The sequence below is a fragment of the Aureimonas sp. SK2 genome (genome assembly GCF_029813115.1).
GTDB lineage: Bacteria > Pseudomonadota > Alphaproteobacteria > Rhizobiales > Rhizobiaceae > Aureimonas.
Genome location: NZ_JAPZDS010000006.1, coordinates 111744 through 220724 on the forward strand (window position 1 = coordinate 111744; position 108981 = coordinate 220724).

General features: G+C 68.6%; 114 protein-coding genes, 1 other RNA gene and 2 pseudogenes (2 of these 117 running past the window's edge). 61 read left to right on the plus strand and 56 right to left on the minus strand.

Features of this window, described 5'->3' with window-relative positions; all coding sequences use genetic code 11:
- Together O5O54_RS09425 and O5O54_RS09430 are read right to left on the minus strand one after the other, a co-directional pair.
- On the minus strand, nt 1-169 hold the 5' portion of the coding sequence (locus O5O54_RS09425; RefSeq protein ID WP_279481007.1) for a DUF3297 family protein. It extends 80 nt beyond the left edge of the window; the window shows 169 of its 249 coding nt (coding positions 1-169); its start codon is at nt 167-169; its stop codon lies off the left edge, out of view.
- Nucleotides 170-280: 111 nt separating this feature from the next.
- A complete protein-coding gene (locus tag O5O54_RS09430; protein ID WP_279481009.1) occupies nt 281-880 on the minus strand; it encodes a GcrA family cell cycle regulator in 600 nt (199 codons plus the stop codon).
- 411 nt (nt 881-1291) lie between these two features.
- Here O5O54_RS09430 and O5O54_RS09435 point away from each other — a divergent pair, with 411 nt between their 5' ends.
- Genes O5O54_RS09435 through O5O54_RS09445 form a run of 3 tightly spaced genes read left to right on the plus strand, consistent with a single transcriptional unit; the run spans nt 1292 to nt 4420 of the window.
- Nucleotides 1292-2497 (plus strand): aspartate aminotransferase family protein, encoded by a 1206-nt coding sequence (locus tag O5O54_RS09435; RefSeq protein ID WP_279481011.1) that lies wholly within the window; start codon nt 1292-1294, stop codon nt 2495-2497.
- Nucleotides 2494-3429 (plus strand): ornithine carbamoyltransferase, encoded by a 936-nt coding sequence (gene argF / locus O5O54_RS09440; RefSeq protein WP_279481013.1) that lies wholly within the window; start codon nt 2494-2496, stop codon nt 3427-3429. The genes O5O54_RS09435 and argF overlap by 4 nt, the downstream gene beginning before the upstream one ends.
- Entirely contained in the window at nt 3422-4420 is a 999-nt protein-coding gene (locus O5O54_RS09445) for an Hsp33 family molecular chaperone (protein ID WP_279481015.1), read from the plus strand. Before argF ends, O5O54_RS09445 begins: the two co-directional genes overlap by 8 nt.
- Before the next feature lie 13 nt (nt 4421-4433).
- Here O5O54_RS09445 and O5O54_RS09450 read toward each other — a convergent pair whose 3' ends face one another.
- Nucleotides 4434-4583, minus strand: a complete 150-nt coding sequence (locus O5O54_RS09450; RefSeq protein WP_279481017.1) for a hypothetical protein — start codon at nt 4581-4583, stop codon at nt 4434-4436.
- A gap of 207 nt (nt 4584-4790) precedes the next feature.
- Between O5O54_RS09450 and O5O54_RS09455 the strand changes: the two genes are divergently transcribed.
- Nucleotides 4791-6209: an FAD-binding oxidoreductase gene (locus tag O5O54_RS09455; protein WP_279481018.1), complete on the plus strand. Its 1419-nt coding sequence runs from the start codon at nt 4791-4793 to the stop codon at nt 6207-6209.
- Between the two features lie 162 nt (nt 6210-6371).
- Here the strand turns inward: O5O54_RS09455 and O5O54_RS09460 are convergent, their stop codons facing one another.
- From O5O54_RS09460 to O5O54_RS09490, 7 genes are all read right to left on the minus strand, one after another.
- Nucleotides 6372-7598: a serine hydrolase gene (locus O5O54_RS09460; RefSeq protein WP_279481019.1), complete on the minus strand. Its 1227-nt coding sequence runs from the start codon at nt 7596-7598 to the stop codon at nt 6372-6374.
- Nucleotides 7599-7666: 68 nt separating this feature from the next.
- Nucleotides 7667-8197, minus strand: a complete 531-nt coding sequence (locus O5O54_RS09465) for a TIGR02281 family clan AA aspartic protease (RefSeq protein ID WP_279481021.1) — start codon at nt 8195-8197, stop codon at nt 7667-7669.
- Between the two features lie 139 nt (nt 8198-8336).
- Nucleotides 8337-8537, minus strand: a complete 201-nt coding sequence (locus O5O54_RS09470; RefSeq protein WP_279481022.1) for a hypothetical protein — start codon at nt 8535-8537, stop codon at nt 8337-8339.
- A gap of 5 nt (nt 8538-8542) precedes the next feature.
- Nucleotides 8543-8725, minus strand: a complete 183-nt coding sequence (locus tag O5O54_RS09475; protein WP_279481024.1) for a hypothetical protein — start codon at nt 8723-8725, stop codon at nt 8543-8545.
- Between the two features lie 85 nt (nt 8726-8810).
- A complete protein-coding gene (gene upp / locus O5O54_RS09480; protein ID WP_279481026.1) occupies nt 8811-9440 on the minus strand; it encodes a uracil phosphoribosyltransferase in 630 nt (209 codons plus the stop codon).
- Nucleotides 9441-9512: 72 nt separating this feature from the next.
- Nucleotides 9513-10715: a phosphopentomutase gene (locus tag O5O54_RS09485; RefSeq protein ID WP_279481029.1), complete on the minus strand. Its 1203-nt coding sequence runs from the start codon at nt 10713-10715 to the stop codon at nt 9513-9515.
- Between the two features lie 67 nt (nt 10716-10782).
- Nucleotides 10783-11229 (minus strand): pilus assembly protein N-terminal domain-containing protein, encoded by a 447-nt coding sequence (locus tag O5O54_RS09490; RefSeq protein WP_279481031.1) that lies wholly within the window; start codon nt 11227-11229, stop codon nt 10783-10785.
- A 242-nt stretch (nt 11230-11471) separates the two neighbouring features.
- On the opposite strand from O5O54_RS09490, the gene O5O54_RS09495 reads away from it, so the two are divergent.
- The 9 genes from O5O54_RS09495 (at nt 11472) to O5O54_RS09535 (ending at nt 20321) form a co-directional block, all read left to right on the plus strand.
- Entirely contained in the window at nt 11472-11648 is a 177-nt protein-coding gene (locus O5O54_RS09495; protein ID WP_279481032.1) for a Flp family type IVb pilin, read from the plus strand.
- 55 nt (nt 11649-11703) lie between these two features.
- Complete coding sequence (locus tag O5O54_RS09500) at nt 11704-12195, plus strand: prepilin peptidase (RefSeq protein WP_279481034.1); 492 nt, start codon at nt 11704-11706, stop codon at nt 12193-12195.
- 130 nt (nt 12196-12325) lie between these two features.
- Complete coding sequence (cpaB, locus tag O5O54_RS09505) at nt 12326-13147, plus strand: Flp pilus assembly protein CpaB (RefSeq protein WP_279481035.1); 822 nt, start codon at nt 12326-12328, stop codon at nt 13145-13147.
- A 3-nt stretch (nt 13148-13150) separates the two neighbouring features.
- Nucleotides 13151-14746 carry a type II and III secretion system protein family protein gene (locus tag O5O54_RS09510; protein WP_279481037.1) on the plus strand — a complete coding sequence of 532 codons (1596 nt, stop codon included), beginning with the start codon at nt 13151-13153 and terminating at the stop codon, nt 14744-14746.
- Complete coding sequence (locus tag O5O54_RS09515) at nt 14743-15450, plus strand: CpaD family pilus assembly lipoprotein (protein WP_279481038.1); 708 nt, start codon at nt 14743-14745, stop codon at nt 15448-15450. Before O5O54_RS09510 ends, O5O54_RS09515 begins: the two co-directional genes overlap by 4 nt.
- A gap of 13 nt (nt 15451-15463) precedes the next feature.
- Nucleotides 15464-16738 carry a CpaE family protein gene (locus tag O5O54_RS09520; protein WP_279481040.1) on the plus strand — a complete coding sequence of 425 codons (1275 nt, stop codon included), beginning with the start codon at nt 15464-15466 and terminating at the stop codon, nt 16736-16738.
- A 66-nt stretch (nt 16739-16804) separates the two neighbouring features.
- Nucleotides 16805-18271 (plus strand): CpaF family protein, encoded by a 1467-nt coding sequence (locus tag O5O54_RS09525; RefSeq protein ID WP_279481041.1) that lies wholly within the window; start codon nt 16805-16807, stop codon nt 18269-18271.
- Entirely contained in the window at nt 18268-19266 is a 999-nt protein-coding gene (locus tag O5O54_RS09530; RefSeq protein ID WP_279481042.1) for a type II secretion system F family protein, read from the plus strand. Before O5O54_RS09525 ends, O5O54_RS09530 begins: the two co-directional genes overlap by 4 nt.
- Before the next feature lie 65 nt (nt 19267-19331).
- Nucleotides 19332-20321, plus strand: coding sequence for a type II secretion system F family protein (locus tag O5O54_RS09535; RefSeq protein WP_279481044.1), 990 nt, complete (start codon nt 19332-19334; stop codon nt 20319-20321).
- A 92-nt stretch (nt 20322-20413) separates the two neighbouring features.
- Here O5O54_RS09535 and O5O54_RS09540 read toward each other — a convergent pair whose 3' ends face one another.
- Nucleotides 20414-21295: a tetratricopeptide repeat protein gene (locus O5O54_RS09540; RefSeq protein WP_279481046.1), complete on the minus strand. Its 882-nt coding sequence runs from the start codon at nt 21293-21295 to the stop codon at nt 20414-20416.
- 99 nt (nt 21296-21394) lie between these two features.
- On the opposite strand from O5O54_RS09540, the gene O5O54_RS09545 reads away from it, so the two are divergent.
- From O5O54_RS09545 to O5O54_RS09555, 3 genes are all read left to right on the plus strand, one after another.
- Entirely contained in the window at nt 21395-22777 is a 1383-nt protein-coding gene (locus O5O54_RS09545) for a leucyl aminopeptidase family protein (RefSeq protein WP_279481048.1), read from the plus strand.
- A 71-nt stretch (nt 22778-22848) separates the two neighbouring features.
- The gene (locus O5O54_RS09550; RefSeq protein ID WP_279481050.1) at nt 22849-23199 is read left to right on the plus strand and encodes a MarR family transcriptional regulator; all 351 of its coding nucleotides are present in this window, start codon (nt 22849-22851) and stop codon (nt 23197-23199) included.
- Nucleotides 23196-24059 carry a C40 family peptidase gene (locus O5O54_RS09555; protein WP_279481052.1) on the plus strand — a complete coding sequence of 288 codons (864 nt, stop codon included), beginning with the start codon at nt 23196-23198 and terminating at the stop codon, nt 24057-24059. Before O5O54_RS09550 ends, O5O54_RS09555 begins: the two co-directional genes overlap by 4 nt.
- Here the strand turns inward: O5O54_RS09555 and O5O54_RS09560 are convergent, their stop codons facing one another.
- From O5O54_RS09560 to O5O54_RS09600, 9 genes are all read right to left on the minus strand, one after another.
- Nucleotides 24060-24956, minus strand: coding sequence for a glyoxylate/hydroxypyruvate reductase A (locus O5O54_RS09560; RefSeq protein WP_279481365.1), 897 nt, complete (start codon nt 24954-24956; stop codon nt 24060-24062).
- A 41-nt stretch (nt 24957-24997) separates the two neighbouring features.
- On the minus strand, nt 24998-25654 hold the full coding sequence (locus tag O5O54_RS09565; RefSeq protein WP_279481054.1) for an NUDIX domain-containing protein: 657 nt from the start codon (nt 25652-25654) through the stop codon (nt 24998-25000).
- On the minus strand, nt 25651-27306 hold the full coding sequence (locus O5O54_RS09570; protein WP_279481056.1) for an ABC transporter ATP-binding protein: 1656 nt from the start codon (nt 27304-27306) through the stop codon (nt 25651-25653). Before O5O54_RS09570 ends, O5O54_RS09565 begins: the two co-directional genes overlap by 4 nt.
- Before the next feature lie 15 nt (nt 27307-27321).
- Nucleotides 27322-28395, minus strand: a complete 1074-nt coding sequence (locus O5O54_RS09575; RefSeq protein WP_279481059.1) for a cation diffusion facilitator family transporter — start codon at nt 28393-28395, stop codon at nt 27322-27324.
- A 7-nt stretch (nt 28396-28402) separates the two neighbouring features.
- Nucleotides 28403-29509, minus strand: a complete 1107-nt coding sequence (locus O5O54_RS09580) for an ABC transporter permease (RefSeq protein WP_279481367.1) — start codon at nt 29507-29509, stop codon at nt 28403-28405.
- A 180-nt stretch (nt 29510-29689) separates the two neighbouring features.
- Entirely contained in the window at nt 29690-30775 is a 1086-nt protein-coding gene (locus O5O54_RS09585) for a microcin C ABC transporter permease YejB (RefSeq protein ID WP_279481061.1), read from the minus strand.
- A gap of 41 nt (nt 30776-30816) precedes the next feature.
- A complete protein-coding gene (locus O5O54_RS09590; RefSeq protein ID WP_279481063.1) occupies nt 30817-32697 on the minus strand; it encodes an extracellular solute-binding protein in 1881 nt (626 codons plus the stop codon).
- 7 nt (nt 32698-32704) lie between these two features.
- Nucleotides 32705-34678 (minus strand): extracellular solute-binding protein, encoded by a 1974-nt coding sequence (locus tag O5O54_RS09595; protein WP_407061682.1) that lies wholly within the window; start codon nt 34676-34678, stop codon nt 32705-32707.
- A 202-nt stretch (nt 34679-34880) separates the two neighbouring features.
- Nucleotides 34881-35927 carry a c-type cytochrome gene (locus O5O54_RS09600; RefSeq protein WP_347814879.1) on the minus strand — a complete coding sequence of 349 codons (1047 nt, stop codon included), beginning with the start codon at nt 35925-35927 and terminating at the stop codon, nt 34881-34883.
- Between the two features lie 210 nt (nt 35928-36137).
- Between O5O54_RS09600 and O5O54_RS09605 the strand changes: the two are divergent.
- Both O5O54_RS09605 and O5O54_RS09610 read left to right on the plus strand, forming a co-directional pair.
- Nucleotides 36138-36851: pseudogene (locus O5O54_RS09605) on the plus strand (3-deoxy-manno-octulosonate cytidylyltransferase); the annotation flags it as partial.
- A gap of 30 nt (nt 36852-36881) precedes the next feature.
- Complete coding sequence (locus tag O5O54_RS09610; RefSeq protein WP_279481368.1) at nt 36882-37736, plus strand: prephenate dehydratase; 855 nt, start codon at nt 36882-36884, stop codon at nt 37734-37736.
- An 80-nt stretch (nt 37737-37816) separates the two neighbouring features.
- Here the strand turns inward: O5O54_RS09610 and O5O54_RS09615 are convergent, their stop codons facing one another.
- The 3 genes from O5O54_RS09615 to O5O54_RS09625 all read right to left on the minus strand — a co-directional run bounded on the left by O5O54_RS09615 (nt 37817) and on the right by O5O54_RS09625 (nt 39444).
- The gene (locus O5O54_RS09615; protein ID WP_279481068.1) at nt 37817-37963 is read right to left on the minus strand and encodes a DUF1127 domain-containing protein; all 147 of its coding nucleotides are present in this window, start codon (nt 37961-37963) and stop codon (nt 37817-37819) included.
- 147 nt (nt 37964-38110) lie between these two features.
- Nucleotides 38111-39028, minus strand: a complete 918-nt coding sequence (gene nudC / locus O5O54_RS09620) for an NAD(+) diphosphatase (protein WP_279481069.1) — start codon at nt 39026-39028, stop codon at nt 38111-38113.
- Nucleotides 39025-39444, minus strand: a complete 420-nt coding sequence (locus tag O5O54_RS09625; protein WP_279481071.1) for an HIT family protein — start codon at nt 39442-39444, stop codon at nt 39025-39027. The genes nudC and O5O54_RS09625 overlap by 4 nt, the downstream gene beginning before the upstream one ends.
- 30 nt (nt 39445-39474) lie before the next feature.
- Here O5O54_RS09625 and ffs point away from each other — a divergent pair.
- From ffs to O5O54_RS09650, 5 genes are all read left to right on the plus strand, one after another.
- Nucleotides 39475-39571, plus strand: an RNA gene (gene ffs / locus O5O54_RS09630) — signal recognition particle sRNA small type.
- Between the two features lie 205 nt (nt 39572-39776).
- Nucleotides 39777-41714 (plus strand): DNA polymerase III subunit gamma/tau, encoded by a 1938-nt coding sequence (locus O5O54_RS09635; protein WP_279481073.1) that lies wholly within the window; start codon nt 39777-39779, stop codon nt 41712-41714.
- A gap of 25 nt (nt 41715-41739) precedes the next feature.
- Nucleotides 41740-42063 carry a YbaB/EbfC family nucleoid-associated protein gene (locus tag O5O54_RS09640; protein ID WP_279481075.1) on the plus strand — a complete coding sequence of 108 codons (324 nt, stop codon included), beginning with the start codon at nt 41740-41742 and terminating at the stop codon, nt 42061-42063.
- Nucleotides 42064-42130: 67 nt separating this feature from the next.
- Nucleotides 42131-42736 carry a recombination mediator RecR gene (gene recR / locus O5O54_RS09645; RefSeq protein ID WP_279481077.1) on the plus strand — a complete coding sequence of 202 codons (606 nt, stop codon included), beginning with the start codon at nt 42131-42133 and terminating at the stop codon, nt 42734-42736.
- A gap of 78 nt (nt 42737-42814) precedes the next feature.
- Nucleotides 42815-44038, plus strand: coding sequence for a lytic murein transglycosylase (locus tag O5O54_RS09650; protein ID WP_279481079.1), 1224 nt, complete (start codon nt 42815-42817; stop codon nt 44036-44038).
- Between the two features lie 61 nt (nt 44039-44099).
- Here the strand turns inward: O5O54_RS09650 and ppa are convergent, their stop codons facing one another.
- From ppa to O5O54_RS09670, 4 genes are all read right to left on the minus strand, one after another.
- Complete coding sequence (gene ppa / locus O5O54_RS09655; protein WP_279481080.1) at nt 44100-44675, minus strand: inorganic diphosphatase; 576 nt, start codon at nt 44673-44675, stop codon at nt 44100-44102.
- Nucleotides 44676-44772: 97 nt separating this feature from the next.
- Nucleotides 44773-45279: a GNAT family N-acetyltransferase gene (locus tag O5O54_RS09660; RefSeq protein WP_279481082.1), complete on the minus strand. Its 507-nt coding sequence runs from the start codon at nt 45277-45279 to the stop codon at nt 44773-44775.
- A gap of 154 nt (nt 45280-45433) precedes the next feature.
- The gene (locus O5O54_RS09665) at nt 45434-45817 is read right to left on the minus strand and encodes a PH domain-containing protein (protein WP_279481084.1); all 384 of its coding nucleotides are present in this window, start codon (nt 45815-45817) and stop codon (nt 45434-45436) included.
- A gap of 3 nt (nt 45818-45820) precedes the next feature.
- Entirely contained in the window at nt 45821-46846 is a 1026-nt protein-coding gene (locus tag O5O54_RS09670; protein WP_279481086.1) for a zinc-binding alcohol dehydrogenase family protein, read from the minus strand.
- A gap of 171 nt (nt 46847-47017) precedes the next feature.
- Here O5O54_RS09670 and O5O54_RS09675 point away from each other — a divergent pair, with 171 nt between their 5' ends.
- Nucleotides 47018-48457 carry an Nramp family divalent metal transporter gene (locus O5O54_RS09675; RefSeq protein WP_279481088.1) on the plus strand — a complete coding sequence of 480 codons (1440 nt, stop codon included), beginning with the start codon at nt 47018-47020 and terminating at the stop codon, nt 48455-48457.
- 100 nt (nt 48458-48557) lie between these two features.
- A complete protein-coding gene (locus O5O54_RS09680) occupies nt 48558-49586 on the plus strand; it encodes a patatin-like phospholipase family protein (protein WP_279481090.1) in 1029 nt (342 codons plus the stop codon).
- A gap of 33 nt (nt 49587-49619) precedes the next feature.
- Here the strand turns inward: O5O54_RS09680 and O5O54_RS09685 are convergent, their stop codons facing one another.
- The 3 genes from O5O54_RS09685 to O5O54_RS09695 all read right to left on the minus strand — a co-directional run bounded on the left by O5O54_RS09685 (nt 49620) and on the right by O5O54_RS09695 (nt 53960).
- On the minus strand, nt 49620-49799 hold the full coding sequence (locus O5O54_RS09685) for a hypothetical protein (RefSeq protein WP_279481092.1): 180 nt from the start codon (nt 49797-49799) through the stop codon (nt 49620-49622).
- Between the two features lie 155 nt (nt 49800-49954).
- Entirely contained in the window at nt 49955-51784 is a 1830-nt protein-coding gene (typA, locus tag O5O54_RS09690; protein WP_279481094.1) for a translational GTPase TypA, read from the minus strand.
- Between the two features lie 127 nt (nt 51785-51911).
- Nucleotides 51912-53960, minus strand: coding sequence for a M3 family metallopeptidase (locus O5O54_RS09695; RefSeq protein ID WP_279481096.1), 2049 nt, complete (start codon nt 53958-53960; stop codon nt 51912-51914).
- Nucleotides 53961-54107: 147 nt separating this feature from the next.
- Between O5O54_RS09695 and O5O54_RS09700 the strand changes: the two genes are divergently transcribed.
- Nucleotides 54108-54602 (plus strand): MarR family winged helix-turn-helix transcriptional regulator, encoded by a 495-nt coding sequence (locus tag O5O54_RS09700; RefSeq protein ID WP_279481098.1) that lies wholly within the window; start codon nt 54108-54110, stop codon nt 54600-54602.
- 4 nt (nt 54603-54606) lie between these two features.
- On the opposite strand, the gene O5O54_RS09705 is transcribed toward O5O54_RS09700, so the two are convergent.
- Nucleotides 54607-55620, minus strand: coding sequence for an LLM class flavin-dependent oxidoreductase (locus O5O54_RS09705; RefSeq protein WP_279481100.1), 1014 nt, complete (start codon nt 55618-55620; stop codon nt 54607-54609).
- Nucleotides 55621-55802: 182 nt separating this feature from the next.
- On the opposite strand from O5O54_RS09705, the gene O5O54_RS09710 reads away from it, so the two are divergent.
- On the plus strand, nt 55803-57581 hold the full coding sequence (locus O5O54_RS09710) for an L-lactate permease (protein WP_279481101.1): 1779 nt from the start codon (nt 55803-55805) through the stop codon (nt 57579-57581).
- A 72-nt stretch (nt 57582-57653) separates the two neighbouring features.
- On the opposite strand, the gene O5O54_RS09715 is transcribed toward O5O54_RS09710, so the two are convergent.
- Nucleotides 57654-58874, minus strand: a complete 1221-nt coding sequence (locus O5O54_RS09715) for an argininosuccinate synthase (RefSeq protein WP_279481103.1) — start codon at nt 58872-58874, stop codon at nt 57654-57656.
- Entirely contained in the window at nt 58802-59647 is an 846-nt protein-coding gene (locus tag O5O54_RS22420) for a phosphatase PAP2 family protein (protein WP_407061683.1), read from the minus strand. The genes O5O54_RS09715 and O5O54_RS22420 overlap by 73 nt, the downstream gene beginning before the upstream one ends.
- A 360-nt stretch (nt 59648-60007) precedes the next feature.
- Between O5O54_RS22420 and O5O54_RS09725 the strand changes: the two genes are divergently transcribed.
- Nucleotides 60008-60646, plus strand: coding sequence for a LysE family translocator (locus tag O5O54_RS09725; RefSeq protein ID WP_279481108.1), 639 nt, complete (start codon nt 60008-60010; stop codon nt 60644-60646).
- Between the two features lie 3 nt (nt 60647-60649).
- Here the strand turns inward: O5O54_RS09725 and O5O54_RS09730 are convergent, their stop codons facing one another.
- From O5O54_RS09730 to O5O54_RS09765, 8 genes and pseudogenes are all read right to left on the minus strand, one after another.
- Nucleotides 60650-61309: a glutathione S-transferase gene (locus O5O54_RS09730; RefSeq protein ID WP_279481111.1), complete on the minus strand. Its 660-nt coding sequence runs from the start codon at nt 61307-61309 to the stop codon at nt 60650-60652.
- A gap of 151 nt (nt 61310-61460) precedes the next feature.
- Nucleotides 61461-61577: pseudogene (locus tag O5O54_RS22425) on the minus strand (hypothetical protein); the annotation flags it as partial.
- Nucleotides 61578-61588: 11 nt separating this feature from the next.
- Nucleotides 61589-62026: a hypothetical protein gene (locus tag O5O54_RS09740; RefSeq protein WP_279481114.1), complete on the minus strand. Its 438-nt coding sequence runs from the start codon at nt 62024-62026 to the stop codon at nt 61589-61591.
- A gap of 22 nt (nt 62027-62048) precedes the next feature.
- The gene (gene rlmN, locus O5O54_RS09745) at nt 62049-63278 is read right to left on the minus strand and encodes a 23S rRNA (adenine(2503)-C(2))-methyltransferase RlmN (protein ID WP_279481116.1); all 1230 of its coding nucleotides are present in this window, start codon (nt 63276-63278) and stop codon (nt 62049-62051) included.
- A gap of 199 nt (nt 63279-63477) precedes the next feature.
- Nucleotides 63478-63978: an invasion associated locus B family protein gene (locus O5O54_RS09750; protein ID WP_279481120.1), complete on the minus strand. Its 501-nt coding sequence runs from the start codon at nt 63976-63978 to the stop codon at nt 63478-63480.
- Between the two features lie 250 nt (nt 63979-64228).
- Nucleotides 64229-64690: a YkvA family protein gene (locus O5O54_RS09755; protein ID WP_279481122.1), complete on the minus strand. Its 462-nt coding sequence runs from the start codon at nt 64688-64690 to the stop codon at nt 64229-64231.
- 76 nt (nt 64691-64766) lie between these two features.
- Nucleotides 64767-65348 carry an RNA 2',3'-cyclic phosphodiesterase gene (gene thpR, locus O5O54_RS09760; protein WP_279481125.1) on the minus strand — a complete coding sequence of 194 codons (582 nt, stop codon included), beginning with the start codon at nt 65346-65348 and terminating at the stop codon, nt 64767-64769.
- Nucleotides 65349-65537: 189 nt separating this feature from the next.
- Entirely contained in the window at nt 65538-66188 is a 651-nt protein-coding gene (locus O5O54_RS09765; protein ID WP_279481127.1) for an arylesterase, read from the minus strand.
- Nucleotides 66189-66274: 86 nt separating this feature from the next.
- On the opposite strand from O5O54_RS09765, the gene O5O54_RS09770 reads away from it, so the two are divergent.
- The 5 genes from O5O54_RS09770 to O5O54_RS09790 all read left to right on the plus strand — a co-directional run bounded on the left by O5O54_RS09770 (nt 66275) and on the right by O5O54_RS09790 (nt 71796).
- Nucleotides 66275-66982, plus strand: coding sequence for an ABC transporter ATP-binding protein (locus O5O54_RS09770; protein ID WP_279481128.1), 708 nt, complete (start codon nt 66275-66277; stop codon nt 66980-66982).
- Nucleotides 66983-67050: 68 nt separating this feature from the next.
- A complete protein-coding gene (locus O5O54_RS09775; protein ID WP_279481371.1) occupies nt 67051-69543 on the plus strand; it encodes an ABC transporter permease in 2493 nt (830 codons plus the stop codon).
- 212 nt (nt 69544-69755) lie between these two features.
- On the plus strand, nt 69756-70535 hold the full coding sequence (locus O5O54_RS09780) for a Bax inhibitor-1/YccA family protein (RefSeq protein ID WP_279481130.1): 780 nt from the start codon (nt 69756-69758) through the stop codon (nt 70533-70535).
- Between the two features lie 137 nt (nt 70536-70672).
- Complete coding sequence (locus tag O5O54_RS09785) at nt 70673-71230, plus strand: GNAT family N-acetyltransferase (protein WP_279481132.1); 558 nt, start codon at nt 70673-70675, stop codon at nt 71228-71230.
- The gene (locus O5O54_RS09790; RefSeq protein WP_279481134.1) at nt 71227-71796 is read left to right on the plus strand and encodes a cysteine hydrolase family protein; all 570 of its coding nucleotides are present in this window, start codon (nt 71227-71229) and stop codon (nt 71794-71796) included. The genes O5O54_RS09785 and O5O54_RS09790 overlap by 4 nt, the downstream gene beginning before the upstream one ends.
- On the opposite strand, the gene O5O54_RS09795 is transcribed toward O5O54_RS09790, so the two are convergent.
- From O5O54_RS09795 to acnA, 3 genes are all read right to left on the minus strand, one after another.
- Nucleotides 71777-72181 (minus strand): DUF2794 domain-containing protein, encoded by a 405-nt coding sequence (locus O5O54_RS09795; RefSeq protein ID WP_279481136.1) that lies wholly within the window; start codon nt 72179-72181, stop codon nt 71777-71779. The genes O5O54_RS09790 and O5O54_RS09795 overlap by 20 nt on opposite strands.
- Before the next feature lie 122 nt (nt 72182-72303).
- Nucleotides 72304-73014, minus strand: coding sequence for a DUF1223 domain-containing protein (locus tag O5O54_RS09800; protein ID WP_279481138.1), 711 nt, complete (start codon nt 73012-73014; stop codon nt 72304-72306).
- Between the two features lie 248 nt (nt 73015-73262).
- The gene (gene acnA, locus O5O54_RS09805; protein ID WP_279481139.1) at nt 73263-76016 is read right to left on the minus strand and encodes an aconitate hydratase AcnA; all 2754 of its coding nucleotides are present in this window, start codon (nt 76014-76016) and stop codon (nt 73263-73265) included.
- Between the two features lie 378 nt (nt 76017-76394).
- Here acnA and ccmA point away from each other — a divergent pair, with 378 nt between their 5' ends.
- The 6 genes from ccmA to O5O54_RS09835 are packed head-to-tail and all read left to right on the plus strand — an operon-like array spanning nt 76395 to nt 79704.
- On the plus strand, nt 76395-77066 hold the full coding sequence (gene ccmA / locus O5O54_RS09810) for a heme ABC exporter ATP-binding protein CcmA (RefSeq protein ID WP_279481141.1): 672 nt from the start codon (nt 76395-76397) through the stop codon (nt 77064-77066).
- Nucleotides 77066-77725, plus strand: a complete 660-nt coding sequence (gene ccmB, locus O5O54_RS09815) for a heme exporter protein CcmB (protein ID WP_279481143.1) — start codon at nt 77066-77068, stop codon at nt 77723-77725. The genes ccmA and ccmB overlap by 1 nt, the downstream gene beginning before the upstream one ends.
- A gap of 15 nt (nt 77726-77740) precedes the next feature.
- Entirely contained in the window at nt 77741-78169 is a 429-nt protein-coding gene (locus O5O54_RS09820) for a GNAT family N-acetyltransferase (RefSeq protein ID WP_279481144.1), read from the plus strand.
- A gap of 41 nt (nt 78170-78210) precedes the next feature.
- Nucleotides 78211-78963, plus strand: coding sequence for a heme ABC transporter permease (locus tag O5O54_RS09825; RefSeq protein WP_279481147.1), 753 nt, complete (start codon nt 78211-78213; stop codon nt 78961-78963).
- Nucleotides 78964-78967: 4 nt separating this feature from the next.
- Entirely contained in the window at nt 78968-79123 is a 156-nt protein-coding gene (ccmD, locus tag O5O54_RS09830) for a heme exporter protein CcmD (RefSeq protein ID WP_279481149.1), read from the plus strand.
- Nucleotides 79120-79704, plus strand: coding sequence for a DsbE family thiol:disulfide interchange protein (locus O5O54_RS09835; RefSeq protein WP_279481150.1), 585 nt, complete (start codon nt 79120-79122; stop codon nt 79702-79704). The genes ccmD and O5O54_RS09835 overlap by 4 nt, the downstream gene beginning before the upstream one ends.
- Here the strand turns inward: O5O54_RS09835 and O5O54_RS09840 are convergent.
- Both O5O54_RS09840 and O5O54_RS09845 read right to left on the minus strand, forming a co-directional pair.
- Nucleotides 79701-79826, minus strand: coding sequence for a hypothetical protein (locus tag O5O54_RS09840; protein ID WP_279481153.1), 126 nt, complete (start codon nt 79824-79826; stop codon nt 79701-79703). The two genes, O5O54_RS09835 and O5O54_RS09840, sit on opposite strands and share 4 nt — an antisense overlap.
- A complete protein-coding gene (locus O5O54_RS09845; RefSeq protein WP_279481155.1) occupies nt 79823-81037 on the minus strand; it encodes an MFS transporter in 1215 nt (404 codons plus the stop codon). Before O5O54_RS09845 ends, O5O54_RS09840 begins: the two co-directional genes overlap by 4 nt.
- A 116-nt stretch (nt 81038-81153) precedes the next feature.
- On the opposite strand from O5O54_RS09845, the gene O5O54_RS09850 reads away from it, so the two are divergent.
- Nucleotides 81154-81723 carry an NUDIX hydrolase gene (locus tag O5O54_RS09850; RefSeq protein WP_279481157.1) on the plus strand — a complete coding sequence of 190 codons (570 nt, stop codon included), beginning with the start codon at nt 81154-81156 and terminating at the stop codon, nt 81721-81723.
- 24 nt (nt 81724-81747) lie between these two features.
- On the opposite strand, the gene O5O54_RS09855 is transcribed toward O5O54_RS09850, so the two are convergent.
- From O5O54_RS09855 to O5O54_RS09890, 8 genes are all read right to left on the minus strand, one after another.
- Nucleotides 81748-82341, minus strand: a complete 594-nt coding sequence (locus O5O54_RS09855; RefSeq protein ID WP_279481158.1) for an IMPACT family protein — start codon at nt 82339-82341, stop codon at nt 81748-81750.
- A gap of 34 nt (nt 82342-82375) precedes the next feature.
- On the minus strand, nt 82376-83176 hold the full coding sequence (locus tag O5O54_RS09860) for a tellurite resistance TerB family protein (protein WP_279481160.1): 801 nt from the start codon (nt 83174-83176) through the stop codon (nt 82376-82378).
- An 86-nt stretch (nt 83177-83262) separates the two neighbouring features.
- Entirely contained in the window at nt 83263-83916 is a 654-nt protein-coding gene (locus O5O54_RS09865) for a septation protein A (protein ID WP_279481162.1), read from the minus strand.
- A 50-nt stretch (nt 83917-83966) separates the two neighbouring features.
- Nucleotides 83967-85406, minus strand: a complete 1440-nt coding sequence (gene ftsY / locus O5O54_RS09870; protein ID WP_407061689.1) for a signal recognition particle-docking protein FtsY — start codon at nt 85404-85406, stop codon at nt 83967-83969.
- Between the two features lie 20 nt (nt 85407-85426).
- The gene (locus tag O5O54_RS09875; RefSeq protein ID WP_279481163.1) at nt 85427-85708 is read right to left on the minus strand and encodes a hypothetical protein; all 282 of its coding nucleotides are present in this window, start codon (nt 85706-85708) and stop codon (nt 85427-85429) included.
- A gap of 23 nt (nt 85709-85731) precedes the next feature.
- On the minus strand, nt 85732-87024 hold the full coding sequence (gene mtaB, locus O5O54_RS09880) for a tRNA (N(6)-L-threonylcarbamoyladenosine(37)-C(2))-methylthiotransferase MtaB (RefSeq protein ID WP_279481165.1): 1293 nt from the start codon (nt 87022-87024) through the stop codon (nt 85732-85734).
- Nucleotides 87021-87914: a diaminopimelate epimerase gene (gene dapF / locus O5O54_RS09885; protein ID WP_279481167.1), complete on the minus strand. Its 894-nt coding sequence runs from the start codon at nt 87912-87914 to the stop codon at nt 87021-87023. The genes mtaB and dapF overlap by 4 nt, the downstream gene beginning before the upstream one ends.
- A gap of 61 nt (nt 87915-87975) precedes the next feature.
- A complete protein-coding gene (locus tag O5O54_RS09890; protein WP_279481169.1) occupies nt 87976-88740 on the minus strand; it encodes a sulfite exporter TauE/SafE family protein in 765 nt (254 codons plus the stop codon).
- Nucleotides 88741-88937: 197 nt separating this feature from the next.
- Here O5O54_RS09890 and rplS point away from each other — a divergent pair, with 197 nt between their 5' ends.
- The 7 genes from rplS (at nt 88938) to leuC (ending at nt 94828) form a co-directional block, all read left to right on the plus strand.
- On the plus strand, nt 88938-89396 hold the full coding sequence (rplS, locus tag O5O54_RS09895) for a 50S ribosomal protein L19 (protein ID WP_090961515.1): 459 nt from the start codon (nt 88938-88940) through the stop codon (nt 89394-89396).
- Between the two features lie 71 nt (nt 89397-89467).
- Nucleotides 89468-90286 (plus strand): class I SAM-dependent methyltransferase, encoded by an 819-nt coding sequence (locus O5O54_RS09900; protein WP_279481171.1) that lies wholly within the window; start codon nt 89468-89470, stop codon nt 90284-90286.
- A 64-nt stretch (nt 90287-90350) separates the two neighbouring features.
- A complete protein-coding gene (locus tag O5O54_RS09905; protein WP_279481173.1) occupies nt 90351-91403 on the plus strand; it encodes a bile acid:sodium symporter in 1053 nt (350 codons plus the stop codon).
- 108 nt (nt 91404-91511) lie between these two features.
- Complete coding sequence (locus O5O54_RS09910) at nt 91512-92315, plus strand: transporter substrate-binding domain-containing protein (protein WP_279481175.1); 804 nt, start codon at nt 91512-91514, stop codon at nt 92313-92315.
- Nucleotides 92312-93145, plus strand: a complete 834-nt coding sequence (locus O5O54_RS09915; protein WP_279481176.1) for an amino acid ABC transporter permease — start codon at nt 92312-92314, stop codon at nt 93143-93145. The genes O5O54_RS09910 and O5O54_RS09915 overlap by 4 nt, the downstream gene beginning before the upstream one ends.
- 40 nt (nt 93146-93185) lie before the next feature.
- Nucleotides 93186-93314, plus strand: coding sequence for a hypothetical protein (locus tag O5O54_RS09920; RefSeq protein ID WP_279481178.1), 129 nt, complete (start codon nt 93186-93188; stop codon nt 93312-93314).
- Between the two features lie 98 nt (nt 93315-93412).
- Nucleotides 93413-94828, plus strand: a complete 1416-nt coding sequence (gene leuC / locus O5O54_RS09925) for a 3-isopropylmalate dehydratase large subunit (RefSeq protein ID WP_279481182.1) — start codon at nt 93413-93415, stop codon at nt 94826-94828.
- Between the two features lie 16 nt (nt 94829-94844).
- Here the strand turns inward: leuC and O5O54_RS09930 are convergent, their stop codons facing one another.
- Nucleotides 94845-96047 carry a GGDEF domain-containing protein gene (locus tag O5O54_RS09930; RefSeq protein WP_279481183.1) on the minus strand — a complete coding sequence of 401 codons (1203 nt, stop codon included), beginning with the start codon at nt 96045-96047 and terminating at the stop codon, nt 94845-94847.
- A gap of 202 nt (nt 96048-96249) precedes the next feature.
- On the opposite strand from O5O54_RS09930, the gene O5O54_RS09935 reads away from it, so the two are divergent.
- The 9 genes from O5O54_RS09935 (at nt 96250) to dps (ending at nt 103797) form a co-directional block, all read left to right on the plus strand.
- Nucleotides 96250-96720: a GNAT family N-acetyltransferase gene (locus O5O54_RS09935; protein ID WP_279481184.1), complete on the plus strand. Its 471-nt coding sequence runs from the start codon at nt 96250-96252 to the stop codon at nt 96718-96720.
- A 163-nt stretch (nt 96721-96883) separates the two neighbouring features.
- Nucleotides 96884-97273: a succinate dehydrogenase, cytochrome b556 subunit gene (gene sdhC / locus O5O54_RS09940; RefSeq protein ID WP_279481189.1), complete on the plus strand. Its 390-nt coding sequence runs from the start codon at nt 96884-96886 to the stop codon at nt 97271-97273.
- A gap of 14 nt (nt 97274-97287) precedes the next feature.
- The gene (sdhD, locus tag O5O54_RS09945; protein WP_279481192.1) at nt 97288-97665 is read left to right on the plus strand and encodes a succinate dehydrogenase, hydrophobic membrane anchor protein; all 378 of its coding nucleotides are present in this window, start codon (nt 97288-97290) and stop codon (nt 97663-97665) included.
- Nucleotides 97666-97667: 2 nt separating this feature from the next.
- Nucleotides 97668-99503 carry a succinate dehydrogenase flavoprotein subunit gene (gene sdhA / locus O5O54_RS09950; protein ID WP_279481193.1) on the plus strand — a complete coding sequence of 612 codons (1836 nt, stop codon included), beginning with the start codon at nt 97668-97670 and terminating at the stop codon, nt 99501-99503.
- Between the two features lie 100 nt (nt 99504-99603).
- Nucleotides 99604-100326, plus strand: a complete 723-nt coding sequence (locus O5O54_RS09955; protein ID WP_279481196.1) for a hypothetical protein — start codon at nt 99604-99606, stop codon at nt 100324-100326.
- An 87-nt stretch (nt 100327-100413) separates the two neighbouring features.
- Entirely contained in the window at nt 100414-101580 is a 1167-nt protein-coding gene (locus tag O5O54_RS09960; protein ID WP_279481197.1) for an App1 family protein, read from the plus strand.
- 144 nt (nt 101581-101724) lie between these two features.
- Nucleotides 101725-102504, plus strand: a complete 780-nt coding sequence (locus tag O5O54_RS09965) for a succinate dehydrogenase iron-sulfur subunit (protein ID WP_279481199.1) — start codon at nt 101725-101727, stop codon at nt 102502-102504.
- 70 nt (nt 102505-102574) lie between these two features.
- The gene (gene msrA / locus O5O54_RS09970) at nt 102575-103198 is read left to right on the plus strand and encodes a peptide-methionine (S)-S-oxide reductase MsrA (RefSeq protein WP_279481201.1); all 624 of its coding nucleotides are present in this window, start codon (nt 102575-102577) and stop codon (nt 103196-103198) included.
- Between the two features lie 95 nt (nt 103199-103293).
- Entirely contained in the window at nt 103294-103797 is a 504-nt protein-coding gene (gene dps, locus O5O54_RS09975) for a DNA starvation/stationary phase protection protein Dps (RefSeq protein WP_279481203.1), read from the plus strand.
- A 103-nt stretch (nt 103798-103900) separates the two neighbouring features.
- Here the strand turns inward: dps and fsa are convergent, their stop codons facing one another.
- Nucleotides 103901-104554 carry a fructose-6-phosphate aldolase gene (gene fsa, locus O5O54_RS09980; RefSeq protein ID WP_279481205.1) on the minus strand — a complete coding sequence of 218 codons (654 nt, stop codon included), beginning with the start codon at nt 104552-104554 and terminating at the stop codon, nt 103901-103903.
- A 171-nt stretch (nt 104555-104725) separates the two neighbouring features.
- Here fsa and O5O54_RS09985 point away from each other — a divergent pair, with 171 nt between their 5' ends.
- The 5 genes from O5O54_RS09985 to atpA all read left to right on the plus strand — a co-directional run.
- Nucleotides 104726-107011, plus strand: a complete 2286-nt coding sequence (locus tag O5O54_RS09985) for a primosomal protein N' (RefSeq protein WP_407061684.1) — start codon at nt 104726-104728, stop codon at nt 107009-107011.
- 40 nt (nt 107012-107051) lie between these two features.
- Complete coding sequence (locus O5O54_RS09990; RefSeq protein WP_279481208.1) at nt 107052-107573, plus strand: hypothetical protein; 522 nt, start codon at nt 107052-107054, stop codon at nt 107571-107573.
- A gap of 79 nt (nt 107574-107652) precedes the next feature.
- Entirely contained in the window at nt 107653-108045 is a 393-nt protein-coding gene (locus O5O54_RS09995; RefSeq protein ID WP_279481210.1) for a DUF4345 family protein, read from the plus strand.
- Between the two features lie 212 nt (nt 108046-108257).
- The gene (locus tag O5O54_RS10000; RefSeq protein WP_279481211.1) at nt 108258-108818 is read left to right on the plus strand and encodes a F0F1 ATP synthase subunit delta; all 561 of its coding nucleotides are present in this window, start codon (nt 108258-108260) and stop codon (nt 108816-108818) included.
- Nucleotides 108818-108981, plus strand: the 5' end (the start) of a protein-coding gene (gene atpA, locus O5O54_RS10005; protein ID WP_279481213.1) for a F0F1 ATP synthase subunit alpha. It continues 1366 nt past the right edge of the window; only the first 164 of its 1530 coding nucleotides appear in the window; it begins with the start codon at nt 108818-108820; the stop codon falls past the right edge of the window. Before O5O54_RS10000 ends, atpA begins: the two co-directional genes overlap by 1 nt.

The window sequence follows — 108981 nt, forward strand, 5'->3', positions numbered from 1 at the left end:
CCGTTCCGGCCGCGACTTTGATCCAGCCTTCGCTGACGCAATACTCCTCGACATTGGTCTTCTCCGCGCCGTTGAAGCGGATGCCGATCCCCTTGGCGAGGAGTGCCTCGTCGTGGAACGGGCTGTCGGGGTCGATGGCGAGGCGGTCGGGGAGTGAGTTCTGGCTCATGGGCGCCCCCATAGCGCAAGCCGCCGTCGCAGGCCAGCGCCTTCGAGGCGGCGTCTCCAACGAAAAAGGCCCCGGTCGCTGCCGGGGCCTTTTTCGTTGGGATCGGGGGCTTCAGCGCACGCGGCGCCGCTCGGAGACGGGCTGGAAGGCGATGCGGGCGTGATACTGGCAATAGGGCGAGGCGTCGGGCGCGTGATTGCCGCAGAAGCGGAACTCGGCCGAGAGCGGGTCGCCGAGCGGCCACTTGCAGGTGCGGTCCGAGAGCTGGGTCAGCGTGAGGTTGCGCGAGATCGGCACGACCTCGCCCGGACCGTGCGGCACCTCGACACGGCCGACCAGCGCCTCCTCCTGCTCCTCTGCCTCGATCTCGATCTTCAGCGCGGTGGCGCCAAGCGTCGCAGGGCGGGCGGTGCGCTGGGGCGGAACGGCGACGGGCGCGACCGCGACGACGGGCGGCGCGGCCGGCAGCGCGCGGGGCGGCGGTGCCGCCTCGGGCATCGCCTCGACCAGGACGGGACGCGCCGCGCGCGGTGCCGCGACCGTTTCTAGGGCGGCGGGCGCCTTGAGCCGGCTGTCGAGCTTGAGGCGATGAACCTTGCCGATCACGGCGTTGCGGGTGACGCCGCCCAGTTGCGAAGCGATCTGGCTGGCGCTCAGTCCTTCACCCCAAAGCTGTTTCAGAAGATCGATCCGCTCGTCGGTCCAACTCATGAACTGACTCCTACTCTTTGGCACATGCGACGCGCCACCGATCCATGCAGCAGGACCCGGGCGGAGCCCGGACCACCAGATCTGGTGGACAGCCGATATCGCCGCACGAAATATGGTGTCCAGGGGCAACTTAACGCGCCGGAGGGCGCTGTGGCAAGGTGCGCACAGTGTTGCACGAATCGCTTTTGCGGTTTTCAACAGGTTGCTGCGGCAGGCTGCGGTGCGCGAAAGGCCGCAAAACCGGGGTTTCGATTGACAATCGGGCTCGGCCACATGGTATAGCAGGGCCGCCGACAGTATTCCCGCGCGTGGCGGCGCGACACGAGCGCCGCGCGGCGGCGGCAGGCCCCGGCAGGCCGCCTTCCGAGCCTCCGTCTCCCAAACCCGTTCTTCAACCCAAGAAGTCAGCCCATGTCCGAGCATGACAATCCGCTTTTCGCCACCTTTGCCCGCGCGGACCTTCGCGTCGAGCGAGGTGAGGGCGTGTGGCTCGTCACGGAGGATGGCCGGCGTTTCCTGGATTTCACGGGCGGCATCGCCGTCAACTCGCTCGGCCACGCGCACCCGCATCTCGTCGCGGCCCTGACCGAGCAGGCGCAGCGCCTCTGGCACGTGTCCAACCTGTTCCACATTCCGGGGCAGGAGCGGCTCGCCGCGCGTCTCGTCGAGGCCTCCTTCGCCGACAAGGTGTTCTTCACCAATTCGGGCGCCGAGGCGCTGGAATGCGCGATCAAGACCGCGCGTCGCTACCAGTACGTCTCGGGGCACCCGGACAAGTTCCGCATTCTGACCTTCGAGGGCGCCTTCCACGGCCGCACGCTCGCCACCATCGCGGCCGGCGGCCAGAAGAAGTATCTCGAAGGCTTCGGCCCCAAGGTCGAGGGCTTCGATCAGGTGGCCTTCGGCGACATCGCGGCGGCGCGGGCCGCCGTCGGCCCGGAAACGGCGGCGATCCTGATCGAACCGATCCAGGGCGAGGGCGGCGTTCGCGCCGCGCCGACGGAATTCCTGCGTCAGCTTCGGTCCCTGTGCGACGAGCACGGGCTGCTTCTGATCTACGACGAGGTGCAGACCGGGATCGGGCGCACCGGACGCCTGTTCGCCTACGAGAATTCCGGCGTCGAGCCCGACATCCTCGCCTCCGCCAAGGGCATCGGCGGCGGCTTCCCGCTCGGCGCCTGCCTCGCCACCGCCGACGCGGCCAAGGGCATGACGGCGGGCACCCACGGCACGACCTTCGGCGGCAACCCGCTCGGCATGGCCGTCGGCAACGCGGTGCTCGACGTGGTCCTGTCCGACGGCTTCCTGGAGGAGGTGCGGCGCACGGCGCTCCTGTTCAAGCAGAGCCTCGCCTCGTTGAAGGACCGCTATCCCGACGTCGTCGACGAGGTGCGCGGGGAGGGGCTTCTGATCGGCCTCAAGCCGCGCGTGCCCAACGGCCAGTTCGTCGAGACGCTGCGCAAGCATCTCCTGCTGGCGGCGCCGGCCGGTGACAACGTGGTGCGCTTCCTGCCGCCGCTGGTCGTCTCGGCCGACGAGGTGCGCGAGGCGATGGACCGCATCGAGGCCGCGGCCGCCGAACTGTCGGTCGGCGCCAGCGAAAGCTCGGCGGCATGAGCGCGGTGGCGGCCGGCCCCCGGCACTTCCTCGACCTGTCCGACGTCTCGCCCAAGGACCTTCGCGCCATCCTGAACGACGCCGGCGAGCGCAAGCGCAAGGGCCGCGCCGGCCCGCGCCCGCTCGAAGGGCGCATGCTGGCGATGATCTTCGAGAAGCCCTCGACCCGCACGCGCGTCTCGTTCGACGTGGCCATGCGCCAGCTCGGCGGCGAGACGCTGTTCCTTTCGGGCTCGGAAATGCAGCTCGGCCGCGCCGAGACGATCGCCGACACGGCCCGCGTCCTGTCGCGCTATGTCGACGCGATCATGATCCGCACGACCGAGCACTCGCGCCTCCTGGAACTGGCCGAGGCCGCGACGGTGCCGGTCATCAACGCGCTAACCGACGACACCCATCCCTGCCAGATTATGGCCGACCTTCTCACCTTCGAGGAGCATCGTGGGCCGGTGAAGGGCAAGACCTTCGCCTGGACGGGCGACGGCAACAACGTCCTCAACTCGCTGATCGAGGCGGCGGGCGCCTTCGACTTCTCGCTGCGGATCGCGACGCCCGAGGGCTCGGACCCCGATCCGCGCTATGTCGAGCGGGCGCGGGCGAACGGTGTCCGCCTCCATCTGACGCGCGAAGCGGAGGAGGCGGTGTCCGGCGCCGACTGCGTGGTGACCGACACTTGGGTCTCGATGGGCCGGGAGGCTTCCGCGCGCGGCCACAACGTCTTCATGCCCTACCAGGTCAACGCGGCGCTGATGGCGCGGGCCAACCCTGAGGCGCTCTTCATGCACTGCCTGCCGGCCCATCGCGGCGAGGAGGTGACGGACGAGGTGATCGACGGGCCGCAGTCGGTCGTGTTCGACGAGGCGGAGAACCGCCTCCACGCGCAGAAGTCGATCCTCGCCTGGGCCTTCGGCGAAGTCGCCGCGCATGGCTGAGCACGAGGTGGAACTCGGCGAGTTCGGTTTCGCTGGCGACGACGCGGTCGTGCCCTTCGCCGTGGAGGCGCTGGATGCGCGCGGCTGCGCGGTGCAGCTCGGCTCCATGGTGGACGCCATCCTTGCGCGCCACGACTATCCCGAGCCGGTCGCCCGCCTCCTGGCGGAGATGATCGTCCTCACCGTCCTTCTCGGCACGTCGCTGAAGTTCGACGGCAAGTTCATCGCCCAGACCCAGACCGACGGCCCTGTCGATCTCCTGGTGGTGGACTTCACCATGCCGTCGAGCGTTCGCGCCTATGCGCGCTTCGACGCCGATCGGCTGGCGGAGGCCGTCGCGGCCAAGAGGACCGATCCGTCCGAGCTCCTGGGCAACGGCATCCTGGCGCTGACCATCGACCAGGGGCCGCTGATGCAGCGGTACCAGGGCATCGTGGAACTGTCGGGCGCGTCGCTGGAGGCGGTGGCCGAAACCTATTTCCGCCAGTCCGAGCAGATTCCGACCACGGTACGCCTCGCCGTCGCGCGCATGTCGCGTCGGCAGGAGGGCGGCGGCTTCGCCGAGAGCTGGCGGGCCGGCGGGCTGATCGCGCAGTTCCTGCCGGAGGCGCCCGAGCGAATGCGCATGGGGGATCTGCCAGGCGGCGACGCGCCGGAAGGGACGGAAGTCGCGTCCTTTGCCGAGGACGATGCCTGGACCGAGGTGCAGGCGCTGGTCGGCACGGTGGAGCCGTCGGAACTCGCCGATCCGGACGTCGGCGTCGAACGTCTCCTGTTCCGACTGTTCCACGAACGCGGCGTGCGCGTCTTCCCGGCGACGCCGGTGCGCGACGACTGCTCGTGCAACCGCGAGAAGATCCGCGGCGTGCTCCAGGGGTTCTCGGCGGAGGATCTGGCGGACAGCACCGAGAATGGCCGCATCCACGTGACCTGCGAGTTCTGCGGCGAAGCCTACGACTTCTCCCCGGACGAGTTCACGCCGGAATCCTGACCATCGTCCGGGATCAGCCGTATCGCTGCAGCAGATCCCAGGCGCCGATCGCCAGGGCGATCGTCGCAAATCCCCCTCCGACCACGACGGCCGTCAGCAGCAACAAGGTCGTGCGTCGGTCGCGCGGGCTCTCGGTCGGCTGGTTTTGCTGTTGATCGGTCATGGCGATGATACGGTTTGGAGGCCTTGCCGGTTCCTCGCCGAGCTTCCGGACCGCCGAAAAACTTGCCCTGACCGAAGCCCGCGATCGCACGGCCTCAACCGAGATATCGATCGTCGGCCGGTTGTGCCCGTCCCTCAATACCCCCTAGAGAAGAGCGAAGAGGGCTCGCTTCGGACAAGCGTTTCCGGGCGGGAGAGGGGACGTCTCATGGAACTGGCCGAGCAGCTTTCGCAGATCCTGGGTCCGAAGGGCTGGGTCGCCCCCGCGGACGCGGGGCCATTGACGCGCGACTGGCTGAACCGCTTCGGCGCGCCGCCACTCGGCATCGCACGTCCCGCATCGACGGTGGAGGTCTCCGCGGTTCTCGAGGCCGCCTATGCAGCCGGCGTGCCGGTGGTGCCCCAAGGCGGCAACACCGGCCTGTGCGGCGGCTCCGTTCTGGGCGCTCCCGGCGGCGTGATCCTGTCGCTCGCCCGCATGGCGGCCTGCGGCACGCCCGATGCGGCCAGCGGTTCGGTCGAGGTCGAGGCGGGGCTCGTGCTCCAGGTGCTGCACGACCGGCTGGATGGCTCCGGCCTGATGTTCCCGATGCACCTCGGCGCCGAGGGCAGCGCCCAGATCGGCGGACTGATCGGCACCAATGCCGGCGGGAGCCACGCCTTCCGCTTCGGCATGATGCAGGACCTCGTGCTCGGGCTCGAAGTGGTGCTGGCCGACGGAACGGTCTGGAACGGCTTGCGCGCCGTGCAGAAGGACAATGCGGGTTACCAGCTTCGCCGCCTGTTCTGCGGTTCGGAAGGCACGCTTGGGATCGTGACGCGCGCGGTCCTGAAGCTGCATCCGGCGCCGTGCCAGCGTGCCACCGCGCTCCTCGTGCTGCCCGACCAGGCGGCGGCCGTGGCCTTCGGGACGCGCCTACGCGCGGAGGCGGGCGAGGTGCTCACCGGCCTGGAGTTCTTCTGCGACCTCGGTCTCGCGCTCGCGCTCCGACATATTCCGGGGCTCTCCTATCCGCTCGAGGCACGCGGCGGCTGCTATCTCGTCGTGGAGGTCGCCAGCGCCTCCGAGCGCATGCCGCTGGAGGAGATCCTGTCCGCGACGCTCGAATGGGGCATGGAGGAGGGGCTCGTGCTCGACGGAGCGCTTGCCGCGTCCGAAGCCCAGCGCGCCGCTTTCTGGCGGCTGCGCGAGGAGCAGCCGGAAGGACAGCGATTGGAGGGCGAGCAACTCAAGCACGACATCGCCGTCCCGCCGGGCCGGATCGCCGAGTTCGTCGGGGCGGCCGGCGCACTGTGCGAGAGCCTGCTGCCGGGCGTGCGGATCAACCCGTTCGGGCATCTGGCCGACGGCAATATCCATTACAACCTGTCGCCCCCCGAGGGCGCTGCGGACTTCGGCGGCAAGGCCAAGGAGATCGGCCTCGCCGTCGCCCGGCTGGCGACAGAGATGGGCGGCAGCTTCGCCGCCGAGCACGGGCTCGGCCAGGCCAAGGTGGCGCTGGCCGACGCACTGCGCTCGCCGGTCGAGCGGGATCTGATGCGGGCGCTGCGCCGCGCGCTCGATCCCTCCGGAACGCTCAACCCTTGGGTGGTGACAGGCGCTCAGAGCGGTTTCCGACCGGTTTGAACCCTCGTCATCGCCCTTCGGGCGACCGCTGCGCGGCGGGGCGCTTTCGGTCCGTGGCGGCGTTGCTCCTCGGTCACGATGCGCGGCATCGCTCCCTCCTCGCGCCTTGCCTCGAACCGAAATCCCCTCCGTGCCGATGATCCAGCCCGGTCGGAAACCGCTCTAGTCCAGCGCCGCCGCGACGGCGTCGAAGAACACCAGAGGGTCGACCGGCTCCTTGCCTGTCGGCTTAGGCTGGGCGCCGAAGGTGACGATGACGACGTTGCGCTTGGGGTTGATGTAGATGTTCTGCCCCTGGATGCCGATCGCGGCGAAGGCGCCATCGGCGATCGAGGGCTCGGTCCAGCCCGTCCACCACATGTAGCCGTAGTCGAGCTTGGAGCCGTCCTTCAGCGTCGTAGGGCCGGCGGCCTCGTCCCGCCAGCCAGCGGGCAGGATGGACGTGCCGCCGATCGTGCCGTTCTCCAGGAAGAACTGGCCGAAGCGGGCGTAGTCCCGCAGCGTGGCCGAGATGCCGGAACCGCCGATCTCGTGGCCGTCCGGCGAATCCAGCCACCAGTTGGCGTCGGCCTCCATGCCGTAGGGCACCCAGATCTTCTCGGAGAGATACTCCGCCAGCGGCTTGCCGACCGCGCCGCGCACGATCTCGCCGAGCACCTGCGTCTCTCCGGTGGAATAGTTGTTCACCGTGCCCGGCTCGGCGGCACGCGGCAGACTCGCCATCAGCTTCATGGCCGAGCCCGGCTGCTGCGCGATCTGCGCCTTCAGGAGGGCGCGGCGGTCGGAGGCCGGGTCGGTGTAGGTCTCGTTCCAGCGCACGCCCGAGCTCATCATCAGGATATCGCGCAGGGTGACGCCCTCGTAGGCGCTGCCCTTCAAGGCCTCGACATAGTCCGTCAACGGCGCGTCGAGCCCCGCGAGCTTGCCTTCCTTGATCGCGATGGCGGCGAGCGTCGAGGTGATGGACTTGGCCACCGACATCGACATCCAGCGCGTCTCGGGTGTGTTGCCCCGCTGGTAGGTCTCGAAGGCGACCTTGCCGTCCTTGAGGACAATCATCGCCGTGAAGCTGTCGAGGGCCATCACGTCGTAGAGGTCGTAGGTCTGGTCGCCTGTGGTGAAGCTCACCTCGCCGAGCGGCTTGTCGGCCTGGGGCAGGTCGCGCACCGCGCCGCCGGCCTTGATCGTGCGGGTCGGGAACAGGCGGTCGATGTTGCGGAAGGTCGAGACGGCTGCGTCGGGCAGGAGCTTGCCGTCGTAGACCTCGGTCACTGTGCCGATCGGCTCGCCGGCATGGGGATAGTCGGCGCCGGACGCCGGCATCGCGGCCAGGAACACGGCCGAAAGGGCCGCGCCGGCCAGGCCTGTCGATATGATCCGCTTCGTCATGATGGTCCTCCCTCGCATTGGCACCGCCAATGTCTCGCGATACGGCGGGGAGGCAAGGTGGCGAGCGCCTACTGCACCAGCGTCAGTTGTCCGTCCGACGCCTCGAAACGCGACAGGCGCTTCAGGAAGCTCATGCCGAGGAGCGTCGTGCCGGGTCCTCGGCCTTCCAGAACCATGACCTCGATGTCGGAGAGTTCCACCGGGCCGATCGACAGGCGGCGGACCTTGGCAAGCGCGGCGCGCACCGTGCCCTGGGCGGTCTGCGCGCGATGGATGAAGTCCGCCGGGCTCGGCCAGATGCCGAGCCGGCGCGCGGCTTCCTCGCCGAGCGCCACATAGGTCGCGCCCGTATCGACCATGACCTCCTCGCTTCGACCGTCGAAGCGGGCGAGGGTGCGGAAGTGGCCGTCCGGACCGGCCGCGAGGCGCATCGTCCGGCCGGACGATCGCGGGAGGGCGGCCTCCACCACCTGCTGCGGCGGGTCGAGGCGCTCGACCTCGCCTTCCGCGACGAGCCGTGCGCGGTATTCGTCGAAGACCGACGGGAACACCAGCGCGATCGCCGTGGCGCCGAACAGGAAGGGCAGGAACTTGGACATCGGCCGGCACCCGGGACAGGCGCGGGGAGGCGCCGCGACGGGCACAGCCTGACCGAGCCGGGTTGCCAAAGGGTTTATGGGTCCGAAACGAGGGAACCCCGCCGGTGGCGGGGCTCGGGAGGGTGTCGTCGCCGGGCGGCTACTTGCCGCGCGGGTCGTGCGTGTGGTGGCTGTCCTGTTCGCCGCCGCCGCCCGAGACCTGCGCCTGCGGGCCGTTGGTCGGCTCGCCGGGCTTTGGGCCGCGTCCCTCGGTCGGGTCCGGCCGGTCCGGGCGCTGGTGGCTGGAGCCGGGACCGCCGTGGTGGCGGTTGGTCTCCGTGATCTTGGAAGAACTCGACATGGCGCTCACCGATCCTGCTGATAGCCCTGATGGGTCGTGTTCTGCTTGATGTTCCCCTGACGGTCCTGCTCGTTCAGATTGCCCGGAACGCCCGCGGCGGACGCCTGCGAGATATCGGCGACGGCGGATTCGCCGGTACCTTTCGTGCTGCGGTTCTCGGCCGGGACGGGAGGTGCCTTGGCGTTCATCGGTCTCTCCTTGGCTGATCGATTCAGTAGAGGAACCGGCCGGGGACTCTGCGGTTCCCCAATCGCGGCCGAGTTCGCGAGCCGGCTACTTGGTGCCGTACATCCGGTCGCCCGCGTCGCCGAGACCGGGGATGATGTAGCCCTTCTCGTTCAGGCCCTGATCGATCGAGGCGGTAAAGATCGGAATGTCGGGATGGGCGTCGCGGAAGCGTTTGATGCCCTCCGGCGCTGCGAGGAGGCAGAGGAAGCGGATGTTGCGCGCGCCCCGGGCCTTCAGCATGTCCATCGCGGCGGTGGCCGAGTTGGCGGTCGCCAGCATCGGATCCACCACGATGATGAGCCGGTTCTCGAGGTCTTCCGGAGCCTTGAAGTAGTATTCCACCGGCTGCAGCGTCTCGTGGTCGCGGTAGAGGCCGACATGGGCGACGCGGGCGGCCGGCACGAGGTCGAGCATGCCCTCCAGAAGGCCGTTGCCGGCGCGCAGGATGGAGGCGAAGACCAGCTTCTTGCCTTCCAGGATCGGCGCCGACATCGGCCCCATCGGGGTCTCGATGTCGAGCGTTGTCATGTCGAGGTCGCGGGTCACCTCGTAGGTGAGGAGGGTCGAGATCTCGCGCAGCAGGCGACGGAAGCTCGCAGTCGAGGTTTCCTGCTTCCGCATCAGGGTCAGCTTGTGCTGGACCAGCGGATGATCGATCACGGTGACGCCGTCCATGCGGATGTTCCTTGCGCTGAGGTCTTCTTCCTTGGCTGTAGTGCCTGACGGCGGCTGGGCCAAGATCGAAGGCTAGGGCGTCACCAGAAAGCTGGTGCCGTGCGGTCCCGAAGGCAGGCCGAGATGGGCCGCGACGCTCTCGCCGATGTCCGCGAAGGTCGGGCGAAGGCCGATCGCGCGCGGCGCGATGCCGGGGCCGAAGCCGAGGATCGGAACGCGCTCGCGCGTGTGGTCGGTGCCGGGATGGGTCGGATCGCAGCCGTGGTCGGCGGTGAGGATGGCGAGATCGCCCGGCCGCAGCCGGGCCTCCAGTTCCGGCAGCCGCCGGTCGAAGGCCTCGAGTTCCGCCGCATAGCCCGCGACATCCCGGCGATGGCCGTGGATCATGTCGAAATCCACGAAGTTGGCGAAGACGAGGTCGCCGTCCCTTGCATCGTCTGCGGCGCCGAGCAGCGCGTCGAACAGCGCCATGTTGCCGTCGCCCTTGCGCACCTCCGAGATGCCGCGATGGGCGAAGATGTCACCGATCTTGCCGACCGCGATCACCCGGCGCCCCGCCTCGATCGCGCGGTCGAGGACCGTCGGCTCGGGCGGAGGCACAGCGTAGTCGCGCCGGTTGCCGGTGCGGCGGAAGGAGGCGGCGCTGGTCCCCAGGAAGGGGCGGGCGATCACCCGGCCGATATCGAGCGCATCGACGTGCCGTCGCGCGATCTCACAGAGCGCGTAGAGGCGATCGAGCCCGAACGCCGTCTCGTGCGCGGCGATCTGCAGGACGCTGTCGGCGGAGGTGTAGAGGATCGGTCTGCCGGTCCGGATGCTTTCCTCGCCCTCGGCCGCGATGATCTCGGTGCCCGAGGCGTGGCGGTCTCCGAGGATGCCGGGAAGGCCGGCCTCCGCCGCGATCGCGGCGACGAGATCCGGCGGGAAGCAGGGCACGGTGCGCGGGAAGTAGCCCCAGTCGAAGCGGACGGGAACGCCGGCGATCTCCCAGTGGCCGGACGGCGTGTCCTTGCCGCGGCTGACCTCTTCGGCCGCGCCGAAGAGCCCTCGGGGCGCCGGACCGCCGGAAAGGCCCGCCGCTGCCAGGAGCCCGAGACGTTCCATGTGGGGGATATGGAGGGGCCCTTTACGCAGGCCGTCGCGGTCGGCGCGTCCCGCCTCCGCGGCCGCGCGGATATGGCCGAACGTGTCGGCGCCCGTGTCGCCGAAGGCCTCGGCGTCCGGCGCATGGCCGATGCCGAAACTGTCGAGCACGATCAGGATGGCTCGGCTCATGATGCGTCTCCTCGTCTTCGACCCGGTCATGCCATGAAACGGGGCGGCGAGGGGAGACGGAAGCGGATCAGTCGCGGGGCGTCGACAGGGAATCGTGAGTGCCGACCTGGCCCACCGCGCTGCTGAAGGCGTCTGCGTCGTCGCCGATCACGACTTTCGGCTCGCAGTTCGGCGAGCAGGAATAGGTGCTGCGCGAGGCCTGGCGGTAGACGCGAAGCGAGTTGTCCTCGTTGCCCGACACGACGACGGTGTCGTCCAGCACGACCTCTCCGCTCGCGTCCAGCACGACGAGGTTGGTGTTGCCGTAGGAGCGGCCGGTCAGCACCAGCGTTCGGGCATCGTGGACGGTGATGTCGGCGATGGAGGGATTGCCGATGATCACGCTGCCGGCCTCGCGCGGGATACGCAGGATGCGGGCATGATCCACGGCGACGGTCAGGCCACGTCCGCCCTCCGCCTGAGCGAAGGAAGCACCGGAGAGCACGAGAACCGCGGCGAGAACGAGGTGACGCATGGGACGAACTCCGCCGGTCGCTGGATGCCGGCGCCCAATCCTTAACGGCGGGATGCTTAAGGATAAGTTGAACGATTGTGTTCGCGATCGTTTTACCATGCGGCAACTGAGTGGAAATTAACCCCTCCTTAAGGGCGTTCCTTAAGCAGAGTGAAAACGCTCCGGCCTACATTCGAGGTCACCGAACGACGGGCTGACCTTGGTCGTCGGGATAGGTTTCCATCGAACGGACAGGAGTTCCCATGTTCAAGCTCATCCGCCGCTTTCGCAAGAACGAGTCCGGCGCCACCGCTATCGAGTACGGCCTGATCGCCGCCCTGATCGGCACCGCCATCATCGCCGGCGCCACGACGCTCGGCACCCAGCTCAGCGCTTCGTTCACGAAGATCGGCGGCACGATCACCACCGCTACCAAGTAAGTCGTTCAGGACTCAGGTCCGAATCCCTTGCACGTCTGAGAAGGAGGCTCCCTTGTTGATCTGGTGCCTCCTTCTCGCATTTCCCGCTGCCATGTTGGCAGCGGCGATCCACGACCTGGCGACCATGGAGATTCCCAACTGGCTGGTCGCCGGCCTGTGCTTGGTCTTCTTCCCCTACGCGGCTGCCGTCGGCTCGTCGTGGGAGCCTGTGGCCTTCCATGCGGCCAGCGGGTTCGTCGTGCTCATTCTCACCTTCGGCTGCTTCACCGCCGGATGGATGGGCGGGGGAGACGCCAAGCTGATCGCGGCCGTCGCCCTGTGGCTCGGCCTCGGTCCGCAATTCCTGTCGTTTCTGGTCTGGATGTCGATCTTCGGCGGAATCCTGACGCTCGGCCTTCTCCTAGCGCGGCGCTGCTTCGCCCCGACCACGGGCCTGCGCCCGCTGGATCGGCTCCTCGGCCGCGAGACCGGCATTCCCTACGGCGTGGCCATCGGCGCGGCCGGCCTAGCGGAGTTTCCCAGGCTTCTCGCCGCCATGCCCCTCTGACCCGTCGACCGTCCATCAAGCTTGACGAAGCGTCACCCGCGTCAGCAAACCGTTAACCATGCCTTGAGGATTTATCCTTCATAACGCCTTGACGACCCGTTCTTGGGTCACGTCTAGGGAGTTTGAGAGGATGCAGGCAGCGCGCTTGGCGATCTTCGGCGTTGCCGCCGTGGCCGCGGTGGGAGCCGGTTTTCTCGCCCTGAACCTCGGCGCAGCTCCGCCCGAGCCCATCATCATCTCCGCCCAGCCCGTGCAGCCGCCGGTCAAGCTGGTCGAGGTCCTCGTCGCCTCGAAGGACATCGGCATGGGCACCGGCACCGAAGGTGCCCTCGACTGGATGAAGTGGCCGGAGGACGGCCTTTCGGCCACCCTGATCCGCCGCGACGAACGCCCGAATGCGATCGAGGAGCTGAAGGGCACGATCGCCCGGCAGAGCTTCTTCTCCGGCGAGCCCATCCGCGAGGCCAAGCTGATCCGCTCCGATCGCGGCTTCATGTCGGCGATCCTGCCCTCGGGCAAGCGCGCTGTGGCCGTCCAGATCGCGGCCGACACCTCCGCAGGCGGCTTCATCCTTCCCAACGACCATGTCGACGTCATCATGACCCGCGCCCGTCCGCCCAAGGAGGGGCAGCCCGTCAGCTACGACACCCAGACCGTTCTCAAGAACCTCCGCGTCCTGGCGATCGACCAGACCATCGAGGAGAAGGAAGGCGAGCGCGTCGTCGTCGGCTCGACCGCCACGCTGGAAGTCGACGCCGGACAGGCCGAGGCGCTCACCGCCGCCCAGCGCATGGCCGACCGTCTGGTGCTGTCTCTCCGCTCGCTGTCCGACTCCGTGCCGGGCACGGCCGGCTACGCGGCCTTCCTGCTGGAGCAGGCCAAGTCCAACACCAGCTCGCAGATCAGCATCGTCCGCTACGGGCAGACGACCAACCTCACGACGAGGAACTGACCCATGGTCACCCGCATCCTGCGCCCCATGGCCCATGCCGCGCTGGCGATCGTGGCCGCCGGTCTGCCCGAAGCCGCCTTTGCCGCCAGCGACGCGATCATCTCGGTGAACCGCCTCAACCAGACGATCTCGCTCGGCCTGAACAAATCCAAGGTCGTGGACCTGCCGCGCGACGCCCACGACATCGTGGTCGCCAACCCGAAGGTAGCCGACGCCGTGACGCGTACCGCGCGCCGCATTTACCTGTTCGGCAAGGCGGTCGGCCAGACCAACATCTTTGTCTTCGACGCCGCCGGCCGCGAAATCGCCGTCCTCGACCTCAAGATCGAGCGCGACATCGAGGGCCTCGCCGCCACCATCCGCCGCTTCATCCCGACGGCCGACGTCAAGGCGGAGACGTTCAACGACAACGTCATCCTGACGGGCACCGTGGAGAACGCGCAGGACGCCGCCCGCGCCGTGGACCTCGCAACCATCTTCACGCGCGGCGGCGAGGCCACGACCGGCCAGTTCGTCCAGACGGCATCGGCCTCCGGCAGCGCCGGGGCAGGCGGCGTCGGCGGCGCCTCGGTCTCGCAGCTCAGCCCGGAAATCCAGCGCAGCCAGATCGTCAACCTCCTCCAGATCCAGGGCGAGGACCAGGTCACGCTCAAGGTGACGGTTGCCGAGGTGCAGCGCTCCGTCGTCAAGCAGCTCGGCCTCAACGGCTCCGTCAGCGGCTCGCAGGACGGCGTCGGCTTCTTCGGCGGCGTCGACAATCCCTTCGCGCTCGGAAAGGCGCTGTCCTCGTCCGGCATCGCGGCCGCGGGCGCCATCGGCGACGTCAACTTCGACGCCATGCTCTCGGCGCTCGAGCAGGCCGGCGTCATGCGCACGCTCGCCGAGCCGAGCCTCACGGCGATTTCAGGCGAGAGCGCCAGCTTCAAGGTCGGCGGCGAATTCACCGTGCCGATCGGCCAGAGCTACACCTACGGCGAGCCAGAGAAGCGCGAGTTCAAGGGCTATGACGGCAACGGCCAGCCGGTCTTCGAGACGACGCCGGCCACGCGGGACTCGCGCACGATCCAGAAGAAGGACATCGACTACGGCATCGGGCTGGACTTCACGCCCGTCGTCCTGTCGCCGGGCCGCATCAGCCTGAAGATCCGGACCGCCGTGTCGGAGCCGACCTTCGAGTCGCCGCTGCACATCGCGGGCGGGCGCGACGGCGGCGTCGGGGCGGTCTCGATCCGCAAGCGCCTCGCCGACACGACGGTCGAGCTGCCCTCCGGCGGAAGCCTCGTGATCGCCGGCCTCGTGCGCGACGAGATGCGCCAGGTGATCTCCGGCTATCCCGGTGTATCCAAGATCCCGATCCTCGGGACGCTGTTCCGCTCGCGCGACTTCCAGCGCTACGAGACCGAACTCGTCGTGATCGTCACGCCCTATCTCGTGCGCCCCGTGGCGCGCCAGGACCTCGCCCGGCCCGACGACAACCTCGCCTTCACCTCGGACGGCGCCGGCAATCTCCTCGGCCGGATCAACCGGGTCTACGGCCATTCCGAAGTCGCCCCTCCGCCCGGCCGCTACCACGGCACCGTTGGATATATCTACAAATGAGCGCGCACGCGATTTCCTCCGCCGCCCGCCGCTTCGCAACGGCCGGCTTCGCCCTGGCGACACTGAGCCTCGCCGGCTGCGCCCAGCGGCCCGACGGCACTGTGAACTCGATCCCGGACGACTACCGCGTCCGCCATCCCATCATCGTCGGCGAGGCGGTCCAGGATCTCGACATCCTGGTCGCCTCCTCGGAAACGCGGCTGACGCATGCCGACGTGACGCGCGTCGAGAGCTTCGCGACCCGCTTCCGTTCCGCCCGAGCCTCGGTGATGCGCATCCAGGTTCCGGCCGGCGCGCGCAACGGGCCGGCCGCCGAACAGGTCGCCCGGGACATGGTCCGCGTCCTCGGCCGCCAGGGCGTGCCGCGCTCGCGCATCATCGTTTCGCCCTACGACACCGGCCCGAGCGCCGAGGCCCTCCCCATCCGCCTGTCCTTCAGCGGCATCTCGGCGGGGCTCGACCATCCCTGCGGCGAGTGGCCCGAGGATCTCGGCAACACCTACCAGAACCGCAACTACCAGAACTTCGGCTGCGCCAGTCAGGCGAACCTCGCCGCGCAGATCGCCGACCCGCGCGACCTTCTCGGGCCGCGCGGCATGGGCGAGATCGACGCCGAACGCCGCACCAAGGTGATTCAGGACTACCGCTCGGGCGAGCCCACGGCTTCCCGGCCGAGCCGCACCGAATCGAGATACGACTGGTAGGAGGGCACGCGACATGTCCCAGACGACCTTTTCCGATTCGGCCTACCACCTGGACGACGACCTCCTGCGGGAACGTCTGGAGGCGCTGCGGCCGATTCCGCGGATTTCCATCCAGGCCTTCTGCGAGACGGCGGAAGTGGCCCAGGTGATCGAAGCGGCGGGCGGCGATCGCCGCATGGCCAAGGCGCACATGCGCGTCCACACCGGCGGCATCCGCGCGGCGGCCGAGCACTACGCCTCGGCGCCGACGCCCAACCTCGTCATCCTGGAATCCCAGTTCGGACCGGCCGAGCTCCTCGCCGAGCTCGACACGCTCGCCGACGTCTGCGATCCCGGTTCCAAGGTGGTGGTGGTCGGGCATTGCAACGACGTCTCGCTTTATCGCGAGCTGACGCGTCGCGGCGTGTCGGAATACGTGCTGGCGCCCCTCAGCCTGTCCGACCTCATCGGCCTCGTGTCCCAGCTCTTCGCCGCGCCGGACGCCGCGCCGCTCGGCCGCTCGATCGGCTTCGTCGGCGCCAAGGGCGGCGTCGGCTCGTCCACGGTCTGCCACAACGTCGCCTGGTCGATCGCCAAGCTCTTCGCGTCCGACGTCGTCCTGGCCGATCTCGACCTCGCCTTCGGCACGGCCAACATCAACTTCGACAAGGACCCGCCGCAGGGTGTGGCCGAGGCCGTCTTCTCGGCGGACCGGCTGGACGACGTGTTCCTCGACCGCTTGCTCGCCAAGTGCGGCGACCACCTCTCGCTCCTGGCGGCGCCCTCGACGCTGGACCGCACCTACGACTTCGAGGCGGAGGCGTTCACGCCCCTCATCGAGGCGGCCCAGCGCGGAACGCCGTCCGTCCTCCTCGACGTGCCGCATGCCTGGAACGACTGGACCCGCAGCGTGCTGCAGCGGATCGACGAGATCGTGATCGTGGCGACGCCGGATCTCGCCAACCTGCGCAACGCGAAGAACCTCGTCGATACGCTGAGGCGGCTCCGGCCGAACGACGCGCCGCCGCGGCTCGTCCTCAACCAGACCGGCATTCCCAAGCGCCCCGAAATCGACGCGGGCGAGTTCGCCGAACCGCTCGGCCTCGTGCCGCTCGCCTCGATCGCCTTCGATCCGGCGGTCTTCGGCATGGCCGCCAACACCGGCCGGATGGTCTGCGAGAGCGAGCCCAAGCACCCCTCGGTCCAGGCCTTCGCCGAGATCGCCCACACCGTCACCGGCCGCAATTCCGCCAAGCGGTCGCAGAAGCCCGCCCGCTCCAGCCTGTTCGGCCTGATGCGCCGTCGCTAGCGCGCATTGTCCGGACGCGGGCGCCGGTGAGGCGCCCGCTGGAAATGCTCAAGTCCCGGAGGAACCATGTTCGGTAAGCGCGGACCCGATACGCCGGCCAAGACCGCCACGCCGCTCGCGGTGGCGGCCGCACCCGCGCGCGCGCCGGCTCCCGCTCCGGCATCCGCCGCCCCCGTCGCCGCGGCGCCCGCCCGCCGCGCGCCCGAACCCGCGCCCGCGCCCGCTGCGCCGCGAGTGCGCCCCGACAGCTACTACGAGACCAAGAGCAAGGTCTTCGCCGCGCTGATCGACACGATCGACCTCAGCCAGCTCGCCCGCCTCGAGACCGAAGCGGCGCGCGAGGAGATCCGCGACATCGTCAACGACATCATCGCGATCAAGAACTTCGCGATGACGATCGCCGAGCAGGAGGACCTGCTCTCCGACATCTGCAACGACGTCCTCGGCTACGGTCCGCTGGAGCCGCTCCTCGCGCGCGACGACATCGCCGACATCATGGTCAACGGCGCGCGGCAGACCTTCATCGAAGTGGGCGGCAAGGTGCAGGAAACGGGTGTCCGCTTCCGCGACAACCAGCAGCTCCTCAACATCTGCCAGCGCATCGTCAGCCAGGTCGGCCGGCGCGTCGACGAATCTTCGCCCATCTGCGACGCGCGCCTGCCCGACGGCAGCCGCGTCAACGTCATCGCCCCGCCGCTCGCCATCGACGGCACGGTGCTGACGATCCGCAAGTTCAAGAAGGACAAGCTGACGCTCGACCAGCTCGTCAACTTCGGCGCCATCTCGCCGGAGGGCGCGGAAATCCTCCAGATCATCGGGCGCGTCCGCTGCAACGTCGTCATCTCCGGCGGCACGGGCTCGGGCAAGACGACGCTCCTCAACTGCCTCACGCGCTACATCGACGAGGACGAGCGCATCATCACCTGCGAGGACTCGGCCGAACTCCAGCTCCAGCAGCCCCATGTCGTGCGCCTCGAAACGCGCCCGCCCAACATCGAGGGCGAGGGCGAGATCACCATGCGCGACCTCGTCAAGAACTGCCTGCGCATGCGTCCCGAGCGGATCATCGTCGGCGAGGTGCGCGGACCCGAGGTCTTCGACCTCCTGCAGGCGATGAACACGGGCCACGACGGTTCGATGGGCACGATCCACGCCAACAGCCCGCGCGAGTGCCTGAACCGTATCGAATCCATGATCGCGATGGGCGGCTTCTCCCTGCCGTCGCGCACGGTCAAGGAGATCGTCACCGGCTCGGTCGACGTCATCGTCCAGGCCGCGCGCCTGCGCGACGGCTCGCGCCGCATCACGCACATCACCGAAGTGCTGGGCATGGAAGGCGACGTGATCACGACGCAGGATCTCTTCGTCTACGACATCCTCGGCGAGGACACGCGCGGCAAGCTGATCGGTCGCCATCGTTCGACCGGCGTCGGCCGTCCCGCCTTCTGGGATCGCGCACGCTACTACGGCGAGGAACAGCGCCTTGCGCGCGCGCTGGACGCCGCCGAGGTCAAGGGGGCCGGACCGCAATGATCGCGATCGCCTTCGTCGCGCTCGCCACCCTGTCGCTGGGCGCGCTGGCCTACGCCATTCTCGAGCCGCGAATGCAGGTGGAGAAGAACGCCCGCAATCGTCTTGGCCAGTACAAGCAGAGCGAGGGCGACGCGCAGGCCAAGCGCGTGGCGCGCGACCGCCTTCAGGAAGTGGCCAAGCGACGCAGGACGATCCAGAACTCGCTGGACGAGTTCGACACGAAGCAGAAGGCTAAGTACCAGAGCACGCGCAACCTCCCGATCGACCGGCGTATCGCGCAGGCCGGCCTGAAGCTCTCGATGCGCGGCTTCGTGATCGGCAGCGTCGTGCTGGGCTTCGCGACCGCGTTCGTGTCCTTCGTTCTGGGGTTCCCGGCCTTCCTGGCGCTCGGCTGCGGCGTCGTCGGGGGCTTTGGCCTGCCGCGCTGGATCCTCGGCTACCTGCGCAAGCGCCGTCAGAAGAAGTTCATCGAGGAGTTCGCCAACTCGATCGACGTGATCGTGCGCGGCATCCGATCGGGCCTGCCGCTCAACGACACGCTGCGCATGGTGGCAACCGAGACGCCCGAGCCGGTGCGCTCCGAGTTCGCCCGTGTGGTGGAAGCCTTGCAGATGGGCCTGTCGATGCCCGAAGCGGTGGAGCGGCTCTATCAGAACATGCCGACGGCCGAGACCAACTTCTTCGCCATCGTCGTCTCCATCCAGAGCCAGGCAGGCGGCAATCTCGGCGAGGCCCTGTCCAACCTGTCGAAGATCCTGCGCGAGCGAAAGCGCATGCAGGCCAAGATCCAGGCGATGTCGATGGAGGCCAAGGCGTCCGGCGCGATCATCGGCGCTCTGCCCTTCATCGTGGCCGTGCTCGTCTACCTCACCTCGCCCAACTACATCTCGGTCCTCTTCAACACCACGGCGGGCAACCTCGTCCTCGCCGGTTCGGGCGTGTGGATGGCGACCGGCATCATCGTCATGCGCAACATGATCAACTTCGACTTCTGACGGCGCGCCCGACACCGCCGCCGTGCGGGCCGGGCGCTTCCGATACATCCTGGGAACCCACCCGCATGGACGCCGTCCTCAGCCTCCTCGGCATATCGAGCCAGACCGCGCTCGGCCTTCTCGTGGCCGTGGCGGTGTTCGCCACCTTCGTGTCGGTGGCGCTGCCCATCCTGAACGGCCAGCAGATGAAGACGCGCATGCGCTCCGTGGCGCTGGAGCGGGACGAGATGCGCGCGCGGGAGCGGGCGCGCCTGGCCAGCGAGCGGGATCCGACCCGAGGCAAGAGCCTGCGCCAGCAGGCGGACCGCTCCTTTGCCGCGCGGGTGGTGGAGAAGCTGGACCTGCGCAACGCGCTCCTGGACGAGGCGATGCTCGCCAAGCTGAGGGTGGCGGGCCTTCGCACGCAGCGCTCGACCACGCTGTTCCTGTTCTGCCGCGTGACCATGCCGCTGGGCTTCGGGCTCCTGACGGCCTTCTACGTCTTCGGCCTCGGCCTCCTGGCCGATTCCGCGCCGGCCATCCGATTCTTCGCCTGTATCCTCGGCGCCTATGCCGGCTTCTACGCGCCCAACATCTACGTCAGCAACAAGGCCAAGAAGCGGGCGTCCTCCATCACGCGCGCCTGGCCGGACGCGCTGGACCTCCTCTTGATCTGCGTGGAATCGGGCAATTCGATCGAAGCCGCCTTTCGGCGCGTCGCCGACGAGATCGGCATCCAGTCGCTGGAACTGGCAGAGGAACTGATGCTCGTCTGCGCCGAGCTGTCCTACCTGCCCGAGCGCCGCCAGGCTTACGAGAACCTCGTCGCGCGCACCGGGCTCGATCAGGTCAAGGCCGTCGCGACCGCGCTGATCCAGGCCGAGCGCTACGGAACGCCGCTCGGCGTCGCGCTGCGGACCATGTCGCAGGAAAGCCGCGACATCCGCATGGCCGCCGCCGAGAAGAAGGCTGCCGCCCTGCCGCCCAAGCTCACCGTGCCGATGATCGTGTTCTTCCTGCCGGTGCTGTTCGCCGTGATCATCGGCCCCGCCGTGATCCAGATCATGGGGCCGTGACAGCGACGGTCGCGCCGCTTTCCCCAACCGAAAGCGGCCGCCCGGTTTCCCGCGCGGCCGTTCTTCGTTTCGGGCGGCCCGATCCTTGCCGTTCAGCCGCGGTCTTCGGCGGCGAGCTCGGACCATGTGTTTTTCTGGGACAGCATCTGCCGGAGATAGGCGACGTTGGCTTTGGCCTCGTCGGGGCTGAGGACGGCGGAAGCCGTGCGCTCCGCCTCGTCGAATCGGCCCTGGAGGCCCATCACCAGCGCGAGGTTCTGCCGCACGCGGCTGTCGGCGCCTGGCAGCGCCACGGCGCGCGAGAGATAGCTCTCCGCCTTCGGCAGATCGTTCGCCAGAAGGTAGGACATGCCGAGATTGGAGAGGATCGAGGGCTCGTTCGGCTGGATGACCAGCGCCTTCTCGTAGAGGACGCGCGCCTTGTCAGCCTGGCCGAGCTGGTCGAGGATCGCCCCTTCCGCCGACAGGAGGCGCCAGTCGGGGCGGTCGGGCGTCTGGGCGCGGCGCACCGTCTCCAGCGCCTTGGGCAGGTCGCCCGCCGCGGCCAAGGCCTTGCCGTAGGCCGACAGGACCTCGCGGTCGTCGGAATAGGCGATGGCCATCTGGCGCATGACCGCCAGCGACTGGTCGTTGCGCCCGGCCATCTGGAGGGCCGAGGCATAGGCGAGGCCCGTCGTCTTGTCCTTGGGGTTGCCGTCGTAGCGGGCGCCATAGGCGCGCACGGCGCCGGCCAGTTCGGCCGACGACATCTCCGCCAAGGGTTTCTCGCCGCGCGGAGCGCCGGCGTCGGCAGTGGCGGCAGAAGGCTTGATCGAGCCGGTGTGCATGCGCGAGGTCTGATTGCAGCCGGCGAGCAGCGCCAGCGCGAGGACGCCTCCGGCCAGCGCCGCGCGCCTTGCCAGCGGCCGCGGGCGGGCGTAGGCCGCTCCATCGAGCGAAGCGGCGGACCGGCTGAAGGGTTCGTTGGCGCGCATGGGTCCTGATCCGGCTCCTGTGGTCTGCCGCCAAGCCATAAATCGTTAACCTTACCGCTCCCTTAATCCTTCGGAGCGCCCCCGAGGAACCGATCGTCTATGACCTCCCGCCTCCTGTCCGAATCCTCCGCCGCACGCCCCGTCCATCTCGCGAGCGAAGGGGAGGCGGGAAGCCTGCCGGCGCCGCTCGGAGCCTGGGCGGGCGCCACCGGCTGGAAGGCGGGCGCCGGCAGCGTGCTCGTCGCGCCGGGGTCTGATGGGACGCTCGGCGCGGCCGCCCTCGGCCTCGGCGGGTCGGGGGCGAGCCTTGCGGAGCGCTCCCTCCTGACCGGCGCGCTGGCGACGGCGTTGCCCGCCGGCGACTGGACCCTTTCCGACCCGCACGGGCTCGACCCGGACCTGGCCGCGCTCGGCTTCCTCATGGGTGCCTACCGCTTCGACCGCTACCGCTCCAAGCCGGCGGAGGAGGGCGCCCGCTTGGTCCTGCCGAAGGGCGCCGGCGCGGCGCGGGTCCGGCTCCAGGCGGAGGCCGTCGCGCTGGTGCGCGACCTCGTCAACACGCCGACCAACGATCTCGGGCCGGACGGGATCGAGGCCGCCGCACGATCGCTGGCCGCGGAGTTCGACGCCGAGGTCTCGGTGACCGTCGGCGACGACCTTCTCGCCGCCAACTTCCCGATGATCCACGCCGTGGGCCGGGCGAGCGCCGTCGCCCCGCGCCTGATCGACATCCGCTGGGGCGCCGCCGACGCCCCGCGCGTCACGCTGGTCGGCAAGGGCGTCGCCTTCGACACGGGCGGGCTCGACATCAAGCCGGCCTCGGGCATGCTTCTGATGAAGAAGGACATGGGCGGGGCGGCCAACGTGCTGGGGCTCGCGCGCATCGTGATGGGCGAGGGGCTGCCCGTCCGCCTGCGCGTCCTGATCCCGGCGGTCGAGAACGCGATCGCCGGCAACGCCTTCCGGCCGGGCGACGTCCTCCAGAGCCGCGACGGCAAGACGGTTGAGATCGGCAACACCGACGCGGAAGGACGCCTCATCCTCGCCGACGTCCTGTCGCTCGCCGATGAGGAAGCGCCCGAGATCCTGATCGACATGGCGACGCTGACCGGCGCCGCGCGCGTCGCGCTCGGGCCGGACCTGCCACCCTTCTACACCGACGACGAGGCGATGGCGTCCGCCATCGCGGCGGCGAGCGTCGCCGTCCACGACCCGCTCTGGCGCCTGCCGCTCTGGAAGCCCTATGCCAGGAACCTCGCCTCCAAGATCGCCGATATCAACAACGTCACCACCGACGGCTTCGCGGGCTCGGTGACCGCCGCCCTGTTCCTCCAGGGCTTCGTGTCGAAGGCGAAATCCTGGGTCCATTTCGACGTCTTCGGCTGGCGTCCGCAGGCCGGCCCGACCGGCCCCGTGGGCGGCGAGGCGCAGGCGATCCGAGCGCTCGCGCGCGTTCTCATGGAGCGTTATCCGTCCTCTTGAAACGGCCTCATTTAGGCTGTCCTCTGACCGAACCGGCGCCGAAACGAGGGCCGGATTCGGTGGGGGCCGGAATGGGTATCGAAATTCGCCCGGCGCAGGCGCTTCGCCTGCTCCACGGCAACGCGTTGAAGCAGACGCGCGAGGCGGGGCCGGACCTCACCACGCGCCAGACCGCCATCCTCCTCACCGTCTATCTCGAGCCGCCGCCGCACACCGTGCGAGGCCTCGCCAGCAAGCTCAAGGTGACCAAGCCCGTGGTCACGCGCGCGCTCGACACGATGGGACGCCTCGAACTCCTCGAGCGGCGGCGCGACCCGGCGGACCTTCGCAACGTGCTCGTGCGCCGCACGGTGAAGGGCAGCCTCTTCGTCTCGCAGATGGCCGACCGGCTGGTGGACGAGGCGGGGGGGCTCGCCCGATGACCGCCGCCCTCGACCGCCGCCTCCACGCCATACGCCCCGATCTGGCCGACGAGCGGCTGCGCGGGCGGGTGACGGCCGACCGTTTCGTGCCGGGCGAGGCGGCTCGTGTCGACGCGCCGCTCGCCGATCTGCGCCGTCATCCGTCTCCGGACGCGCCGCTGGAAACGCAGGCGCTTTACGGCGAGGCCGTGACGGTCTTCGAGGAAACGCCGGAAGGCTGGTGCTGGGTGCAACTCGCCCGCGACCGCTATGTCGGATGGATGCCGACGGCCGCTCTCCTCGCCGGGCCGGCGCCGGAGGCGACGCATCGCGTGCGCGTCGCCCGGACCTTCGTGTTCCCCGGACCCGACATCAAGCGGCCGCCGATGCGCGAACTGACCCTCGGCGCGGAAGTCGCGGCGCGCGGAGAGGCGAGCGATCCCAACGCGACCTATGCGCTGATCGCCCCGTTCGGCGCCGTCGTGGTCCAGCATCTGGAGCCGATCGATGCCCACGCGGCCGACTTCGTTTCGGTCGCGGAAGGGTTTCTCGGCGTGCCCTATCTCTGGGGCGGCAAGTCGCCGTCCGGCATCGACTGCTCCGGGCTGGTGCAGCTCTCGCTGGGGCTCGCCGGCCTCGACGTGCCGCGCGACACCGACCTCCAGGGCGCCTCGATCGGCCGGGAGATCCCAGCCGGTGAACCGCTTCGCCGAGGCGACCTCGTGTTCTGGCGCGGCCATGTCGGTATCATGTGCGACGGCGAGACGCTGCTCCACGCCAACGCTCATCACATGATGACCGCCGCCGAGCCGCTGGCCGACGTGGAGGCGCGGGCGCTCGCCAGAAATTCGCCCGTCACCGTCCGCCGGCGCCTCGGCTGATCAGTAGCCGGCGCTGCGGTCCACGACGTTATCCAGTGCTTCGCCCCGCCGATGCGCCGCGATCTGCGCCATGATGATGGGCGCGAGCGCCGCCGGATCCGACGAAGCTGCGGCGTGGGGCGTCACGAACACGCGCGGGTGGCGCCAGAGCGGGCTGTCCGAGCTGAGCGGCTCGCGCTCGAAGACGTCGAGCGAGGCTTCCATTAGCCGTCCGTCGTTCAGCGCGCGCAGGATCGCCGAATCCATCTGCAGTCCGCCGCGCCCGGCATTGATCAGGGAGGGCGTGCCGAGCGGCGTCTCGCGCTTCAGCTTAGACAGGAAGCCGTCGTCGATCATGCCGCGCGTGTCGGGTGTCAGCGGAAGGAGCACGACCAGGATGTCGGCCCGTCCGAGCACCGCCTCGAGTCCTGCCTCGCCGTCGAAGCACTCGACGCCTTCGATCGTCTTAGGCCGCCGGCTCCAGCCGGACACGCGGAAGCCGAGGGTCTTCAGCTTCAGCGCCGCGTCGCGGCCGAGCTCGCCGAGGCCAAGAATGCCGACCTCGATTTCGGACGCCGCCGGCTGGCGGCGCTCGTTCCAGATGCGGACGGCCTGCTGCGCCCGGTAGGTCATCCCCCGGCGGTGGTGATCGAGCACCCGCCAGACGACGTATTCGCTCATCCGGGCGGTGAGGTCGTCGGCCACGATGCGCAGGATCGGCACGTCGGGCAGCGTCCTATCCTGCAGGATATGGTCGACGCCCGCGCCGAGCGAGAAGACCGCTGGCAGATTCGGCAGGTTGGAGAGGACGCCCGGCGGCTGCTTCCAGACCACGGCATAGTCGATGCTCTCGTCCGCCGCGCTTGCGGGGCGCAGGACGATGGACTCCTCCGGTGCGGCGGCGAGCAATGCCTCCATCCAGCGCGAGGGATCGAAGCCGGTGACGGAAAGAAGGATGCTCAAGATGCGGTGTCCGTTTGAATGGAATCGGCAAGAAGCTTGGCACGCGCGCGGCCGTGGCGCGCGAACCAATGTGTCGCTGCCACCAGAAACCCGTTCTGCACCGCACCCCGGTCCACCGCCTCCAGAAGGTCTTCGAAGGGAGCTGGGATGACGAGGATGTCCTCGTCTTCGTCGGCCTTGCCGCCGTGTCCGGACAGTTTGGCCGTGTCCACGATGGCGAGGAAAACCATGGCCAGCTCGTCGGTGAGACCGGGCGTCGAAAGGACCGAGAAGCAGTGCCCGACGGCGCCGGCGACGAGGCCGGTTTCCTCCGTCAGCTCGCGCGCGGCACCGGCTGCCGGATCCTCGCCATCGTCGATGCCGCCGGCCGGCAGCTCGAGCGGCGCGGCGTGGGGCGTGGCGAGCGCGGCGCCGATGCGGAACTGTCGGATCACCACAATTGCGTCCCGCGCGGGATCATAAGGGATCACAACGGCGCACCGGGCGCCGCGCACGATCTCGCGCCGCACGCGCGCCGGCTGCGCATCGCCGAGCGGCGCGTGGCTCAGCGTGAGGACGTCGAGCGGGCGGAACCCGTCGAAGACGCGGCGCTCCTCGCGGATTTCGAAGTCGAGCGCCTGGTCCTCCAAACGCGTGCGATAGCTGCCGCTCATTGCGCCACGTCCGCAGCGCCTGCGGCCTCGATGCGAAAGGCCGCCGCCATCAGGGCCTTGGTGTAGTCGCTCTTCGGGCGCTCGAAGATCTCCTCCGAGGTGCCCCGCTCCACGACCTCGCCGCCGCGCATGACGATCACCTCGTTGGCGAGCGCGCGCACGACCTTGAGATCGTGGCTGATGAAGAGATAGGCGAGGTCGTGTTTCTTCTGGAGGTCGCGGAGGAGGTCCACCACCTGCGCCTGAACGCTCATGTCCAGCGCCGAGGTCGGCTCGTCCAGCATGACGAAGCGTGGGTTGAGCACCATGGCGCGCGCGATGGCGACGCGCTGGCGCTGGCCGCCGGAGAACTCGTGCGGGTAGCGGAAGCGGGTGGCGGGGTCGAGACCCACTTCGGTGAGCGCCGAGACCACGCGCGCGTCGCGCTCCGCGGCCGAGAGCTTCGGCTGGTGGACCTGCAGCCCTTCCGCCACGATGTCGGCGATCGGCATGCGGGGGCTCAGCGAGCCGTAGGGGTCCTGGAACACGATCTGGATGCGGTCGCGCCAGTCGCGCATCTCGCGCGAGGACTTGGTGTCGATCCGCTCCCCGTCGAAGCGGATCTCGCCTTCGCTCGCGATCATGCGGCAGAGCGCGAGGCCGAGCGTCGTCTTGCCCGAGCCCGATTCCCCGACGACGCCCACCGTCTGGCCCGCGCGCACGGCGATATCGATGCCGTTGACGGCCTTCACGTGATCGGTCACGCGGCGCAGGAGGCCCGTTCGCACGGGGAACCAGACCTTCACGCCCTTGCCCTCCATCACCAGCGGCGCGTTGGCGTTGGCGGCGGGCGGGCGGCCCTTCGGCTCGGCGGCCAGAAGGTGCCTGGTATAGGCGTGCTGCGGGTTGGCGAAGATCTCTGCGGTCGGGCCGGTCTCGACGATCTCACCCCGATACATCACGCAGACTCGGTCGGCGATGCGCCGGACGATCCCGAGATCGTGGGTGATGAAGAGCAGCCCCATGTCGCGCTCCGCCTGGAGGCGCTTCAGGAGCTCCAGGATCTGCGCCTGCACCGTCACGTCGAGCGCCGTCGTCGGCTCGTCGGCGATCAGGAGGTCGGGCTCGTTGGCGAGCGCCATCGCGATCATCACGCGCTGGCGCTGGCCGCCCGAAAGCTGGTGAGGATAGGAGCCGAGCCGCTTTTCCGGCTCGCGGATGCCCACTTGATGGAGAAGTTCGAGCGTGCGGTCGCGCGCGGCCTTGTCGGACAGGCCGCGATGGATCTTCATCACCTCGCCGATCTGCCGTTCGATCGTGTGGAGCGGATTGAGCGAACTCATCGGCTCCTGGAAGATCATCGAGATCCTGTTGCCGCGAACGCCGCGCAGTTCCTTGTCGGGAGCGGCGATGAGGTCGCGCCCCTCGAAAAGCACGGCGCCGCCCGGGTGGCTCGCGGCGGGATAGGGCAGGAGCTTCAGGATCGACAGCGCCGAGACCGACTTGCCCGATCCCGACTCGCCGACCAGCGCCACCGTCTCGCCCTTGTGGATCGCAAAGGACACACCCTTCACGGCGTGGCTGGTCTCGCCGTTCTGGTGGAAAGCGACCTGAAGGCCGCGCACGTCGAGAAGCGGGGCGTCGGCGTCGGGGCGGGGGGCGGGTTGGCTCAAGGGGCGATGGTCCTCTCAGGCCGGACGGGGAAGCGCGCCGTGGGAACGGTCGTGCCCGTGCGCGTGGTCGTGGTGATGATGATCGTGATGATGCGCATGGCCGTGGTCGTGCGCATGGTGGTGATGGGCGTGACCGCCCTCGTGCCCATGATCGCCGCCGCAGGCCGCCCCCGCATCGGCGCAGTGGCCGTGTTCGAGTTCCACGGTGGCGTGATCGATAGAGAAGGCCGAGCGCAGTTCCGCCTTCACGCGCCGGACGACGTCCATGCCGTCGCTGCCTTCGGGCACACAGACATGCAGCGTCGCGGCCCGGCGGCGCGGCGTGATCATCCAGACATGAACGTGATGCACGTCCTCGATCCCCGGAACGCTCGTCCGCAGGTGCCGGCCCATTTCGGCTCCGTCGACGCCGGCGGGGGCGCCTTCGAGCAGGACCTGTGCGGACTCGCGCACGAGGCGCCAGGCATTGGCGAGGATCAGGAGGCAGACGAGGACGGACAGGATCGGATCGATCTGCGTCCAGCCCGTCGCCATGATGACCAGCGAGGCGACGATCGCGGCCACCGAGCCGAGGAGATCGCCGAGGACATGCAGCAGCGCGCCGCGCATGTTGAGGTCTTCCTTGTCCCCGCCGTGGAGGACGAAGAAGGCCGCGATGTTGACGAGAAGGCCGCCGATCGCGACCGCCAGCATCGGCCCGGCGAGAATCTCAACGGGATCGGCGAAGCGCCGCCACGCCTCGTAGATGATGACGGCGGTGATGCCGAAGAGGACGAGGCCGTTGGAAAACGCGACCAAGACGCCCAGCCGGTCGTAGCCGTAGGTCCGCCTGGCATCGGCCGGACGCTGCGCCAACCGCGCCGCGGCGAAGGCGAGGACGAGGCCGGCGAAGTCCACGAACATGTGCCCGGCGTCGGCGAGAAGCGCGAGCGACCCCGAGATCAGGCCACCCGCGACCTCCGCCAGCATGAAAAGGCCGGTAAGGGCCGCCGCGATGCCGAGCCGCCTGGTGCTCGCATGCGCGGCGTGGTCGTGGCCGGAATGATCGTGGCCGCCGTGGTCGTGGGAATGGCCGTGATGGGCGCTCATGGCAGTCTCAACGGAAGCTCTTGCGGGGGTCGAACGCGTCGCGCACCGCTTCGCCGACGAAGACGAGGAGCGAGAGCATCAGGGACAGGACCACGAAGCCGGAGATGCCGAGCCAGGGCGCCTGAAGGTTGTTGCGCCCCTGCGCCAGGAGTTCGCCGAGCGAGGGCGAGCCCGGCGGCAGGCCGAAGCCGAGGAAGTCGAGCGAGGTGAGCGTCGTAATCGAGCCGTTCAGGATGAAGGGCAGGAAGGTCAGCGTCGCGACCATGGCGTTGGGCAGGAGGTGCCGGGCCATGATCGTCCAGTCGCCGACGCCGAGCGCGCGGGCCGCGTTGACATATTCGAAGTTGCGCGCGCGCAGGAACTCGGCGCGCACTACGCCGACGAAGGCCACCCACGAGAACAGGAGCATGATGCCGAGCAGGATCCAGAAGCCGGGCGGCAGGATCGCGGCGACGATCAGGAGGAGGTAGAGGACCGGGATCGACGACCAGATCTCGATAAAGCGCTGGAAGAGAAGGTCCACCCAGCCGCCGAAATAGCCCTGGACGGCGCCGGCGAAGACGCCGATGACCGCCGAGGCGGCGGTGAGGATCAGGCCGAACAAGACGGAGATGCGGAAGCCGTAGATGAGCCGCGCCAGCACGTCGCGCGCCTGGTCGTCGGTGCCGAGCCAGTTCCAGTTGCCGACGACGCAGTTGGGGTCCTCGACGCCCAGCGGATAGCGCGCGCAGCGCTCCTCCTTGGAAAAGGTCCAGGAGGGCGGGGCGGGGGCCGGCGTCGGAATTTCGTTGTTGACGCTCTGGTAGGAATAGCGGATCGGCGGCCAGACCATCCAGCCGTTGGCCGCGATCTCGTCCTGGATGAACGGGTCGCGGTAGTTGGTGACCGGCAGGAACCCGCCGAAGACCTCTTCCGGGTAGTCGGTGAAGATCGGCGTGTAATATTCGTTCTTGTAGGAGATCAGGATCGGCTTGTCGTTGGCCACGAACTCGGCGAACAGCGTCACGACGAATAGGATCGAAAAGATCCAGAGCGACCACCAGCCGCGCCGGTTGGCCTTGAAGTTCTGCCAGCGGCGCTGGTTGAGCGGCGACAGGCGGGGCGGGCGCTCCATCGCCACCACCGGCGGCGCGTTCTGCACCACACCGCTCGCGCCCCCTTGCGCCTCGCGCAGCGTCGCGGGCTCGGGCGGGCGATCCTTGGCGTTGCGATCCTCGACGGTGTCGGTCATCGGATCAGACCTCCCGCCGCATGGGCCGGACGGAAAACCGCTTCGCACTTTTCCTGGCCATGCTCAGACCTCCCGCCGCTCGAAATCGATGCGCGGATCGATCCAGGTGTAGGTGAGGTCGGAGATCAGCGTCGTCAGGAGCCCGATCAGGGAGAAGATGTAGAGCGTGGCGAAGACCACCGGATAGTCCCGCTTGTAGATGCTCTCGAAGGAGAGGAGCCCCAGCCCGTCCAGCGAGAAGATGGTCTCGATCAGGAGCGAGCCGGCGAAGAAGGCCGAGATGAAGGCGCCCGGAAAGCCCGCGACGATGATCAGCATCGCATTGCGGAAGACGTGGCCGTAGAGGACGCGCCGCTCCGTCAGGCCCTTGGCGCGGGCGGTGGTCACGTACTGCTTGCGGATCTCGTCGAGGAAGGAGTTCTTGGTCAGGAGCGTCGTCGTGGCGAAGGCCGAAAGCGACAGCGCGATGAGCGGCAGCGTCAGGTGCCAGAAATAGTCGACGATCCGCTCGGGCCAGGAGAGTTGCGCCCAGTTGTCGGAGGTGAGGCCCCGCAGCGGGAACCAGTCGAAGAACGAGCCTCCGGCAAAGAGCACGATCAGGAGAACCGCGAACAGGAAGCCCGGGATGGCATAGGCGACGATGATGACCGCGCTGGTCCAGGTATCGAAGCGCGAGCCCTCGTGCAGCGCCTTGCGGATTCCGAGCGGAATCGAGATCGCGTAGGACAGGAGCGTGATCCAGAGGCCGAGCGAGATCGAGACGGGCAGCTTCTGGATGATGAGATCGACCACGGTGGCGTTGGAGAAGAAGCTCGTGCCGAAGTCGAAGCGGGCGTAGTTCCAGATCATCTCGCCGAAGCGCTGCCAGGCCGGCTTGTCGAAGCCGAACTGCTCCTCCAGCCGCTTGATGAACTCGGGGTCCAGCCCCTGCGCGCCGCGATAGCCCGACGTCTCGCCGCTCTGTGCGGCCATGTCGCCACCCCCGCCCCCGAGGCGGTCGGCGGCGCCGCCACCCTGGCCTTGGAGACCGGCGATGACCTGCTCCACCGGGCCGCCCGGCGCGAACTGGATGACGACGAAGGACACGAGCATGATGCCGAGCAGGGTCGGGATCATCAGGAGAAGGCGTCGGAGGATGTAGGCTGCCATTCACCGGTCCCGTTGCGTCAAAGCCCGAGGCCTCGGCCGGATCAAGCCCGGCCGGCCGCCTTGGCCTTGGATTCGTCGTACCACCAGAGCTGTTCCACCGGGAAGCCGTAATCGGGCTTGGTGGGCGCCATGCCGAACATGTCCCACCAGGCGACATTGTGGCCCTTGGCGTGGATGTTGGGGATCCAGTCGAGCCGCCAGCGCAGCACCCGGTCGAGGACGCGCATCAGAAGCGTCAACTCGTCGCGGCTCTTCGCCTCGCCGATGCGGGCGAGGAGGGCGTCCACGGCGGGGCTCGCCATGCCGGGATAGTTGTAGGAACCCTGGCGGTCGCGCGAGTCCGAGCCGAAGAAGAGCGAGAACCCCTCGCGTGTCGGCGTGCCGTTCAGCCCGAAACGGCAGAGGATCATGTCGAAGTCGAAGCAGCCGAGGCGATCCTGGTACTGCGCGGCGTCCACCACGCGCATGGAAGCATCGACGCCGAGAAGCTTCATGTTCTCGACCATCTTGCCGTAGACGCGGCCCTGTTCGGGATCGTTCAGCATGTATTCCAGGCGGAAGGGCTGGCCGGCCTCGTTGACGAGAGCCGAACCCTTGCGCACCCAGCCCGCCGCCGCAAAGAGCTCCGACGCCTGCCGCAGGATCGCGCGGTCGCGGCCCGAGCCGTCCGTCACCGGCTGGGTCCAGACCTCGCCGAAGGCCTCGGGCGGCAGATCGGCGCGCAGCGGCTCCATCACCGCCAGTTCCTCCGGGCTCGGCGTGCCCGTGGCGACATAGTCCGACAGCTCGAAGGGCGACTGCGAATGCTCGCGCAGCCCGAACAGGAGGTTGGCGTTGGTCCACTCGAAGTCGAAGCACAGGTTGATCGCCCGCCGCACGCGCGCGTCCGCGAATTGTGGCCGGCGCTGGTTCAGCGCCCAGCACTGGAAGTTCGGCCACTTCTCCTCCGGCAGGGTCCCGCGCTTCACGCGCCCGTCCTGCACCGCCGGAAAATTGTATTCGCTGGCCCAGGCGCGTGTCGTGAACTCCTCGCGATAGGTCACGTCGCCCTTCTTGAAGGCCTCAAGCGAGGCTTGCCTGTCGCGGAAGCACTCGACGCGGATCGTCTGGAAATGGCCGAGGCCGCGGGCGAAGGGCATGTCACGACCCCAATAGTCCGCGCGCTTCTCGTATTCGATGAAGCGCCCGCCGACATAGCGCCCGACGGTCCAGGCCCCCGAGCCCGGAATCACGTCGAAGCCCCCTTGCGTGAAGGGGCGGTCGGCGAAGAAGGCGGCCGGCACGATCGGCATCGACAGGGTGGCGAGCGCCGTAGGCACGGTCTGCCGGCCCGAGAAGACGATGCGCACCGTGCGCTCGTCCTCGGCGACGACCTCCACCACCTCGACGAGCTGAATGGCCATCGAGGGATGCCCCTCGGTCTTCAGCTTGTCGTAGGAGAAGACGACGTCGGCGGCGGTCACCGGCGCGCCGGTCGAAAAGCGGGCTTCGGGGCGCAGCTTGAAGGTGAAGCGGTTGCCGTCGGCCGAGACGGAGACGGTCTCGGCCAGCAGGCCGTAGAGCGCATCGGGCTCGTCGAGGGTCGAGAGCATCAGCCCTTCGTAGAGCATCTCCATGCGCGGCGGCGCATTGCCCTGAAGGATCAGCGTGTTGAACGTGTCGAACGTGTCGGGCGCCTGGTTGAAGTACCAGGACGGCACGGTGAAGGTGAAGCGCCCGCCCTGCGGCGCGTCGAGGGTCGCATAGTCGAAATACTTATAGTCCGCCGGGTATTTCAGGTCGCCGAAGGCGGAGATGCCGTGGAGCGGCTTATCCGCCGGATTATCGGCGAAGGACAGGCGGGGCAGGGCGACTGACGCCGCAGCGCCGAGCGCGAGCTTGCCGAAGTGGCGTCGGCTGATGCGGATGAAGCTTTCGGTCATCGCGCCCTCAAGGCTTGGCGGGCGGGATGGCGGGGGCCGCCGCCGGGTCGGGCTCCGCCGCGGCCGCCTGGTCGGCCGGCGTGTTCACTGGCACCTCGCCCTTCACCCACCAGGAGAACGGGTCGATGCCGGCATAGGCCGGGCGCTTCTCCGGCATGCCGAACTTGTCCCACCAGGCTAGCCAGATGTTCGGGTTGTGGTACTGCGGCACGATGTAGAAGTTCCACAGGAGCACCCGGTCGAGCGCGTGCGTGGCGGCGACGAGGCTCTCGCGGTCCGGCGCGTAGATGATCTTCTCGATGATCGCGTCGACGGCCGGGTTGCGGATGCCCGGCGAGTTGCGGCTGCCGGGCTGGCTTGCGGCGGCGCTGGACCAGAAGTCTCGCTGCTCGTTGCCGGGCGAGAGCGATTGGAGCATCAGGTCCGTCACGATGTCGTATTCGAAATTGTCCGTCAGAGCCTGGTACTGCGAGGCGTCGACGATGCGCGTCGAGGTCTCGATGCCGAGCCGCTTCAGCTGGTTGGCATAGGGGTCGATCACGCGGCTGGACGACGGGTCGGCGGCAAGGAACTCGATGCGGAACGGCTCGCCGCGCGCGTTGACGAGCTGGGTGCCCTGGCGCTTCCAGCCGGCCTGCGTCAGAAGCTCGAAGGCTTCGCGCAGATAGGTGCGCTCCGCGTTGGGCTGGCTGTAGTCCGGCAGGGTGAAGGGCGTCGTGAAGACCTCGGGCGGGATCTGGTCGCGCAAGGGCTCCAGGATCTTCAGTTCGGCCTCGCTCGGCAGGCCGGAGGAGGCGAGTTCGGTGCCCTGGAAATAGCTCGTGGTGCGTGCGTACTGGCCGTAGAAGAGCGAGCGGTTCATCTCCTCGAAATTGTAGGCCAGCGTCAGCGCCCGGCGCGTGCGCGGGTCGGCGAACTTGTCGCGCCGTGTGTTGAGCACGAAGCCCTGCATCGGCTCGCCGCTTTCGGAGGGGATCGCTTCCTTCTTCACGCGCCCATCGCGGAAGGCGGGGAAGTCGTAGCCCTGCGCCCAGCGGCCGGCGCTGTTTTCGGACCGATAGTCGGAGAAGCCGCCGCGCTTGAAGGCTTCCCAGCCGGCGCTCTGGTCGCGGAAATAGGTGTAGCGGATCTCGTCGTAATTGTAGCGGCCGACGCGGGGGCCTTTGTTCGCCGCCCAGTAGTCCGGCACGCGCTCCCAGGTGACGGTGGAGCCGGGCTGATAGGCCTTCACGCGGTAGGGGCCGGATCCGACGGGGATCTCCAGCGTCGGGTTGTCGATGTCGCGCTTTCGTCCTTGCGCGTCCGTGCCTTCCCAGAAGTGCTTGGGCAGGACCACGAGGTCGCCCATGATGTTGGGCAGCTCGCGATTTCCAGTCTGGTTGAAACGGAAGGTGACCTCGCGTTCGCCGGTGGCCTCCGCGCTCGTCACGTTGTGGTAGTAGTTGGCGTAGAGCGGCGACAGGCGCGTCACCGTTTGGAAGGTCCAGATCACGTCCTCGGCCGTGATGGGCTGGCCGTCGTGGAATTTGGCGTCCGGATCGAGCCGGAACGTGACGGACGAGAAGTCGGCGGGATAGCGCATCGCTTCGGCGATCAGGCCATGACTGACCCCCGGCTCGTCGGGCGCCTGGTCCATCAGCGTGTCGTAGGCGATGCCGCCGCCGAACGCGAGGAAGCCGGCCGCCGGCGTGCCGCGCACGGGGAACGGGTTGAAGCTGTCGAACGTGCCGGCCGCCTGGAGGTTGAGGCGACCGCCCTTGGGCGCGTCTGGATTCACGTAGTCGTAGTGCCGGAAGTCGTTGCCGTATTTCGACGGGCGGATCAGCGACGACCATGTGCGCCATTCGCCCGCTTCCTGCGCCGGAGCGCTGGCAGTGGCCGGCGCCGGCGTGCCCTGCGCGAAGGCGGGGGCGCCGGCGAGGGCGAGGAGAGCGGTCAGGGCGGACAGGGCGCGCGAGACTGGCGGCAAATCGATCTCCATCTGGCAGGACGGTGGGGCGAGCCCGATGCCGAACCCCGCCCGAGCTTTGTGGCCTTCCTCGGGCGAAGGGCCGAAGTGACGAAAGTGTAAGATTCGACGGGCCGGTGTCCACCCGCGAGGAAGCGGGAACGATAGCGTGAAACGAAGAAAGCCGGACCTCCCGGCCCGGCTTTCCCGATGTCTCGCGATCGCGGAGGCGACCTTACTGGGCCGGCGCGGCCGGAGCCGGGACCGCGGGCGCCGCCGGGGCGGGAGCCGCAGGTGCTGCCGGAGCGGGTTCCGCCGGAGCCGGAGCGGCGGGTGCCGCCGGCGGAGTCGCTTCCGGCGTGGCGGGGGCCGGGGTCTGCTGTGGAGCCTGAGTGCCGGGCTGCGAGGGGGCCGCCTGGCCCGGCTCGGTCGGCGGCACCGGAGCGCCGGCCGGCGCGCTGGTGGCGTTGTCGCCCGTGGCCGGAACGGTGCCCGAGGGCGGCGCGGTCGGAGCGGCGCCCGTGGTCTGGTCCGTCGTGCCCGCGCCCTGAGGCTGGCTCACGGCGTCGCCCGGCAGGGCGTTGGAATTCGTGGTGGCGCTCGGCGCCGTCACGGCCGGAGCCGCCGCATCGCCAGCCGGTGCGGCCGCGCCTTCGGCCGGAGCCGCAGCGCCTTCGGCCGGAGCCGCACCCTCTGCCGCCGCTTCGCCGCCGGCCGGCGCGCCGGCATCGGGAGCCGGCAGCGGGGGCGGGTTGTCCGAGAGCGTGCCGAGATAGGCGAGAAGATCGGCACGCTCCTGGTCGCGCGCGATGCCGGCGAAGCCCATGGCCGTGCCCTGGATGTACTGCTTGGGGCCGTGCAGGAAGTGGTTCAGGTGATCCCAGTCCCAGACCACGGTCTTTCCTTCAGAGAATTCGGTCATGGCGGCCGAATAGCTGAAGCCCTCGTGCGAGGCGATCGGGCGGTTCACGATGTCCCAGAGATCGGGGCCGACCTTGTTGGGGCCGCCCTTCTCGCCCGAATGGCAGGCTTGGCAGCGCTTGAAGATGTTGGCACCCGCCTCGGCATTGGCGGTCTGCATGAGCTGGCCGACCGGGGTCACCTCGTTGGCGGCGGGCGCGGCGCCCCCGCCGGCCGGCGCGTCGGGCACGGCGATCGCGAAGCCCGGGGTCTCCGGCACCTCGGAATGGAAAATGCCTTCGGCCAGTAGGCTGCCGCCGAACAGAACGAACACGACGCCGAGCAGGGCGCCGAAGATCTTGTTGGCCTCGAACGAATTCATGATAAAGGGCGGCTCCCTCTGCAGCCGGCATCAGGGGCCGACGACACGCGCTTTCGACGTTGCTTGGACGGAATCGCGGCCCGCCGGCACCGGCGGCCCCTGCTCTGCCCGTCAATTGGAAGCGTTCTGACATTCCGATCGGAATCGATCAAGCGCCGTCCTGTCACAGCTTCGCCTAAATTTCCTGCGGCCGAACCAGAGCTACCATCCATGTCTACCCTGATCCTCATTCCGTCCCGGCTCGCCGCCACCCGTCTTCCCTCCAAGCCGCTGGCCGATATCGGCGGGCGTCCGATGATCGTGCGCGTGGCCGAGAGGGCGCGCGATGCGCAGATCGGCCGTGTGGTCGTCGCGACCGACGACACCTCGATCCACGACGTGGTGACCGCTGCGGGCTTCGAGGCGGTGATAACGGGCAAACACCACCAGTCCGGCTCCGACCGTATCTTCGAGGCGCTGCAGAGCCTCGATCCGGCGGGCGAGGTGGAGACGGTCATCAATCTGCAGGGCGACCTGCCGACCATCGAGCCGGAAACGATCCGCGCCGTCCTGCGCCCCTTCGCCGACCCCGCCTGCGACATCGCCACCGTGGCGGTGGAGATCGCCAACCAGCAAGACCGGGACGATCCGAGCGTCGTCAAGGTGATCGGCACGCCGATCGCCGAGAACCGGCTGAACGCGCTCTACTTCACCCGTGCCACGGCGCCGACGGGGGAGGGGCCGCTCTATCACCATGTCGGCATCTACGCCTATCGCCGCGCCGCCCTGGCGCGCTTCGTGGAGCTGTCGCCTTCGCCGCTGGAGACGCGCGAGAAGCTGGAGCAGCTCCGCGCGCTGGAGGGGGGCCTGCGCATCGACGCCGAGATCGTGGACGCCGTACCGCTCGGCGTCGACATGCCCCACCAGCTGGAAGAAGCGCGCCGCTTCTACGAGCCCGCCACGCGCTCGGGCCGGATTTCCTTCCAGGGTGAGCCCGGCGCCAATTCCGACACCGCCTGCCGGACCATGTATCCCGATCTGGAGCCGTTGCCCTGCCCGACCTTCGAGGACGCGCTGGCGGCGGTGACGCGCGGCGAGGCGGACCTCGCCATGATCCCGATCGAGAACACGATCGCCGGGCGCGTCGCCGACATCCACCATCTCCTGCCGGTCTCGGGCCTCCAGATCGTGGGCGAGTTCTTCCTGCCAATCCGCTTCCAGCTCATGGCCAAGCCCGGCACCGGCCTTTCCGACATCCGCGAGGTGCACAGCCACATCCATGCCCTCGGCCAGTGCCGCGGCATCCTGCGCCGCAACGGATGGAAGCCGGTCATCTCCGGCGACACGGCGGGCGCCGCCCGGATCATCTCGCAGATGCCGGACCGCCACGTCGCGGCCCTCGCGCCCCGCCTCGCCGCCGAACTCTACGGGCTCGACATCCTGGCCGAGAACGTCGAGGACGCCGAGCACAACACGACCCGCTTCGTGGTGCTGTCGCGCCCCGGCCGGGCGCAGGAGCTCTGGACGCCGCGCTCCGAAGAGCTGGTGGTGACGACCTTCGTCTTCGAGGTGCGCAATCTGCCGGCGGCGCTCTATAAGGCGCTCGGAGGCTTCGCCACCAACGGCATCAACATGACCAAGCTCGAAAGCTACCAGCTCGAGGGCAAGTTCGTGGCGACGCAGTTCTTCGCCGACATCGAGGGACACCCCAACGATCCCGGCGTGGCGCGGGCGCTGGACGAGCTCCGCTTCTTCTCCAAGCGCGTCTCGATCATGGGCGTCTACCCGGCTTCGCCCGATCGTCCAGCCCACCCGAACGCCCCGGACTGAGGGGACGGCCGGTTTCTCGACACCAACAAAAAAGCCCCGCGCGAGCGGGGCTTTTTTCGTTCGGGCGGTGAAGCGGCGGCTTAGCGGCCGACGCGCACCATGCGGTCGATGTCGCCGCGCATCACGCCGATGTCGCTCAGCATGCGGTCATCCATGCTGTTGAGTTCGATGACGGTGCGGCGGTGCGAGCGGTAGGACTGAAGGCGCTTGGCGATGGAGTTCAGCATGGAAGCCTCGGATGGATCAGAATTCGTTGACCCCGATATACGCTTCCCGGATGCCTAAAAGGAGAGCAGCTTTAGCACGTCTGTTGTGCATCGCGCGCATAACTCAGCCATTTCGGCGTTCACCTCATCTTAATGCCTTTTTGATGCTCACTCCCTGCCTCCTGCGAAGGCGGCCAGAAGGTGGTGCGCTATGGCAAAGCGCGCCGGTGCCGTCAGGCCGTCCGGATGGCGGTTTTCCAGAAGGGCCTGCACCTCCGTCCGGTCGAACCAGCGGCAGGCTTCCAGCTCGGCAGCGTCGAAGGTGATCGGCGCGTGTCTCGCCCGAGCGATGCAGCCGATCATCAGCGAGCCCGGAAACGGCCAGGGCTGGGAGGAGTGATAGCGCACCTCATCCACCACGAGCCCGGCCTCTTCCAGCGTTTCCCGGCGCACGGCGTCTTCCAGGGTCTCGCCGGCCTCGACGAATCCGGCGAGGCACGACCACATGCCGACGGCGAAATGGGGCTGGCGGCCGAGCACGCAACGCCCTTCGCCGTCGTGTACCAGCATGATCGACACCGGATCGGTGCGGGGAAACACGAGGTGCCCGCAGGCTGTGCAGCGGCGGCGGAAGCCGGCGGCTTCGGACAGGGTTGGCGCGCCGCAGCGTCCGCAGAACCGGGCGCCGGCGTGCCAGTTGAGGAGATGAGCGGCTTGCGCGAGTTCGCCTTCGAGGTCGGGTGCCAGGATCTCGCGCATCCCGAGCGTGCGCAGATCCCACGGGACGATGCCTTCGGGCGGCTCGGGCAGATCGATCGCCGCGGCGAGCCGAGGCGCCCCCGCCGCGTCATGGCCGAGCAGCAGTTCGATCGGTGCGCCCGCAAGGAGTGCTGAGGCTTCCGTCACCGTGAAGCTCGGATCGGGCGCATCCCCGCCCCGGCAGAGCCAGGGACCGCCGGCCGATAGGTAGACCCGCGCCTTCGGATGGCTGAGCGCCTCCGCCAGCGAGGCGTCGGTGCGCAACTCGCCGTCGCGCCGCAGCGTGTTGGCGGAAAAGCCGAGGCGGATGGGGGCGGCGGAATTCATGCAAGGCCTTCCAGGATGGAGCGGATCAGCGGCTCGTCGGCGCCGGGAGCGTAGGGAACGGCGGTCTCGAAGCCCCAGACGGGCTTCGGCCAGTTCGGGTCGCCTTCCGAGCGCGCGATCACATGGAGATGGAACTGCCGCACCATGTTGCCGAGGGCGCCGAGGTTGATTTTCTCAGGCGCGGTCGCCAGGGCTAGCGCCTGCGACACCATGTTCGCCTCCTCGATCAATGTCCGCCGGTCGGCGGGGTCGAGGTCGAACAGCTCCACGATCCCTGCCCGGCGCGGCACCAGGATGAGCCAGGGCCAGCGGGCGTCGCGCATCATGAGGAGGCGGCAGAGCGGCAGGTCGGCGAGGAACCGCGTGTCCGCTTCCAGGCGCGGATCCAGCGAGAAGGCGAGGGGTTCTGCTTGCATTTCGATGCGTTCTCCACGATATGGAAGCCGGGAGGTTGGTGGTGGACGAGCCGCTCGCCAACCGGGTCAGGTCCGGAAGGAAGCAGCCCCAACGAATCCGGCACGGGTCATCGTGCCAGCCTCCCACCCTTTCGTCCGGCATCCGGCACTCGGCTGATTCGCCTTCATAGGCGAAGGCGGCCTGGACCGCGAGATGCGGCCTTCCTCCCGATCCGTCGCCGATTGCCCGACTCGTCGCGCCTGCGACCGCCCGCCGATTGCATCTTGCGAAAAGCCGCGTAGGGTCGCGCCGGCATCGCCCGGCTTCCCGGCCGGCGGAGCCCCACAGTCGAATGGAGCCGATGGCCGAGGATACCAGTCCCCCGACCGCCGCGACGCCCTACCGCGTCCTGGCGCGCAAGTATCGTCCCCGCTCCTTCGACGACCTGATCGGCCAGGAGCCGATGGTGCGCACGCTCACCAACGCCTTCGAGGCGGGCCGCATCGCGCAGGCCTGGATGCTGACGGGCGTGCGCGGCGTCGGCAAGACCACGACCGCACGCATCCTCGCCCGCGCCCTGAACTACGAGACCGCGACCATCCATCAGCCGACGATCCACATGATCGAGCCCGGCATCCACGATCAGGCGATCATGGAGGGCCGGCACGTCGACGTCGTCGAGATGGATGCCGCCTCGCATACCGGCATTGACGACATCCGCGAGATCATCGCGCAGGTGCGCTACCGACCGGTGTCGGCGCGCTACAAGGTCTATATCATCGACGAGGTCCACATGCTGTCGACGCAGGCCTTCAACGGCCTGCTGAAGACGCTGGAGGAGCCGCCCGAGCACGTGAAGTTCGTGTTCGCGACCACCGAGATCCGCAAGGTTCCCATCACCGTCCTGTCGCGCTGCCAGCGCTTCGACCTGCGCCGCGTCGAGCCCGCCACCATGATCGCGCACCTGCGCCGGGTGCTCGATGCCGAGAGCGTGCAGGCCGACGACGACGCCCTGCGCCTCCTCGCGCGCGCCTCCGAAGGTTCGGTGCGCGACGCGCTGTCACTCACCGACCAGGCGATCGCGCACGGCGCGGGCCATGTCGAGGCGGGCACCGTGCGCGACATGCTGGGCCTCGCCGACCGGGCGCGCATCGTCACCCTTTTCGAGCTCCTGATGCGGGGCGACGGGTCGGGGGCGTTGCGCGAGTTCGCCGGGCAATACGATTTCGGCGCCGATCCGCTTGTGGTCCTCACCGATCTCGCCGATTTCACCCATCTCGTGACCTCGCTTCGTTTCGTCCCCGAAACGGCCGGCGACGCCTCGCTCTCGCCGGTGGAGGTCGAGCGCGGCCGCGATTTCGCCGAGCGCCTGTCGGTGAAGACGCTGTCGGAAGTCTGGCAGATGCTCCTCAAGGCGATCGAGGAGACGCGCGCGGCCAGCGCGCCGCGCCAAGCCGCCGAAATGGCCCTGATCCGAATCGCCTATGCGACGACGCTGCCCTCGCCCGAAGACATCGCGCGCCTCCTGCGCGAAGGAGGCGGCCTGCCCACGCCAGCTCCCTCCACCCCGTCGAACGGGCAGGGCGCTCCCCGTGCCGAGGCCCCGAGCGCCTATTCCGCCCCTCCGGCCATGGCGCCGTCGAGCCCGCCGCCGACGCCGCAGATGCGCGCAAGCGGGCCGACGCTGGCCGCCCGCATGGTCGCTTCCGCGCCGCAGGCCCTGTCGCCCGTCGCCGCGCCCGCCGTGGTGGTCGATCCCGCCAGCCTCCCGTCCTCCTTGCGCGACCTGGAGAAGCTCGCTGGGGAGCGACGAGATTCGCGCATGAAGGCGTGGATCCGACGTTACCTGCGCCTCGTGCGCATCGAGCCCGGCCGCCTGGAAATCCAGCTTGCCGACGGCGCCCCCGTCACCCTGTCGGGCGAGCTGACCAAGAAGCTCTTTGACTGGACCGGCATGCGCTGGGTCGTCACCGTCGCCGGAAAGGGCGGCGGGCAGACGCTGGAGGAAGAGGACGCCGCACGCCGCGCGCGCCTGATCGCCGAGGCCGAGGCCGACCCGGAGGTCGCCGCGATCCTAGCGGCCTTGCCGGGTGCCAAGGTGCGGGAGGTGCGCCTGCGCGGCGAGCCGGAGGTCGAAGAGGTCGAAGACGACGCTTCGCCGCTTGCCGAGGACGACGGTCTGCCCGAGCGCATCGACATCGACCCATCGGACCTTGGTTTCGGGGCCGACGATGACGACATGGGGGAGGGTGTCGCCTTCGACACCGACGCAGACCCCGAAGACGACTGAACGCAACCAACAGGGAAGAGCGCGCATGAAGGATCTCATGGGCATGATGAAGCAGGCCAAGGCCATGCAGGAGAAGATGCAAGGGTTGCAGGCCGAGATCGCCGAGACCACGGCCTCGGGCCAGGCCGGCGGCGGCGTCGTGTCCGTGACGCTGAAGGGCACCGGCGAGCTGGTGTCGGTCGAGCTCGATCCCTCGCTTCTCAAGCCCGACGAGAAGGACATTCTCGAGGACCTTCTCGTCGCCGCCCATGCCGACGCCAAGCGCAAGCTCGACACCGTCATCCAGGAGAAGACCCAGGCGCTGACCGCCGGCTTGCCGCTGCCGCCGGGCATGAAGCTGCCGTTCTAGTCCTTTCGCATCGTTCCGGGCCGGGCGCCCCGCGTCCGGCTTGCGCTCTTCCGAGGCCGCGCTCTCCATGTCCAAGACCATCGCCGGCCCCGAGATCGAGCGGCTGATCCAGCTCCTGTCGAAGCTGCCTGGCCTCGGGCCCCGCTCGGCGCGGCGGGCGGCGCTGCATCTCGTGAAGCGCCGCGAGCAGATCCTGCGCCCTCTCGGCGACGCCATGGCCGAGGCCGCCGAGAAGGTGCGCGTCTGCTCCAATTGCGGCAACATCGACACGCGCGACCCCTGCACCATCTGCTGCGACCCCGCGCGCGACCAGACCACCGTGATCGTGGTGGAGGACGTATCGGACCTTTGGGCGCTGGAGCGCGCCAAGGCGCTGAACGCCGCCTACCATGTGCTCGGCGGCGTCCTCTCGCCGCTGGAGGGGGTCGGCCCCGACGACCTCACCATCCGGCGCCTCGTCGAGCGCGTCGCGGAAGGGACGATCAAGGAGCTGGTGATCGCGGTGAACGCCACCGTCGAGGGCCAGACCACCGCCCACTACATCATCGACCAGCTCGCCGACCTCGACGTCTCGGTGACGCGGCTTGCCCACGGCGTGCCGGTCGGCGGCGAGCTCGACTATCTCGACGAAGGCACGCTCTCGGCGGCCATGCGCTCGCGCACGAAGATCTGACCGTTCCCCGCCGCGAGCCCGACACAAGCTCCTCTCATTAGCCTTCCGGCAGGACGAGGCATGCCGGGGTTGGGACACATGAAGAGAATCGCTTGGGCGCTGGCCGCCCTTCTGGCCGGCAGCGGACTGGCGCAGGCGCAGGACGTGCAGGCCGGCTTCCGCGCCTTCCTGCAGAACGACATCTGGCCGGAAGCTCGTGCTGCCGGCGTCTCCCGCCGCACCTTCGAGACCGCCTTCGACGGCGTGAAGGCCAACACCAAGCTGCCCGACCTCCAGCTTCCCGGCGATAAGGCCAAGGTCGAGGAGATCAACCGGCAGGCCGAGTTCCAGAGCCCCACCGCCTATTTCGACGAGGCCAAGATGGCCGCGACCGCCGCGCGCGGCCGCGCCATGCTTCAGCGCCACGCGGCGGTCATCCAGCGCATCGAGCAGCGCTACGGCGTCCCCGGCCCGATCGTCGTCGCCGTCTGGGGGCGCGAGTCGGGCTATGGCTCGGCGAAGATCCCGCACGACGCCTTCGAGGTGCTGGGCACCAAGGCCTATCTCGCGCGGCGCAAGGAGATGTTCCGCGCCGAGCTGATCGCGGCCCTCCAGATCGTCGAGGACGGCGACCTGACGGCGGCGCAGATGAAGTCCTCCTGGGCCGGGGCGCTCGGACAGCCGCAGTTCATGCCGACGAAGTTCCGCAAGCTTGCGGTCGATTTCGACGGCGATGGCCGTCGCGACATCTGGAACTCGGTGCCGGATACCTTGGCCTCCATCGCCAACTATCTTCGCCAGTCCGGGTGGCAGCCCGGCCGCGACTGGGGCTTCGAGGCGAGCGTCCCGATGACGGTCTCCTGCACGCTGGAAGGGCCGGACCAGGGGCGCCCGATCGCCGACTTCGCCAAGGCCGGCGTCACCCGCGTCTCGGGCCGCGCCTTCCCGGCCGGCGAGATGCGCGCCACCGGCCATCTCCTGATGCCCGCCGGCCGCTTCGGCCCGGCCTTCATCGCGACCCCGAATTTCTATGTCATCAAGGAGTACAACAACTCCGATCTCTACGCCCTCTACATCGGCCATCTGGCCGACCGGATGGGCGGGGCCGGGCCGTTCTCCGGCGACTGGCGCAAGGTCTCGGGCCTCACCCGCGGCGACGTCGCCCGTCTTCAGGACCGGCTCGTCGCGCGCGGCTACGACGTCGGCAACCCGGACGGTCTCGCCGGCTTCAAGACGCGCCGCTCGATCGGCGGCTGGCAGGAAAAGGCGGGCCAGCCCGCCACATGCTGGCCGACCAAGGAACTGGCGGCGAGCGTCCGCTGAACCCTGCAACGAGAAAGGGGGCCATGGAGGCCCCCTCGTATCGATCCGGCCGCGGAAAGACTCAGGCGTTTTCCTGGCCGACCGGCGTCTTGTTCTTTTCCGATTCCTTGGCGTTGTCGTAGCGCTCGACCGCCTCGCGGATCATCTGCTGCGCCTCGGCCGCGCCGGCCCAGCCGCCGATCTTGACCCACTTGCCGGGCTCCAGATCCTTGTAGTGCTCGAAGAAGTGCTCGATCTGCTTGAGCGTGATCTCCGGCAGGTCGGTGTATTCCGTCACCTTGACGTAGCGCTGAGTCAGCTCGGGCGAGGGGACCGCGATCACCTTCTCGTCCAGGCCCTTGTTGTCCTCCATCTTGAGGACGCCGATCGGCCGGCAGTTGATCACGCAGCCGGGGAAGAGCGGGCGCGTCGAGCACACGAGCACGTCGATCGGGTCGCCGTCGTCCGAAAGCGTATGCGGCACGAAGCCGTAGTTTCCGGGATAGGTCATCGGCGTGTAGAGGAAGCGGTCGACGAAGAGCGCGCCGGACTCCTTGTCCATCTCGTACTTGATCGGGTGTCCGCCGACCGGCACCTCGATGATGACGTTGATGTCCTCGGGCGGGTTCTTGCCGCGAGCGATGGCGTCGATGCGCATGGAAATCTCCGAGTTGAACTCGGCGGTTCCTATCCAATCGCCGGGCAGGTGGCAATCGACGGCGCACGGAAGGGTGAATGCCCTCCCGCGACGGGCCTCACATGAAGCAGTAGGCGACCTTGTGCAGGGTCTTGCCCTCGAAGGTCTCCGAGCCGGTGGCCACATCGGCCCCGCCCGCCGCCTCGTAGAAGCGCACCGCGTTCTCGTTGTCGGCGAGCGACCAGACCGCGACGCCTGAAAGCCCGCGGGCGCGCAGGAGCGTGCGGCAGGCGTCGAACAGGCGGCGGCCGAAGCCGACCCCCTGGAACTCGGGCCGCAGGTAGAGCTCGTAGACCTCGCCGTCGACGCTGAGGCCCCGCGTGCGGTTGCGCCCGACGGTGGCGTAGCCGACGACCTCGCCGCCATATTCCATGACCAGGATCGTGGCGCGGTTGGCGATGGCGCGCGACCACCAGTCCGGCCCGCGCCGCTCCACCATGGCCGACAAGGCCCGGTGAGGAACCAGCCCACGGTACGCCGCCATCCAGGATGCGGCATGAACGCACGACAGCGCGCCGGCATCGGCGGCTTCGGCAAGTCGGACATCGGCGGCGATCGTCTTCATGTCGCGTTAACTATAAACGCGGCCGGACGATCCACCAAATGTGACGAAAATCTGCACGGGGCGGGGAGGGGGCATTCCATCGGGGCTTGGTAGCTCGGCCGGACGGGCGCCTCAATGCCCGGCTCGTCAATTCTCGGCGCCATTCACAAGCCGCTCACCCGCGGCCGAGAACGCCTAAGGCCAGCGCCTTCTGGATCCCGGCGAGGTTGGTGCCGCGGGCGAGATTCTGCAGGAAGGGCTGCGGTTGGCCGGAGACCCAGATCCGCAACTCGGCATCGGCGTCGAAGGAGCCGGCCGTTTCCACTGAGAACATGGTGATCGCGCGGTAGGGGATCGAGTGATAGGCGCGCTTGCGCCCCGTCATCCCCTGCTTGTCGATGAGAATCACGCGCCGGTCGGTGAAGACCATCTGGTCGCGCACGATCTGGAAGGCGACTTCGATTGTCTCATTGGGGACCAGCACGGGCTCAAGTTCGCGGGCGAGCGCTCCGGTGTCGAGGTCGCTGGCAAGGCCCAGCAGGCCGGATAGAAGTCCCATGTCCTACATCCCTCCTTCCGCCGGCCAGCCGGCGATCACGGTCTTGCCGAGCGTGCGCCCCGTCTCCGACAGGCGGTGCGCCTCGCGCAGCGTCGCGGCCGAGATCGGGGCGAGCGTGCGCGTGCGGGTCGAGCGGATGCGCCCGGCGTCGACGAGGCGCGAGATCTCGGCCAGCAGCCGGTGCTGCTCGATCATGTCCGCCGTCTGGAAGACGGGGCGCGTGAACATGTACTCGAAATGCAGCGACACCGATTTGAAGCGGATGGGCGCGAGGTCCATCTCCGCGCTGTCGATCACGCAGAGGTGGCCGAACGGGCGGATGAGCTGGCCGATATCGGCCATGTGGTGCGGCGTCTGCGTGACGCCGAACACGTAGTCCACCGGCCCGACCCCCAGCGCCTCGATCTGCGGTGCCATCGCCTGCGAATGGTCGATCACGTGGTGGCAGCCGTGATCGAGGGCAAAGGCGCGGCTCTCCTCGCGCGAGGCGGTGCCGACGACGGTGAGGCCTGTCAGTTCGCGGGCGATCTGCGTCGCGACCGAACCGACCCCGCCCGCGGCGCCGATCACGAGAAGCGTGCCCTTCTCGCTGAGATCGGGCTGGATGCGGAACCGGTCGAACAGGGTCTCCCAGGCGGTGATCGCGGTGAGCGGCAGCGCGGCGGCATCCGCGAAGTCGAGGCTCGAAGGTTTCCGCGCGACGATCCGTTCGTCCACCAGCTGGAATTCCTGGTTGGAGCCCTGGCGATCCACCGCGCCGGCATAGAACACCGCGTCGCCGGGGCGGAACAGCGTCGCGTCCTCGCCGACCGCCTCGACCACGCCCGCCGCGTCGAAGCCGAGCACGCGCGGCAGGCGCCGCTCGTCCGCCACGGGGCCGCGCTGCTTGGTGTCCACCGGGTTGACCGAGACCGCTACCACCCGGACCAGGATGTCCCGTCCCGTCGGCGCCGGACGTTCGAGGTCGAGATCGGCGAGATGCTCGACCGATCTGTCGGGAGGCGACGCCGCGTATCCAACCGCTCTCATGCTGCGCTCCGTGCGTTTGCTCGGCTGACCTATCGCGCATGGGGGCGTCATCAAGATGCCACCCGCAACGCGGTCCGCCCCTGGCCGGCGGCTTTGCGCCGCTACCTGTTAGGGTTGATCGCACGAGCCGCCTGCTGCACAGCCTGCGGAAGATCGTAAGCAGGAGGAACGATGTCCAAACCATCACCGGAGATTCGCGGCTCTGCCGCCGATCTCTTCCCGACCCACGTCCTGGGCCGGCCGGAGGTCCGCGAGCTGCCGCCCGCGCCGGCCAGCACCGGCAAGCTCATCGGGCCGGGCATCGTGGCCGCCGGCGTCGGTCTCTCGTCGGGCGAGTTCATCCTCTACCCCTATATCGCTTCCCAGGTCGGCATGGCCTTCGTCTGGGCAGCGCTGGTCGGCGTGCTGACGCAGTTCTTCCTCAACATGGAGATCGAGCGCTACACGTTGGCGACCGGCGAGACGGTGCTGACCGGCTTCAGCCGATTCTGGCGGCACTGGGGCCTCGTCTTCGCGCTGATGACCTGCTTCGCCAACCTCTGGCCCGGCTGGGCCACGAGTTCGGCCACCATGCTGTCCTATATCGTCGGCGGCGAGCCGCGCTGGATCGCCATCGGCATGCTTCTGGCCATCGGCCTGATCCTGACGCTCGCGCCGGTGGTCTACGTCATGCTGGAACGCCTGCAGATGGTGAAGGTCGCCGCCGTCGGCGTCCTGATCCTGATCGCGGCCTTCTTCGTCATCACGGCGGAGGACTGGGCGGCGCTGCCGCAGATCGTCACCGCGGCGACGATCCCGACCGAGCTCGGCTACGCGCTTCTTCTCGGCGCGCTGGCCTTCGCCGGCGCTGGCGGCGGGCAGAACCTCTGCCAGTCCAACTGGATCCGCGACAAGGGCTTCGGCATGGGCAAGTACGTGCCCCGCATCATGAGCCCGGTGACCGGCCAGCCGGAAGCCGCGCCCTCCACCGGCTTCGTGTTCGAGCCGACGGCCGAGAACATGGCGCGGTGGAACCGTTGGTGGCGCTTCGCCAACTGGGAGCAGCTCCTCACCTTCGTGCTCATCACCTTCGTGACGATCACCTTCACCTCGCTCCTCGCCTACGCCACGGTCTATGGAACGGAGGGGCTGCCCAACTCCGTCGCCTTCGTCCAGAGCGAGGGGCTGGTGCTGGCCGAGCGCGTCGGTGGCTGGTTCGGGGCGCTGTTCTGGTTCATCGGCGCCTTCTCGCTGTTCGGCGCGGCCACCGGCATCGTGGACTACACCGCCCGGCTCGCGGCCGACGTGCTGCGCACCTCCTATGTCCGGAACGCGAACGAGAGCCGGCTGTATTTCTGGATCGTCTGGACGCTGGTCTCGATCGGCGTGGTGGTGCTGCTCGCGGGCGTCACCCAGCCGCTGGTGCTTCTTGTCATCTCGGCCTGCACGGGCGGTTTGATGATGTTCATCTATTCGGGCCTGCTGATCCTCCTCAACCGGAGGCTGCTGGTGCCGGAGCTGCGCCCGGGCGCCGGGCGCGTGGCGGCGCTCCTCTGGGGCTTCCTCCTGTTCGGCTTCTTGTCGGTGCTCACCCTTGGGCAGCAGATTCCGAAGCTCTGGGGCGCCGGCTGACGCGTCGGCCGGCGGCGCTCCATCGAGTGCCGCCGGCCCCTTGCGGGGATCGATTCCGTCCGGGCACCGTTGGGCCGGTATGATGCCTTCCGATCCGGCTGTGCCCGCTCCCCGCGACTTCGACATCGTGTTGGTCCTCAGCGGAGGCAATGCGCTCGGCGCCTTCGAGGCGGGAGCCTTCGAGGTGCTTCATGCTCGTGGCCTCCAGCCCGACTGGGTCGTCGGGACCTCGATCGGCGCCCTCAACGGCGCTCTCATCGCCGGCACCCCGTCGGAACGCCGCGCGGAGGCGCTTCGAAGCTTCTGGCGCGTGGCGCCTCCGGAGCGAGGCCAGGCCGACCACCGGGCTTTGCCCTTTCCGTTTTCGCAGATCGAGACCTGGCGCCGCTCGGAAGCGGCTGCCTGGACCGTGGCCGCCGGACGGCCGGGTCTCTTCGGGCCGTTTCTATCGGCCATGGCGCCCTGGGCCGTGCGCGAGCCCTCGCTGTTCGAGACCGGACAGATGCTCCGCACGCTCGAACGGCTGGTGGATTTCGAACGCCTGAACAAAGGCGCTTGTCGCTACAGTGCGACCGCGGTGGATCTCGAAAGTGGCGAAGACGTCATCTTCGATAGCCGGCGGCACACGGTCGACGCACGGCATGTTCAGGCCAGCGCGGCGTTGCCCGTGCTCTTTCCACCGGTCGAAATCGCGGGTCGCTGGCACGTCGATGGCGGCCTGTCCGCCAACCTGCCGCTCGATCCGGTTTTCGCCGAGCCCCCGGCGCGTCCCATGCTCTGCATCGCGGTCGATCTCGTCCCGCTCCGCCGGCCGCGCCCTCGAACGCTCGGCGAGATCGCGAGCCGTTCCCAGGACCTGATTTTCGCGACCCAATCGCGACGCTCCATCGCTCGGTGGCAGTCCGTCTATGCCGGACGCGACGACGTGCAGGCGACCCTTCTGCGTATCGCCTACGAGCGGCAAGGCGAGGAGATCGCCGCCAAGGCGTTCGACTTTTCGGAGCCTACGGTCGGAAAGCGCTGGCGAGACGGCATGCACGCGATGGAGGCGGCCCTCCTGCGCCTGCCCGATGCGTGTCCGCTCCAGCGCCGGGGTCTCACCTTGATCGACGGCGAAGGCGACCCTTGAGCGTGCCGTCGACGATCGACGGTCGCGCTCCGATCAGCTTCTCGCGTCAGGGCGGAGGCGGGGCGGATCGCGGCGCAGCCACGGCGTGCCTTGCCCGTACTGGGCCATGCGGTTCGAGCCCGCCGACGATGCCCAAGCGTCATGGGTCATGTCCGTCGGCTGGCGGTTGTTGTCGGCGACGATTTCTTCGGCTTGGGGCGACAGGTACGACATCGGCCATCCTCCTCTTCGGGGAAACGGCAGGCCCGGTGCGGCGTTCCTCCCAATGATGAAGAAACCGGCACGATGATGAAGTCGTGAACAGCCAAACGAAGAAGGGGATGCGGCTTCCCGCATCCCCTCAATTCAGACCGCTTTGAGTTCGCCGATCAGGCGACCTTGCGGCTCTTTTCGAAGCGCTTGCGCTCGTTCGGATCGAGATAGAGCTTGCGCAGGCGGATGTTCTTCGGCGTCACCTCGACCAGCTCGTCGTCCTGGATCCAGGACAGGGCACGGTCGAGCGTCATGCGGATCGGGGTCGTCAGCTTCACCGCCTCGTCCTTGCCGGCGGCGCGGATGTTGGTGAGCTGCTTGCCCTTGAGGACGTTCACCTCGAGGTCGTTGTCACGGCTGTGGATGCCGATGATCATGCCCTCGTAGACCTTGACGCCCGGATCGATGATCATCGGGCCGCGGTCCTCGAGGTTGAACATGGCGTAGGCCACGGCCTCGCCGGCGGCGTTGGCGATGAGTACGCCGTTGGTCCGGCCCGCCAGCGCGCCCTTGTAGGGAGCGTAGGAGTGGAACAGGCGGTTCATGATCGCCGTGCCGCGCGTGTCGGTCAGGAGCTCCGACTGGTAGCCGATCAGGCCGCGGGTCGGCGCGTGGAACACGAGGCGCTGGCGACCGCCGCCCGAAGGCCGCAGCTCCTTCATCTCGCCCTTGCGCTCGCTCATCTTCTGGACGACGACGCCCGAATGCTCTTCGTCGACGTCGATCACGACCTCTTCGATCGGCTCCAGCGTCTCGCCGGTCGCCTCGTCCTTCTGCATCACGACGCGCGGACGCGAGACGCCGATCTCGAAGCCTTCGCGGCGCATGGTCTCGATCAGGACGGCGAGCTGCAACTCGCCGCGGCCCGACACGAAGAAGGAGTCCTTGTCCTCCGATTCCTCGATCTTGAGCGCGACGTTGCCCTCGGCCTCCTTGAAGAGACGGTCGCGGATCACGCGGCTCGTCACCTTGTCGCCTTCGGTGCCTGCGAGCGGGCTGTCGTTGACGATGAAGCTCATGGTGACCGTCGGCGGGTCGATCGGCTGCGCCTTGAGCGCCTCCGTCACCGAGGGGTCGCAGAACGTGTCGGCGACGGTCCCCTTCGAAAGGCCCGCGATGGCGACGATGTCACCGGCTTCGGCGTAGTCGATCGGCGTGCGCTCCAGGCCCCGGAAGGCCAGGATCTTGGAGATGCGGCCGGTCTCGAGCTGCTGGCTCTCGCCGTTCAGGACCTTGATCGTCTGGTTCGGCTTGATCGAGCCGGACTGGATGCGGCCCGTGATCAGGCGGCCGAGGAACGGGTTGGCCTCGAGGATCGTGCCGATCATCTTGAAGGGCTCGTCCTTGCCGGCGGTGTCCGGCTCGGGAACGTGCTTGACGATCAGGTCGAACAAGGGCTCCAGGCCTTTGTCCTGCGGGCCGTCCGGCGCTTCCGCCATCCAGCCGCCGCGGCCCGAACCGTAGAGCACGGGAAAGTCGAGCTGCTCGTCGGTGGCGTCGAGGTTGACGAAGAGATCGAAGATCTCGTTCAGCACTTCCTCGTGGCGCTCGTCCGGGCGGTCGATCTTGTTGATCGCCACGATCGGCTTCAAGCCGACCTTCAGCGCCTTGCCGAGCACGAACTTGGTCTGCGGCATCGGGCCTTCCGACGCGTCGACCAGGATGACGGCGCCGTCCACCATGTTGAGGATGCGCTCCACCTCGCCGCCGAAGTCGGCGTGGCCCGGAGTGTCGACGATGTTGATCCGCGTGTCCTTCCACTCCACCGAGGTGGCCTTGGCCAGGATCGTGATGCCGCGCTCCTTTTCGAGGTCGTTGGAGTCCATGGCGCGCTCTTCGGTGCGCTGGTTCTCGCGGAACGAGCCCGACTGGGCGAGGAGCTTGTCGACCAGGGTCGTCTTGCCGTGGTCAACGTGCGCGATGATCGCGATGTTGCGGAGCTTCATAGGGTCAGGTCACCGGAAGGAGTTGAAACGCGTTTGGAGGCGCGTCTCGAAAGGAAACGGCCCAAGGACGTCGCGGTCATTGGGCCGTCCATAACGGATTTTTTGCGAATGCGAAAGGTGGGGCTTGTCAGGCCGCGAAGCCGCGCTTCCTCATCAGGGCCTCCGGGTCGGGGGCGCGGCCGCGGAAGCGCTCGTAGAGCCGGGCCGGATCGTCCGAGTTGCCGGCGGCGTAGACGTGTTCGCGCAAGCGCTGCGCGGTCTGGGCGTCGAACGGGTTGCCCGTCTCGCCGAAGGCCTCGAAGGCGTCGGCGTCAAGCACCTCCGACCACATGTAGGAATAGTAGCCGGCCGAATAGCCGTCGCCCGAGAAGATGTGGGCGAAGTGGGGCGAGCGGTGGCGCATGACGATCTGCCGGGGCATGCCGAGCCCTGCGAGGATCTCTGCCTCGCGCGCCATCGGGTCGGCGGGCGCCTCGCCTTCCTTGTGGAACAGGAGGTCCACCAGGGCCGAGGCGGTGAACTCCACCGTGTCGAACCCGGCGTCGAAGGTGCGGGCGGCTTCGAGCTTCTCCACCTCGGACGCGGGCAGCGGCTCGCCCGTCTCGGCATGGAGCGCATGGCGCTGGAGAATCGCGGGAACGGTCAACCAGTGCTCGTAGAGCTGCGAGGGCAGTTCCACGAAGTCGCGCGCGACGTTGGTGCCGGCGAGCGAGGGATAGGTCACGTCCGACAGGAGGCCGTGCAGCGCGTGGCCGAACTCGTGGAAGAGCGTGCGCGCGTCGTCCACCGAGAGGAGCGCGGGCTGGCCCTTGGCGGGCTTGGCGAAGTTGCAGACATTGTAGATCACCGGCGTCTGGCCGCCGTCGATCTTGTGTTGGGAGCGCAGCGCGCTCATCCAGGCGCCCGAGCGCTTGGAGGTGCGGGCGAAGTAGTCGCCGATGAAGAGGCCGCGCTCGGCGCCGTCGGCGTCGCGCACCCGCCAGACGCGCGCGTCCGGGTGCCAGGCGCGGATCGCGGGCAGGGGCTCGAAGGTGAGGCCGAAGAGACGGCCCGCGACGTCGAAGGCGGCGTCGATCATGCGGTCGAGCTGGAAGAAGCTCTTCAGGGCGCCTTCATCGATCGCGAACTCCGCCTGCCGGCGCTTTTCGGCATAGAAGCGCCAGTCGGAGGCCGCCAGCGGCGCGTTGTCGCCTTCGCCGGCCGCGAGCGCCGCGAGCTTGGCCGCATCGCCCTCCGCCCGCTCGCGCGCCTTGTCCCAGACGCGGCGCAGAAGGGCCTCCACCGTGTCCGGCGCCTTGGCCATCGTGTCGTCGAGCTTGTAGTGGGCGAAGGAGGGGAAGCCGAGGAGCTTCGCCTTTTCCGCGCGCAGCTGCAGGATCTCGGCAAGCACAGGACGGTTGTCGGTCGCGTCCGCCCGTTCCCCCCGTCGGGTCCAGGCGTCGAACACCTCCTCGCGAAGCGCGCGGTCCGGGCTATAGGTGAGGAAGGGCACGACGATGGAGCGCGAGAGGGTGACGACATGGCCGGACAGGCCGCGCTCCTCCGCCGCGTCCGCCATGGCCGAGACGAGGAAGGCCGGCAGGCCGGCGAGGTCGGCCTCCGTCACGGGGCGCGCATAGGCGCTCTCGTCGGCGAGGACGTTCTGCGAGAAGCGCGTGCCGAGTTCGGCAAGGCGGGCGTTGATGTCGGCGAAGCGCTGACGGTCTTCGCCCTCCAGCTTCGCTCCCGAGCGCACGAAGCCGGCATGGGTGCGCTCCAGGAGCCGCAGCGCCTGCGCGCCCAGCCCCGCCGCGTGGCGCCGCTCGTGCAGCACGTCGATCCGCGCGAACAGGTCGGCGTTCAGCGAGATGCGCGATCCGTGGCGCGAGAGCTTGGGCGAGACCTCGCGTTCGACCGCCTGGATGCCTTCGTTGGTGTTGGCGCCGGCCAGGGTGAAGAACAGCGCGGCGACACGCGACAGGGGACGGCCCGCGCGCTCCAGGGCCAGGATCGTGTTCTCGAAGTCCGGCTCGCCGGATCCTTTCGCGATCGCCTCGATTTCAGCCGCATGTGCTTCCATCGCCCGGTCGAACGCTTCGGAAAAGTCCGTCGGCGTCAGGCTCGCGAAGTCGGGCAGGAGTTGACCTTGGGGAAAGGCGAAGCGTGTATCAAAAGCCTCAATTCGAGATTCTGTCATGTTTAGAACCATTTTCAGAGAATCTTCCCTTGCCCGTAGCCATCGAATGAAGGACATGGTGCAGGCGATGCGTGACGGCTCGGCTGTGGAAGGAACAGCCTTTCTTTTGGCTGATGTAGAAGGCAGCGACCAGTGCCAGACTTGACGATGGGAAATGCGTTCGGGTTTCTGCTCACGGACACATCGCGACTTTTCCGACAATATTTCGAGAAGACCGTCGCCGAAAACGGGCTGGGGCTTACGCCGGGTGAAATCCGCGCCCTCGGCCATGTGATCCGCTTTCGCGGCTCGCGACAAGCGATTCTCGCCGAGCGCATGGGCGTCGAGCCCATGACCCTCTCGGCCTATCTGGACCGGCTCGAGGCGCGCAAGCTGATCCACCGCACCATGGATCCGAACGACCGCCGGGCGAAGCTCATCGAGCCGACGGAGGACGCCTTCCGCATCATGCGCGAGCTCGATCCGCTGTTCGACAAGATCTACGCCTATGCCACACAGGGCCTTTCCGAGGGCCAGATCCGGGAAGTGGGCGAGGCGCTGAAGATCATCCGCAGCAACCTGACGACGGATCCTCAGCTGGAGGAGCCCGTCAACCTCCTCTGCACCGAGAACCCGCTGCACCCCGGTTCCGGGACCGCCTGATCCCCTATTCGGCGGCCTGCGCGACGCTCGCGCCGAGCCCCTGCATCGCCTCCGCCGCCAGCGCGAAGGAGCGCACGCGCGCGGCGTGATCGTGGATCTGCCCGGTCAGGATCACCTCGTCCGGCCGGTAGCGCGAGATCAGCCGCTCCAGCCCCTCGCGAACCCGCGCCGGGCCGCCCACCACGGAAATCCGCAGCGCTTCGTCGACCATGGCGCGGGCGCCCGCGTCCAGAACCGCGTCGATGTCGTCCACCGGCCGGGGCAGGGGACCGGGCTGGCCCGAGCGCAGGCGGGCGAAGGCCTGCTGCATCGAGGACTGAAGGCGCCGACCCTCCGCATCGGTCTCGGCGGCGAAGACGTTGATCGCCAGCATGAAATGCGGCTTGTCCCATTCGGCCGAGGGACGGAACGTCTGGCGGTAGATCTCCACCGCGTCGTCCAGCGCCTGCGGCGCGAAATGCGAGGCGAAGGCGTAGGGCAGGCCGAGATGGGCGGCGAGCTGCGCGCCGTAGAGGCTGGAGCCGAGGATCCAGACCGGGACATGCGTTCCGGTGCCCGGAACGGCCCGCAGGCGCTGGTCGGCTCGCGCGTCGGCGAAGTAGCTCATCAGCTCGACCACGTCCTGCGGGAAACTGTCCGAGCTTTCGAGGTTCCGGCGCAACGCGCGGGCGGTCATCATGTCCGTGCCCGGCGCGCGGCCGAGGCCGAGGTCGATCCGGTCGGGATGGAGGGTCGCCAGCGTTCCGAACTGCTCGGCGATCACCAGCGGCGCGTGGTTCGGGAGCATGATGCCGCCCGCGCCGACGCGGATGGTGCTCGTGCCCGCAGCCACGTGGCCGATCACCACCGCCGTCGCGGCGCTGGCGATGCCCGTCATGTTGTGGTGCTCGGCGAGCCAGAAGCGCCGGTAGCCGAGCCGCTCGGCCTGCCGCGCCAGATCCAGCGAGTTGCGAAGAGCGTCGGCCGCCGTGCCGCCTTCGGGAATGGGCGACAGATCGAGAACGGAATAGGGGATCATCGTTCGGCTTCCCTGTGTCTGTCCAACCCATTTGGTCGGCGGAACACGCAATTGTAAGAGCCGCGAAGCATTCAACCTCGTGTTCGTGATTGCAGCACCTCGCCTCCTGCGGTTGTCTGGGCGAAGACGGCTAGGGCGGGAGGCCCGGAGTCGCATCGACGGCCGCGGATCGGGAGGGTCTTTTGCCGCAATCCATTCTGTTCATTCTGGCATTGCTGCCGATCGCCGTGGTGCTCGTGCTCCTCGTCGTGATGCGGCGCTCGGCCAAGCTGGCCATGCTGGTCGCCTATGTGACGGCCGTGGTGCTGGCGCTCGCCGTCTGGGGGCAGAACGTCGGGACCGTCGCCGGAGCGACCGTCAACGGTCTCGTGACTGCTCTGACGCTGCTGTTCATCATCTTCGGCGCCATCCTGCTCCTTCAGACCGTGCAGGAAAGCGGCGCCATCCGGGCCATTCGCGACGGGTTCACGGACCTGTCGCCCGATCGGCGAATCCAGGCCCTGATCGTCGCCTGGCTCTTCGGATCGATGATCGAAGGCGCGTCGGGCTTCGGGACGCCGGCTGCGGTCGCAGCGCCGCTCCTGGTCGCGATCGGCTTCCCGGCCATGGCGGCCGTGCTCGTCACCCTGATCATCCAGTCGACGCCCGTGTCCTTCGGCGCGGTGGGGACGCCGATGCTGGTCGGGGTCGGAACGGGCCTTTCCAACAGCGAAGTCGTGACCCAGAGCATCGCGCCGCTGACGCTGTCGGACTACGTGGTGCAGCTTGCCGTCAACGTCGCGCTGGTCCATGCCCTCGTCGGCTTCGTCATTCCGCTGATCATGGTCGGCATGCTGACGCGCTTCTTCGGCGCCGAACGATCGTTCCGCGAAGGCTTCGCCGTCTGGCCTTTCGCCTTGTTCTGCGGCTTCGCCTTCACCGTTCCCTACTTCCTCGTCGCGCTGCTGCTCGGCCCGGAATTTCCTTCGCTGCTCGGCGGTCTGATCGGGCTCGCGATCGTTGTGCCGGCGGCCCGTCGCGGCTTTCTCATGCCGGTGACGCGCTTCGACTTCCCGACGCGGGCGGGCTGGAACGAAAGCTGGTTCGGACGCATGCAGGCGACGGACGTCGCCGAGAGCGCCGCGGTCCAAGGCCGCGGAATTTCGCTCCTGCGGGCCTGGTCGCCCTATCTCGTGGTCGCGGTCCTTCTGGTCGCGACACGGACGATCGCACCGCTCAAAAGCGCGCTGACCTCGCCCGATGCCACGATCGCCTTCACCGACCTTTTTGGATCGGGCATCAACGCGAGCGCTCAGCTCCTGTATTCGCCGGGCATGATCCTGATCCTCGCCTCGCTCCTTTCGTTCCTGATCTTCCGAATGTCCGGCAGCGCTTATGGCCGGGCGTGGCGCAATTCCGCCTCGACCATGGTGGCGGCGGCACCCGCGCTGCTGATCGCCGTGCCGATGGTGCAGGTCTTCATCAACACGGGGCGCGGCCCGCTGGAGTCCATGCCGCTCGTGCTCGCCGAGACGGTCGCCAGCGTGACAGGCAGCTTCTGGCCGCTGTTCTCGCCGCTGATCGGTGCGCTCGGAGCCTTCGTCGCCGGCTCGAACACCGTGTCCAACATGATGTTCTCGCTGTTCCAGTTCTCCGCTGCCGAGCAGATCGGGTTGACGGGCCTGTCCACCATTCTGGTCGTCACGCTGCAGGCGGTCGGCGGAGCGGCCGGCAACATGATCTGCGTCCACAATGTCGTAGCGGCCTCGGCCGTCGTCGGTCTCACCGACCGCGAGGGCGATGTGATCCGGATGACGCTGATTCCGATGGCCTACTACACGCTTCAGGCGGGGCTGATCGGGATGGCGCTGATCTCGGGGGGCATCTGGTGGGCGCTGGCCGCTGTCTGGCTCGCCGTCGTGCTGACGGCGATGCTGCTCAACCGGGGTCGCACCGTGCCTGTCTCGGCCGCGACGGCGTAAGGTACCTGTCGTTAAAGCAGAAAGGGCCGGCGGATCGCTCCGCCGGCCCTTTTCGCATTGACCGCCCGTGGCTTAGAGGCCGTTGCGCTTGGCCAACGTGCGCAGGCGCAGGGCGTTGAGCTTGATGAAGCCGGCGGCGTCCTTCTGGTCGTAGGCGCCCTGGTCGTCCTCGAAGGTGACCAGCTTGTCGGAATAGAGCGACTTCGGGCTCGTGCGGCCGGTGACCATGACGTTGCCCTTGTAGAGCTTCAGCGTCACTTCGCCCTCGACATGCTCCTGGCTCTTGTCGATCAGCGCCTGCAGCATCTCGCGCTCGGGGCTGAACCAGAAGCCGTAGTAGATGAGTTCGGCATAGCGCGGCATCAGCTCGTCCTTGAGGTGCGCGGCGCCGCGATCCAGCGTGATGCTCTCGATCGCGCGGTGCGCGGCGAGCAGGATCGTGCCGCCCGGCGTCTCGTAGACGCCGCGCGACTTCATGCCGACGAAGCGGTTCTCCACGAGGTCGAGGCGGCCGATGCCGTTGTCACGGCCGTAGTCGTTGAGCTTGGCAAGCAGCGAGGCGGGCGACAGGCGCTCCCCGTTGATCGATACCGCATCGCCGCGCTCGAAGCCGACGGTGATGACGGTTGCCTTGTCGGGCGCGGCCTCCGGCGAGATCGTGCGCATGTGGACGTATTCCGGGGCCTCGACGCTCGGGTCCTCGAGCACCTTTCCTTCCGACGAGGAGTGCAGGAGGTTGGCGTCCACGGAGAAAGGCGCTTCGCCCTTCTTGTCCTTGGCGACGGGGATCTGGTGCTTTTCGGCGAAGTCCAGAAGGTCGGTGCGGCTCTTGAACGACCAGTCGCGCCAGGGGGCGATGATCTTGATGTCGGGATTCAACGCATAGGCCGACAGCTCGAAGCGGACCTGATCGTTGCCCTTGCCGGTGGCGCCGTGGGCGATCGCGTCGGCGCCGGTGCGCTTGGCGATGTCGATGAGGTGCTTGGAAATCAGCGGCCGGGCGATCGAGGTGCCCAGAAGATAGACGCCTTCGTATGTCGCGTTGGCGCGGAACATCGGGAACACGAAGTCGCGCACGAACTCCTCGCGCACGTCCTCGATGAAGATCTCCTTGATGCCCAGCATCTCGGCCTTGCGGCGCGCGGGCTCGAGCTCCTCGCCCTGCCCGAGATCTGCGGTGAAGGTGACGACCTCCGCGTTCAGCTCGGTCTGGAGCCACTTCAGGATGATCGAGGTGTCGAGGCCGCCGGAATAGGCGAGAACGACCTTCTTGACGTCGCGCGGAAGAGCCATGCTTCGGAATGTTCCCGGATAGAGGACGATCGCGCCCGCAATGGTGAGCGCCGACGGTGCCGTTCGGGCGATAGGCTCCCGAGGGTTCCGTCGGGCGCTCTTAACAAAGCGCCGATGGCGAAGGAAGAGCTCAGGGCGCGGCGTGTCCGGGCGAATGGGCGTTGCAGGCATCCGTCCAGGGTCATGTCGATCCGCGCCGCCCGAGAGGCCAGGCACCGCCATACCGTCATGGCCGACAGAGCCACCAGCACCCAGGAGACGAGGACGTCCGAGAGGAAATGGCTGCCGAACGCGATCCGGTTGACGGAGAAGGCGGCGGCGAGCACCGCAAGAAGCAGGACGACGGCCGCCCGCCAACGTCGAGGAACGAGCAGCGCCAGCATCGGCAGCACGGCGGCCGACGCGGCTTCGCCCGACGAGAAGAGCAGTTGCGGAGGCAGGCATCCGAGAACTGCCAAGCGGTTGTGAAGCGATCCTGGCCACCGAAAGCCAGAACATCCTGCGGGCGCGCGCGGCCGATCGTGTTCTTGAGGAGGTGCACGATTCCGAGCGGCCCGACCAGATAGGTCCCGAGGATGCTGAGGACGACGGTCGGACGGGGCAGGCGAACGACGAATGTCGTCGCACCGAGGCTGCGGCCGAGCAGCGCCATGATGAGACCGCCGACGATCCCGATCGGCAGCACACGGTTGAGGTCGCGCAGCGCGAGGAGTGTCGGATCGTGCGACAGGGGAAAGCCGCCGCTTTCCGGAGCGAAGAGACCTGAAGCCCATAGGTCGAGCTTCGGGGCAGCGGCGAAGACGGCGCTCACGACGACGAGAGTTGCCACGAGGACGAGGGGCGTGTCGCTGCCGGTGCCGGAGGCGGCCAGTCTGTATCGACGGGTCGCGGACATACAGAAGGTCATCGCGCAGGGCATCGCGCCCCCATACCGCCTCGACGATGCCGACATACCTGGCTCCCCTTGGTCCTTAGCTGGCGAAATAGCGGCGCAGCTTTCCTAGGGGTGCGAGATGACGTAGGAGTGATCCTGCGATGACGGCGGTGCGACAGCGGCTCGCGACCGGCTGCCGCTGCTACGTCGCGCATCTCTGGAAGCGCCGGCTTCGGACCGGCACGTCGGTCGAGGCCGCATGACCTTTCTGCCGGACTTTTCTGCGCTCCTGGCCTTCACGGTCGCGGCCGTGGTCCTGACGATCACACCAGGTCCGGACATGACGCTTTTCCTGGGGCGGACGCTCGCGCAGGGGCGGGCGGCTGGCTTTGCGGCCTATTGCGGCGCCTGTACCGGATCGCTGATCCACACGACGCTGGCCGCCGTTGGCCTGTCGACCCTGATCGCCGCCTCGCCCGAGGCGTTTCTGGCGCTGAAGGTGGTGGGGGCGGCCTATCTCGTGTGGCTCGCCGTCCAGGCCATCCGTCACGGATCGTCGCTTTCGGTGGAGCGGGGCAAGGTGCCGCCCCAGTCCTTCGCGGCCAACTGGGCGACGGGGATCGGGATCAACCTCCTGAACCCCAAGATCATCCTGTTCTTCGTGACCTTCCTGCCCCAGTTCGTCGCGGTGGGCGACCCGCATGCGGGGGGCAAGCTGTTCTTTCTCGGCGTCTACTTCATCGTCGTTGCGACGCCGATCACCGTGGCGATGATCTTCGCCGCCGACCGGATCGCGGCGACGCTGAAGGGCAAGCCGGCGGTGATGCGGTTCATCGACTGGCTCTTCGCCTCGGTCTTCTCCGCCTTCGCCATCCACATCCTGCTCGCCCGCGCCTGATCCTCAGGCGTAGGCGTAGGGACCGCCCTTCTCCAGCGCCGCCCGGTAGGCGGGCCGCGCATGGATGCGCTCCACGAAGGCCGAGAGGTTCCGCCGCCCGTCGAAGCCGATGCGCGAGCCGGCCGCCTCCAGCGGGAAGCTCATCATCACGTCGGCCAGCGTCGGCTCGAGGCCTGCGAACCAGCCCGTCTTCGCCAGCGCCTCATCCCAATAGTCGAGAAGCTCGGCGAGGCGGGGCTTCAGAAGCTTCGCATCGACGCCCCGCATCAGCGCCTTGGCGACCGGCCGGATGGGGAACGGGGCCTGGGAGGGGATGCGCGCGAAGACCAGCTTCATGAAGAGCGGCGGCATGGCGGAGCCTTCCGCATGGTGCAGGAAGTGCTGCATCCGCCACCAGTCGGCGGTGTCCGGCGTGGGCTGGAAGCGGCCGCCGCCATAGGTCTCGGCGATATAGGCGACGATGGCGCCGGTCTCGGCGAGCGTCAGGTCGCCGTCGGTGAGGACGGGGGATTTTCCAAGCGGATGCACCGCCTTCAGTTCCGGCGGCGCGGCCAAGCTCGGAAGACGCTCGTAGCGGCGGATCTCGTATGGGACGCCGAGCTCCTCGAGCAGCCAGAGGACTCGTTGCGAGCGCGAGTTGTTGAGGTGATGGATCACGATCATGCCCGGCGAACTGGCACGATCGGAGAGGGCGGCAAGGGGCGTGGCCTACTTCCCCGCCGCCTTGCGCAGCGCCTCGGCCATCCGGTCCTGGCCAGCCCGGCCCTTCTTCCTGGAACCACTCCAGGACCTCGGAATCGACGCGCAGCGTCACCTGCTCGCGCCGTCCGGGGATCGCCGGCGCCTCGCGGACGCGCTCCGTGGGCTTCACGGTCGCGGCCTTGAAGGCCGCCTCGGCGGCATCGCGCGGGTTGGTCGGGCGTCGGGCCATGGGAGGTTCCTTCAGGCTGGGGGAGGGGGAGGCGTTGCCTCGCGACGGCGCCAGCCGCCTGCGCCGTGCCCGGCGACGATCCAATAGACGAGACCGAAGGCGAGCCCGGCGACGATCATCGCCGTTTCCAGAGACGCGCTGCCCGCGCCCGGCGGGATGTGCGCGGCCATGAATCCGGCGGCGAGCCCGGCCGCCGCATGGAGGAGGATCGAGCGCTTGCCGAGCGCCTCGGTCAGAACCATGAACACGCCCCAGGGCAGCAGGGCGGCGGTTCCGACCTGAGCCGCCTGCGCGAAGAAGCCGAGCGACAGCTCCGTCCAGACGAAGGGGTCGATCGCCGCCGCGGAAGGCAGGTCGATGAAGGGCCAGAGCAGCGCGAAGCTCGCGGCGAAGCAGGCCAGCACGAAGCCGACCGGGATCAGGAACAGGAAGCGCAGGACCTGGGCCACGCGGGGGAAGCGCCTCGGTTCGTCAGCCCGCGACCGCCGCCTCCAGCGCCAGCCGGTCGCCGCGCTTCATGCGCTCGGACTCGGACTTGAGCTGGCCGCAGGCGGCGAAGATGTCGCGCCCGCGCGGCGTGCGGATCGGGGAGGCGTAGCCGGCCTGGTTCACGAGATCGGCGAAGCGCTCGATCTGATCCCAGTCCGAGCACTCGTAAGGCGACCCCGGCCAGGGGTTGAAGGGGATCAGGTTGATCTTGGCCGGAATGCCCTTGAGGAGCCGCACCAGCTCGCGCGCGTCGGCGAGGCTGTCGTTAACGCCCTTCAGCATCACGTATTCGAAGGTGATGCGCCGGGCGTTGGAGAGGCCGGGATAGGCGCGGCAGGCGTCCATCAGCTCCTTGATCGGGTACTTCTTGTTGATCGGCACGAGCACGTCGCGCAGCTCGTCCGTCACCGCGTGGAGCGAGATGGCGAGCATGACGCCCATCTCCTCGCCTGTCTTCGGGATCATCGGCACGACGCCGGAGGTCGAGAGCGTAATGCGGCGCTTGGACAGGGCCAGCCCGTCGCCGTCCGAGACGACGGCCAGCGCGGACTTCACGTTGTCGTAGTTATACAGAGGCTCGCCCATGCCCATCATGACGACGTTGGACACGAGGCGCCCTTCGGACGGCACGATCGCGCCCTGCGGCGTCGCGGCGTCGGGGAAGTCGCCGAGCCGCTCGCGCGCGGTCAGCACCTGGCCGACGATCTCGGAGGGCTCGAGATTGCGCACGAGGCGCTGCGTGCCGGTGTGGCAGAAGGTGCATGTGAGCGTGCAGCCGACCTGGGACGAGACGCAGAGCGTGCCGCGCCCTTCCTCGGGAATGTAGACGGTCTCGATCTCGACCGGGCGCCCGGCGCCGCGCGAGGGGAAGCGGAACAGCCACTTGCGCGTGCCGTCGACGGAAATCTGCTCCTCGACGATCTCCGGCCGGGCGATCTCGAAATGCTGGTCCAGCGTCGCGCGCAGGTCCTTCGAGACATTGGCCATCTGCGAGATGTCCTTGACCCCGCGCACGTAGAGCCAGTGCCAGAGCTGCTGGACGCGCATCCTGGCCTGCTTGGCGGGAATGCCGGCCTCGACCAGCGCGGCGCCCATCTCCTCGCGCGACAGGCCGAGCAGCGAGCGCTTCGCAAGGGCCGGCGCCGCCGAGAGGGCGGGGGCGGCCGGACGCAGGGCTTGCGCGGAATTCGTGAGATCGATCGACACGCTCATGGATGCACCTTGCCCATGCGAGGCGGCGATCTGCCCCGCTTTCCGCTCTGCTCTTCGTCTGGATCGGTTTCAAATGATCCGAAACGGGCGATTTCGCAAGGGCTTGGACGCGATTGCCTGCCATGCGGGGACACGCGGACACGAAAAAGGCGCCGGATCGACCGGCGCCTCCGCACGTCTTCGGCTTTCGCCGGAATGCCTACTTGCAGCTCGACAGCGAGTTGATCGCCGCCGTCACGCCGGACAGGGAGTAGGTGTAGTTGGTCTGCGTGCCGCGCTGGGACACGGCATCCACCTTCATCGCCCTGCCGGCCTTGAGCGCCGCCACGAGTTGGGGTTCCTCGGCGGCGTTCTCCACCCAGGCGCTCTCGCCGCGCGTGAACAGGGTGAATTTCTTGCCGTCGATGTCGACCGTGACCTTGGAGCCGTCGCGCATGGGATAGCCCATGACGACCTGCGGCTCAAAGGCGCTCTTGTTGCTGGGCTTCTGGGAGACGAGGAAGAAGATGTCGCCGTGATCGACGCTGGAGGGCTGCATCGTCTTCGGCGTCGAAAGGATGTAGCACACCTTCGAGCCGCTGGCGTCGTAGGAATAGCTGCCCCAATCGTTGAACTGGTTGACGCGGGTCGGTGTCTGGGCGGCAGACGCCACGCTGGAGAGCGCCACCATCGCCACCGCCGCCGTCAGAGCATACTTCATGGAAGAGTTTCCCCGCTTGGTCCGGAAATGCCATTCGACGCACGGCCCGTCGGCAGGCCGTGCGCGCTCAAGGCCGCAGGGTGGGCTCAAAGCCTTTCCACAGGGTAAACGAACCGGAAATTCCCGAACACGCGTTCGAGACGTCCCGTCGTCGGGTGAACGACCCCAAAGTGGCTGAAACTTCGCCAGGCGACCGAGAGGACGAGAACGGAACGATTGGGGCGATAGTGGGACAGCGTCCTCGCAAGGTTCAGGCGGTGCGGGGGAAGGCCTCGTCCGCGTCCTTCAAGGTTTCGCGAGCCCGCTCGTAGTGCTCCGGCCGGATGTTCTTCTGGACCGCGGTGAAGGCCGCGAGGAGGACGGCGGCGTCGTCGGTGAAGCCGAGGCCGAAGATGAAGTCTGGCACCACGTCGAAGGGCAGCACGAAGTAGGCGAGCGCGGCGAGCAGCACGCCGCGCGAGGCGGCGGGCGTCTGCGGATCGAGCGCGCAGTGGTAGGAGGCGACGACGTCCTCCATGAATGGGATGTGCCGCGCCGCGCGCTTCAAGGTCGAGAAGAAGCCCTTGCGCACCTTGTGTTCCTGCCGGGCCTGCTCCGCCTCGTCGCCGGGCAGGAGGATCTCGCCCACCAGAACCTCGTCCGGCGCGGTCGGAGCGGCATTGCCCGTTTCGCTGAGGCTCTTGCCGATCGTGGGTCCGCTCTCGCCCGTCATGCCCGTCTCCTGCCGTGGTATCCCGGCGATATGGCGCGCGCCCGGCCGGCTTTCAAACCGGCCGGGCCGCCGTTCGTCAGCGTGCGGCGTAGGCGAGGGCACTCGTGTCGCGCACCGGGGGGACGGCGTCCAGCGGGAACGCCTCCTCCATCACATAGGGGCCGCCGCCGACCGAATCCTTGGATGAGAAGAGCACGAAGCGAGAGGCCTGGAAGGCTGGGGCGCGAAAGCCGCCGCGCAGGGCGAGGTAGTGGGCAACCTCCTCGCTCTTGCCGTTGCGCAGGCGCGCCAGCGTCACGTGCGGGGTGAACTTGCGGGCGTCGCAGGGCAGGCCGAGGCGCTTGAGGATGCGGTCGATCTCGCCCTGGAGGAGGTCGAGCGGCTGCGACGGCTCGACATCGGCATAGACCGAATGCGGCTTCTTGCCGCCGAAGGCACCGAGGCCGCGCAGCGAGACGGGAAAGGGCGCGCGCGACACGCGGTCGAGCCCGGCCACAATCTCATCGGCCATTCGCGCCTCGACATCGCCGATGAAGCGCAGGGTGAGGTGGTAGTTCTCCGGGTCGATCCAGCGGGCGGAAGGCAGGCCGCCGCGCAGGAAGGAGAGCGAAAGCGCGGCGTCGCGCGGGATCTCGAGGGCGGTGAACAGTCTCGGCATAGCACGATCCTTCCCGTTCAGGGTCACGCTCGAAACCAGACGCCTGCCTGCCACGAGAAACGCGACCGAGTGCCTTACCCCCGGAAAACTTTCATCACGTATCGTGGACTTCAAGGCTTGGCCGAGGCTTCTGCACAGAAGCCGGGCATGCGTTGCTGCGGTGCACCAGCCGGACGGAGGCCTGGGCCGTCACCCTTGCGCGGCGGATGTCTCCAGCGCCTCGATCACTTGCGGCAGGATGCCCTTCACGATCACCGCCACCCCTTGCGCGTTGGGATGCATGTAGTCCCGCTGGTTCAGGGCGCCGTCGCCGGCCACGCCCTCAAGGAAGAACGGGTAGAGCGGAACGTCGTGCTTGGCCGCGAGCTCGGCATAGATCGGGTTGAAGCGGGCGGCGTAGTCCGGACCCATGTTGGGCGGGCTCAGCATGCCTGCGAGGAGAACCTGCGTGTTCGGCCGCGCCGTCAGCTTTTCCAGGATCGCGTCGAGATTGGCGCGCGTCACGTCGGGGCTGACGCCGCGCAGCGCGTCGTTGGCGCCGAGTTCCACGATTACGACGTCGGCGGAGGCGGGCACCGACCAGTCGAGCCGGGCGAGACCGCCCGTGGTAGTGTCGCCGGAGACGCCCGCGTTGACGACCCTGGCAGGGTGGCCCGCCGCGTTCAGCGCCGCCTGGAGCTGTTCGGGAAAGGATTCGCCGGGACCGACGCCGTAGCCGGCCGACAGGCTGTCGCCGAAGGCCACGACTTCCCGGACGGGATCCTGAGCCTTCGCAGGGGCGGCGAGCGCCAGGCCGAGACCGATCGTCACGAAGGCGAGAAGCGATTGGAAGCGCTGCATGGGCCACCCATATTCCGCGTTGCGGCAAGACGCCGGGCGCCGCGCGCCCGGCCGTTTCATGCGCGGGATATAGGAAGGGCGTCGCCTTGGCTGAAGCAGCGGTCCGGTTACGAAATGTTCAACTGACGCTGGGAACGGGCCGCAGCGCGGTGCATGTCCTGAAAGGCATCGATCTCGACGTGGGGCGGGGCGAGTCCGTCGGCATCGTCGGCCCGTCGGGCTCCGGCAAGTCGACCCTTCTGATGGTTCTTGCGGGCCTGGAGCGCGCCGACGAAGGGCTGGTCGAGATCGCCGGCCAGGCGCTCGGACCCTTGAGCGAGGACCAGCTCGCCGCCTTTCGCGGGCGGCACGTCGGCATCGTATTTCAATCCTTCCACCTCATTCCCAACATGACCGCGCTGGAAAACGTCGCGGTGCCGCTGGAGCTCGCCGGCGTTCCCGACGCCTTCGCGCGCGCCGAACGAGAACTTGCCGCCGTCGGCCTCGCGCAGCGCGTCACCCACTATCCCGGCGAACTGTCGGGCGGCGAGCAGCAGCGCGTGGCGCTGGCGCGGGCTCTCGCGCCCGAGCCCGACATCCTGATCGCGGACGAGCCGACCGGCAATCTCGACGGCGAGACCGGCGCGCAGGTCGCCGACCTCCTGTTCTCCGAACAGGCGCGGCGCGGCATGACGCTGATCCTCGTGACCCACGACAAGACGCTGGCCGCCCGCTGCGGGCGGGAGGTGGCGGTGCGCTCCGGCCTCATTGAGGCCGGCGGCAAGGCGCCCGTCTTCGCGGAAGCCGCACAGTGAGCGCAGCCGCCCCGTCAGCCCGCTCGCCCGCCGGCCTCCGGCTCGCCCTCCGCTTCGCCCTGCGCGAGATGCGCGGCGGTCTGCGCGGCTTCGTCATCTTCCTCGCCTGCCTGACGCTCGGCGTCGCCTCCATCGCGGCGGTGAACTCGGTGTCGGAGATGATGACGAGCGGCATCCAGCGCGAGGGCCGCACGATCCTGGGCGGCGACATGCGCTTCGGCCTCAACCAGCGGCAGGCCTCCGCCGACGAGCGGGCCTTCCTGGCGGGCTACGGCACGGTGGCGGAAAGCGGCTCGCTGCGCTCCATGGCGCGGCTGCCCGACGGCTCCAACCAGACCTTGAGCGAGGTCAAGGCGGTCGATGCCAACTACCCCCTCTTCGGCGCGGTCGGCTCCGAGCCGGCCGAACCCCTGCCGACGCTCCTCGCGGAGCGCGACGGGCGCTACGGCGCCCTGGCCGCCCCGGAGTTCTTCGACCGCCTGGGCCTGCGGCCCGGCGCGACGATCCTCCTCGGCGGCATCGAGATCGAGCTGCGCGGCGTGCTCACCCGCGAGCCGGACGTCCTGTCCGACGGCTTCATCTTCGCGCCGCGCCTCCTCGTATCGCTGGATGCGCTGGCCGCCACCGGTCTCGTCCAGCCGGGCTCGCTGGTGGAATACGACTACAAGCTCCGCTTCGCAAATCCCGCGACCGAGGCAGACGCGGTGCAGGCCGAAGCCAACGCCCGCTTTCCGCAGGCCGGCTGGAGCATCCGCGACGCCAGCGAGGCGGCCCCCTCGCTCCAGCGCAACATCGAGCGCTTCTCGCAGTTCCTGACGCTCGTCGGCCTCACCGCGCTGGTGGTCGGTGGCGTCGGCATCGCCAACGCGGTGGCCGCCTATCTCGATTCCAAGCGCACGGTGATCGCGACCTTCAAGAGCCTGGGCGCCAGCGGGCGCTTCGTCGTCACGGTCTATCTCCTCCAAATCCTGATCCTCTCGACGGTCGGCATCGTGCTCGGGCTGCTGCTGGGCGCGACCGCGCCCTTCTTCGCCGCGCGCTTTCTGGAAGCGCACATCCCGATCGCGGCCGAGGCCTCCGTCTATCCCGTCGCGCTCCTGATCGGCGCCGTGTTCGGCTATCTCACCGCGCTCGCCTTCGCCGTCCTGCCGCTCGGGCGCACGCGCGACGTCGCGGCCACGGCCCTGTTCAGGTCCAACGACGGGCCGGGCAATTTTCGTATGCGCTGGGCCTATGCCGGCGCGGCGATCGCGCTCGCCGCCGCCATCGCGGGCCTCGCGCTCCTGATGTCGAGCGACAAGCGCGTGGCGGCGGTGTTCCTCGTCGCGACCGGTGTCGCCTTCGTCATCCTGCGGCTGGTGGCCGTCGCCATCCGGTGGGGCGCGGCGCGCCTGCCGCGCGTGCGCTCGACGCCGCTGCGATTGGCCATCGGCAACATCCACCGCCCCGGCGCGCTGACCGCCTCGGTGGTCCTCTCGCTCGGGCTCGGGCTGACGCTGCTCGTCACCCTGGCCTCCATCGACCGGAACCTGCGCAACGAGATCGGCGGGACGCTGGCGGCGCGGGCGCCGAACTTCTTCTTCGTGGATATCCAGTCCGCCGAGGTCGACGCCTTCCGCACGAAGATCGCCGAACTCTCGCCCGGCTCGACCCTCACCGACGTGCCGATGCTGCGCGGTCGCATCACGCAGCTCAACGGCACGGACGTGTCGAAGATCGAGGTCCCACCGGAAGGCGCCTGGGTGCTGCGCGGCGATCGGGGCATCACCTACGACGCAACCCTTCCGGACGGCGCGACGCTCATCGCTGGCGAGTGGTGGCCGGCCGATTATGCCGGCGAGCCGCTAGTCTCCTTTGCCGCCGAGGAAGGGCGCGAACTCGGGCTCAAGCTCGGCGACACGATCACCGTCAACGTGCTCGGCCGAGAGATCACGGCGCGCATCGCCAATTTCCGCGAGGTGCAGTGGGAGTCGCTCGCCATCAACTTCGTGATGGTCTTCTCGCCCAACACCTTCGCCGGCGCGCCCCATGCCTGGCTGGCGACGCTGGAGATGGCGAACGACACGGCGGACGCCGAGCGCACGGTCCTGTCGGGCATTTCCAACACGTTTCCCGCCGTGACAACGGTTCGCGTGAAGGATGCACTGGATGCGGTCAACGCCCTGGTGGCGCAGCTCGCGCTCGCCATCCGCGCCGCGGCGGCGGTTGCGCTGGTGGCCTCCGTCCTCGTCCTGTCGGGCGCGCTGGCGGCGGGCAACCGGGCGCGCGTCCACGACGCGGTCGTCCTGAAGACGCTGGGGGCGACGCGGGCGACGCTGATCCGCGCCTATGTCACCGAATACATGTCGCTGGGCGCGGCGACAGCCTTCTTCGCCGTAGGAGCGGGAGCGCTTGCGGCCTGGTACGTCGTCGCCCGGATCATGCGGCTGCCCTTCGCCTTCGACGGCGGGCTCGCGGTCGCGACGCTGGTCGCCGCGCTGGTCCTCACCGTCGGGTTCGGGCTGGCCGGCACCTGGCGCATCCTCGGCCAGAAGGCGGCGCCGGTCCTGCGGGAGCTGTGATCGCCGGACGCGGTTAACGCCGCGCAAATAACGGAAATTTAATCGCCAAAGCGCGGTTCGCCGTGCCTTGGGCCGCCCGACCGCCCTTGTGCACTGCGTGCCACCTTCGCATATTTCCTCTGAAAGGTTGCTGCGAGTCCCGCCAGCGGCGCCCCGGCTCGACCATGAGCCGAACGACACCCGACGGGATGACATGCGAAAGGACGACGTTGATGGCTGAAAAATGGAACAGTGGCGTCAGGAGCGTTCCGGCTGCGGGCAGCCGGGTCGACGCCTCGATCGACCAGGGCCTGCGGGCCTACATGCTCAAAGTCTACAACCTGATGGCCATCGGCCTCGTCATCACCGGCGTGGCGGCCTACGGCCTGTTCTCGCTGGCGACGACGACCGATCCGGCGCTCGCCGCGGCCGAATTCAACGGCACGATGCTGACCCAGCTCGGCGTGACGGTGTTCGTCTCGCCGCTGAAGTGGGTGCTGATGCTGGCGCCTCTGGCGATGGTCTTCTTCCTGTCGTTCCGCGTCCATAAGATGAGCGTCTCGGCCGCGCAGACCACCTTCTGGGCCTATGCCGCGATGGTCGGCCTGTCCCTGTCGACGATCTTCCTCGTCTACACGCAGGAATCGATCGTCCAGGTCTTCTTCATCACGGCTGCCTCGTTCGGCGCGCTGTCGCTCTTCGGCTACACGACCAAGCGCGACCTGTCGGGCATGGGCTCGTTCCTGATCATGGGCGTGTTCGGCGTCATCATCGCGATGATCGTGAACATCTTCCTCCAGTCCTCGGCGCTGGGCTTCGCCATCTCGGTGATCGGCGTCCTCGTGTTCGCCGGCCTCACGGCCTACGACACGCAGCGCATCAAGGAGATGTACTGGGAAGGCGACGACACGCTCGTGGCCGGCCGCAAGGCGATCATGGGCGCCCTGTCGCTCTACCTGAACTTCATCAACATGTTCATGTTCATGCTGCAGCTCTTCGGCAATCGCGACTAAGCGATTGCGAGAGAAGCGGATACCGGGGGCGGCCTGCGAGGGCTGCCCCTTTTTCATGGGCGGGGAATGCCCCAGCGTTGAGGCGGCGGATTGGCGGCTCTAAGCTGACGGGACACGAATCCCCCACGGCAGTGACCATGAGCGCCTTCACCCTTCGCGACGCCACAACCGGCGACATTCCCGCGATCACCCGCATTTACGAGGAGGCCGTGCTCCACGGCACCGCCACCTACGAGCTGACGCCGCCCGACGAGGCGGAGATGGCCGCGCGCATGACCGCCACGCTTCGCCAGGACTACCCGTATTTCGTGGCCTGCGATGCCGAGGGCGCCGTGATCGGCTACGCCTATGCCGGCCCGTTCCGCGCCCGGCCGGCCTATCGTTGGACGGTGGAGGATTCGATCTACCTCGCGCCCGAGGCCAAGGGGAGGGGCGTCGGCACGGCGCTCCTGCGCCGCCTTCTGGATGCGGCCCAAGACAAGGGCTTCCGCCAGATGATCGCGGTGATCGGCGGGGCCGACAACGCGCCCTCCATCAAGGTCCACGCCAAGCTCGGCTTCACCCATATCGGCGTGTTCGAAGGGTCCGGCTTCAAGTTCGGCCGGTGGATTGATACCGTCTTCATGCAATACGCCCTGAACGGCGGCAAGGCGACGCTGCCAGACGAGGCGGTCTATCCCGGCACGCTGACATGAGCACGGCCCTCGTCGTGATCGACGTGCAGCTCGCCTTCGCGCAATGGGAGGCGGCGGGGCGGCGCCGCAACAATCCGGAAGCGCTCCGGCGCATCGCCGAGCTTCTGTCGGCCTTCCGGCAGGCCGGACTGCCGATCGTCCATATCCGGCACGAGAACGCCACCCCCGGCTCGTCCTTCCACCCGCAGGCGAGCGGCTACGCGGTGGAAGACGTCGCGCGCGAGCGACCCGGTGAACCGGTGATCGTGAAGACCGTCAACAGCGCCTTCATCGGCACCGATCTGGAAGCAAGGCTTCGGGCGGCCGGCGTGACGCGCGTGGTGATCTGCGGCGCGACCACGAACCATTGCGTCGAAACCACGACCCGAATGGCCGGCAATCTCGGCTTCGACGCGGTGCTGGTCGAGGACGCGGCGTGGACCTTCGACCTCGCGGGGCCGGACGGACAAATTCACCGGGCCGAAGACGTCCACGCCATGACGCTCGCCAATCTCTCGGGCGAGTTCGCGACGATCGCCACGGCGGAGGCGGTGGCGCGCGAGATTCTCAGTCCTCGATCAGCTTGAGGGCCTTGTCGAAGACGCGCAGCACGGGCTCAAGCTCGTGGCCGCGCTTGAGGACGAGGCCGCTTGCGGCGGTCACGCTGTAGGCGCCCTGGCGTCGGGCCAGCTTGGGATTCTTCTCGATGCGGAAAAGCGGCATCTCGGAAGCGCGGCGGAAGATCGAGAAGACGGCGCGGTCCCTCAACGTGTCGATCGCGTAGTCCCGCCACTCGCCCGCCGCCACCATGCGCCCGTAGACCCGGAGGATCTGGCCGAGCTCGTGCCGGTCGAAGGAGACGATCTCGGGAGCGGCGGAACCCCGGACCGTCGCGAGGTCGATCAGGGTGGCGGAAGGCTGCGGCAGTGAATCGGTCAAATCGTCCATTCCCCATTTCCGTCCCGCCGGCATGCGAAGGCTCGGCGGGCAGGACACGCCACATCGGCCTCGCAGCCTGCGACATCATCCTGTCATGGAAATGGAGGCAGGCCCAGCCGGTTGCAACGCTTCACCCACCGAACGTCTCCTGACGCTCAGAACTCCAGCGCGGCGGCCGCCAGGATCGGGCCAGGCTTGTTGTCCGTGCCCACCATCTGGAGAATGGCCGCGTGGCCGGTTCGCCCCTTGCCGTCATTGTCCTCGGCCAGCAGGCCGAGCGGCATCTCCACCTCGATCGACTCGCGATCCACCGAGCCGAGGATGCGCCAGTCGCGCACCGGGAAGTGGTCCACGCGGATCCCTCCGGTCTCGCCCTCCGGCACCGCGGTCTCGACCCGCTCGCTATAGGTGACGAGAATGAGCACGGGCGCCGGACGGCCGGGCTCGCCGCCCGAGGCCTTCGCCTCGATATGCAGGGCGTTTCCCTGCCGGCGCATGCGGATCTCACCGGTAGCGGTCGAAGCGCCGAGCGGTGTCTCGGCCATGGCGCTGGCGACAGCCTCTTCGTCGCCCCCGTCCACCGCCCGCCGGCCGTTGACGACCACCTGGGGTGTGACGAGCGCGCCGAGCTTCAGTCGCTTGGCGTAGCTCTTCTGGCGCTCCGTGTTCTTGCGATCGGCCAACTGGTCGCGCCAGCCCGTGTAGTCCCAGTAGTCCACATGATAGGCGAGCACCACGACGCCGGGCGCAGAACCCAGGCGTGCGGCGACGGCGCCGGCCGGCCGGCAGTCCACACAGCTCTGGCTGGTGAAGAATTCCAGGACGCCGCTCACCTCGCGGCTGGACGCGCTGCGATCCTGAGCCATTGCAGGTCCCGCAAATGCGAGGCCGGCAAGGCCGAGAAGCCAAAGGGACGACAATCCGCGTGACGCCATGAGGTACGTACTCCATCCGCCTTCGACCATCTCCTAGATGGACCGGACGGGCTCCGGACAGAAGCGCGGATTGATCGCGACGCGTTCAATTGGGGGTGAGCCCTCGGCTGCCCCAACGAAAACGCCGCCGCCCTCTCGGGCGGCGGCGCTGGAGACGCAGTCGAACGGGTGGCCGCCGATCAGGCGGCGAGCTGGCGCAGCACGTAGTGCAGGATGCCGCCGTTCTTGAAGTATTCCAGCTCGTCCAGCGTATCGATGCGGCAGAGCAGCGGAACGGTCAGCACTTCGCCGTTGGGGCGGGTGATGGTGGCGTTCATGGTCTGGCGCGGCTTGACCTCGGTCAGCCCCTCGATCGTCACGGTCTCCTCGCCCGTGAGCCCGAGCGACTGCCAGCTCGTGCCTTCCTGGAAGACGAAGGGCACGACGCCCATGCCCACGAGGTTGGAGCGGTGGATGCGCTCGAAGCTCTGCGTGATCACGGCGCGAACGCCGAGGAGCACGGTGCCCTTGGCCGCCCAGTCGCGCGAGGAGCCGGTGCCGTATTCCTTGCCGGCGAAGATCACCAGCGGGACCTCGTCCTTCTGGTACTTCATCGCCGCGTCGTAGATCGCGAGCTGCTCGCCGGAGGGGAAGTGCTTGGTGATGCCGCCTTCGACGCCCGGCACCATCTGGTTCTTGATGCGGATGTTGGCGAAGGTGCCGCGCATCATGACTTCATGGTTGCCGCGACGCGCGCCATAGGAGTTGAAGTCCACGGGGCGCACCTGGTGCGAGACGAGGTACTCGCCCGCCGGACCGTTCTTCTTGATCGAGCCGGCCGGCGAGATGTGGTCGGTCGTGATCGAGTCGAGGAAGAGCGCGAGGACGCGCGCGTTCTTGATGTCGGTGACGGCTTCCGGCGTCATCGACATGCCCTCGAAGTAGGGCGGGTTCTGCACGTAGGTCGAACGGTCGTCCCAGTCGTAGGTCAGGCCGCCCGAGACCGCGATCTTCTGCCAGTTCGGATCGCCCTTGAAGACGTCGGAGTAGCGGGTCTCGAAGAGGTCGCGCGTGACCGTCCGGCGGACGATCTCGGTGACTTCCTGCGTGGTCGGCCAGATGTCCTTCAGGAAGACGTCGTTGCCGTTCTGGTCCTTGCCGAGCGGGTCCTTCGTGATGTCCACGAACATCGAACCGGCGATGGCGTAGGCCACGACGAGCGGGGGCGAGGCGAGGTAGTTCGCCCGCACGTCCGGGTTCACGCGGCCCTCGAAGTTGCGGTTGCCCGAAAGCACCGACACGGCCACGAGGTCGTTCTTGTTGATCGCCTCGGAGATCGGCTCGGCCAGCGGGCCGGAATTGCCGATGCAGGTCGTGCAGCCGTAGCCGACGAGGTTGAAGCCGAGGGCGTCGAGGTCCTTCTGGAGCCCGGCCTTCTCGAGATATTCGGTGACGACCTGGGATCCCGGCGCCAGCGAGGTCTTGACCCAGGGCTTCGGCTTCAGGCCGAGGGCCGCCGCCTTGCGGGCGACGAGGCCGGCGGCGACCAGCACGTTCGGGTTGGACGTGTTGGTGCACGACGTGATCGCGGCGATCACGACGTCGCCGTCGGAGATGCCGTGGTCCGCGCCTTCCACCGGATGGCGCACGGTGTCGGGCGTCTGGGCCGGGGGCGTCGCGCCCTCGTCCATGTAGCGCGAATCGCCGACGGAGGAGGGCAGCTCGCTGGTCTTACGACCGCCCTGCAGCTCGGTCAGCGCGGTGCGGAACTTGGCCGAGGCTTCGGTCAGCGCGACGCGGTCCTGCGGGCGCTTCGGGCCGGCGAGCGAGGGGACGACGGTCGAGAGGTCGAGCGAGAGCGTGTCGGTGAAGACGGGCTCGGCGGCCGACGCGTCGAACCACATCCCTTGCGCCTTGGCATAGGCCTCGACCAGCGCGATGCGCGCCTTGTCGCGGCCGGTCGCCTCCAGATAGGCGATCGTGTCCTTGTCGATCGGGAAGAAGCCGCAGGTGGCGCCGTATTCCGGGGCCATGTTGGCGATGGTCGCCTGGTCCTCCAGCGTGAGGTTGGCGAGGCCCGGGCCGTAGAACTCGACGAACTTGCCGACGACGCCCTTCTTGCGCAGCATCTCGGTGACGGTGAGCACGAGGTCGGTCGCCGTAGTGCCCTCGGGCAGCTTGCCGTCAAGGCGGAAGCCGATGACTTCCGGAATCAGCATGGAGATCGGCTGGCCGAGCATGGCCGCCTCCGCCTCGATGCCGCCGACGCCCCAGCCGAGAACCGCGAGGCCGTTGACCATGGTCGTGTGCGAATCGGTGCCGACCAGCGTGTCCGGATAGGCGATCGTCTCGCCGTTCTCGTCCTTGGTCCAGACGGTCTGGGCCAGGTATTCGAGGTTCACCTGGTGGCAGATGCCGGTGCCCGGAGGCACGACGCGGAAGTTCTGGAAGGCGCCGGAGCCCCAGCGCAGGAACGTGTAGCGCTCGCCGTTGCGGTCGTATTCGACGTCGACATTCTTGGCGAACGAGTCCGGCTGGCCGAAATAGTCGACCATGACGGAGTGATCGATCACGAGGTCGACCGGCACCAGCGGGTTGATCTTCTTGGGGTCGGCGCCGAGCGTCTCGGTGGCGTCGCGCATGGCGGCGAGATCCACGACGGCGGGAACGCCGGTGAAGTCCTGCATCAGGACGCGCGCAGGGCGATAGGCGATCTCGTGACCCGCCGTGCCCTTGTCGTCCAGCCACTTGACCATGGCGCGGATGTCGTCGGCCAGGACCGTGCGGCCGTCCTCGTTGCGCAGAAGGTTCTCGAGGATCACCTTGAGGGAGTAGGGCAGGCGCGAGGCGCCCTGCAGTCCGTTCTTTTCGGCCTCCTTGAGGTCGAAGTAGACGTACTGCTTGCCGCCGACGTCGAGCGTCTTGCGGCTTTTGAAGCTATCGGGATGGGACATAGAACTCTCGTTCCTTCTCGAACCAAAGAATGTCCGAAAGGCGAACGACCGCCGTGCCCTCGGGCCGGGCACGATGGAGATGCGGGTACGACCATTTCCGCCCGTCCGCCTCAGTACCCGCCCGGAAAACGAGCGGGGCACGGAGATCGGCGCTGATGACTCCACGCCGGTCGCTGGAGTGGTTGGGCGCCTTATAGGCAAGATTGTAATCGCTATAAAGGGGGAAAGCCGCGCCGCCGCGCCTTTGGGTTAGGGAATTCCACCTTCGCTCCACCCTCGCGCGCCGCGGCTTGCCTTCGCGCCGCGCGCCCGCCAGAAACGCAACTCCCATCCTGCCGTCCCGGCCACCCGCCGGCTCTGGAGAAGAGGCGTCCGCCCGTGCTCGATCTCACCCTTTCCGGCCTCGTCGTCGGTCGCGGCCGGCGCGCTCTTTCGCGGCCGCTCGACCTGACGTTGAGCGCGGGCGAGGCGCTGGTCGTCACTGGGCCGAACGGGGCGGGCAAGTCGACGCTCCTGCGCACGCTGGCGGGGCTCCTGCCGCCTCTGACGGGGGGCGTCTCGGTCGCAGGCGCGCGCGTGCCGGACGGCGAGCCGGCGCGACGTCCGATCGAGGCCGCTCACTATCTCGGGCACCGCAACGCCATGAAGCCCGGTCGCACGGTCGGTGCCGAGCTCGCCTTCTGGGCCGACTTCCTCGGTCGCCCGGCCCTGTCGCCGGAGGAGGCCCTTGCGGCCGTCGGTCTCGACGGCGCGGCGGAACTCGCCGTCGGCGCCCTGTCGGCCGGGCAGCAGCGGCGGGCGGCCTTCGCGCGGCTTCTCGTCTGCGCGCGGCCGCTCTGGCTCCTGGACGAGCCGACCACGGCGCTCGACGGCGCCTCGCAGGCGCGGATCGCCGGGCTCTGCCGCGCCCATCGGGAACGGGGCGGGATCGTGATCGCCGCCACGCACCAGCCGCTCGACCTCGGCCCCGCGCGCAGCCTCCACCTGGAGCCGATCGCCGCTCCGGAATCCCTGCCGGCCGAGATCGGCGGCTGGGACGAGATCGGCTGATGCTGGCACTGTTCCGACGCGATCTCGCGCTCCAGCTTTCCGGCTCGGGAAGCGGTCTCGTCGGCGTCGTGTTCTTTCTGGCCGTGGTGGCGACGATCCCCTTCGGCGTCGGGCCGGATCTCGCACTCCTGTCTCGGATCGGACCGGCCATCCTCTGGATCGGCGCGCTGCTTTCGACCCTTCTGACACTCGACCGCCTGTTCCAGGCCGACCGCGACGACGGCGGGCTCGACCTGATTCTCACCGGACCCGTCGCGCCGCCGCTCGCGATCCTGTCGAAATGCGCGGCGCTCTGGACCGCCTCGTGCCTACCGCTGGTATTGGCGAGCCCGCTGCTCGGCCTGTTCCTGGCCCTGGAGCCGGCCGCGCTCGCCGCCACCGCGCTCACGCTTCTGGCCGGCACGCCCGCCATCGTGCTGATCGGCGCGGTCGGGGCCGGGGTCGCGGCCTCGCTGCCGCGCGGCGGCGTGCTCGTCTCGGTGCTGGTCCTGCCGCTGGCCGTGCCGGTCCTGATCTTCGGCGTCGCAGCCACCTACGGCGCGGTGAACGATCCGGCGCCGTTCCGTTCGCCCTTCCTGATCCTATGCGCGCTGACGCTTCTCTACGGCGTGCTCGGGCCCCTGGCGGCGGCGGCGGCGCTGAAGCTTTCTACCGATTGAACCGGAGCCGGAACGATGACCTACGATCTCGTCGCCCAGACGCCGTCGGCCGAGGACTATCGCCGCCTGCGCGAGGTCTCCGGCCTCAGCCCCAAGACGCAGGAGGCGGCCGAGCGCGGCCTTCGCGGCACGTTGTTCGCCGTCACGATCCTGTTCGAGGGGCGCACGATCGCCATGGGCCGGGTGATCGGCGACGGCGGCTGCTTCTATCAGGTCGTGGACATGGCGGTGGAGCCGGAGCACCAGGGGCGGGGGCTCGGCAAGCGCATCTTCGCCGCGCTGATGGACTGGCTCCACGAAAACGCCCCGAAGAGCGCCTATGTCAGCCTGATCGCCGACGGCGACGCCCGCCATCTCTATGCGAAATACGGCTTCGAGCCGGTCACGCCGGCTTCGATCGGCATGGCGCTGTGGATCGGTGGCCGGCCGGCGAAGGGAACCTGACGTTTGCGGCCGGGCTGGACCCGTTCTAGAAGCGTGATCTTATGAGCGACCTTGCCGCCCGTCCTTCCCGCTTCGCGCTTCTGGCGAACCCGACACGGTTCCTGGAACTGTCAGGGCGCGTGCAGCCATGGCTCTACGCCGCGGCGCTGGCGCTCCTGGCCGCCGGCCTCGGTCTCGGCCTCGCGGCGCCCGAGGACTATCAGCAGGGCACCACGGTGCGCATCCTCTTCGTGCACGTGCCTTTCGCTTGGCTGTCGATGATGATCTGGACGGTGATGAGCGTCTCGGCGCTCGGGCTCCTCGTCTGGCGCCACCCGATCGCGGAAGTGTCGATCCGCGCGGCGGCGCCGATCGGCGCCGTCTTCACCTTCCTCTGCCTCTTCACCGGCTCGGTCTGGGGCCGGCCGATGTGGGGCACGTGGTGGGTCTGGGACGCGCGCCTCACCTCCGTCTTCGTCCTGTTCCTGATGTATCTCGGCCTGATCGCGCTGACGCGCGCCTTCGAGGAGCCGCAGCGCGCGGGGCGCATGGCCTCGGTCTTCGTGCTGGTCGGCTTCGTGATCATCCCGATCATCAAGTTCTCGGTGGACTGGTGGAACACGCTGCACCAGCCGGCGAGCGTGCTGCGCATGGACGGGCCGACGCTCGATCCCGCCTATCTCTGGCCCCTCGCGCTCTCGGCGCTCGGCTTCTCGTTCCTGTTCTTCGCCCTGCACCTCACCGCCATGCGCACCGAGATCCGACGCCGCCGCCTTCTCAGCCTACAGCGCCGCCAGGCGCTGGGGAGCGCGTGAGGCCATGAGCGGCAGCTACTTCGCCTTCGTCGCGGCGGCCTACGGCATGGCCGCCTTCGCGCTCGGGGCCTTGAGCCTTTGGATCTTCCTCGACGCACGCGCCGTGAAGCGCCGCCTCGCCGCCCTAGAAGCGGCGATCGGCCGGGGGCGGGCGCGATGAGCGAGACGCGCCGCCGGCGCCCGCTTCTCGTCGTCCTGCCCGTCGTGATCTTCGCGGGGCTCGCCGGAACGTTCCTCTACCAGCTCCTGTCGGGCCACGACCCGCAGCTCCTGCCCTCCGCGCTGATCGGAAAGCCGGCGCCGCAAACCCGCCTGCCGCCGCTCGCAGGCCTCGCCGACGCCTCGGGCGTCCCGGTGCCGGGGATCGACCTCGCGGCGGGCGACGGCCGCACGCGCCTCGTCAACGTCTTCGCCTCCTGGTGTGTGCCCTGCCGCCAGGAGCATCCCGCGCTGATGGCCCTGTCGCAGGATCCGCGCTTCGTCATCGTCGGCATCAACTACAAGGACCAGCCGGACAACGCGCTCGGATTCCTTCGGGAGCTCGGCAATCCGTACGACGCGGTCGGAACGGACGAGGCGGGCCGCTCCACCATCGACTGGGGTGTCTACGGCGTGCCGGAGACCTTCCTGGTCGGGCCGGACGGCACCATCCTCTGGAAGCAGACCGGGCCGCTGACGCGCGAGGGCGTCGAGGGCGGGCTGCTACCGGCGCTGGCGAAGATCGCGGCCCCCGCCTCCTAGAGGCAGAAGCCGAAGGCCATGCCGGTCCAGAGGCCGAGTCCCTCGGCCTGCCACAGCGCATAGCCGAGAGCCGAAAGACCCGCGAGAAGCCCGAAGGCGGTCCATTCCACCGTGCGACTCATGCGGCGGCTCCCACCGGCGGGCGCAGGGGCGCGTCGCGGATCGGCAGGTTGGCGAGGCCCGCGATCACGGCCAGTGCGATCGATACCGTCCAGGCAAGATCGTAGCTGCCCGTGCGCTCGAACAGGAGCCCGGCCGCCCAGGCACCGAAGAAGGCGCCGATCTGGTGGCTCATGAAGACGATGCCGAAGAGCGTCGAGAGATAGCGCACGCCGAAGATCTGACCGACGAGGCCGCTCGTCAGCGGTACGGTGCCGAGCCAGAGGAAGCCCATGGCGCAGGCGAAGAGCGTCGCCGACATCGGCGTGAAGGGCACGGAAAGGAAGGCGACGATCACGACGGCCCGACCGAAATAGATCGCGGCCAGCACGTTCTTCTTTCGCAGCCGGTCGGCCGAAAGGCCGAAGACATAGGACCCGAAGATGTTGAACAGACCGACCAGCGCCAGCGCACGTGCGCCGACGCTGGGGTCCAAGCCCTGGTCGGCGAGAAAGGCTGGCAGGTGGGTCGCGATGAAGGCGACGTGGAAGCCGCAGACGAAGAAGCCGACGTTCAGGAGCCAGTAGCCGCCATGGCCGCCCGCCTGGCGCAGGGCTTCACCGAGCTTCTGCGGCGGGGCGGACGAGGCGGAAGGGGCGGACGACGGACGTCCGGCGATACCCGCCGCCAGCACCACCATGAGGGCCGCGAGCGCGGCGCCCGCCAGAAGCGCGCCGCGCCAGCCGAGGCCGGCGATCGCCATCTGCATGGCCGGCACCAGCAGGAACTGGCCGACGGAGCCGCCGGCCGTCACGATGCCGAAGGCGAGCCCGCGCTTCTCGGCCGGCACGAACCGCCCGACCGCCCCGAGCACCACGACGAAGGTGACGCCGGTCATGGCAAGACCGAGCAGCGTGCCGAGCGTCATCTGAAGGCCGAAGGCGCCCGAGACCTGCGAGGCGAGGACGAGCGCAAGCGCATAGAGGAGGCCGCCGACGGCCGCCACGCGCCCCGCGCCATGCCGGTCGGCGATCGCGCCGATGAAGGGCTGGGCGAGGCCGAGAAGAAGGTTCTGCAGGGCGATGGCCAGCCCGAACGCCTCGCGCCCGACGCCGATCTCGAGTTCCATCGGGCGCAGCAGGAGGCCGTAGCTCTGCCGCAGGCCCATGGCGATCGTGACGATCACCGCGCCGCAGAAGAGGGCGATCCAGGGGGAGCGGGCGGCTTGGGGCATGGCATCGTTTCCTGGAAGCCGAGCATCCGGGCTTCGACCTCAGGTTCTAATCCAAAGCCGGAGACGCCGCCAGCGACCCGTCGCCGGGCGGTCCGGCCGCCTTATCTCTTCGCCGCATGAGCGCCATCGAACCCGCCTTCTCCACCCGCATTCCCGCCGACGACGTCCTGCCGCGCAGGGTCTGCGACCATTGCGGCTTCGTCGCCTACGAGAACCCCAAGATCGTGGTCGGCTCCGTCGTGCGGCACGAGGGGCGGATCCTCCTGTGCCGGCGCGCGATCGAGCCGCGACGCGGCTTCTGGACCATCCCCGCCGGCTATATGGAACTGAACGAGACGCCGGAGGGCGGCGCGATGCGCGAGGCGCGCGAGGAGGCAGGCGCGGTGATCGCGATCGAGCGGCTGCTCGCGGTCTATTCGGTGCCCCGCATCAGCCAGGTGCAGCTGATCTTTCGCGCGCGGCTTGCCTCGCCGGACGTCGCGCCCGGCGTCGAGACGCTGGAACTGCGGTTCTTCGATTGGCACGAGATTCCCTGGGACGATCTCGCCTTCCCTTCCGTCCACTGGGCGCTGAACCACGAGCGGGACGCGGAGGAGGGGGCGCCGCCGATCCCATTCGGCAATCCGGATGGCGCTGCGGGCGACCGGATGCCGGACGGGCGTCCGCTACCGGTCGGCGACTTCTAGAGGCTCGGCTCACGATCCGATACTCTAGCCGGTCTCCTCGCGGCGAACCGTCAGCCTCCCGCTGGTCTGGTCGATCAGGGCGGCCAGCAGCGCGTCGGCCTCCGTCTCCGGCGCGCGAACGCGCATAGCAGCACCTTTATCGTTAAAGGCCTGGTCTTCGATTCCCACCCCGGACCAGGCGCCGAGCCGCGCCTGGACGAGGGCGAGGTCGGAGAAGGGGCATTCGAGCGTGATCGCGACGGTGCGCACCAGCGGCACCTTTTCGGCCGCGCGCAGGCACGAGGCGGCGGTGCCGCCATAGGCGCGGATCAGGCCGCCGGCCCCGAGCTTGACCCCGCCATACCAGCGCGTGACGACGACCAGCACGCGGTCGAGGTCCTGTCCGTCGATGGCCTGGAGGATCGGCTTGCCCGCCGTGCCGCCCGGCTCTCCGTCATCGGAGAAGCGGTAGACGTTGCCGGTGCGCCAGGCCCAGCAATTATGGGTGGCGGCAGGGTCGCTCCATTCGGCGAGGAGACGCCTCGCGTCCGCCTCGCCCTCGATCGGACCGGCCTGCGCGAGAAAGCGGCTCTTGCGAATCTCCTGGGAGAAGGCTTCGGGTCGGACGAGGGCGAACATGGGCGGCAGGCTTGGCGCCCGCCGCCCGTTCCCGTCAAGCCTGCACTTCGTCCGCCGCGCGGCGGATCTCGGCGAGGAGGTCGGCCGGCAGGTCGAGGCGCGCAGCCAGGAGATCGAGATAGGCCCGCTCGGCCGGATGGTCGGCGTCGATCGCGAGCACGGACGCCGTATAGACCTCGATCGCGGTCTCGCGGTCGCGCGCCTGTTCCACGATCTGGTCGATAGAGAGCGGGCGGCGCATCTCGTCCATCAGGAGGCCCTTCTCCTCCGCGTCGAGCTCCAGGTCGTCGATGCGCCCGAAGATCGCTTCCTCCTCGGCGCGGTCGATATAGCCGTCGGCCTTGGCAGCCGCGATCATCGCGGACAGAAGCAGCCTGGCTCGGCGCTCCGCCTCGGTATCGTCCGCGGGGTGGAAGCGCGTGCCGGCAGCGTGCGGGATCTCGCCGGGCGGCAGGCGGGCGGCGTCGGCATGGGCGGCCGCGCCGGTGCCGGAGGCCTGCTGCTGCGCCTGATAGTTGGCCCAAGCCTTGTAGCCGAGGCCCGCGACGAGGGCGAGGCCGCCGAGCTTGAGGGCGGAGCCGCCGATGCCCTTGCCGCGCTTGCCGCCGAGGATCTTGGAGGCGAGACCGCCGGCGATGGCGCCGCCGATCGCCGTGCCGGCCAGCCCGCCGCCGAGCGAGCCGCCCGTGCCGCCGAGCGCCCCGCCGAGAGTCCTGACCAGCGTGTCCTGGATCGAGCCGCCGCTGCCATAGCCCGGCTGCTGCGGGCGTGGTCCGGCACCGTGTCCTCGGCCCGTGCCGAGAAACTGATCCAGAAGCTTCTGCGCGTCGACCATCCGGCCACTCCTTGCGTTCCTTGTTGGAACCCGATGTGGGATGGCCAGACGCCGCTACAAGCGCCGGACGAGATGCCCCGGCGCGTTCACGCTTTCTTGTCGAACAGCGGCTTCAGCGAATGGCGCTTCAGAAGCGGAAACTGGCACAGCATGAAGGCGACCGTGATCGGCATCGTGCCCCAGACCTTGAAGGCGACCCAGAAGTCGGTCGAGGTGAAGCGCCAGACCACCTCGTTGAGGACGGCGAGGAACACGAAGAACAGGCCCCAGCGCAGCGTCAGCTTGTGCCAGCCCTCGTTGTCGAGCTTGAAGGCCTGGTCGAAGACGTAGCCGAGAAGCGGCTTGCCGAAGGCGAGACCGCCGAGGAGGACGGCGGCGAAGAGGCCGTTGACGATGGTCGGCTTCATCTTGATGAAGACCTCGTCCTGCAGCCAGAGCGTCAGGGTGCCGAAGACGACGACCACGAGGCCGGACACGATCGGCATGATCGGGAGGCTTCGCGTCAGCGCGTAGGAGACGGCGAGCGCCACCACGGTCGCGATCATGAAGAGGGCTGTCGCGACGAAGAGCGGGCCGCCGAGCGCGCCCAGCGCCGGCACGGCATGCGCGATCGCTTCGCCCCTCGAATTGGCGAAGAAGAAGACGACCAGCGGTCCCAGTTCCAGCGCGAACTTCAGGATCGGGTTGATCTCCTTGCGGCCCGGCGCGTTGGGCGGCTTCTCGATGATCTCGTCGGACATGGGGCTTCCTTTCCCGGATGGAGCGGTGTCCCGCGCCATCGCGGCTGATTTCAGGCGGTGCCGGCGCGGCCGGCGATGGCTTCGGCGAAGTCGCGCGCCTTGAAGGGCTCGAGGTCGTCGATGCCCTCGCCGACGCCGACGAAGAACACGGGCAGCTTGTGCTTGGCGGCAATGGCGACAAGGATGCCGCCGCGCGCGGTTCCGTCGAGCTTGGTCATGACGAGGCCGTTGACGCCGGCCACGTTGCGGAAGATCTCGACCTGGCTGAGCGCGTTCTGGCCCGTGGTCGCGTCGAGCGTCTGGAGCACGGTGTGCGGCGCGTCGGGCTCGCGCTTCTGAAGGACGCGCACGATCTTGGCGAGTTCGTCCATCAGCTCGGCCTTGTTCTGGAGCCGGCCGGCCGTGTCGATGATCAGGACGTCCGAGCCGTTGCGCACGGCCTCGTCATAGGCCTCGAAGGCGAGGCCCGCCGCGTCCGCGCCGATGGCCTTGGCCACCACGGGGGAGTTCGTGCGCTCGCCCCAGATCTTGAGCTGCTCCACGGCGGCGGCGCGGAACGTGTCGCCGGCCGCGAGCGTCACCTTGAGGCCGCCGCGCACCAGCTTGGCGGTCAGCTTGCCGATGGTCGTGGTCTTGCCCGTGCCGTTGACGCCCACCACGAGCATGACGTGCGGTTTCACCGACAGGTCGAGTTCCAAGGGCTTGGCAACCGGCGCCAGCGCCTTCTCCACCTCGTCGGCCAGGATCGCGCGCACGGCGTCGCCCGAAATCTCCTTGCCGAAGCGCCCGTCCGACAGGCGGTCAGTGATGCGCATCGCGGTCTCGACGCCGAGATCGGCCTGGATCAGGACGTCCTCGAACTCCTGCAGCGTGTCCTCGTCGAGGCGGCGCTTGGTGAAGAGCGCCGTGATCTGGCCGGACAGTTGGTTGGAGGAGCGCGCGAGCCCCTCGCGCAGGCGCTGGAAGAAGGGCTTCTTCGGCTCGGCGGCAAGTACCGCGTCGGCGCGGGCTTCCCGAAGGCTCCAGCCCTCGCCGTCGACCGGCAGGCGCGACGGCGAGGCGGGAACGGGCGGCAGGCCCGGCATGCCGACGGTTTCCGCGACGTCCAGCCGGTCCGGCGCGTCGGAGCCGGGCGCGGAAGGCGCGGCGCGATCCTCCGGCTCTTCCGGGGGCAGGGGAGCATCGAGCCAGGCGAACTCGTCGCGATCGCTCGTATCCGCTTCGGCCTCGAAGGGGGCGGGCGCCGCCGCGTCCTGGGTGGAGCCGGCGTCGATGCCGCCGTCGCCGGCTACGATCGCCGCTTCGGCCGGTGCGAGGGCGCTGTCCTCGGCAGTCTCGGCGGAGACCGGCTCGCGCCGCTCCTCCTCCTCCGTCTCGTTCGCCGGGGCGTCGAGCCAGGAGAAGTCGGCCTCGGCCTCGACGGCCGGGGTCAGCGGCTCGTCGAGAAAGCTCGTGTCGTCGCTCGGCCCGTCCGTTTCGGCGGCGGCCAGCGATTCGGTTGAACCCGGCTCTAGTTCAGAGTTTTTTTTTCAGCCGGGACGGCCGGGCCGTCGGGATCCTTGGGCTGGAGCGGGGTGATGCCGCCGCCCGCCGGCTCGTCGGCCGAAGCGCCCGCTTCCGAGTCGACGTCGGCCGAGGCCATGGCCGGCTGGTGGATCTCGGCGGCCGTTGCGTCGGGCCGCGCGGCCGTCGTGTCCTGAACCTTGGCGAGGCCGCCCTCGTGCTGAGTGCGATCCTCTTCCTTGGCTCCGAAGGAGAAGATGCGGCGGAAGAAGCCCTTGTTCTCGGCCATGCGATGCGATCCGATCGGTCAGGTCAGGCTGCGGCGCGCGCGGCCGTGAGGGGGGTGGCGAGAAGGCGTTCGCCCGTTTCGCCATGAATGATAGCGTCCACGATCTCGCCGGGGAGACCGGCGTCGATTTGCGCCAGCGTGAAGTCTTCCGTCCGGCCGAGCCCTTCGCGCTCGATCAGCACCGAGCGGTGCTGCCCCACGCTGCGGGCGAGATGCGCGCGATAGGCGGCGTCGCCCAGCACCCGGAGGCGGGCGGCCCGCTCCTTGACAACCGCCTTTGGAAGCTGCGGCATGCGCGCGGCGGGCGTTCCCTCGCGCGGGCTGAAGGGGAAGACGTGGAGCAGCGTCAGACCGCAGTCCTCCACGAGCTTCAGCGAGTTCTCGAACATCGCCTCCGTCTCGGTCGGGAAGCCGGCGATGATGTCGGCACCGAAGACGATGTCGGGGCGCCGGGCGCGTAAGTCCGCACAGAAACGGATGGAATCGTCCCGCAGGTGGCGCCGCTTCATGCGCTTCAGGATCATGTCGTCGCCGGCCTGGAGCGACAGGTGCAGGTGGGGCATCACACGGGCGTCGCCGCCGATCGCCTCGACCAGCGCCTCGTCGGCCTCGACGGAATCGATGGAAGAGAGGCGCAAGCGCTTCAGATCCGGCACGTGGCGCAGGATCGACTGGACGAGATGCCCGAGGCGCGGGCTGCCCGGCAGGTCGGCGCCCCAGCTCGTCATGTCGACGCCGGAGAGGACGACCTCGCGGTAGCCGTTGCCGACGAGGCGCTTGACCTGATCTACCGCCGCGCCCATCGGCACGGAGCGCGAATTGCCGCGGCCATAAGGGATGATGCAGAAGGTGCAGCGGTGGTCGCAGCCGTTCTGCACCTGCACGATGGCCCGCGCCCGCCCCTCGATCGCGTCCACCAAGTGGCCGGCGGTCTCGCGAACGCTCATGATGTCGTTGACGCGGATCTTCTCGGCGGCCGCGACGCCGAAGTCCGGCAGGGCGCGGTAGCTCGCGGCCGTCAGCTTCTCCTCGTTGCCGATTACGGCATCGACCTCGGCCATCGCCGCGAAGGTCGCGCCTTGCGTCTGCGCGGCGCAGCCGGTCACGACGATGCGCGCCTCCGGGTTGTCGCGGCGGGCGCGCCGCACGGCCTGGCGGGCCTGGCGCACGGCCTCGGCGGTGACTGCGCAGGTGTTCACGAGGATCGCCTTGCGACCGTCGCTCCCGAGGCCGGCCTCGCCCGCCTCGCGCTTCATGACCTCCGCCTCGTAGGTGTTGAGGCGGCATCCGAAGGAGATGACCTCGACGCCGCTCATGCGCGGGCCTCGGCCGGCGCCTCGTCGCGGAGATAAGCGCCCGTCGCAGGGTCGAGCGTGCCGGACCATTCCCATTCGGCAGGGCCGGTCATCAGGACATGGTCGTCGTCCCGCCATTCGATCAGGAGCTCGCCGCCCATCGGCACCGTTACGGCGACGGAACGACCCGTGCGGCCGGTGCGCGCGGCGGAAACGGCGGCGGCGCAGGCGGCCGAGCCGCAGGCCTTGGTCAGCCCCGCGCCGCGCTCCCAGGTGCGCAGGTCCATCGAACGGTCCGAGGTGACGCGGGCGATGGAGATGTTGGCGCGGTCAGGAAAGAGGGGGTGGTTCTCGAGGATCGGGCCGAACCGGTCTAGGGCATAGGACCAGACATCCTTCGCGACCCAGAAGATCGCGTGCGGATTGCCCATGGAGGCGACGGAGGGCGAATGGAGCACCGGCGCGTCGATCGGGCCGATCTGGAGTTCGATCGCGCGCGTGTCGGCGAATTCCTCCGACAGAGGGATGCTCCGCCAGTCGAAGCGGGGCCGGCCCATGTCCACCGTCAGGAGGCCGTCGGCGCGTTCGGAGGCTTCGAGGAGCCCGGCCGAAGTCTCGAACACGAAGTTGCGCACCCCGGTCTCGGCGCTCAGTGCCTGCACCACGCAGCGCGTGCCGTTGCCGCAGGCGCCCGCTTCCGTGCCGTCGGAATTGATGATGCGGATGAAGGCGAAGGTTCCGGCGGTCACCGGATCGTGGATCGCCATGATCTGGTCGAAATGCGTCTCGGCTTTCGCCGCCAAGGTGCGGGCGGCCTCCGGCGCGATGCGCGCTGACGTGCCGCGCAGGTCCGCGACGAGAATCTCGTTGCCGAGCCCGTTCATGCGGGCAAAGGGGATCGGATGCGTCATGGTCGCGGCCGGGCGAGGGAGTAGGGTTCGCGGCCTATATGGCAAGAACCGGCGGGCATTGCTACCCGGCGGCGTTGCGCCAGAAGTAGTAGACGGCGAGGGCGAGGCCGACGGCGATCACGACGCCGCGCACGTAGGACTGGGGCACGCGCTTGGCCGTCCAGACGCCGGCATAGCCGCCGAGCGCCACGCCCGGGATCATCGCCGCCGCCTCGGGCCAGGCCACCACGCCGCCCGACACGAAGACCACGATGGCGACGACTGCGATCACGGTCGCGAGCATGTTCTTGAGGGCGTTGAGCTTGTGGTAGTCGCCGCCCTGCGTGAGTCCGAGCGTCGCCAGCATCATGATCCCCATGCCGGCGCCGAAGAAGCCGCCGTAGATGGCGGTCACGAACTGGACCACGGGCCCGGCGAGGCCCTTGCCCTCCGAGGCTTCGGCCGCGTGGCGGGGCTTCGGCTTCAGCCAAGGGCCGGCGGCGAAGAGCGCGGTGGCCGCAAGGAGCAGCCAGGGCACCAGCGACTGGAACTGCGGATTGTCGAGCGACAGGAGGATCAGCGCGCCGACGCCCGACCCGAAGACGGAGGCGAGCGCCAGCATCAGCGCGCCACGCCACATCCGTTTGATGTCGCTCCAATAGGCCAATGTCGAAGTGACATAGCCGGGGAACTGTACGATCGAGGAGGTGGCGTTGGCGGAGATCGGCGAGATGCCGCCGAGCGTCATGGCGCCGAAGGTGAGGAAGGTGCCGCCGCCCGCCACGGCATTGATCGCTCCGGCAAGGAAGCCGGACAGGAAGAGCGACAAGGCGTACAGAAGCGTCATGATGCGGCCTCGGGCGGCAGGATGCCCGTTCCATAGGCGATCGGCGCCGCCGCGCAAGGGCGCGCGCACGCGAAACCGGCCGCCCCTCGACAAAGCGGCCGGCCGCGTGTAAGAGCGCCACGCTTTCCTCAGAAAAACTTGACCGTGTTTCACGGCCATGACCGGCCCCGCCGGCATGAAACGAACCGAGGCAGACCATGAACATCATCGCCGAACTGGAGGCCCAAGAGGCCGCCCGCATCGCCGCCATCCGCACGCTTCCGACCTTCTCTCCGGGCGACACGCTGCGCGTCAACGTGCGCGTTACGGAAGGCACCCGCACCCGCGTGCAGGCCTACGAGGGCGTCTGCATCGCCCGCTCGGGCGCCGGCATTCAGGAGAACTTCACCGTTCGCAAGATCTCCTACGGCGAGGGCGTGGAGCGCGTGTTCCCGATGTACTCGCCGGCTCTGGAGTCGGTCGAGGTGGTCCGCCGTGGCCGCGTGCGCCGCGCCAAGCTCTACTACCTGCGCGACCGCCGCGGTAAGTCGGCCCGTATCGTCGAGGCCACCAACGTGCGCGCCCGCAAGCTCAACGACGACGCCCGCTCGGTCGCCGCCAACGAGCGCGCCGCCAAGGAAGCCGCGAAGACGGCCGCCAAGGAAGCCGCCGAGTAAGCTCGGCCGGATCGAATCGATGCAGAGGGCGGCCACGTGCCGCCCTTTCGCGTTGAAAGGAAACCGGAACCATGGACGAGCACGCGGCCGCCAACCTCGCCAACTGGAACGAGCGCGCCCGGCTTCACGCCACCGACACGACGGGATCCTACCGGATCGCCAAGGTGCTGGCCGGGGGCTCCTCGCTCCATGACATCGAGGCCGGGGAAGTCGGCGAACTCGCGGGGCTCGATGTCGTCCATCTCCAGTGCCACATCGGCCTCGACACGCTGTCGCTGAAGCATCTCGGCGCCGGGTCCGTGACCGGTCTCGACTTCTCGCCGGATGCCGTGGCCGCCGCCCGCGAGTTCGCGCGCAAGGCGGGGACACAGGCGCGCTTCGTCGAGGCTTCGCTCTACGACGCTCCGTCGGCGCTCGGCGCACGATACGACCTGGCCTTCGTGACCTGGGGCGCCATCAATTGGCTGCCGGACATCGCAGGCTGGGCGAGGGTGGTGGCCGAACTCCTGCGCCCTGGCGGGCGCCTCTACCTTCTGGAGGACCATCCGCTCCTCAACCAGTGCGAATGGCGAAACGGGCGGCCCGAACTGACCTATGATTTCCGAACGCCGCGGGACCGTCCGCTCGCCTTCGACGAGACCCAGACCTACACGGGCGACGAACGGCCGCTGCGGCATACGCGAAACTACGAGTGGCTCCATCCGATCGGCGACATCGTGAACGCGCTGATCGCCGCGGGGCTGCGGCTCGACTTCCTGCGCGAGCACGAACGCATCGCCTGGCGCGCGTTCCCCGAGATGCAGGAGGTCGGGGAGGACCTCTTCGTCCTGCCGCCCGGACTGCCGCGGATGCCCATCAGTTTCTCGATCGGCGCCACTCGTCCGGCGTGATCCGTCCCATGGGGTGGGGCACTTCGCAGCTCGCCCCGCCACACAAGCCTGAAGGAGGCTGGACATGAGCCTTCGCTCCCGCCTTCGCGCCGTTCCGGTCGATCGGTTCCTGCTCCTCCTCGTCGCCACGGTGGCGCTGGCCGCCGCGCTGCCGGCGCGGGGTGAGGTGGCGGAGGCTTTCGACTGGATCACCTACGGGGCGATCTCGCTCCTGTTCTTCCTCTATGGCGCGCGACTGTCGCCCAAGGCCGTGTGGGCGGGACTCCTCCACTGGCGCCTCCAGGGCATCGTGTTCCTGTTCACCTTCGCCTTGTTTCCGCTGGTCGGGCTCCTGGTCTACCCGATGGCCGGCCAGGTCCTGCCGGCCGAGCTTGCGCTCGGGCTCCTCTATCTTACGCTCCTGCCGTCCACCGTGCAGTCCTCCATCGCCTTCACCTCCATCGCGGGCGGCAACGTGCCGGCGGCGCTGACCAGCGCGTCGGTGTCGAACATGCTGGGCGTCGTGGTGACCCCGGCGCTGGTGCTGCTTCTGGCCAGCGGCTCGGGCGGCGCGATCTCGCTGGATTCCATCGAGAAGATCGCGCTCCAGATCCTCGCCCCCTTCGCGGCCGGCCAGATCGCGCGGCCCTTGATCGGCGCCTGGCTCGGAAGGCACAAGCCGGTGACCACGGTGGTGGACCGGGGCTCGATCCTCCTTGTCGTCTACGCCGCCTTCTCGGAAGGCGTCGTCGCCGGCGTCTGGACCAGCCTCGACTGGCAGGACCTCGCACTCGTGGTCGTTCTTTGCACGGCGATCCTCGCCTTCGTCCTGTCGGTCACGACGCTGCTCGCCCGCAAGCTCGGATTCTCCCGCGAGGACGAGATCGCGATCGTCTTCTGCGGCTCCAAGAAGAGCATGGCGACGGGCATACCCATGGCCGGCATCCTGTTCGCCGGCCATGCCATGGCGCTGGTCGTGCTGCCGCTGATGCTGTTCCACCAGATCCAGCTCTTCGCCTGCGCCGCTCTGGCGCAGCGCTACGCCCGGCAGGTGCCCGGCCCGGTGCCGAGCGTCGGGGAGGCCGCGGCGGAGGAGCGCGAAAGCGTCGACGCGGCGGCCGCGACCACCAACGCGTAGAAATTCCATGCTCCCGCCGGGCGGCCTCAGGGGATCGACGCCCTTGGCAGGCCCTGCCGCCCCGTGACACCTTGCGGCGGTGCCGCAATCCGACCCCAGGGCCGCTTCATGATCGACCGCCGTTCCGTCCTCGCCCTTCTCGCCGCCGCCGCGCTGCCGGGAGCCCTCGCGGCTCAGGAGCTGGGGCTGCCCGACCTTGCCGGGCGCGAGATCGTGGTGGTGACCGAGAACGCCTATCCGCCGCTGCAGTTCGTGGACCCCGCGACCGGCCAGGCGGTCGGCTGGGAATACGACGCGATGAACGAGATCGGCCAGCGGCTGAACGCCAGGGTGCGATACGCCAACGCCTCGTGGGACGCGATGATCGAGGCCGTCGCCTCGCGGCAATACGATATCGGCATGACCGGCATCACGATCCGCGAAGACCGCAAGGAGCGCGTGGACTTCTCCGACCCCTACATGGTCTCGCAGATGGTCATGCTGGTGCGGGCGGACGAGACACGCTTTGCCGACCCCGCCTCGTTCAAGGCGCTGGACTCCGGGCTCGTCGGGGCGCAGGCCGGCACGACGCCCTTCTATACCGCCGTCTACGAGGTGCTGGACGGCAACGAGCAGAACCCGCGCATCAAGCTCTTCGAGACCTTCGGCGCGCAGGTCCAGGCGCTGCGCATGGGCGACGTCGACCTCGTCCTCAGCGACGCGGCGGGCGGAGCGGCCTCGGTGGCCGCTTCGGGCGGTGCGCTCAAGATCGTCGGCGAGCCGATCGGCGACGACCAGTTCGGCTTCATCTTCCCCAAGGGCTCCGATCTCGTCGCCCCGGTCAACGCCGCGATCGCCGCGCTGAAGGCCGACGGCACCCTCGACCGGCTGACTCAGACCTGGTTCGTGGACGCCAAGCTCGGCCAGCCGTGACGGCGCCAGAGAGGGGAAGCTCGCGGGGAGGCGGGCGCTGGCATCCCGCGCATCCCGACTTTCCCTGGTGGCTGGCGGCGCTCGGGCTCCTGGCGATCGGCTTCGGCGCCTTTATCGCGGCCGAAGCCGGCCTGCGCCAGACGATCGCGATCCTCTCCACCGGGCTCGTCACGACAGTAAAGGTGACGGTTTTCGCCTTTTCCGGCGCGCTCGTCCTCGGCTTCCTGGTGGCGCTCGCCGGGCGCTCGCGCCGACGCCTGCCGCGCAACCTCGCGCGGTTCTATGTCGAGCTGGTGCGCGGCGTGCCGGTCCTGGTGCTCCTGTTCTGGATCGCCTTTGCCGGCGTGCCGGTCTTCGTTGCGGGCTGGAATGGGCTCGCCGCGCCGCTGCGCGACGCCGGGCTCGTATCGGAGCTTCTGGTGCGGGACGTGTCGCTCCTGATGCGCGGCGTCATCGCGCTCGTGATCGCCTATTCGGCCTTCATCGCCGAGATCGTCCGGGCCGGCCTCGACGCCGTGCCCAAGGGGCAGACGGAAGCCGCGCAGGCGCTCGGCCTCAAGCCCTTCCAGCGCCTGCGCCTCGTCGTGCTGCCGCAGGCGATCCGCACGGTCCTGCCGCCGCTCGGCAACGACCTCGTGGCCATGGTCAAGGATTCCTCGCTGGTCTCGGTGCTGGGCGTCGCCGACATCACGCAGATGGGCAAGGTCTATGCGTCCGGCTCCTTCCGCTTCTTCGAGACCTATTCGCTGGTCGCCTATCTCTATCTCCTGATGACCGTGTCGCTCTCGCTGGCCGCGCGTGCGCTGGAGCGCCACCTGTCGCGCCGCTGAACCCATTGCGCAGCCGTGAGGACGGGCGTATTTTGGAACCATGCGAAGGAGCGCGACATCCAAGGGCCGCCTGCCGACCACGCTGGGGTTCTCCCCGGTGGAGGATCGCGCGCGCATGCCCGGCCGCTTCTTCTACCGGCAGATCTCGGCCGTACACCTTACGGCCTGAGCCGCCGCGACCGCGCGGCCCGATCGTCCCGATATCCCCCTGATCTCCGGCACGGCGGCCCGATGGCCGTCCGCCCCTTCTGAAGACGCGAAACGCCGATGAGCCAGACCTCCAAGCCCCGCACCCTCTACGACAAGATCTGGGACGACCACGTCGTCTCGACCGGCGAGGGGGGCGAAAGCCTTCTCTATATCGACCGCCACCTCGTCCACGAGGTGACGAGCCCCCAGGCCTTCGAGGGGCTGCGGGCGGCCGGCCGCAAGGTCCGCCATCCCTCGCGTACGCTCGCGGTGGTCGACCACAACGTGCCGACCTACGACCGGCGCGGCGGCATCCACAACGAGGAAAGCCGTATCCAGGTCGAGACGCTCGCCAAGAACGCCGCCGAATTCGGCGTCGAGTATTTCAACGAGGTCGACCAGCGGCAGGGCATCGTCCACATCATCGGGCCGGAGCAGGGCTTCACCTTGCCGGGCATGACGATCGTCTGCGGCGACAGCCACACCTCCACCCACGGTGCCTTCGGGGCGCTGGCCCACGGCATCGGCACGTCGGAGGTCGAGCACGTGCTCGCCACCCAAACGCTGATCCAGCAGAAGGCCAGGAACATGCTCGTCCAGGTGGACGGGCAGCTTCCGCCGGGCGTCACCGCCAAGGACATCATCCTCGCCATCATCGGCGAGATCGGCACGGCCGGCGGCACGGGATACGTGATCGAATATGCCGGCGAGGCGATCCGCGCCCTGTCGATGGAAGGGCGGATGACCATCTGCAACATGAGCATCGAGGGCGGCGCGCGCGCCGGCCTGATCGCGCCGGACGAAACGACCTTCGCCTATATCAGGGACAAGCCGCGCGCGCCCAAGGGCGAGGCGTTCGACATGGCGGTGGCCTACTGGCGCACGCTCCACACGGACGAGGGCGCCCATTTCGACAAGGTGGTGCGCCTCGACGCGGCCAACCTGCCGCCGATCGTCTCCTGGGGCTCTTCGCCGGAGGACGTCGTCTCGGTGGCCGGCACGGTGCCGGACCCGGAGGCGATCGCCGACGAGGCCAAGCGCGAGACCAAGAAGCGCGCGCTCGACTACATGGGCTTGACGCCGGGAACGCCGATGACCGACCTCACGGTCGATCGCGTCTTCATCGGCTCCTGCACCAACGGGCGCATCGAGGATTTGCGCGAAGTGGCCAAGGTCGTGGAGGGGCGCAAGGTGGCGGACACCGTCTCGGCGATGATCGTACCGGGCTCGGGCCTGGTGAAGCTGCAGGCGGAGGCCGAGGGTCTCGACGCGATCTTCAAGGCGGCGGGTTTCGACTGGCGCGAGCCGGGCTGCTCCATGTGTCTCGGCATGAACGAGGACCGTCTGAAGCCCTACGAGCGCTGCGCCTCCACCTCCAACCGCAATTTCGAGGGCCGCCAGGGCTTCAAGGGGCGCACCCACCTCGTGTCCCCCGCCATGGCGGCGGCGGCGGCCGTCGCCGGGCGTTTCGTCGATATCCGCGAGTGGAAGTAGCCGGGCCGGCTCGGCCTCAGCGGGTCAGCATCCTGATCCGCTGGGGCAGGGCCAGGACGGTCGGCGCGACCACTGAGGCAGCCACCGGCGCGGCGACGACGATGGCGTCGCGCCCTTCGGATTTCGCCTGATAGAGGAGGGCGTCGGCGCGCGTGACCGCCTCGAAGGGCGGCTCGCCCTCGCCCATTTCCACCACGCCGAAGCTCGAGGTCAGCCGCAGATCTGTGAGTTGACCCGGCCAACGCACCTCTGCCACGGCAAGGCGCAGCCGTTCCGCCAGACGCCGCGCCGCGACGAGGTCCGCATCCGCGAGGACGATCGCGAACTCCTCGCCGCCGATGCGCGCGACGCAGCCGCCGCGGCCGGCAAGGCCCGCGCACAGGGCGGCGAAGCCGCACAGGACCGCATCGCCCGCCTCGTGGCCGAAGCTGTCGTTGATCGACTTGAAATGGTCGAGGTCGGACAGGATCAGCGCCAGCGGCCTGCCTGGACCCGCGCTCCGCCGCATGGCGTCCACCGCCTGCTCCAGCCCGCGCCGGTTGAGGGCGCCGGTCAGGGCGTCCACGGCCGCGTCCTCGCGAAGCCGCGCGATGACGTCGAAGGTCGTGGTGAGGATCACCGCCGTCGCGATTAGTACCCCCGTCGCCGCGCCGTTGAGCTGGAACACGAAGCCCCAGGCCGTTTCGCGCCAGTTGGAGACGGTGAGATCCTCGGGCGGCGCGGCAAGCAGCAGCGCGTTCTGGAAGCCGAGGCTGATCGCGACGAGCAGGCAGAGGCCGAGGAGGAGTGGTTTCAGCCGGCCCTCGTCGTGTCGCATCTCGACGGCCGAAAGGAGCATCAGCCCGGCGCAGGCGGTCTGCACCGCCATGACTTCGTGCAGGACCGATCCGTCGAAGAGCAGGAGGCCGCCCGCGGCTCCGGCGCTGCCGAGCGCCGCGATCGCAACCAGAAGCCACCACCGCGGCCTGCGCCCGGCGCGGGCGGCGAAGGCGGCGTTGGCGAGGGCAAGCGCGATCAGGAACAGCGTGTCCTCGCCGGCCGGCTTCACCACGCTGCCGGGCGCGGTGGGCAGGACAGTGATCGCGAAGCCGACGGCGGCGACGAGAAAACCGGCGCTCCACCAGAGGAGGCTGCGATGAAGTCGCGACAGGAGGAGGAAGCAGAAGCCGAAGGCGGCGAACAGGACAGGGACCGACCAGGCAAGGATGTCGGCACGCATCGATCGAGTCCCGCTCCCCAGAGTGACCGTGAGAACGCTGTCTCGTTCCCGGCGATTCCATGCGTGTAAGCTGTATGCTGTCCTTGGTTTCTATCCGGGCTCAGCCAAGCGGGCAAGCATACGACGTCGAACGAGGGGCGCGCAAACCCGTGGCGACGGGCCGCGACTTGACGCCCGTCCGCTTCCGCCGCAAATCAACGGCATGAGCCTCAGCGAACGCGTCCCCGATATCGAGATCGGCCTCCTGCGCCTGAAGGACGCGCGCGAGCTCGCGCCCCTCCTGGCGGCCTACAATCAGGCCATGTTCCGCGGCGCGCCTGGCGCGCCCGACACGTTCTATGCCGAGCAGCTTCTCCAGGACCGGACCGGCGAGATCCTGGGCGCCCGGCTCGACGGCGAGCTCGTCGGCTTCCTCCAGTTCTACGACCTGCCCGATCTCTGGACGGGCATGCGCGCCGGGCTCGCCGACCACGTGTTCGTGGACCAGCGGCACCGGCGCAAGGGCATCGCCAAGGCGATGGTCGACCTTCTGGCCGAGGAGGCCGATTCGCGCGGCTGGTCGCGCCTCGTGCTGCATGCGCCGCGCCACGGCGGCTCGGGGCGCCATCTCTACGAGAAGGTCGCCGAGCCGGCCGACTGGTCGAGCTACGTGCTGCGCTTCCTCGATCGGTAGGCCATCGTCTGCGACAAGACGACATTCAATCGGTTTGGAAGCGAAAGCGCCCGATCGGCGCTTGATTTCGCAGCCGCACAGGTTCTTTAGAAGCAGTCCAGCCGCGTTCGGAGCCTCGCATCCGCGCGCTCCTGCCAGCCGCGATCGCGTGACGGAGTGATCCTTGTCCGACATCAAATCCGCCCGGCCCCTGTCGCCGCATCTCACGGTCTACCGGTTCCGGCCGACCATGGCCATGTCGATCCTCCACCGCATCACGGGCGGCGCACTCTACGTGGGCACGGCGCTGGTGGTCTGGTGGCTGATCGCCGCCGCCAGCGGCCCGGAGGCCTTCTCCTACGCCTCCGCCTTCTTCGGCTCCATCATCGGGCGGCTGATCCTGTTCGGCTACAGCTGGGCGCTCCTGCACCACATGGCGGGCGGCATCCGCCATCTGGTCTGGGACACGGGCGCCGGCCTCGGCCGCGAGGAATCCACCAAGCTCGCCATCGCCACGCTGGTCGCCTCGCTCGTGGGCACCGTGCTCCTGTGGCTGGTCGTCGTGATCGTCTGAGGAAGGATTTCGTCATGGATATGAGAACTCCCCTGAAGCGGGTGCGCGGCTACGGCGCGGCGGGCGAAGGCACCGGTCATTTCTGGATGCAGCGGCTGACCGCCGTCGCCAACCTCTTCCTGATCTCCTTCTTCGTCGTCCTCCTGATCGCGCTGCACGACGAACCCTTCGAGGGCGTGCGCGCCGCCTTCGCCAACCCGCTGGTCGGCCTCGTCATGGGCCTTGTGGTGATCTCGGTCTGTGTCCACATGCGGCTCGGCATGCAGACGATCATCGAGGACTACGTGCACGGCGGCGCGCGGGTGGCCCTCGTGATCCTCAACACCTTCTTCGCGGTGCTCGTCGCCTCGGCGAGCCTCTTCGCGATCGTCAAGATGAGCTTCGGAGCCTGACCATGGCGACTGCCCAGCCCCATCGCAGCGCACCTGCCCAGAACGGCAAGGCCTACACGTTCATCGACCACACGTTCGACGTCGTGGTGGTGGGCGCCGGCGGCGCGGGCCTTCGCGCCACGCTCGGCGCGGCGCAGGCCGGCCTCAAGACCGCCTGCATCACCAAGGTCTTCCCGACCCGCTCGCACACCGTCGCCGCGCAAGGGGGCGTCGCCGCCTCGCTCGGCAACATGGGCGAGGACAACTGGCGCTGGCACATGTACGACACCGTGAAGGGGTCGGACTGGCTGGGCGACCAGGACGCGATCGAGTATCTTGTGCGCGAGGCGCCCAAGGCCGTCTACGAGCTCGAGCATTTCGGCGTGCCCTTCTCGCGCACGACCGACGGCAAGATCTACCAGCGTCCGTTCGGGGGCATGACCACCGACTTCGGCAACGGCCCGCCGGCCCAGCGCACCTGCGCCGCCGCCGACCGTACCGGCCACGCCATCCTGCACACGCTCTACGGCCAGTCGCTCCGCTACTCCTCGGAGTTCTTCATCGAGTATTTCGCGATCGACCTGATCATGGACGAGGAGGGCGCCTGCCGCGGCGTCGTCGCCCTCAACATGGACGATGGCTCGATTCACCGCTTCCGCTCCAAGAAGGTGATCCTGGCGACGGGCGGCTACGGTCGGGCCTACTTCTCGGCCACCTCTGCCCATACCTGCACGGGCGACGGCAACGCCATGGTGCTGCGCGCCGGCCTGCCGCTGCAGGACATGGAGTTCGTGCAGTTCCACCCGACCGGCATCTACGGGGCGGGCTGCCTGATCACCGAAGGCGCGCGCGGCGAGGGCGGCTACCTGACCAACTCCGAGGGCGAGCGCTTCATGGAGCGCTACGCGCCAAGCGCCAAGGACCTGGCCTCGCGCGACGTCGTCTCGCGCTCCATGACCATGGAGATCCGCGACGGCCGGGGCGTCGGCAAGAACAAGGACCACATCTTCCTTCACCTCGACCATCTCGACCCGAAGATCCTGCACGAGCGCCTGCCGGGCATCTCGGAATCGGCGCGCATCTTCGCGGGCGTCGACGTGACCAAGGAGCCGATCCCGGTCCTGCCGACCGTCCACTACAACATGGGCGGCATCCCCACGAACTACCACGGCGAGGTGCTGACCAAGCGCGACGGCAACCCGGATTCGGTGGTGCCCGGGCTGATGGCCGTCGGCGAGGCGGCCTGCGTGTCGGTGCACGGCGCCAACCGCCTCGGCTCCAACTCGCTGATCGACCTCGTGGTGTTCGGCCGCGCGGCCGGCCTGCGCTGCGCCGATACCGTCTCGGCCGGCGAGAGCCACGCGCCGCTCCCGGCGAACGCCGGCGACAACTCGCTCGCCCGCCTCGACCGCTTCCGCTACGCCAAGGGCTCGACGGCAACCGCCGAGCTTCGCGACAACATGCAGCGCACGATGCAGTCCAACTGCGCCGTGTTCCGCACGGGCGAGATTCTCGAGGAAGGCCACGAGAAGATCCACCAGGTCTGGCAGGCGTCGGACGACGTGCGCGTCACCGACCGCTCGCTGATCTGGAACACGGACCTGATCGAGACGCTGGAATACGACAACCTGATCGCCCAGGCCGTCGTCACGATGGACTCCGCGCTGGCCCGCCAGGAGTCACGCGGCGCCCATGCCCGCGAAGACTTCCCCGAGCGCGACGACGCCAACTGGATGAAGCACACGCTGAGCTTCTGCGACACGGTCGCCAAGACCGTGACGCTGGAGGACCGCCCGGTCCACACCTACACGATGTCGAACGAGATCGAGTACATCCAGCCGAAGAAGCGCGTCTACTGACGAGGCGCCGGTGAAACGACACCGGTAGCCAAGCGACATCGCGACGAAACCGGGCCGGATCAGAAGGGGGCATCGCAACCCTTCCGATCCGGCCCTTTTCATGTCTATCCACCACGCCCTGACCGCCGCCATTGTCGCCCTTCTGTCCGCGAGCATCGTGCCCGCCGCGGCTGCCACCGCCGCGCCCCGCGCCAAGCCGTCCTTCGACTGCCGCAAGGCCTCGGCCTGGGCGGAAGAGGCGATCTGCGCCGATCCCGTTCTGGCTCGCATCGATCGGCAGATCGCCGAACGCTTTGACCGGTTGATGAAGGGCTTTCCCCGCGGAGCCGCCCGCGATGCGCTGCGGACCGATCAGGGCGCCTTTCTCACCGCGCGCGACTGGGTCGACGAGAGTGTCGACGGCGATCCGAAGGAATGGCTGCTCGGCTGGATGCTTCAGCGGGCCGAGTTCCTGAAGCGCGTGAAGACTCGGCAGGATGGGCTCGTCGGAACCTGGGGCAATGCCTGGGGCGAGGTGGAGCTGCGCCCGCGCGAGGGCGGCCGGTATCGTCTGGTCGGCGGGGTCTCCGAGCCCTTCACGGGCCGATGGACGTGCGAGATCGATCAGGTCAGCGAGCCCGGCGGCACCGTCGTCGCGTTCGCGCCGGAGGACGAGGAGCGGGTCCCCATCGTCCCCCGGCGCGAGGGCGGCGTCCTGTTCCTCGACGGCTTCTCGTCCGATGGCGAAAATCCCAGCGCCACCTTCTGCGGCAATCTCGCAACCGTGGAGCGCGCCTTCTTCCTGGTCGGACCGATCTCGGATGCCGAACCGGAGGATTGGTGAGCCGGGTTCCAATTCCGCCAGCCTCGACGAGCCGGGTACCGGCCTGTCCGCTTTCCGACGGCTTGAAGCTTTGCTATCGCCAAAGGCATGATCTCGGACACGCTGCGCGGTTTCGGCCGCTCTTTCCTCCGCCGCAGCCGCGTCCTGCGCTTCAACGTGAAGCGAGCCGTCGGCCTGACCGACCGGCCGACGCTGGTCGTCTATCCCGGCCGCGTGGCACGGGGACGGCTCACGATCCTCGGCCGGGTGCTGGAGGACGAAGGCGTCTTCGACGCCGCGCATTCCAACTCGTCGCTGCGCAATCTCTGGCTGACCTTCAAGCGCTACGAAACGGACGAGATCGGCGGCGCGCGCGTCTCCTATTCCGGGCCGGTGGGGGCGGGCGAGGTCCACAGCGATAGCGAGGGCTACTTCGAGATCGCGCTCGACGCCTCGCGCCTGGAGGAGGGGGCCGCGCCCTGGACGCCTCTGCGCTTCACGCTCCAGACCGCGCGCGGCTACGATTTCGCGCCGGTGGATGCCGAGGGCCGGGCGCGCGTCGTCTCGTCGCAAGCGCGGTTCGGCGTGATCTCCGACATCGACGACACGATCATCCACACCGGCGCCTTCAAGCTGCTGCGGCACTGGCGCATCGTGACCGCCAATTCGCCCGAAGCCCGCACGGCCTTTCCCGGCGTCTCCGAGTTCTATCGGGCGCTATGCGACGGGGCGGCGGGGCCGGAGACCAACCCTGTCTTCTACGTGTCGTCCAGCCCCTGGAACCTCTCGGACATCTTCGAGCGCTTCATGGCGCTCAAGAACATCCCCGCCGGCCCGATGCTCCTGCGCTCCCTGTCGAGCGACGCGCTCGGCTGGCTGCTGCGCCGCCACCGGAACCACAAGGACCGGGCGATCGACGACTTGATGGCGGACTATCCCGATCTGCGCTTCGTGCTGATCGGCGACAGCGGCCAGAAGGACGCGACGGTCTATGCGGCTGCGGTCGAGCGCCATCCCGGCCGTGTCCTCGCCGTCCATATCCACGACGTGCGGCCGAAGGGAACGGTGTCCGACGAGGTGGAGCGCGAGCTGCGCCGCATCGAGGCGGCCGGGGTGCCGACGACGCTCGGCCGCACGCTGGAGGCGGCCGCCGCCCATGCGGAGGGCGCCGGGCTGGTCGCTCCGGGCACGCACGCGGCCGTGTTGGCCGAGATCGCCGAGGAGGCCGGCAAGCCCGAGCGCTTCGGGCCGTTTCCGGTGATCGTGCAGCCGTGAGCAGGCGTCCGGTTCAGCCTTCGGAAGGGCTCGCGAACATACAAACGGTTTAACCCGCGGGGCGACACCTTGGCGTGTTGCACTGCCCGCGCATTCGTGTTTAGCCCCATTCTAAAGACGCGCATCCCTGTTCAGGACCCGGCCATGGTCGAGCTTTCGCTTCCCAAGAATTCCGTCGTGCAGAAGGGCAAGGTCTGGCCGAAGCCGGCCGGCGCCAAGAACGTGCGCGAGTTCGGCATCTATCGCTGGTCGCCGGACGACGGCCAGAACCCGCGGGTCGACACGTTCTACGTCGACACCGACGACTGCGGCCCGATGGTCCTCGACGCCCTGCTCTGGATCAAGAACAAGGTCGACGCGACCCTGACGCTGCGCCGCTCCTGCCGCGAAGGCATCTGCGGCTCCTGCGCGATGAACATCGACGGCTCCAACACGCTCGCGTGCACCAAGGGCATGGACGAGGTGAAGGGCGCGGTGAAGGTCTATCCGCTGCCGCACATGCCGGTGATCAAGGACCTCGTCCCCGACCTCACCGTGCCTTACGCGCAGCTCCGCTCGATCGAGCCCTGGCTGAAGACAGAGACGCCCGAGCCCGAGAAGGAGTGGCGGCAGAGCCATTCCGACCGCGAGAAGCTGGACGGGCTCTACGAGTGCATTCTCTGCTTCTGCTGCCAGACCTCGTGCCCGAGCTACTGGTGGAACGGCGACCGCTATCTCGGCCCTGCCGTGCTGCTCCAGGCCTATCGCTGGCTGATCGACTCGCGCGACGAGGCGACCGGCGAGCGTCTCGACCAGCTCGAGGACCCGTTCCGCCTGTATCGCTGCCACACGATCATGAACTGCACGCAGGCCTGCCCCAAGGGTCTCAACCCGGCCAAGGCCATCGCCGAGATCAAGAAAATGATGGTGGAACGCCGCGTCTGACGACGGGGCCTTGCATCCGCCGGGTTCGGCGCGCCGTATCTCGGGCGCCGACCCTTCGCGGAGCTTTTCCATGACGCGTTCTTCCTTTCTGCGGCCGGGCGTCCTCGCGCTCGGCCTTTTCGCAGCCCTCACGCCGCTCGCCGCCCAGGCCGACGAGGCGATTCTCGCGGGTGGCTGCTTCTGGTCCATGGAGACCGATCTCGACCGCGTGCCCGGGGTGACAGAGACCATTTCCGGCTACACCGGCGGTCATCTCAAGAACCCGACCTATCAGGACGTCATCACCGAGACGACGGGTCACTACGAGGCTGTCAAGGTCACCTACGACCCGGCCAAGATCTCCTACGATCAGCTTCTTCAGGCCTACTGGCATTCGATCGACCCGACGGACGCGGGCGGCCAGTTCTGCGACCGGGGCGATTCCTACCGGACGGCGGTGTTCGCGATGAACGACGCGCAACGCAAGGCGGCGGACGCGAGCAAGTCCGCCGTGCAGAAGGAACTGGGACGGACGGTCGCCACCGCCGTGCTGCCGGCCGCGCAATTCTACCCGGCTGAGGACTACCACCAGGACTACGCGCAGAAAAACCCCGGCCACTACAAGCGCTACCGCATCGGCTGCGGCCGCGATGCGGCTGTGAAGGCCGTCTGGGGCGACAAGGCGCAGGCCGAAATGACCGGCAAGCTCGGCTGAGGGGAACCGAAGCGTCCCTTGAGCGTAATGGAACCGAAGCGACCGGCGCGGTAGGCAACGCGCCGGCTTTTGTTTGCGGTTTCAGGAGCTTTTCGATGGCCAAGCAGGGCAAGACCCCGATCCATCCGACCAAGAACACCCAGAACGAGAACCTCCGCCGCTCCATGATCGAGCTGCTCCAGGTCCATCTGGCCTCGTCCATCGACCTCAGCTACCAGGCCAAGCAGGCGCACTGGAACGTCAAGGGTCACAATTTCTACGGCACGCACCTCCTGTTCGACCAGCTGCACGAACAGGCCGAGGGCTATGTCGACACGATCGCGGAGCGCCTGACGGCTCTCGGCGGTCAGGCGCGCGGCACGGTGCACGCCGCCTCGGAGGCGACGGTGCTCGACCCCTATCCGCTGGATCTCGTCGATTCCATGGACCACCTCAAGCGTCTGGCCGACTCCTACGCCAAGTGGGGCGGCGCGCTGAAGGAAGCGGTCAAGGAATCGGACGACGCGGGCGACGACCTGACGGCGGATCTCTTCACGGAGGTCGCACGTGGCGTCGACAAGTCGCTCTATTTCCTCGAGAGCCACTTCCAGCGCGCCTGACGGTTCCCGGCGCGTCGGCTCATCCTCCTCCCAGGACGGCGCGCACGAAAAAGGGCGGCTTTTCGCAAGCCGCCCTTTTTTGTCGTCCACCGTTCGGCGGAGCTTATTCGATGGTCTGGCCGGTCTTCGCCCAGTCGGCGACGAAGGCCTTCAGGCCGTTGTCGGTGAGCGGATGCTTGACCAGCGACTTCAGCGTCGCCGGCGGCACGGTCGCGACGTCGGCCCCCAGCAGCGCGGCCTCGCGCACGTGGTTGGGCGTGCGGATCGAGGCGGCGAGGATCTCGGTCTCGAAGCCGTAGTTGTCGTAGATGCGGCGGATGTCGGAGATCAGCTCCATGCCGTCGATGTTCATGTCGTCGAGGCGACCGACGAAGGGCGAGATGTAGGTCGCGCCGGCTTTCGCCGCGAGCAGCGCCTGATTGGCCGAGAAGCACAGCGTGACGTTGGTCTTGATGCCGTCCTCGGTGAAGTGCTTGCAGGCCTTGAGGCCGTCCAGCGTCAGCGGCAGCTTGACCACGATGTTGGGCGCGATGCCGGCGATGATCTTGCCCTCGCGCATCATGCCGTCGAAGTCGGTCGAGGCGACCTCGCCCGAGACCGGGCCGTCGGTCACGTCGCAGATCTCCTTCAGGAGCTCCTTGAGCGGCCGGTTGGCCTTGAGGACCAGCGACGGGTTGGTCGTCACGCCGTCGATCAGGCCGGCGTCCTGAAGCTCCCTGATCTCGGCAATGTCGGCCGTATCGACGAAAAATTTCATGGAAATCGTCCTTCGTTCACCGGCGCTCGGCCAGCCCCTCCCATGGGGCCGACGGCGTCGCCGTCGATCCTGATGTGTGGTGGTGTATAGGAGCCCGTTCCGGAAGCAAGCGGGAATCGGCCCCGTCCGGCCTTCGGCAAAGCCCTTTCATCGAACAGTACGAAGGACGATATGGGGGGCGAGGCGCCCGGTTGCGAGCGCTTTGCTTTTTGCGATCCCGACGGCCGACGCTTGGACCAGACACTGACCCCGCTCACCGACCTCCTGTTCGCGCCGGACGCCCTGCCCGGCGGGCCGAAGGTCGTGCCCGTCCTGGTGCCGCTGCCCGCCGAGCGGCCCTATTCCTACCGCGTGCCTGCTGGCATGACGGTCGTGCCGGGCTCCATCGTCCAGGTGCCGCTGGGGCCGCGCCAGGTCGCGGGCGTCGTCTGGGATCAGCCGACCGACGCGGTGGATCCGAAGAAGCTGAAGGCCATCACCCACGTCTTCGACTGCCCGCCGCTGGACGCAACGATGCGCCGCTTTGTGGACTGGGTGGCGGACTATACGCTCTCGCCGCCGGGTCTCGTGGCGCGCATGGTGCTCCGGGCGCCCGTCGCCTTCGATCCCGAGCCCCATGTCGAGGGTTTGCGGGCGACCGGCGTGCTGCCGCCGCGCATGACGCCGACGCGCCAGCGCGTGCTGGACGTCTTGGCGCAGTCGCCCGAATGGACGCGCTCGGGCCTTGCCAACGCGTCCGGTGTCGCCGTCTCGGTGGTGGACGGACTTCTGAAAGCTGGGGCGCTGGAGCCGGTGTCGCTGCCGCCGCAGCCCGCCGTCCCCGAGCCCGACACGGCCCACGGCCGCGCCGAGCTGACGCCGGGCCAGCAGGCCGCCGCCGATCGTCTGATCGCACCGGTTGAGGCCGGCGGGTTCTCGGTCAGCCTCCTGGAAGGCGTGACCGGATCGGGCAAGACGGAGGTCTATTTCGAGGCTGTCGCGCGTGCCCTGGAGAAGGGCGACCAGGTGCTGATCCTCCTGCCCGAGATCGCGCTGACGCAGAGCTTCATCGACCGCTTCCACGCCCGATTCGGCGCCGAGCCCGCCCAGTGGCATTCGGACGTGGCGCCCCGCATGCGCGAAAAGGTCTGGCGCCAGGTGGCGGAGGGGCGTGTCAAGGTGGTGGCCGGTGCCCGTTCGGCGCTGTTCCTGCCGTTCCGTAGCCTCGGCCTCGTGATCGTCGACGAGGAGCACGACCCCGCCTACAAGCAGGAAGACCGCACCTTCTACCACGCCCGCGACATGGCCGTGGTGCGGGGGCGGGAAGGGGGCTTCCCGGTGATCCTCGCGTCCGCGACGCCCTCGCTGGAAAGCCGCGTCAACGCGCGAGCCGGGCGTTACGCCCATGTGCCGCTCGGCAGCCGCTTCGCCGACGCCGCGCTGCCCGACCTGTCGCTGGTGGACCTGCGCCGCCATCCGCCGGCGCGCGGGCGGTTCCTCTCGCCAGTCCTTCTCACTGCCATCGAGGAAACCGTCGCGCGCGGCGAGCAGGCCCTCCTCTTCCTCAACCGGCGGGGCTATGCGCCGCTGACGCTGTGCCGCGCCTGCGGTCACCGCTTCCAGTGCTCGCAATGCTCTGCCTGGCTGGTGGACCACCGATTGCGGGGCACCCTCCAGTGCCACCATTGCGGCCACGCGCAGCACCGGCCGGAAAGCTGCCCCGCCTGCGGCACGCTCGACCATCTCGTCGCCTGCGGCCCGGGCGTCGAGCGCATCGCCGAGGAGATGCTGGAGACCTTTCCCGACGCGCGCACCATCCTCCTTTCCTCCGACCTGCCGGGCGGGGCGCGGCGGCTGCGGCGGGAACTGGACGCGGTGGCGGACGGCGAGGCCGACATCGTGATCGGCACGCAGCTCGTCGCCAAGGGGCACCATTTCCCGATGATGACGCTGGTCGGCGCGGTGGACGCCGATCTCGGCCTCTCGAACGGCGACCCGCGGGCGGCCGAGCGCACGTTCCAGCTCCTGCACCAGGTGACGGGCCGCGCGGGGCGCTCGGGCCTCGCCAGCCGCGGCATGATCCAGACCTGGAGCCCGGAGCACCCGGTGATGCAGGCGCTGGTGGCCGCCGATCCCGACCGCTTCTACGACCGCGAGGCGGACGAGCGCGAGCGGGCGGGCCTTCCGCCCTTCGGGCGCCTCGCCGCGATCATCGTCTCGGCCGACACGCGGCGCGACGCGGAGGCGCACGGGCGCGAACTGGCGCGCGCGGCGCCCGAAGACATGGGCATCGAGGTGCTGGGGCCTGCCGAGGCACCGCTTGCCCTCGTGCGCGGTCGCCATCGCTTCCGCCTTCTCGCGCAGGGCGGGCGGCGCGCGCCGCTCCAGGCCTTCCTGCGCGCCATGATCGCGCAGGCGCCCCGGCCGCGCGGTTCGGTGCACGTGCAGATCGACATCGACCCGCAAAGCTTTCTCTGAGCAGGCCTTTCGCCCTTGTCATTCGTGGGGCGATCCTGTCATGGCAGAAACGTTCCAAGGCGCGGGGGAAGGGCACATGGGGATCGGACGGCTGGGCGCTGCCACGCTGATGCTTCTCGTCGCCGGCTCAGCCGCAGCGCAGGAGCCGGCGCCCATGGCCGGGCCGCCTGCCGGGCAGGATGCGATCTTCTGGTATCCCGCCCCCTCGCGATGCACCTACTTCACGCCCGAAGCCAAGGCCGCCTTCCGCTTCGACGACCCCGGGACCTGGCGCTTCGCCTTTCTCGTGATGCGAGAGACCAAGGCCGAGAACCCGGTGGAGCGCGGCTACGTGATGGTGGACGGCGTGCTGCGCGAGCTGGAGAAGGTGCGCTCCGGCGCCGACGGGGCGCAGGCCAACGTCACCGTCTGGCGCTCGGCCGGCGAGCCGCGCGTCAACGTCAACATGACGGTTCGCGAGACGGGCCACACGGCCGAGGCGACCGAGCTGGAAGGCACGATGACGCTGATTCGCGGCGGCGGGCGCACGGAGATCGCAGTGGAAGGAAACTGCATCGGCTAAGCCGTCCGGCTTTGCCGCTATGGCCGATTTCGGCTAAGCCCACGCGCGACCTGCCATCCGACGCCGCGAGCCATGCGACATGATCGAGCTTCCCACCACGACGGCCGAGGCGCTGCCCTTCGCGGCCGCGGCCTTCAGCATCCTCTACGGCCTGTTCGCGCTCTTCGCGCCGGGCACCTTCCTGCGCATGGCCAAGCTCCAGCCGGTAGGCGAGCGGCGCGTGGGCCTTTCGGAAATCCGGGGCTCTCTGGCGGGCTTTCCGCTGGGCGTCGGGCTCGTCACGCTGTTCTTCTTCATCCAGCCCTTCACCCAGATGGCGCTCGGCGCCGGGTGGCTCATCGTGGCCTTCGGCCGCCTCGTCTCCATCCTGTCGGACGATGCGTCGAGCTTTGGCAACTGGCTCTGGCTGCTGGTCAACCTCGTTCTTGCGGGCGCCTGTCTGGCACCGGTTTTCGGTCTCGTCGCGGCTTGAGCGACCCGGCCGTAAACCATGCTGTGAACCCGCGTTTTGGGCGCCCAAGCTCTGTTGTGGAGCGGGAAACCCTGTGCTAGACGACCCCTCATCGCGGTCAGGCCGGGGACAGGTTCCCGGCGTTCGCGACCTTTTTTTGACCAGTTCCCACGAGCCTTCGCGACCTGATCGGGCGGGTGCGGGAACCCAGATTAGAAGAGAAGCGATCGTCCGTGGCACAATCCTCCTCTCCGGTTTCCGGGGTCGCCGAACGCTACGCCCAGTCCCTCTTCGAGCTTGCTCGCGACGAAGGTTCGATCGACGCGACGGAGTCCGAGCTTCGTGAGTACCAGTCGCTGATCGACGAGAGCGCCGACTTCCGGCGCCTCGTGGAAAGCCCGGCCTTCACGTCGGACGACCAGCTCCGCGCCATCACCGCGGTGGTCGCCGAGACGAAGCCGAGCCCGCTCGTCGGCAATTTCCTGAAGGTCGTCGCGGCCAACCGCCGCCTCTTCGCGCTGCGCGCCATCGTGCGCGGCTTCCGACAGATGGCCGCCGCCCATCGCGGCGAGGTGGATGCGGAAGTGATCAGCGCCCATGCGCTGAACGACGAGCAGCGGCGCGAACTGCGCGACGCGCTCGGCCGCTACACGTCGAAGACCGTTACCATGCGCGAGAGCGTCGACCCTGCGATCCTTGGCGGCCTCGTGGTCCGCATCGGCTCGCGCCAGATCGACACCTCGCTTCGCACCAAACTCTCATCCCTTAAGCTTGCGCTGAAAGAGGTCGGCTGATGGACATCCGGGCCGCGGAAATTTCCGCAATCCTCAAGAACCAGATCAAGAACTTCGGCAACGAGGCGGAAGTCTCCGAAGTCGGTACGGTTCTTTCCGTCGGCGACGGCATCGCGCGCGTCTACGGCCTCGACCAGTGCCAGGCCGGCGAAATGGTCGAGTT

What these genes read in the sequence shown, in the direction of transcription:
- O5O54_RS09990 (WP_279481208.1), top strand. Translation starts at nt 107,052, where the DNA reads ATGGCAGAAACGTTCCAAGGCGCGGGGGAAGGGCACATGGGGATCGGA.
- O5O54_RS09525 (WP_279481041.1), top strand. Translation starts at nt 16,805, where the DNA reads ATGTTCGGTAAGCGCGGACCCGATACGCCGGCCAAGACCGCCACGCCG.
- O5O54_RS09460 (WP_279481019.1), bottom strand. Translation starts at nt 7,598, where the DNA reads ATGACGAAGCGGATCATATCGACAGGCCTGGCCGGCGCGGCCCTTTCG.
- O5O54_RS09845 (WP_279481155.1), bottom strand. Translation starts at nt 81,037, where the DNA reads ATGCCCCAAGCCGCCCGCTCCCCCTGGATCGCCCTCTTCTGCGGCGCG.
- ppa (WP_279481080.1), bottom strand. Translation starts at nt 44,675, where the DNA reads ATGCGCATCGACGCCATCGCTCGCGGCAAGAACCCGCCCGAGGACATC.
- dapF (WP_279481167.1), bottom strand. Translation starts at nt 87,914, where the DNA reads ATGACGCATCCGATCCCCTTTGCCCGCATGAACGGGCTCGGCAACGAG.
- O5O54_RS09890 (WP_279481169.1), bottom strand. Translation starts at nt 88,740, where the DNA reads ATGACGCTTCTGTACGCCTTGTCGCTCTTCCTGTCCGGCTTCCTTGCC.
- O5O54_RS09785 (WP_279481132.1), top strand. Translation starts at nt 70,673, where the DNA reads ATGAGCGCCTTCACCCTTCGCGACGCCACAACCGGCGACATTCCCGCG.
- O5O54_RS09715 (WP_279481103.1), bottom strand. Translation starts at nt 58,874, where the DNA reads ATGGCTCTTCCGCGCGACGTCAAGAAGGTCGTTCTCGCCTATTCCGGC.
- O5O54_RS09800 (WP_279481138.1), bottom strand. Translation starts at nt 73,014, where the DNA reads ATGGCTCAGGATCGCAGCGCGTCCAGCCGCGAGGTGAGCGGCGTCCTG.
- O5O54_RS09765 (WP_279481127.1), bottom strand. Translation starts at nt 66,188, where the DNA reads ATGCAGCGCTTCCAATCGCTTCTCGCCTTCGTGACGATCGGTCTCGGC.
- O5O54_RS09790 (WP_279481134.1), top strand. Translation starts at nt 71,227, where the DNA reads ATGAGCACGGCCCTCGTCGTGATCGACGTGCAGCTCGCCTTCGCGCAA.
- O5O54_RS09855 (WP_279481158.1), bottom strand. Translation starts at nt 82,341, where the DNA reads ATGTTCGCCCTCGTCCGACCCGAAGCCTTCTCCCAGGAGATTCGCAAG.
- O5O54_RS09860 (WP_279481160.1), bottom strand. Translation starts at nt 83,176, where the DNA reads ATGGTCGACGCGCAGAAGCTTCTGGATCAGTTTCTCGGCACGGGCCGA.
- O5O54_RS09705 (WP_279481100.1), bottom strand. Translation starts at nt 55,620, where the DNA reads ATGATCCCCTATTCCGTTCTCGATCTGTCGCCCATTCCCGAAGGCGGC.
- O5O54_RS09515 (WP_279481038.1), top strand. Translation starts at nt 14,743, where the DNA reads ATGAGCGCGCACGCGATTTCCTCCGCCGCCCGCCGCTTCGCAACGGCC.
- O5O54_RS09965 (WP_279481199.1), top strand. Translation starts at nt 101,725, where the DNA reads ATGGTCGAGCTTTCGCTTCCCAAGAATTCCGTCGTGCAGAAGGGCAAG.
- rplS (WP_090961515.1), top strand. Translation starts at nt 88,938, where the DNA reads ATGAACATCATCGCCGAACTGGAGGCCCAAGAGGCCGCCCGCATCGCC.
- O5O54_RS09795 (WP_279481136.1), bottom strand. Translation starts at nt 72,181, where the DNA reads ATGCCGGCGGGACGGAAATGGGGAATGGACGATTTGACCGATTCACTG.
- acnA (WP_279481139.1), bottom strand. Translation starts at nt 76,016, where the DNA reads ATGTCCCATCCCGATAGCTTCAAAAGCCGCAAGACGCTCGACGTCGGC.
- O5O54_RS09450 (WP_279481017.1), bottom strand. Translation starts at nt 4,583, where the DNA reads ATGACCGATCAACAGCAAAACCAGCCGACCGAGAGCCCGCGCGACCGA.
- O5O54_RS09530 (WP_279481042.1), top strand. Translation starts at nt 18,268, where the DNA reads ATGATCGCGATCGCCTTCGTCGCGCTCGCCACCCTGTCGCTGGGCGCG.
- O5O54_RS09485 (WP_279481029.1), bottom strand. Translation starts at nt 10,715, where the DNA reads ATGAGCCGAGCCATCCTGATCGTGCTCGACAGTTTCGGCATCGGCCAT.
- O5O54_RS09455 (WP_279481018.1), top strand. Translation starts at nt 4,791, where the DNA reads ATGGAACTGGCCGAGCAGCTTTCGCAGATCCTGGGTCCGAAGGGCTGG.
- O5O54_RS09780 (WP_279481130.1), top strand. Translation starts at nt 69,756, where the DNA reads ATGGCTGAAAAATGGAACAGTGGCGTCAGGAGCGTTCCGGCTGCGGGC.
- O5O54_RS09840 (WP_279481153.1), bottom strand. Translation starts at nt 79,826, where the DNA reads ATGAGTCGCACGGTGGAATGGACCGCCTTCGGGCTTCTCGCGGGTCTT.
- msrA (WP_279481201.1), top strand. Translation starts at nt 102,575, where the DNA reads ATGACGCGTTCTTCCTTTCTGCGGCCGGGCGTCCTCGCGCTCGGCCTT.
- O5O54_RS22420 (WP_407061683.1), bottom strand. Translation starts at nt 59,647, where the DNA reads ATGGGCTTCAGGTCTCTTCGCTCCGGAAAGCGGCGGCTTTCCCCTGTC.
- O5O54_RS09590 (WP_279481063.1), bottom strand. Translation starts at nt 32,697, where the DNA reads ATGACCGAAAGCTTCATCCGCATCAGCCGACGCCACTTCGGCAAGCTC.
- O5O54_RS09905 (WP_279481173.1), top strand. Translation starts at nt 90,351, where the DNA reads ATGAGCCTTCGCTCCCGCCTTCGCGCCGTTCCGGTCGATCGGTTCCTG.
- O5O54_RS09650 (WP_279481079.1), top strand. Translation starts at nt 42,815, where the DNA reads ATGAAGAGAATCGCTTGGGCGCTGGCCGCCCTTCTGGCCGGCAGCGGA.
- O5O54_RS09540 (WP_279481046.1), bottom strand. Translation starts at nt 21,295, where the DNA reads ATGCGCGCCAACGAACCCTTCAGCCGGTCCGCCGCTTCGCTCGATGGA.
- O5O54_RS09435 (WP_279481011.1), top strand. Translation starts at nt 1,292, where the DNA reads ATGTCCGAGCATGACAATCCGCTTTTCGCCACCTTTGCCCGCGCGGAC.
- argF (WP_279481013.1), top strand. Translation starts at nt 2,494, where the DNA reads ATGAGCGCGGTGGCGGCCGGCCCCCGGCACTTCCTCGACCTGTCCGAC.
- sdhD (WP_279481192.1), top strand. Translation starts at nt 97,288, where the DNA reads ATGGATATGAGAACTCCCCTGAAGCGGGTGCGCGGCTACGGCGCGGCG.
- ccmB (WP_279481143.1), top strand. Translation starts at nt 77,066, where the DNA reads ATGCTGGCACTGTTCCGACGCGATCTCGCGCTCCAGCTTTCCGGCTCG.
- upp (WP_279481026.1), bottom strand. Translation starts at nt 9,440, where the DNA reads ATGGACGGCGTCACCGTGATCGATCATCCGCTGGTCCAGCACAAGCTG.
- O5O54_RS09685 (WP_279481092.1), bottom strand. Translation starts at nt 49,799, where the DNA reads ATGTCGTACCTGTCGCCCCAAGCCGAAGAAATCGTCGCCGACAACAAC.
- ccmD (WP_279481149.1), top strand. Translation starts at nt 78,968, where the DNA reads ATGAGCGGCAGCTACTTCGCCTTCGTCGCGGCGGCCTACGGCATGGCC.
- O5O54_RS09550 (WP_279481050.1), top strand. Translation starts at nt 22,849, where the DNA reads ATGGGTATCGAAATTCGCCCGGCGCAGGCGCTTCGCCTGCTCCACGGC.
- O5O54_RS09555 (WP_279481052.1), top strand. Translation starts at nt 23,196, where the DNA reads ATGACCGCCGCCCTCGACCGCCGCCTCCACGCCATACGCCCCGATCTG.
- O5O54_RS09600 (WP_347814879.1), bottom strand. Translation starts at nt 35,927, where the DNA reads ATGAATTCGTTCGAGGCCAACAAGATCTTCGGCGCCCTGCTCGGCGTC.
- O5O54_RS09640 (WP_279481075.1), top strand. Translation starts at nt 41,740, where the DNA reads ATGAAGGATCTCATGGGCATGATGAAGCAGGCCAAGGCCATGCAGGAG.
- O5O54_RS09520 (WP_279481040.1), top strand. Translation starts at nt 15,464, where the DNA reads ATGTCCCAGACGACCTTTTCCGATTCGGCCTACCACCTGGACGACGAC.
- sdhA (WP_279481193.1), top strand. Translation starts at nt 97,668, where the DNA reads ATGGCGACTGCCCAGCCCCATCGCAGCGCACCTGCCCAGAACGGCAAG.
- O5O54_RS09835 (WP_279481150.1), top strand. Translation starts at nt 79,120, where the DNA reads ATGAGCGAGACGCGCCGCCGGCGCCCGCTTCTCGTCGTCCTGCCCGTC.
- fsa (WP_279481205.1), bottom strand. Translation starts at nt 104,554, where the DNA reads ATGAAATTTTTCGTCGATACGGCCGACATTGCCGAGATCAGGGAGCTT.
- O5O54_RS09580 (WP_279481367.1), bottom strand. Translation starts at nt 29,509, where the DNA reads ATGGAGCGCCCGCCCCGCCTGTCGCCGCTCAACCAGCGCCGCTGGCAG.
- mtaB (WP_279481165.1), bottom strand. Translation starts at nt 87,024, where the DNA reads ATGAGCGGCGTCGAGGTCATCTCCTTCGGATGCCGCCTCAACACCTAC.
- O5O54_RS09865 (WP_279481162.1), bottom strand. Translation starts at nt 83,916, where the DNA reads ATGTCCGACGAGATCATCGAGAAGCCGCCCAACGCGCCGGGCCGCAAG.
- O5O54_RS09535 (WP_279481044.1), top strand. Translation starts at nt 19,332, where the DNA reads ATGGACGCCGTCCTCAGCCTCCTCGGCATATCGAGCCAGACCGCGCTC.
- O5O54_RS09475 (WP_279481024.1), bottom strand. Translation starts at nt 8,725, where the DNA reads ATGAACGCCAAGGCACCTCCCGTCCCGGCCGAGAACCGCAGCACGAAA.
- O5O54_RS09825 (WP_279481147.1), top strand. Translation starts at nt 78,211, where the DNA reads ATGAGCGACCTTGCCGCCCGTCCTTCCCGCTTCGCGCTTCTGGCGAAC.
- O5O54_RS09920 (WP_279481178.1), top strand. Translation starts at nt 93,186, where the DNA reads ATGCGAAGGAGCGCGACATCCAAGGGCCGCCTGCCGACCACGCTGGGG.
- O5O54_RS09725 (WP_279481108.1), top strand. Translation starts at nt 60,008, where the DNA reads ATGACCTTTCTGCCGGACTTTTCTGCGCTCCTGGCCTTCACGGTCGCG.
- O5O54_RS09560 (WP_279481365.1), bottom strand. Translation starts at nt 24,956, where the DNA reads ATGGAGGCATTGCTCGCCGCCGCACCGGAGGAGTCCATCGTCCTGCGC.
- O5O54_RS09470 (WP_279481022.1), bottom strand. Translation starts at nt 8,537, where the DNA reads ATGTCGAGTTCTTCCAAGATCACGGAGACCAACCGCCACCACGGCGGT.
- dps (WP_279481203.1), top strand. Translation starts at nt 103,294, where the DNA reads ATGGCCAAGCAGGGCAAGACCCCGATCCATCCGACCAAGAACACCCAG.
- O5O54_RS09465 (WP_279481021.1), bottom strand. Translation starts at nt 8,197, where the DNA reads ATGTCCAAGTTCCTGCCCTTCCTGTTCGGCGCCACGGCGATCGCGCTG.
- O5O54_RS09565 (WP_279481054.1), bottom strand. Translation starts at nt 25,654, where the DNA reads ATGAGCGGCAGCTATCGCACGCGTTTGGAGGACCAGGCGCTCGACTTC.
- O5O54_RS09750 (WP_279481120.1), bottom strand. Translation starts at nt 63,978, where the DNA reads ATGAAGTATGCTCTGACGGCGGCGGTGGCGATGGTGGCGCTCTCCAGC.
- O5O54_RS09635 (WP_279481073.1), top strand. Translation starts at nt 39,777, where the DNA reads ATGGAGCCGATGGCCGAGGATACCAGTCCCCCGACCGCCGCGACGCCC.
- O5O54_RS09490 (WP_279481031.1), bottom strand. Translation starts at nt 11,229, where the DNA reads ATGCGTCACCTCGTTCTCGCCGCGGTTCTCGTGCTCTCCGGTGCTTCC.
- O5O54_RS09960 (WP_279481197.1), top strand. Translation starts at nt 100,414, where the DNA reads ATGATCTCGGACACGCTGCGCGGTTTCGGCCGCTCTTTCCTCCGCCGC.
- O5O54_RS09985 (WP_407061684.1), top strand. Translation starts at nt 104,726, where the DNA reads ATGGGGGGCGAGGCGCCCGGTTGCGAGCGCTTTGCTTTTTGCGATCCC.
- O5O54_RS09875 (WP_279481163.1), bottom strand. Translation starts at nt 85,708, where the DNA reads ATGGCCGAGAACAAGGGCTTCTTCCGCCGCATCTTCTCCTTCGGAGCC.
- O5O54_RS09595 (WP_407061682.1), bottom strand. Translation starts at nt 34,678, where the DNA reads ATGGAGATCGATTTGCCGCCAGTCTCGCGCGCCCTGTCCGCCCTGACC.
- O5O54_RS09930 (WP_279481183.1), bottom strand. Translation starts at nt 96,047, where the DNA reads ATGCGTGCCGACATCCTTGCCTGGTCGGTCCCTGTCCTGTTCGCCGCC.
- O5O54_RS09510 (WP_279481037.1), top strand. Translation starts at nt 13,151, where the DNA reads ATGGTCACCCGCATCCTGCGCCCCATGGCCCATGCCGCGCTGGCGATC.
- O5O54_RS09430 (WP_279481009.1), bottom strand. Translation starts at nt 880, where the DNA reads ATGAGTTGGACCGACGAGCGGATCGATCTTCTGAAACAGCTTTGGGGT.
- nudC (WP_279481069.1), bottom strand. Translation starts at nt 39,028, where the DNA reads ATGAATTCCGCCGCCCCCATCCGCCTCGGCTTTTCCGCCAACACGCTG.
- O5O54_RS09695 (WP_279481096.1), bottom strand. Translation starts at nt 53,960, where the DNA reads ATGACAGAATCTCGAATTGAGGCTTTTGATACACGCTTCGCCTTTCCC.
- O5O54_RS09900 (WP_279481171.1), top strand. Translation starts at nt 89,468, where the DNA reads ATGGACGAGCACGCGGCCGCCAACCTCGCCAACTGGAACGAGCGCGCC.
- leuC (WP_279481182.1), top strand. Translation starts at nt 93,413, where the DNA reads ATGAGCCAGACCTCCAAGCCCCGCACCCTCTACGACAAGATCTGGGAC.
- O5O54_RS09670 (WP_279481086.1), bottom strand. Translation starts at nt 46,846, where the DNA reads ATGAGAGCGGTTGGATACGCGGCGTCGCCTCCCGACAGATCGGTCGAG.
- O5O54_RS09575 (WP_279481059.1), bottom strand. Translation starts at nt 28,395, where the DNA reads ATGAGCGCCCATCACGGCCATTCCCACGACCACGGCGGCCACGATCAT.
- cpaB (WP_279481035.1), top strand. Translation starts at nt 12,326, where the DNA reads ATGCAGGCAGCGCGCTTGGCGATCTTCGGCGTTGCCGCCGTGGCCGCG.
- O5O54_RS09495 (WP_279481032.1), top strand. Translation starts at nt 11,472, where the DNA reads ATGTTCAAGCTCATCCGCCGCTTTCGCAAGAACGAGTCCGGCGCCACC.
- thpR (WP_279481125.1), bottom strand. Translation starts at nt 65,348, where the DNA reads ATGCCGAGACTGTTCACCGCCCTCGAGATCCCGCGCGACGCCGCGCTT.
- O5O54_RS09910 (WP_279481175.1), top strand. Translation starts at nt 91,512, where the DNA reads ATGATCGACCGCCGTTCCGTCCTCGCCCTTCTCGCCGCCGCCGCGCTG.
- O5O54_RS09820 (WP_279481144.1), top strand. Translation starts at nt 77,741, where the DNA reads ATGACCTACGATCTCGTCGCCCAGACGCCGTCGGCCGAGGACTATCGC.
- O5O54_RS09545 (WP_279481048.1), top strand. Translation starts at nt 21,395, where the DNA reads ATGACCTCCCGCCTCCTGTCCGAATCCTCCGCCGCACGCCCCGTCCAT.
- recR (WP_279481077.1), top strand. Translation starts at nt 42,131, where the DNA reads ATGTCCAAGACCATCGCCGGCCCCGAGATCGAGCGGCTGATCCAGCTC.
- O5O54_RS09615 (WP_279481068.1), bottom strand. Translation starts at nt 37,963, where the DNA reads ATGCTGAACTCCATCGCCAAGCGCCTTCAGTCCTACCGCTCGCACCGC.
- O5O54_RS09665 (WP_279481084.1), bottom strand. Translation starts at nt 45,817, where the DNA reads ATGGGACTTCTATCCGGCCTGCTGGGCCTTGCCAGCGACCTCGACACC.
- O5O54_RS09585 (WP_279481061.1), bottom strand. Translation starts at nt 30,775, where the DNA reads ATGGCAGCCTACATCCTCCGACGCCTTCTCCTGATGATCCCGACCCTG.
- O5O54_RS09660 (WP_279481082.1), bottom strand. Translation starts at nt 45,279, where the DNA reads ATGAAGACGATCGCCGCCGATGTCCGACTTGCCGAAGCCGCCGATGCC.
- O5O54_RS09625 (WP_279481071.1), bottom strand. Translation starts at nt 39,444, where the DNA reads ATGCAAGCAGAACCCCTCGCCTTCTCGCTGGATCCGCGCCTGGAAGCG.
- O5O54_RS09935 (WP_279481184.1), top strand. Translation starts at nt 96,250, where the DNA reads ATGAGCCTCAGCGAACGCGTCCCCGATATCGAGATCGGCCTCCTGCGC.
- O5O54_RS09445 (WP_279481015.1), top strand. Translation starts at nt 3,422, where the DNA reads ATGGCTGAGCACGAGGTGGAACTCGGCGAGTTCGGTTTCGCTGGCGAC.
- O5O54_RS09850 (WP_279481157.1), top strand. Translation starts at nt 81,154, where the DNA reads ATGAGCGCCATCGAACCCGCCTTCTCCACCCGCATTCCCGCCGACGAC.
- O5O54_RS09755 (WP_279481122.1), bottom strand. Translation starts at nt 64,690, where the DNA reads ATGACGGGCGAGAGCGGACCCACGATCGGCAAGAGCCTCAGCGAAACG.
- O5O54_RS09730 (WP_279481111.1), bottom strand. Translation starts at nt 61,309, where the DNA reads ATGATCGTGATCCATCACCTCAACAACTCGCGCTCGCAACGAGTCCTC.
- typA (WP_279481094.1), bottom strand. Translation starts at nt 51,784, where the DNA reads ATGAAGCTCCGCAACATCGCGATCATCGCGCACGTTGACCACGGCAAG.
- rlmN (WP_279481116.1), bottom strand. Translation starts at nt 63,278, where the DNA reads ATGAGCGTGTCGATCGATCTCACGAATTCCGCGCAAGCCCTGCGTCCG.
- O5O54_RS09675 (WP_279481088.1), top strand. Translation starts at nt 47,018, where the DNA reads ATGTCCAAACCATCACCGGAGATTCGCGGCTCTGCCGCCGATCTCTTC.
- O5O54_RS09775 (WP_279481371.1), top strand. Translation starts at nt 67,051, where the DNA reads ATGCGCGGCGGTCTGCGCGGCTTCGTCATCTTCCTCGCCTGCCTGACG.
- O5O54_RS09700 (WP_279481098.1), top strand. Translation starts at nt 54,108, where the DNA reads ATGGGAAATGCGTTCGGGTTTCTGCTCACGGACACATCGCGACTTTTC.
- O5O54_RS09955 (WP_279481196.1), top strand. Translation starts at nt 99,604, where the DNA reads ATGTCTATCCACCACGCCCTGACCGCCGCCATTGTCGCCCTTCTGTCC.
- O5O54_RS09995 (WP_279481210.1), top strand. Translation starts at nt 107,653, where the DNA reads ATGATCGAGCTTCCCACCACGACGGCCGAGGCGCTGCCCTTCGCGGCC.